We start from the raw sequence: 115,343 nt of genomic DNA, 5'->3' as shown, positions 1-115,343 counted from the left end.
GTCTCTTCAGAGACCGGCCCCTCAAGGCCGGTCCCTCTCGGACCTCTTCGGGTCCTCGAAGTTCGGACCGGGTCTAAGGAGGTCCGAACTCGTCGGAAGCGCTGGCGCGCTTCCTCCTCGTAGGGGCAGGAGGCCCAACTTTGGGTTGGGCCAACTCAGATCGTCGCAATCGGCTTCCTGCCGATTGGAATGAACGCCGCAACCGGGTGTTGCGACGCGATCGACACCGCTGCCAGCTCCGCTGGCGCGGGTGCATCGGAACCGCAACCGACGTCGATCACCGCAACCGCGGTGACGACCACGCAGACAGCAACCTGCAATCGGTGTGCGAACCCTGCCACGACAAGAAGTCCGCAATCGAGGGCGTAGCCCGGCGGCGAGAACTGCGAGCCCAACGGAAGCGCCCCGACGAGCGCCACCCGGGCTCTCGTTGAAGCGGGCCAGGTGCCCGCTGTAGCCCAGGAGGCGACCAGTGAAGGGCAACCAAGGCCCACCCCCCAAGCGATCGACCGAGAAGGTCCGACGCAACAAAGACGACGGCCCGGACATCGAGAAGGTCGTCGCAATCGGGACCGTAGACGTCCCCGATCTCAACCTCCCCACGTCGGGTCCGGTGTTCACCGAAGACCTGATCGACTACCTCCCCACTCATCCGCTCACCGAAGACCTCTACAGGTCCCTCACTGAGTCCGCGCAGGCACGATTCTTCGAGCCGTCTGATTGGCAACTGGCGCGGTTCGCGCTCCACTTCGCGAACCAGCTCCTCTGGTCCCGCAAGCCCAACGGGCAGGTACTGGCGACAGTCACCAGCCTGTTCAGCGACCTCCTCATGTCCGAGGGTTCGCGTCGCCGGCTGCGACTGGAGATCGAGCGCAATCCAGAAGAGCCGACCGGCCAGGTGCTCAACGTCGCGGACCGATTCAAACAGCTGCTGACGCAACCGCCGGCCGCTGCAGAGGGCCTGGCCGCGGAGGGGTAGAGCGCCGCGCTGCTCTCCGCAGCGCTCCCCCTCCGCTTGACCATCACGAAAGAGGCTGCAATGACCGTCGTCCAACGAGAACTCGAAGACCTCTCCGGGCGCCCGGACTTCCGTAAGTGGGTCTTTGAGACTGGGCTGCGACGGTCAAACTCCAACCCGCTGGTCACTGTGACGCCGCAGGTTGTCACCGTTGTCCCGCAAGAGGTCGCAGGCAAGGCCAAGCTGATTGCCGACTTAGACCCGGGACCGGCGCGCGTGACCTACCGCGGCGTCTCGCACATCATTGAGATCCCGACGTCTGGACCTGCGGACCTACAGGACCTGATCGACGCCGGAACCGTCGAGAACGGCGCACCGGAGATCCCGTCGAACTCTGTGGCACTGCGCGGCTATCGCACTCAGGTTTTTCCGATCACGACCGGTCCGAACGCTGGCAAGTACCAGTGGTACGACGAGATGGGGCACGCATTCGGCGCCCCGGTCAACCTATACGACGTAATCTCCCAGGCAATCGCCGAAGCAGCGGCTGCCGCGGTGGCTCCCGACGTTGTGACCGCGGACATCGAGTCCCGAGCGCCCCAAGTCATCGCAGGCAGCACTCCCGGCACCGTTCGCAACAAGCTGGGCGACGCTGTCGGTCCGGAGTTTCCGGCTGTAGTGGGGCTCTGGAGCGGGATTGCTTCCGTGCCGAGCACGATCAAGCCCGTCACCGACTACGTCGGCTGCGATCCGACCGGCGCCACCGACAGCTCGGCCGCGTTCAACGCCGCAGCGGCCTCGAAGGTCATCCGCGTCCCCGCAGGCACCTATCGACTGGACTCTTCGATAAACCTCGGGTTCGGACGCGTCATCATCATGGACCCCGGCGTCACCATCCTGGCCGGCTCCTACATGGCAGCTGCCATTTTTGACGCCAACGGCGCCGATGGCGTGCAGATCATCGGAAACGGCGCGGTGATCGACTTGAACGGCATCACCGACCGCGCGATCCGGATTCAAGGGTCTAGCGGCACGCTGCGCAAGCGTTGCCGGGTCACCGACATCAACGTCATCAACCGCCCCACTACGCAAGATTCAACGATCCCGGTCGCCGCCGTCGAGTTGAAGTATCTGCGCGGGGCACTGGTCCAGAACGTCCAGGTCGACGGCTACGGCCCCGGCAACCCTCCCGGCGAAGGCAACGCCTACTCACTGGCGCTGATGAACTGCATATCGCTCAAAGTACGTGACGTCACCCTCACCAACGGCGACGTCGCGATTGAGCTCTACCAGTGCGTGGATGTGCAGATCATCAACCCGACGATCCAGAACTTCATCGACAACGGGATCTACATCCTTGTCGGCTCTACCGCGATCAGCATCTCCCTCGGGCTGATTGACGCGTGCGAAGAAGGCATCGTCGTCAAGTCCGACAACGTGTCCATCACCAAGAACTTCATCACCAACTGCACCAGCAAGGGGATCACCAGGCGCACAGGCGCGCGCTGCCGGATCGAGGGAAACCACTTCGAGGGCAACCAGATCCACATCGGCGACAGCGTCGATGGCACGGCGCCAAACAACGACAAGATCACAAACAACGTGTTCAAGAATGCGCTGCTTCAGGCGATCTACTTCACCGGCTCCACCGACCTTGAGATCGAAAGCAACCTGTTTGAAGACGTGACCGCCACGTACACGTCCGGGCTGGTCAGGCTCAACGGAGCGCACCGATCCAAGGTCAGACGGAACACGTTCAACAACCCGGGCAAGACGATCGCGGAGATGCTGCGCATCTCGCACACCACCACCGACGTCCGGGTGGATGCCAACGTGTTCGTTGAGTGCAACACCGCGGTCCGACTGTTCAACTCGTCAGGGGCGCCGTCGAACACCACACTCCTCGACAACCAGCATCTGTCGGTGACGACCGAGCTGGTCGACGCCGGCACAGGCACCGTAGTACGAAAAGCGACCTCGATCGCAGGCGTCGACATCGCGACGATCAACGCCGCCACGAATACTCAAACCGGGACGGCGTACACGCTTGCGCTCGCAGACGCTGGAAAAGTCGTGGAGCTGAACAATGCGGCTGCCGTTACGCTGACTGTGCCGCCTAATTCTTCGGTGGCTTTCCCGGTGGGAACGGTGATCGAGCTGCTTCAGTACGGAGCAGGTCAGGTGACCGTGGCAGCAGGGGCTGGAGTCACGATCAACAGCCCTTCGAGCAAGCTGAAGATCGGCGCTCGCTACGGCGCTGCGACGCTCCGGAAGCGAGCCACGAACGAGTGGCAGCTCGAAGGGAACCTGTCCCTGTGAGCCGCAGCGGCGTCTCTTCCGCCCGTGGAGCGACCGCAGCGGCCGGTGCCTCTTCCACGGGGACCGTCCTAGCGTCGGACAGCTTCAACCGCGCTGACACAGCAGCCGGAACTCTCGGCTCGTTGGACTACGCACAGGGCGGCACTGTCACGGGACTTACGTGGCTGACCGAGTCATCTCAGATGCAGATCGTCTCGAACCAAGTTGGTGGCACGGTCTCGGCACAGCGCCGCGCCACCGTCGATCTCGGCGTGACCGATGGCTACGTCGAAGCCGAGATCTCAGCCGTCGATGGCGGCGTGTGCGGTCGGTACACGGACGCGAACAACTGCTACATCGTCCGTTACGTCGGGACCACAGTGATCATCGAGAAGCGCGTCGCCGGCACCGCGACGACACTGTGGACCTCCGCATCGGGGGCCTTCACCCCCGGTGCCGGGCAGAAGCTCGGGCTGGCGTGCTCCGGCTCCACGATCGCCGCGTACATCAACGGGGTCGTCGCCCAGGCAGTGACCGACTCATCGCTGACCACAGGTACCCGATGGGGGCTGCGTTCGGGAACCTCTGGCACGTTCCGACTCGACAACTGGATTGCGAAGACCGCCCCATAGCAGAAGAGGATTCGGATTGAACGTACTTACTCTGGACCCCCTGCTGCCCTTTCCGCTATCACTCGGCAAGGCATGGGCAATGTCCAAGGCGTGCCGATCGTTCGCCACAACGGACGGCAACGTCCAGGTTAAGGTGCCGACAAACAGCACACTCCTTGGCTTGAGCCAGATCGGCCGCGACGCGGACACGTTGAACGACTACATCCGGAACACGGACGGTCCGAAGATCGTCTTCGGATGGTCGAAGGGCGACCAGGTTGCGGGCGCCTGGCTGAGGAAGTACGGCATCAAGACGCCTGTCCCCCCGGAGTTGCTGTCGTTCGTGCTGATCGGCAACCCCGAGCGCGGCATCGGCCGCAAGTCAGGCAGCCGGTACATCGACGGCTCGGACCTGGTCCCGACGCCGAGCAACACCGCCTACTCGGTGACCGACGTCGCGCGGTTCGGCGACTGGTTCGCTGACAACGCGAACGCCAAGGGCAAGGTGGCAGGCAACGCCGTCCACTGCAACTACTTCGGCGTGGATCTGCGTGACCTTCCGAATCCTGTTGCGACACAGGGAAACACAAAGTACTACCGGGTGCCTTAGCGCCCCGAGGGTCAGTAGCTCAACTGGTAGAGCAGCGGTCTCCAAAGCCGCAGGTTCCAGGTCCGACTCCTGGCTGGCCCGCACCTATCGAGAGGAACAGATGAGCTTTCGCACTGTGAACGGCAGCAGCCTCACCGAGAACAAGTGGAAGTGCTGCAACCGCGACGAGTGCGACATCGTCCGCATCCCCGGGCTGACGCTCGTCGACACCGCACCGCTCCGCAAGGGCGCCCCGCTGATCATCCTCGGCGCCTGGCTCTACTGGTACGACCGCAACGTCGAGGAGATACTTTCCTCGGTCTGGGGCTGGTCAGCCACCAACGACGTGCTCGGCGCGTACGGCGCGAATATGGGCTCGAACCACCTCAGTGGCACTGCCGTAGACGTGAATGCGCCCCGCTACCCGTGGGGCACGTACAAGATGCCCGCAGACAAGATCGCGAAGGTCGAAGAGGGCCTGCGGCTCTTTGAGGGAACAGTCTTCTGGGGCCGTCGGTGGAGCAAGCCCGATGAAATGCACTACCAGATGGCGCTTCCGGAGGGTGATCCCCGCAACGAGGCGTTCGCCCAGAAGCTGCTGAACGGCTACCTCGGGATCTACCAGCCCAGCGGCTCCCCCGCGACGGACGCGGCGCCCGTTCTTGCACGCGCTACCGGCCTCTCGGAGGCCCGCGCCCGGCAGATCCTGCCCGCGGTCCGCTCCGGACTCGCGCAGAGCGCGGCGACGAACGTCAACCGGATCGCGATGTGGCTGGCGCAGGTCGGCCACGAGTCCGACAACTTCAACGCGACCGAAGAGTACGACGACGGCGTGAACCACGGCGACCCCAACGAGGTCACCGACCGGTGGATGTACAAGGGACGCACCTGGATACAGCTGACGTGGAGGTCGAACTACCTCGGCTTCTCGCAGTGGGCCAGCGCCCGCGGCATCTGCCCGACGCCGACGTACTTCGTCGACCGGCCCAAGGAACTCGCACAGCTCCAGTACGCCGGAGTGGGCGCCGCCTACTACTGGACGGTCGCCCGGCCACAGATCAACGCGATGTGCGACGCCCGCGACCTGCTCGGCGTGACGAAAGCCATCAACGGCGGCACGAACGGCCTGGACACCCCCGGCGGGCGCCGCGACCGATACAACCGCGCGCTCGCCGTCGGCGATGCGCTGCTGCAGCTTGTCCAAGAGGAGGACGACGAATTGGCTAACCCCGAGATCGAGAAGATGATCCGAGAGGTCCACGGCGCTCTCTTCAACAAGATCGCCTCGCAGTCGAAGTACCGCACGCTCGGCGAGGGCAACCGCTGGCAGCTCCACGAGCTGATCAAGAACGACGACGCGATGATTCACGAGATGCTGGTCGAGCACCAGGCACTCCTCGGCAACCCCGACGCGCTGGCGCTCGTGAAGCGCGAAGCCGACAAGGGCGACGAGTGGTCTGCGACCGTCTACAACCGGGCAACCGCTGCGTGAGCATCCAACTCAACGACCGCGGCCCCCACGTCCTCGCGTGGCGCGCGGCGATGAACCGCCGGTACGGCGGCCTCTACACGAGGCTGCACGGCGAGCTGCCGCTGAACACCGACCTCTTCGGCCCCCGCGCCGTCGAGTGGCAGAAGGAGTACCAGCTCCGCACCTCGCAGCCGGAGACGGGCGTCGTCAGCGACCGGGACATGGAAGCCCTCGGCGTCCCGCAGCCCCGCCCCGCGAAGCGCGGCGTGCTGCTGACCGTCCACGGCACCGGCCAGCCAGTCCCCGACGGCCCCGGCCTGCCGGCCGACACCGCCCGCGCGGTGCTCGACCTGTACGACTGGCAGCCGATCGGAAACTACCCGGCGACCCCGTTCCCGATGTGGCCCTCGATCCAGAAGGGCGTCGCGGAGCTCCGGCTCCAGATCAACCGCCACGAAGGCCGCCAGCTGAACTTCGACGGCTACTCTCAGGGCGCCGTCGTCGTCGGCCAGGTGCTCAAGCACGACATCATGAACCCGGCTGGCTCGCTACATCACCGCCTCGGCGACGTCCGGAAGGTCGTCTTCCGCGGCAACCCGATGCGCCAGCAGGGCATCGCCCACTTCGACAACTGGATTCACGCCGTTGCCGAGCCAGATCAGCACGGGATCATGGAAGACCGGCTGGAGGGCCTGGAGAACGCGCCGTTCGAGGTGCGCGACTACGCCCACCGGGACGACATGTACGCCTCGGTCCGCGACGCCGACAAAGACGAGTACAAGGTGATGATCCAGAAGATCGTCTTCAAGGCGACCGACTGGTTCGGCGGCGCCAATTCCGTTGCCTCGCAGCTGATGGAGTTCAGCGAGCGCCCCCTCTCCGAGGGGTTCGCCGCGGTCGGCGCTGCGATAGATGCGCTGAAGTTCTTCACCAACTCCGCGCACGGCTACAACATCTATCCCGGAATCGAGTTCCTGCGTTCCTGACTTGACCCTACACGAGAGGAGGAGCGCGGAATGTGCCTGACAGACGTTCCCCTCCTCCCCTCGCCTCCTCACAAGATCGGCCCCACATGGCAGGTCCACGAGGACGGGTCGTGGCACCTCCCGAGGTTCTCGCTCGGTTGGGGCGTCCTGAACTGGCTCGCTGACTACGTCAACTCCCCCGGCGGGGAGCACGCGGGCGAGATGTTCCTCCCCACACTGGAGCAGGCTCGGTTCATCCTCTGGTGGTACGCCATCGACGAGAACGGCAAGTGGCTGTACCGCGAGGGAATCCTGCGCCGCCTCAAGGGCTGGGGCAAGGACCCGTTCTCCGCGGCGCTCGCGCTGGCGGAACTCTGCGGCCCCGTGCGGTTCTCGCACTGGGAGGGCGGCGAGCCGGTCGGCAAGCGCCAGCACGCGGCATGGATCACCGTAGCCGCCGTCTCTCAAGACCAGACCAAGAACACATTCGCGCTGTTCCCGGTGATGATCTCGAAGAAGCTCAAGACCGAATACGGCTTGGACGTCAACAAGTTCATCATCTACGACGACCGCGGCGGCCGGATCGAGGCAGCCACCTCGTCCCCCGCGTCGATGGAGGGCAACCGCCCGACGTTCGTCATCGAGAACGAGATCCAGTGGTGGGGCACCGGCCCCGACGGCAAGGTCAACGACGGCCACACGATGCACGACGTCATCGAGGGCAACGTCACGAAGATCCCGGCCGCCCGGCGCCTGGCCATCTGCAACGCCCACATCCCCGGCAACGACTCGGTCCTGGAACGCCTCCACGACAACTGGTGGAAAGTCCAGGCCGGCGACGCTGTCGACGTCGGGATGCTGTACGACGCGCTGGAGGCGCCGGCCGATACCCCGGTCTCCGAGATCCCCTCGGAGATGGAAGATCCGGAGGGCTTCGCCGACGGCATCGCCCGCCTGATGGACGGCCTCGCGGTCGCCCGCGGCGACTCAATCTGGCTCCCGCTCGACGAGATCATCAAGTCGATCCTGAACACGAGCAACCCGGTCACCGAGTCTCGACGGAAGTTCCTCAACCAGGTCAACGCCTCCGAGGACTCGTGGATCGCGCCCAACGAGTGGAACCGACTGGCCCTTACGGACAGCGTGTTCCAACTCAAGAAGGGCGAGCGGATCACGCTCGGGTTCGACGGATCGAAGTCGAACGACTGGACGGTGCTCGTCGCCTGCCGAGTCCACGACGGCTGCCTGTTCCTGATCGACTACTGGAACCCCGAGAAGTACGGCGGCGAGGTCCCTCGCGACGAGGTTGACGCGGTCGTGCGCTCGACGATGGACGCATACGACGTCGTCGCGTTCCGCGCCGACATCCGGGAGTTCGAGGCGTACGTCGACCAGTGGAGCCGCGACTACCGGAAGCGGATCAAGGTCAACGCCTCCCCCGGCAACCCGATCGCGTTCGACATGCGATCGCAGCAGAAGAAGTTCGCGCTCGATTGCGAGCGGTTCCTCGACGCGGTCCTCGAACGCGAACTGAACCACAACGCCAACCCGGTGCTCACGAGCCACGTGCTCAACGCCCGACGGCACCCAACCATCTACGACGCCATATCCATCCGGAAGCAGTCGAAAGACAGCAGCCGAAAGATCGACGCCGCCGTCTGCGGCGTCCTGGCGTTCGGCGCCCGGCAGGAGTTCCTCATGAGCAAATCCAACCTCTCGCGCAGGGCCGCGGTGGTGATGTGACAAGCCCTTTGAAGCCAGAGCCGATCGACCCCGAGAAGGCTCGGGACGACATGCTCGACAAGTTCGAGGCAGCGCAGCAGGAGCTCAAAGACTCCCGCGCCTACTACGACGCCGAGCGCCGGCCCGACGCGATCGGCATCGCGGTCCCGAAGAACATGCGAGATCTGCTCGCGCACATCGGCTATCCCCGGCTGTACGTAGACTCGATCGCAGAGCGTCAGGAGCTCGAAGGGTTCCGCCTCGGCGGCGCCGACGAAGCCGACGAAGAGCTATGGGACTGGTGGCAGGCCAATAACCTCGACGTCGAAGCCCCGCTCGGACACACCGACGCGCTGATCTACGGATCGGCGTTCATCACGATCTCGATGCCCGACCCCGCGGTCGATCTGAACCTCGACCCCGAGGTCCCGATGATCCGGGTCGAGCCGCCGACGGCGTTGTTCGCCGAGATCGACCCGCGTACCCGCGACGTCAGCCTGGCAATCCGGGCGGTCTACAACAAGGACCAGTCCGAGATTGTCGCCAGCACCCTGTACACCCCCGAGCTGATCGTTCGATGGGTGAAGCAGGACGGCGAGTGGGTCCAGATCTCGTCGATCACCCACGGCCTGGAGATGGTCCCGGTCATTCCGATCCTCAACCGCACCAGGACGTCTGACTTCTACGGCAGCTCGGAGATCACTCCGGAGCTGCGGTCGATCACCGACACCGCGGCTCGGATCTTGATGGACATGCAGGCCACGGCGGAGGTCATGGCGATCCCCCAGCGGCTGCTGTTCGGCGTTAAGCCGCAGGACATCGGCGTCGATCCCGACAACGGCCAGAAGCTGTTCGACGCCTACGTCGCCCGCATCCTGGCGTTCGAGGACCACGAGGCCAAGGCCCAGCAGTTCACCGCTGCCGAGCTGCAGAACTTCGTGACCGCACTCGACGCGATCGACCGCAAGGCCGCCGCGTACACCGGCCTGCCGCCTCAGTACCTCTCGACGTCCGCGGACAACCCGGCTTCGGCCGATGCCATCAAGGCGTCTGAGTCCCGGCTCGTCAAGAAGACCGAGCGCAAGAACCTGCTGTTCGGAGGGGCGTGGGAGCAGGCGATGCGAGTCGCCTACAAGGCCGCCAAGGGCGGAGACATCCCCGCGGAGTACTTCCGGATGGAGACGATCTGGCGCGAACCGTCGACCCCGACGTTCGCGGCCAAGGCCGACGCAGCCGCCAAGCTCTACGCCAACGGCCAGGGTCCGGTCCCGCGCAAGCGGACCTGGATCGACATGGGCTACTCGATCGCCGAGCGCGAAGAGATGCAGAAGTGGGTCGAAGAGGAGAAGTCCGAGATGCTGGCGCTGGGCGCCGTTCTCGCTCCAGGAACCCCCGCTACCGGGGCTGAGAAGCCCCCTGCCGATAGTTCGGCCGGAGGTGAGGCCGCCTGACCCCGGAAGAGTACGCAGCCGCTCAGGCGGCGATCTCGGCCGCGGTAGCGCGAACCGTCCTCACGATCGGCAAGTACGTCGCACAGCCGGCGCTGTCGTTCGCAGCGTGGCTGAACTTCCTGCAGACGATCTTCCCGGAGGTCGAGCGGGCACGGCGTGAATCCGCCGAGCTTGCCCGTCGGTTCTACGACGACCAGCGCGCGCTCTTCCACCCGGAGCTTCCTCGAAACGAGAGGTTCCTCGAAGAGTCGACGTTCCGGGCGTTCGCCCAGTCGATGGACGACGCCCGCCCGAGGCTGTCCCAGGAGGGCGCTCGGACGGACGCGGTCGCGAACACAGCGCTGCGCGCGGTGCGCGCGGTCGAGATGGCAGGTCGCCGGCAGATCATCGGCGCCGTAGAGAACGATCCGGCACCCCGGATCGTCAAGGGATGGGCCAGAGTCGCCACCGGACGCGAGACATGCTCCTGGTGCCTGATGCTCATCTCGCGAGGCCCCGTCTACCACGGGGCTGATCGCGCGGGGCTGGACTTGGACGACCAGTCAGCGGCCGAAGCGTATCGCTCGGCCGGGCTGGACTACGACAAGTTCTTCTCCGACACAGCGCCATTCGTCGAAGAGTGGCACGCCGGATGCGACTGCAAGGTCGTCCCGGTGTTCGACGTCGAGAACTGGCCCGGCAGGGCCGCTCAGAAACGTGCCGAACAGCTATGGATCGACGCCTCGAAAGAGGCCAAGAAGCTGATCGACGCAGGCGAGGCCCGCTCCTCGAACCTGAACAAGGAGACGATCAACGCTCTCCGCCGTCGCCTCGACAACGGCGACGTCCAGATGAGTGAGTTCGCCGCTCTCGCAGCGTAGCTCGCTCCTCCCCCGAGTCCCAGGTGGGCTCTTTCCTACACGCCCAGGAGGCGAACAACCATGTCCGAACCCGTTTCGACTGACGGCACCACGACCGACGGCAACCCGGTCGCCGCTGACGGCGTCAACACCTTCAGCAAGGAATACGTCCAGCAGCTCCGCAACGAGGCCGCCGGCCATCGCACGTCGAAGAACGAAGCGGTTGAAGCCGCGAAGACCGAGACCCGCACCGCGGTCGAGGCCGAGTTCGCAACGGAGATCAGCGACCGCGACAACGAGATCGCCACGCTGAAGTCGGATCTGACCGACCGCCAGCTGGAGCTGATCAAGCTCAAGGCGATTGTGGCAGCTGAGATTCCGACGTCCGACGTATTCGATGTCTACGAGTTGGTCCAGGGGACCGACGAGGAAACCGTCTCGAAGTCGGTCGAGCGAGTGAAGTCGCTGATCGGAAAGGCCCCCGCCACGCAGCGGCTGGTCGACCCCTCGCAGGGGTCCGGAAGCCACGTCCCGCTCAACGGCGACCCGATCGTCAACATGTTCAAGTCTGCCCTCGGCGTCTGAACTACCCACTCTAACAAGGAGATTCACTAAACATGGCAACAGGATCTACTGTTCCTTCCGGCCAGATCGCCAAGACCGGCGACTTCTCGGCCTTCCTCAAGCCCGAGCAGGCCCAGGACTACTTCGCCGAGGTCGAGAAGACCTCGATCGTCCAGAAGCTCGCCAAGAAGATCCCGATGGGTCCCACCGGCATCACCGTTCCCTACTGGAACGGCGCCGTCCAGGCTTCCTGGATCGGTGAGACCGAGCGCAAGCCGCTGACCAAGGGCTCGTTCGATCACTGGGAGCTGGAACCGACCAAGATCGCCGTGATCTTCGCGGAAAGCGCTGAGGTCGTGCGTCTGAACCCGCTGCAGTACGTGCAGACGATGAAGACCAAGATCGCCGAAGCGATTGCGCTGGCGTTCGACAACGCCGCGATCCACGGCATCAACAAGCCCACGAAGTTCAAGGGCTACCTCGCTCAGACCTCGCAGGCCGTGTCGCTGGTCGACCCGGGCGGCGCGGGTGTCGCTTCGAGCAACAACGCCTACGACGCTTTCGTCAACGGTCTGTCGATCCTGACGGCCGGCGGCTACAAGTGGAACGGCACGCTGCTCGACGACGAAGCCGAGCCGCAGTTCCTGAAGTCGAAGGACACCGCGGGTCGTCCGCTGTTCATCGAGTCGGCGTACACCGACGAGGTCGTGCCCCTGCGCGGTGGCCGCATCCTCGGCCGTTCGGCTGTGATGAACGACCACGTCGCGAACGGCTCCGCCGGCTCGCGGGTGCTGGGCATCATGGGTGACTTCTCCCAGGTCATCTGGGGCCAGATCGGCGGCCTGTCGTTCGACGTCACCGATCAGGCGACGCTCGACTTCGGCGCTGACGTCTCCGGCACGTGGGTTCCCAACCTGATCTCGCTGTGGCAGCACAACATGGTCGCTGTCCGTTGCGAGGCTGAGTTCGCGTTCATGGTCAACAAGCAGAACGCGTTCGTCAAGCTGACCGACACCGTCACGACCTGATCCTGACTTGACTCTACACGGGGAGCTCCTTCGGGGGCTCTCCCGTTAGGGGAAGGAATCCCTATGCAGCTCAGAAGTCTTTGGAACCACGGCGCGGTCGAGGTTGATCCCGAACTCGCCGAGCAGCTGCTGGCTACCCGGCGATGGTACGAGCCCGAGGCGCTGGTCGAGTGGCTGGCCGCCGAAGAGGACTACCTCGCGTCTCTGGAGTCCGCAACAACGAAGTGAGGGGGTGAACGATGGCGTACGCAGAAGTCTTCGACGTAGCGGCCCGCTGGGGCAAGGCTGAAGACGACCTCGACGACGCAATCAGGTCGCTCATCAACATCCGGCTCGAAGATGCCGAGCGGAAGATCAAGCGGCGCATCCCCGACCTCGACGATCTGGTCGACGCCGGCACGATCGACGTCGAAGACGTCAAGCAGGTCGAAGCCGACGCGGTTGTCCAGCTGGCTCGCAATCCCGAGGGCTACCTCTCGGAGACCGACGGCGACTACACGTACATGCTCCAGGCCAGCCTCACGGATGGCCGGGTGACGATCTCGCCCGAGGACTGGGAGACGCTGGGCGTCCGTCCGTCCACGATGTTCACGATCGACCCCGTCGGGGTGCGTGAGACATGAGTTACGGAGAGCCGGAGAAGGTTCCGCAGACGCCGATCGTCATCGGCGGCCGGGTGTTCAACCCGCGGGCCTGCGTCCACGGCGAGGATTACGACTCGGAGAACCACCAGTGCGTCCACGACTGGCGCATCTACTGGGGCAACCAGGACCGCGTCTCGTGAGCCTGCTCGACGACAGCGGGCAGTACGAGAGCATTCTCGTCTTCCCCGAAGTGGTCGACCTCGACCAAGACGGAAACAAGCGCACTCGGCCGGCCGCCGTCGGCATCCCGGCCAGGGCGCGGTTCCAGGTCCAAGGTCAGTCGGGCACCTCCGCCCGGAGGGCCGAGCAGGACAACGAGGGGTTCGAGTCCGAGAAGGTGTACCGGATGCGGTTCCCGCGGTCGTTCAAGACGGTCCTCGGCGCTCAGTCGCAGATCGAGTGGAACGGCCAGCGGTGGGCGGTCTTCGGAGACGCCAACCGGTACAACGGCTCCCGGATGACGAAGCGGCTCACGTACACCGTAAAGCGGTACTAGATGGCGGTCGTCTACGGCAAGAAGCTGGTCAACTACGCAGCTTCGCATCACGTCGAGACACGGGCCGCGATCCGCAAAGAGACCAACCAGGTTGCGCGTGCGGCGAAGTCCAACCTCGCCCGCGCCAACAAGACGTCCCGCATCACGCCGAAAGGCTACTTCCCCGCTCGGATCGAATCCGAGATGGGCGAGGTCGACGGCTACGTCATCTTGGTCGCGCCCAACGCGATGGCGCTGGAGTTCGGCCACGCACCTTCCGGTGTCTTCGGCGAGGGCGGGGCGCTTGGCCACGTCAAGTCGAAGGCCCCTGAAGCCCTGTACATCCTCATCGGCGCCGCGATCCGCGGCTCCGTCTCGTAAGAAGGGAGCGCGTATGCCCTCTGTGCCTCGCGTACAACGCATCGTCCTCCCGATCCTGCGAGGCCACCCGGACCCGCTCGACAAGGTGAGCGCGCTCCCCACGCTGGCCGGCGTCAACGTCGGCACGTGGAACGAGGACGTCGACCTCCGCGAGTTCCCGATGATCACGATCCGCCGCGTCGGCGGAGTGCGAAACGAGAACCGTCCCAGGCTGCTTGGCAAGCCGGTGATCGAAATGACCGCATACGGGACCGTCGGCCTGGCCGAGACCGAGGACCTCTACGAGGACGCGCTTGAGGCGCTCTACGACGCGCAGCGCAAGCAGACGATGACCGAGTTCGGCTACGTCCACTCGATCAAAGAAACGATGGGCGCCACTCAGTTCAGCTCGCTCTTCCAGGACTCCTGGCGGATTCAGGGGCTGATCGCTCTCGGCATTCGCCCTCCGAGATCCACCACCTAGCAAGGAGATAGCCACACATGGCACAAGACGACGATGCTGTTTTGACAGCCGCCGTCGGGTACGTCTACGTCAACGACACCGTTGGCGCGGCCGGCCCGAGCGCAGCCGCGCTGAAGACGATCGACCTGGAGAATCCCGCCACGTGGGCCGCCACCGGCTGGCGCTCTGTCGGACACACCTCTCGCGGCGACATGCCGGAGTTCGGGTTCGAGGGCGGCAAGACCGAGGTCCGGGGCTCCTGGCAGAAGAAGAAGCTGCGCGAGATCACCACCGAGGACCCGATCGACTTCCTCACGGTGTTCCTGCATCAGTTCGACGAGAACGCGCTGTCGCTGTACTACGGCGAGAACCACTCGACCGTCCCGGGCGTGTTCGGCGTCAAGACCTCGTCGGTCGACGCCAACGAGAAGGCGTTCCTGGTCGTGATCGAAGACGGCGACTTCCGTCTGGGACACCGCGTCCCGAAGGCGTCGGTCCGTCGCGACGACTCGATCCAGCTGCCGGTCGATGACCTGGCGGCCCTGCCGATCCGTGCGACCTACCTCGACCACAACAACGAGGAATCGTTCCAGTGGATCAACGAGGACCTGTTCAACGTGGTTGTGAGCCTGCCGGTGCTGAACCTGCACGGCGCCACGGGCGGCAGCTTCACGCTGAAGGTCGACGAGAAGGAGTCCGCGGCGATCTCGGTCTCGGGCATCTCGGCTACCACGATCAAGAACGCGCTTGCTGCGATCGACGACGGCATTGCCGCCGCGCAGATCACGGTCACCGTGTCCGGGTCGAACTACACGATCGACATCCCCGCGATCCTGACTGTCGGCGCCGACACCACGACCGGCGGAACCGGCGTCACCGTTTCCTGACGCTGACTTGACCCTACACAGGGTCACCGGGGAGGGGCCTCACCTTGGCGGGCCGAAGGCCCCTCCCCTACTCCACTTGCCCGCCACGCCCGCCACCAACGAAAGGCCCGCTATATGCCCACAAACACCTTTACCCTCGACGCCCTCCGCGAAGAGACCAAGCGCAAGTACGCCCCGATCACCGTTGAGCTCGACGAGGACACCTCGGTCGTCCTGCCGTCGCTGCTCCGGCTGACCAAGAAGGACCGCGAGTCGGTCCTGGCGAAGGTCGCAGACCTGAAGAACCTGTCGTCCGACGAAGACGAGGATGCCGGCGACGAAGAGTACGAACTGCTCGCCGAGTCGCTGGGCGAGATCCTCACGCTGATCACCCCGCGCGCCAAGAAGATCGTCCGCGCCGTCGAAGAGGACGAACCGGCAGCCCGCGCGAGCGTGCTGACCCGAATCCTGAACAGCTGGATCGAAAGCGCACAGCTGGGGGAAGCAAGCTCCTCGCCGGCCTGATCGACAGGTACGGCGAGGTTCTGATACCGGACCTCAAGCAGTACTACGGGATCGACGCTCGGGACCTCTTCTCGGAGGAGAGCCCGCTCTCCCCGCGGTGGGTCCTGATCCACGCTCTGCATCTGCCCACCCGGTCTGCGTTCGTCGCAGCCCGGCGGGGTGGGTCGCAGTTCCGCGAGTGGGACGAGGACCGCTACCTGCGGGTGGCGATGGTCAACACCCTCCGGTCTCTGCTGCACGCCTACCTGCTGGCGCACATCGACGGCAAGAAGTACCGGCTCCCGGACGCTCCGGAGCCGATCCCGACGCCTTCGACCATCGAGATCAAAACCCAAGCGCAGCAGCGCAAGCCGGGTTCGTTCGCGAACACCGTGGCCGCCCTCAAGCAGCAGGCGGAACGCAACAGAAAGCTGAAGGAGGCGCGAGGTGGCTGAAGGCGCGGGCATCGAAGTCGGTCGGATCAGCATCAAGATCACGCCAGACACCGACGGGTTCAGGGCACAGCTCAAGCGTGAGCTGGAAGCGATCGAGAAATCGCTCAAAGGCGACGTAGAGGTCAACGCCCACCTCGACGGGTCGCAGGCCCGTGCCGACTTCCGCCGGCTGGTCGACGAGATGAAAGCCCGCGGCGCCAAAGGCGTCACGATCAAAGCAGACGTCGACCGAAGCAACCTCGACCGGCTGAGCAACACCGTCAGCGGCTTCGGCCGCGGTGGCGGCAGTGGGCTCGGGATGCTGGGGCAGTTCGCCGACACGATGGTCGTAGTCGCCGCTGTAGCCGCTCTGGCGGCTCCGGCGCTCGCCCTGGTGTCAGGAGCCCTGGTATCGCTCCCCGCGCTCGCAGCGGCCGTTCTGACGCCGATAGGCGCTATCGCACTCGGGCTCGACGGGATCAAGGCGGCAGCCGCTCAGCTGAAGCCGGATCTCGACGCCCTCAAGGCGACGATGAGCGATCGGTTCCAGGATCGGTTCACCCCGATCTTCGGACAGCTCAAGTCGATCTTCCCCACGCTGGCCTCTTCGCTGCCCACGGTGGCCGACGGCATCGCCGACGTCGCACAGTCGTTCGTCGAGACGATCACCTCTGCCGACGGCATGCAGAAGATCAGCGACACGATCACCAACATCGGCACGACGATCAGCGCCGCAGCGCCCGGCATCGGGTCGTTCACCAGCGGCCTGCTCGGGCTGGCCGACAAGGTCTCGTCCAAGTTCCCCCGCGTGGCGGAGTACTTCGACACCGTAGGAGACAGCTTCCAGCGATGGGTCGACAGAGTCTCGACCGCCGGCCCGGACGGCGTCTCGCCGCTGGACCGCGCAATGGGCAACTTCGGGGACACCCTCAAGGGAGTCCTCGACATCGTCGGCGATCTCGCGAACCAGGGGTTCGAGCTCCTGCAGGACCCCGAGTTCGGCCAGTCGATGAAAGACTTTGTCGCCGCGACGAAGACGCTCGTTAACGACGTCCTCCCCGGCCTGAAGACCGTCTTCCAGGAGCTCTCCGGGTACCTCGGCCAAGCGGTCGACATCCTCGACAAGATCGACAAGTGGAAGCCCCCGGATTGGATGGGCTTCCTCAAAGACGGTGAGACGAACAAGAACAACGGGCTCGGAGGCTTCCCCGGTCTGAAGATGCCGGACCCTCCGAAAGACGGCAGCGTCGGCTTCCTGGACCAGCTGGAGATCAACCTCGGGAGGCTCCCGGAGATCTTCAAGCAGAACTGGGATCTGATGATGAACCAGCTGCGCGGAGTCAAGTGGCCCTGGCAGGAGGACAACTTCCTCACCGGCCCAGACTTCTCCGGCTGGGCCGAGCGGATGCAGCAGCCGTTCGTCACCGCGTTCACCTGGATCAGGCAGCAGTTCGACAGCATCGGCGCCGCGGTCAGCAGCACCTTCGCGACCATCGGGGCGCAGCTCCGAGCGGCGTTCTCCAGCGTGTTCTCCGTGGCCCAAAACCCCGGGCAGGCCATCGCGCAGATGTTCCTGTCCGCGGTCCCGACGATCGTCGGGGCCTGGGAGCAGATCAAGGGCGTTGTCCGCGGGAAGGTTGCCGAGATCGTCGGCAGCGTCGCAGGGATGGCCGGGCAGCTGACATCGGCTGCCTCGCAGGCGTTCTCCGGGATGGCCTCCGCGGCAGCCCAGGGGCTGTCTCAGGTCGTTGCCTCCGTCGTCTCCGGCGGGGCGCAGGTCATAGCGGAGGTCGGCTCGTGGCCGGGCAAGATCGCCGGGGCTCTCGCGGGGCTGGCGTCGACAGGCGCCGAAGCCGGCCGGGCGCTCGTCCAGGGGATCATCAACGGCATCGGCGGCCTGGTAGGCGCCGCGGTCGCCAAGGCCAAGGAGCTCGCCAACGCGGTCGCCAACGCGGCCAAGGGGGCCCTCGGGATTAATTCCCCCTCGAAGGTCTTCCACGAGTTCGGCGAGTACACCGGCCAGGGGTTCATCGACGGCCTGGACTCTCAGAAGAACCGGATCGTCGAGCTGGCGAAGTCGCTGATGCAGGCGATCAAAGACGTGTTCGGCGACGCCAGCGGACTGGCTATCAACTTCAACATCGGCGGCGGTACCGCGCCGGCCGGAGGCATCTCCGACCTGACGTCCGGGCTGACTTCGATGGCTGATACCGCGGACAAAGCCGCGACGAGCATGACGCAGCTGACCGACATCCCCGCTCCCCCAGAGGGATCGGCTCTGTCGCCGGTCTCGTCGGACGACCTGAAGAACCAGGTCGACATGCTCCAGATGAAGCAGAAGCAGCTGGAGATCGACGCCAAGCAGGCCACGATCGACTCGAAGCAAGCCGCGACGGACGAAGAGAAGAAAGCGCTGCAGGACAAGGCTGCTGACCTCCGACTCCAGAAGGACAAGCTCGGGCTGCAGATCGACCAGCTGAAGTACTCCGGCATGGAGAACAGCTCCCTTAAGGATCGCTCGTCGATCTACGAGGAGCTGGGCAAAAAGATGTTCGAGGGTCCGCTCAACATGATCGAGTCCGCGGTCGGTGCGACCGGCCAGCAGTTCATGTCCGACCTCGGCATCGGCGGCCAGGGATTCATTTCCCAAGCGCTGCAACAGGGTCTCGGGTTCGCGAAGCAGTTCGTGTTCAACGTCTCGAACATCGACGAAGCCATCGCCGTCAAGAACAACCAGGTCAACAAGGACGCGCTGCAGTACATGCAAAGGTAGGTAATCAATTGACCGACACCGTCGTTGAACTCGAAGGAGTCAACGGCGAGTGGTTCAACCTGACGACCGGTGACCGGGGAGTGTTCCTCGGTACCGGCGTCAAGGGTCTCTATGACCCTCCTGTGAAGGTGGTCTACGAGGAGCCGGGCAACTACCCCGGCGCCCGGTACCTGAACCACCGGATTCTACGGCGCGACATCGTCTTCGGTGTCGAGATCTTGCACGGTAACGCGAGCGACTCGTGGCTGTCTCGGGACTCCGAGTGGCGCAAGGCGTGGTCGTTCGACCGCGACTGCAAGCTGTACATCACAACGCCGGAATCCGGAACTCGCTATCTCAAGCTCCGACTCGGAGAGTCGATCGACGTCGACCTCTTCACCGATCCCCGCGGCAACTCGATCAACCGCGCTGCGATGGTCTGCATCGCCGGAGATCCTTTCTGGTACGAGGAAGACGTCCTCTACGAGGCATACACACAGACGGACACCACGTTCGATCCCACGCCGTTCCCGTGGCCGTGGCCGAAAGAGTCGCTGCCCACCGAGACGATCACGATCGTCGTGGACCCGTCCGACGGCAAGGGCGGGCTCAACCCGACCGACAACTACATCGCGCCGAAGTGGATTCTCCCCGGATCGACGGAGAAGCCCGCTGAGCCGTACTTCCCGGGGCTGCCCTGGCTGGGCGCCCCGAAGTCGCCGGCCACCCTGTGGACCGTCCCGGACTACAAGTTCGAGCTGGAAGAGGATGACGACCCCGCGCTGGCCACCCGGCGGCTGCGGCTGCCGGGGCTGATCGGCGGTCTGTGGACCAACGAGATCCAGCGGATCTACATCGACGGCCGGCCTACCGCCGGCACGTTCACGCTCACGCTGGGCACCGAAACGACCGGCCCCCTGCCGTACAACTGCACGACCGGCCAGATCAAGTCGGCGCTCGAAGCGCTGGCGCAGGTTGCGTTCAACGACGTCAAGGTGACCCGCGACCGCAAGGTCAACGAGATCCAGTACATCGACGTTGTCGGCGGAGCGACCGGCGGCACGTACACCCTCACCTTCGAGGGTCAGACGACCAACCCGATCCCGTACAACGCTTCCCCGCTCCAGGTGTGGTCGCGGCTGAACGGTCTCTCGGCGATCAGCGCGTGGGACATCCGGGTCACCGAGGAGATCGTCCGCGAAGAGCAGATCGTCACGCTGATCGGCGAACCGCAAACGGGTACGTTCACCTTGACTCTGGACGACCAGACGACCGATCCGATCCCGTGGAACGCCTCGGCGCTGCGGGTGCAGTCCGAGCTGACCAAGCTATCGAACGTCGGCGTGTTCGACGTATCGGTCACCCGCAAGTGGCAGAAGTACTCCCCGTGGCGGATTCGGTTCAACGGCAACGGCCTTGCCGGCGTCAACGTCACGACGCTCGTCGGCGATCCCACCAACCTCTCCGGAGGCGCCGGGATCGACGTCAAGGTCGACACGGCCGAAGAGGGCTCGCACCGGTACAAGGTCGAGTTCAAAGACGATCTGGCGTCGTACAACCTGCCGCAGATGACGTCGGACCCGTCCGGGCTCACCGGAGGGGTTGACCCCGACGTCGAGATCACCACCGAGCAGGACGGCGCACACCCGTACGTCGTCGAGTTCCAGAACGGCCTTGCCGGGCAGGACATGCCGTTGATGGTCGGAACGTCGTCGTTCACTTCGTATCTGGGAGTAACACCGCCGTCTGTGCGGTGCGACGTGGCCCAAGAAGGCCACACGTACCCCGGCGAGAACGCGGTGATCGACGTAGATCCAAGGGTCGAGCAGGTCTCTTCGGAGAACGGCGCTCCGCTCTGGCAACGGATGAACGGCGTCCGCTTCCGGCACCTGATCCCGCCGTACACGAAGTCGGCCACGTTCGAGCTGACCGTCAGCGGCCAGGTACCCGGCCAACTAGTCACCCTTCGTCTTCCGAGGGCGTGGACACGTCCTTGGGGGTTGGAGTAGTGAACAGCGGAATCGACTCGCGAGAGCGGGCTGCAGAGGCGTGGAACACCGTCCAGAAGGCCAAGCGGAAGATGGAACGGGAGCGGCTTCGGCCGCCCCACGTTCGTCTGTGGGACGGGGACTACGTCCTCCGCGGGATCGTAGCGGGCGAGCGCAAAGGCAAGTTCGCGTTCGTCGAGAACGACTCCGGCCCTGCGATGCTGCAGCTGTCGCTGTCGCACTACCTCGCCCAGTGGGTGATGAAGCACCGCGGGCGGGCCAAGCGCAACGTCCACGTCACGATCGACAAGCAGGGCGCCCGCTGGGCGGGCCGGATGGACTCGTACCGCGTGGTCCGGGAAGAAGGCGGAGACGCCTACCTGGAGATCACGTTCAAACACGACTACGAAGAAGCCAAGCACATCTACTGCTGGGCGAATCCGTTCCTGCGCCCCGAGTTCCAGTTCCCCAAGATGTGGGTCATCTTCGGCCCCGCCAAGTGGTGCCTGCTGCTGACGTTGTTCGTCAACATCATGCGGCTGGAGACGTCGCTGTGGACTCTCCCGGACGACCCCGGGGACATCAAAGAGTGGATGGGGCCGTCGTTCTGGCCAGGCTTCTGGCGGCAGATCGTCAAGCCGTTCCCGTTCTTCTCGGACAACTCGAACACGACGATCGTGTTCTCCCGGTTCCGGTCGTTCCACGACGTCGCCAAGTCGACGCTGGCCGATGCACAGCTCACGATCACCTGCCGGCGCTACCTCAAAGACGAAGACCCGCACCCGTTCGCGGACGCAGGGCTGCTGTGGACAGGCGACTTCGGGAAGCTCTACGAGCTGATCCCGCTCCGTCACGGCTGCTTGGTCTGGGACATCGTCGACAACTCCGGCTGGGGTGAAGAGACCGCGTTCGGCGGCTCTCTGCTCACCGGGTTCATCCGCGCGCTGGTCGCGATCGGATCGGACGGCACGACCGAGCATGTCGACGTCTTCACCGGAGACCCCACCTACCCGGGCGAGTACTACGTCCCGGGGTTCCGCGGCACCCTCCCCAAGGCGCCGCACGTGGTGTTCGAGGAGGGTCCGCTCACCGGGATCAAGTCCTCGGAGTTCAAGTACTTCGAGGCGACCGACACATCGTTCCTGACCGGCGGTCAGTCGATGCCCGGTGTGAACGAGACGATCTCAGCCGGGATCAACTTCGGCGGGGACATGCTGACCTCGCTGATCAACTCGGCGATGGCCGCTGCCGGCCCGTTCGGCGGCGCGATCGACCTGCCTCCGCTGGGCGGCATGATGGACGCAGTCCTGAAGCCGCTCTACGAGCACGTGATCCTCGCGTTCATGGAGATCCCGACGGCGCGAGCCGCGGGGATGAGCCTGCCGATCGCTGGGCTGGAAGACATCGTCACCGGCCTCGGCGACTTCCACTACTACGAGGGCTGGGCAGACGGCGCCGACAAGGCGTTCACGCTGTCGGCGGTCCTGGCGATCCGGGCGAAGATGTGGGCCACCCGCGCCCACACCGCGCACACGATCACCGTCTCCGACGCTGCTCCGTACTACATCGGCGAGAAGGGCTTCGGCCACTTCTGGCTCGGCAACCGGGTCGGGACAACGGTTCTCGGCTATCCCGATCCGAACGTGGTGTTCGTCGAACGTGTCCAGAAGCTCGAATACGAGTGGGGCACCGACGGCGTCACCGGCTGGAAGATCTACATCGGATACCAGGAGCCGGAGGACCCCGTACTCAAGGCGCTGGAGTGGGTCCGGGAGCTCAACACCAACCTCGGAACGCTCGGCATTCTCTGACCCCTACTTGACCCTACACGACACAAAAAGGTGCCCGCCATGCCGATCCCCCAGAGACACGAGACCGACCTCAGAAAGCCCGATCAGCACCTCGTATGGACGTTGCAGTCGATGCCGGTGATGGCCGGCCTCGGGGCGGTCACGAACGAGGCCATCCTCCGCGGGTGGGCTCGTCACCTCTGGGAGGTCGGTGTGGCGCACCGCGATTACCTGCTGACGCTCGCCGACGAGAACGGCTACATCCACGTCAGCCAACTGCCTCAGCAGCAGAAGAAGTTCGTCCCCCCGATGCGGGGGCCGCGACACGGGTTCAACAACGCGAGCCGGTGGGTCGACAACAGCGCACCCACCCCTCCCCCGATGGTCGTCCAAGATCCGCGGCTGCTCACCGCACAAGAGCAAGAAGCCCAGCTCAGCGTCTACCGCGAGCTCGGGCTCATCCCAGACCACAACCCGGGCCGTGACACGGCCTCGGTCGAATAGGAGACCCGCATGGCTGAACAGCCCAAAGGTGTGAACGAGTTGATCAGCGACGGCATCCAGGCCGGATCGCAGCTGCTTCCGGTTCCCGACGTCCCGCCGTGGGAGCGGACGGGACTCGGGTGGGACGCCAACGCCGACGGCGAGATCGACGAGTACGAAGCCAAGGTTCCCGAGCCGCTGGTCCTGCGAGGCGTGTTGCTGGCTCTGATTGGGCTTGTGGCGGGCGTAACCGGCTACGCCCTTGACGTTACATGGGTGGAAGAGGCTGTCGCCGCATACGCAGGCATAGCCCCGCTGGCGCTGTCTTTCTGGGCACGACGCCACGTCTCGCCCGTCAAGAAATGAGCCTGGTGAAGCTGGCCGGCGTCGTCGGCCGAGCTCTCCGTCACACCCGGATCGTCCAGTCGGGCAGCCCTCCGCTCTATCGGCTCATGCTGTTCGGAGCGCTGATCTCCGCGGTGATCCAGCTTGCCACCGGCAAGTCGACGATCTCGCTGGAAGCCACTGCCCCGCAACAGCTGATCCTCGTGACGATGGTGATCCAGCTGATCGCCGCCGGGCTGTGCCTGGCGTCGCTCTACATGATCGACGAGAGCAAGTACCACGCCACAAAGCTGCACAGGTCGCTCAACGTCGAGCTCCTCGGGCTGATCTTCCTGCAGACGTCGATCGCGCTCAACGTGGCGGCATCGGGCTTCTTCAACGACGGACTTCCCCCGGCCGCGGGGACGTGGTTCACGATCATGTTCTGGCTGTGGTCGCTCACCCGGGTTCGTGACATCCGCAGAGCCATAAGGGAGTTGGTCGATTCGCGTGAATAGCGAGAGTGTCCTTCTGCTGATCACCGCCGTCGGTGGCCTCGGGGCGATCGTCACATTCCTGCAGTTCCTCAACACCCGCAAGCCGACCAAAGACAAGTCCAGCTCCGACGCCTACAAGGCGTACCAGGCGTTTGCCACCGGAGCGGCCGACGACCGCGACCGAGAACTCAAGCGGGTCAACGCAGAGCGTCAGCTGCTGTGGAACGTCCGGGGGCTGCTGATCGACCTGGTCCAGGACCTGCTGTCGGTGCTGCGCGGGAAGGGAGCGACCGCGGAAGAGCTTGAGCCGTTCCACGACCGGCTAGACGAAGCGAGGGCTGTGTGACGACTCCTCATCAGCCGGCACCTGACGGCGCGTACGTCTTCGGAGGCGGCGAGTACCGCTACGGCCAGGAGTACTCCGAAGAGCGGGTCATGGAGATGTTCACCCCGCCGTCTCCGGCCAACCCGATAGAAGCCGTCTCGGCGGTCAAAGACGTCATGCGGATGGGTCCTCGCGGTGCTACCGAGGGGATCTCGCAGATCCTGCCCGGCCTCGACCAGGACGACTACGTCGACCCTGAGCGGGCCGCGGAGACGATCGGCAACAACCTCGGAGAGAACTGGCTGCAGAAGACCTGGCGCACGTTCGTCCAGGCGATGACCGGTGGCAGCGAATCCGGCAACACCCTCGGTGACTTCGAGTTCACCGCGGGCAACAAGAAAAGAGAGCTCGATCAGGTAGCGGCTGCCGTGGGGCAGATGCAGGCAGACCTGAAGGCCAACAGGAACTCCGGCTCCACGTTCCAGATCACGGTCTCGAACTACTCCGGCGTACCAACGCCGTTCGCGCTGGCGTACTCGCTCGGGACCGGCACGGTCACCAACGACGGCGACACCCTGGAGCTGTCGAACGACGACCTGCTGGTGATGTACAAGTACGACCTCGCAAATCTGGAGACCGACTTCTTCGAGGTCTCGCTGGGCGTCCCACGCCAGGCCGGCAAGTACCTCGGCGGGTACAACGATCGGTCGCTGTTCTTCGTCGGCCGCGCCGACACCGCGTGGAACTCGCTGTGCATGGCACGGCTGAACGGAGACAAGCTCTCGGTCGGCTGTGTGAACGGCGGCCTGTCCTCGGGGACATACACCTGGTTCGGCTCCGGCGGCACCGGCACCGGGCCGACGGTCGTCACGATCAACCCCGAGGGGTACATGACGTTCCGCGGCGGAACCATCGCGGGAGCGAGGTTCTTCCAGTTTCTGGTGAACAACCGGATCGTGGCGACGTTCGTCGACAACGCGGGCGTCTCGCAGCTGGGATCGTCCAACCGCGGTGTCGGGTTCGGCATCTGGAACGACACCAACGACGGATTCAACCGCGTACCGAACGTGAGCCACTTCGTGGCCAACGACAACGAGCCTGCGCCTCTCGTGGGTACGGGCGGCCGGATGGCCCGCACCGCGGGCAACATGCTCCTCGACGGCGGGCTCCATCCGATCGAGGCGAACTTCTTCGGCTTGCCCGACGGGATCACGTCGGACCTCCATCCGAACATCCCCGCGGGGACGTACATGATCGAGAAGCCCGGCTTCTACAACCTGTCGTTCCGCGCGATGGTGACCCCGGTCCTGTTCAACCCGGTCGAGCTTCTGCTCTACAAGAACGGACTCCCCTGGCTCTACGGTGGGCCAGACTTCGAGTACCAGTCGGCGTTCGCGGGCGGCTCACGCCAGCCCAAGTCGATCTATGCGGACTGGATCGGGGTGCAGCTGGCCGAGGGTGATGTCATCGGCGTCGGCGTCGATGTCGACGGCCCGGGTCTCGGCCTGATGGGCGAGTCCACCGGTACCAAGACCTACTTCTCGTGTGTGCTCGTCTCTGGATAGACAAACCCCCTCTCAGGGCTTCGGCCTTGGGAGGGGGCTTTTCGTCGTTTAAGCGGTAATCCGCTGCTCGATGTCGTGGTGCTCGAACCAATCCGCGACGAACACCCCCGGGGATACCCGCGGGATGCGGTCCTTCGTCTGGGCCCGCACGCGGACACCCGCCTTCAGCATCAGCTGCCGACGCTCCTCCGGCGTCGACCGCTCCCACGCCTGGCGGTAGGTCTCGCCGGTTTCCCGCGTCTCCCACCGGGAGTCAGACTTCGGCAGAGTCTCCAGCCGCGAGATCCGCTCGTCTGTGGCGCTCAGCTGCGCCAGGAGCCGCTTTCTAGCGGTCTCCGAGGTGACGGTGCCCAGCAGCGATGTCAGATCCTCCAGGGCCCGCACAGCCGTCTCCAGCTCCTCGTCGTGGCTCTCGCCCGGGACGAAGACCCGCTCGGTCCGAGGGAGGTCTCCCAGCCGATCGAGGAACTGCTCCTCGACGAACGTCTCCAGCTGGTCGGCCGCGATGATGTTGTACGGCTGGCCGTTCTTCGAGTAGGGCCCGTGCTTGCAGACGTACTGGCGGTAAGTCTTCCCGCGCTGCTTGTTCTCGACCTGACGGATGTAGAGCGGCATCTCGCACACGTCGCACACCGCCACCCCGAGGAGTGGTGATGCGCCGGTCGTGCGGTTGGAGTGCTTCGGCCCGGAGAGGGCCGCCTGCAGCCGGTCGAACTCCTCGCGGGACACCAGCGGTGGCCCCTTCAGGATCGGATGGCCATCGTCGTCGTACACGGTCTCACCTTTGTGGGTCATGTGCCCCAGCAGCGTCTTCGAGCGCAGCTGATGGCGGACCGCTGAGGTAGCCCACCTCGTCCCGCGCAGCGGCTTGCCGGCCCGCTGGCGGAGGTAGTCGGCCGGCGAGAGCTCCCCGCGGTCGTTCAGCTCGATCACGATCGACTCGGTCGGCCTGCCGGCGAGGGTCTTGTCGATGATCTCGCGCAGGACCGCGGACGCGTGCGGGTCCGGGGCGAGCTCCCACCCGGCACCGTCGCGCGGCTTCGGGGTGTAGCCGTAATAGGTCACCCCGCCGCCCCAGCGGCCGAGCTCGCGCAGCTTCCGGTGCGACGCGGTGGTCCGCTCTCGGATCGCTTCCAGCTCCCCCTCGGCGACGCCCGCGATGACGTTGGCGATCATCCGACCGATCCAGGTCGAGAGGTCGATGTTCTCCGAGACGGTGACGAGGACCTTCTCGTTGTCGATGACCCAGCCGAAGAGTCGGTTCATCGGGATCACCCGGCGGCTGAGCCGATCCAGCCGCCACGCGACGAGCACGTCCCACTCGTGCTTGCGGCTGTCGGAGAGCCACGGCCCCAGCGCCGGGGCCTCGAACGGGTCGACCGATCCGGAGACGTCGAGATCCTCCGCCCACCCGACGATCTCGTGGTCGTGCAGCTTCGCCCAGTCTTCGATCAGCTCTCGCTGTCGTTCGATGCTGGTAGATTCTTCGGTGGAGATCGAGATCCGCGTACGTCCAAGAACCCGCATGTCAGGGACTATATCAGAGAGTGAAGAAACTGTGAGACTCGGATTGCAGATCAACAACTTCTCCTACGGCACCGGCGTGGGTGAGCTCTTCCCCACCGTCACCGCGCAGGGCAGAGAAGCCGACGAGGCCGGCTTCGATTCGGTGTTCCTGATGGACCACTTCTACCAACTGCCGGGCATCGGCAACTACGACGAACCGATGCTCGAGGCGTACACCGCACTCGGCGCACTCGCTGCCGCCACCCAGAATGTCCAGCTGGGCACGCTGGTCACCGGTAACAGCTACCGCAATCCCACCCTGCTGGCCAAGGCGATCACGACGTTGGACGTGATCAGTGCCGGCCGTGCGATCCTCGGCATCGGCACCGGGTGGTTCGAACTCGAGCACGACCAATTGGGTTACGACTTCGGCACATTCACCGACCGGTTCGACAAGCTCGGTGAGGCGCTGGAGATCATCCTGCCAATGCTCGCCGGCGAGAGGCCCACCGTCGCCGGAAAGTACTACCGGACCCAGGAGGCGCTGGCCAATCCCCGCTTCCGCGACCACATCCCGCTGATGATCGGCGGCAGCGGTGAGAAGAAGACGATTCCCCTGGCGGCCAAGCACTTCGACCACCTCAACGTGATCGCCGGCTTCGACGAGCTCGCCCGCAAGGTGGCCGTGGTCAAGCAGCGCTGCGAGGAGATCGACCGCGATCCGGCCACGCTGGAGACGTCGATGCTGATCGGCGCGCTCACGGGCGACGGCGTGACCCCGGACATGATTCCCGACGATTTCAAGCAGCGGATGGTCGCGGGCAGCGTCGAGGACATCGCCGAGCAGGTCCAGTCCAAGGTGCTCGACGCGGGTATCGACGGCGTCATCCTCTTCGTGCCCACACAGACCGTCGGGTACCAGCCGGGCCAGATCACTGCCCTCGGTGAGGCGCTGAAGCCGCTGGTCACGCGGTGAGCCGACGCGGTGGGGTATCTCACCGCGCCGCCCGGAAGCGCGACGGCTAAGGTTCTGGTTGTTCTGAATGGGTAAAGAAGTTCCGTTAAGGACACCCGCGAGAACCGTGCACAGGAGTAGCCATGAGCCATCCCGGAGCCAACGCATCCGATCGCCACAAGGTGGTCATCATCGGATCGGGATTCGGCGGTTTGACTGCAGCCAAGACGCTCAAGAAGGCCGACGTCGACATCAAGTTGATCGCCCGCACCACCCATCACCTGTTCCAGCCGCTGCTGTACCAGGTGGCGACAGGCATCATCTCCGAGGGTGAGATCGCGCCGGCCACCCGCGTGATCCTGCGAGACCAGAAGAACACTCAGGTTCTGCTCGGGGATGTCACGGGGATCGACCTGAAGACCAAGACCGTGCGTTCGGAGCTCCTCGGCCACACCTACGTCACTCCGTTCGACAGCCTGATCGTCGCCGCCGGTGCCGGCCAGTCCTACTTCGGCAACGATCATTTCGCCGAGTGGGCGCCGGGCATGAAGACCATCGACGACGCCCTCGAATTGCGGGGCCGCATCCTCGGTGCCTTCGAGCAGGCCGAACGGTCCAGCGATCCGGCCCGCCGGGAGAAGCTGCTGACCTTCGTCGTTGTCGGCGCGGGGCCAACCGGCGTCGAAATGGCAGGGCAGATCGCCGAATTGGCTGACCAGACGCTCAAAGGCGCGTTCCGCCACATCGATTCGACCAAGGCGCGGGTGATCCTTCTCGACGCGGCCCCGGCAGTCCTGCCCCCGATGGGCGAGAAGCTCGGCAAGAAGGCCCAGGCCCGGCTCGAGAAGATGGGCGTGGAGATCCAGCTCAACGCAATGGTCACCGACGTCGACCGCAACGGCATCACGGTCAAGGACCCCGACGGCAAGATCCGCCGCATCGAGGCGGCCTGCAAGGTGTGGTCGGCGGGCGTGTCGGCCAGCCCCCTGGGGCGGGATCTCGCCGAGCACTCCGGCGTGGAACTCGACCGCGCCGGCCGCGTCAAGGTCCTGCCGGATCTGTCGATCCCCGGCTATCCCAATGTGTTCGTCGTCGGCGACATGGCCGCGGTCGAAGGGGTGCCGGGAATGGCGCAGGGCGCCATCCAGGGCGCCAAGTACGCCGCCAAGGCCATTCTGGCCGGACTCAAGGGCGCCGACCCGTCCGAGCGGGAACCGTTCAGCTACTTCGACAAGGGCTCGATGGCCACGGTGTCGAAGTACAGCGCGGTCGCGAAGGTCGGACCGATCGAATTCAGCGGGTTCATCGCCTGGCTGTCGTGGCTGGTGCTGCACCTGGTCTATCTGGTCGGTTTCCGGACCAAGATCGCCACCCTGCTGTCGTGGACGGTGACGTTCCTGGGCCGCAACCGCGGTCAGCTCACGATCACCGAGCAGCAGGCGTATGCACGAACACGCATCGAGGAACTCGAGGAGATCGCGGCCACCGTGGACCAGAAAGCGGCCAGCTAGAAACCTGCGAGGGACCCGATGAACCCCATTGGGTCAGGCGCTGTGCCGATCGGCTGGAACACCACCGTGTCGATGCCGACGGCGCGGTAGGCGGCTGCGCCGTCGCGAATGGCGTCGAAGGAACCGCCGACTCCGAACTCGGTGTCCGGAGTGACGTGCCACCGCCGCGCCTCCTCGACGAGTCGGTCGCCGACTCCCGTCGTCGTCGGGACGCACGCCAGGTACATGACGCGCCGGAACTGCGCCGCATCGCGCCCAACACCGCCGCGGGCGACGTGTCCGAGCGCGGTGGTGACGCTGGCCGCGGTGTGCTGGCAGTCGAGCAGCACCCCGTCGGCGATCGCCCCGGCCAGCGCCAGCGTCTTGGAGCCGGTGCCGCCGATGAGCACGGGTACCGCCGTGTCGGGAACCCAGTCCAACCGCGCCGCGTCCAAGCGGACGTAGTCGCCGGTCGTGCTGACGGTCTGCCCAGCGAGCAGGTCTCGCAGGGCCGTGACGTATTCGCGTAGGCAGGTCATCGGCGAGGTCACCGCCACTCCGGCCTGACGCATCCAGTCCTGCACGCCGTGCCCGATACCGACCTGCACACGTCCGGGGAACATCGTGGCCAGTGTCGAGATCTCCAGTGCCGTGGCCACCACGCTGCGCAGCGGTGCGGGGAGCACTCCGATGCCCACCACCAGCGACCGGGTCGCCGCCAATGCGACAGCGGCCTGCGCGATCCCGCCCTGCAGGAAGCAGTCCTCCCAGAGCCACACCTCGTCGAAGCCCGCGCGCTCGGCCTGCTCGCAGAACGGGGCCAGCAACCGCGGGTCGCCGTCGGGACGCCACACAACCCCGTGCTGCTGCGTCACAGCCGATCCCCCTGCCAGGTGCTCAGACATCCGCCGCCGGCCAGCGCGAGTACCACCCCCGGGGCATCGATGTCGGTTGTTGGATAGTGGAATTCGGCTTCATAGGCGCGCGGCGCAGTGATCTCGTCGTCGGCCACGGCGCCGCTGCCCAACTCGATTCGGTGGCGCAGCAGCGCGGCGCCGTCCAGATCGGCCCGCAGCGTGCCCGACCAGAAGCCCTGCCGCTCACCGGATCTGCCGATCTGCACGCGTTCCCGCACCCGCACCGACGCGCCCGCGGACAGCGCCAGCGCGGTCTGCACGACGTGGCGCGACGGGCCGGCCACGATCGTCGGCTCCGGGTCCAGATCCAGCTCGCCCGCGACCTCCACGGTCCAGCACGCGTGCGACTCCGCGGTGGCGGCACCGGGCAGCACCACAGTCGCCGCCACGGTGCACAGCCGGAGCCGGGCGCCCTCCTCCACCACCACACGCATCCGGATCACGTCGCCGCCCAGCGGGGTGGCCGCGGCCGACACCAGGTGCACGGTGTCCGGCCCGGTCCGCCGCACCGCGACGGCGCCCGTGCCTTCCATATGCGGGGAGCGCCCGGGCCGCGCCACGATCAGCACATCGGAGCGCACCTAGACCGCCTGGGTGACCCGCAGCTGCTCGCGCACCCAGTCCAGCACCGGCGTCGCCGCCGGGTCGGCGGTCAGGGAGATCATCGCGAAGGGGCGATCCGCGCGGACTGCACCCGCATCGCGGCGCATCACACCGAGATCGGCGCCGACCATCGGGGCCAGGTCGGTCTTGTTGATCACCAGCAGGTCCGAGAACGTCACGCCGGGACCACCTTTGCGCGGCACCTTGTCCCCTCCCGCCACGTCGATCACGAAGATCTGCACGTCGATCAGGCCCGACGAGAACGTCGCGGTCAGGTTGTCCCCACCGGATTCGACGAGAATCAGATCCAGATCGTCGTGGGCGGCGATCAGGTCGTCGATCGCGTCGAGGTTGGCGGTGATGTCGTCGCGGATCGCGGTGTGCGGGCAACCGCCGGTCTGCACCGCCGCGATGCGGTCGTCCGGCAGTACTGCGTTGCGGCGCAGGAAATCCGCGTCCTCTGTGGTGTAGATGTCGTTGGTCAGCACCGCCAGGGACAACTCGTCCCGAAGCTGACGGCAGAGCGCGGCGACCAGCGCCGTCTTACCCGAGCCGACCGGCCCGCCGACGCCGATACGCAGCGGCTCGCCAGGTTGACGTACCCGGCGCGGGCGGTCGGGGCGGTCATGGGAGTGGCCGACGCCGTCGATGAGATGTGGTGGCATGCAAGCTCTTTCCGGTCAGGACGCGAACAGGGGGCGGTCACGGTCGAGGTGGCGCTGGGCGAGAACGTCGAGCAGCGGATCGGACAGGTCGGCCAGACCGTGGGTGGCCTCGGCCGCGGTGTCCTCGCACAGTGGGGCCAGCGCGAACGTCAGCGCCGCGACGTCGCCGGGATCCAACGCCAACAGTCGCTGCGCAGCCGTAGCCGACCCCGTCATCGTGGTGTAGACGATCGACAGCGCGGTGTGCTCGGCGGCGATCCCGCTGACACGCCCGACGACGCCCGCCGCGACCGCCAGGTGCGGCGTGGGTCCGAGCGCGGCCCAGTCGGTGTCCGGCCAGACGCGCCGGGCCAGCCGCACCAGTCCCCTACCCTGTGCCCGTGAGCTCGCGCGAGCGGCGGGCGCCGGTGTGCGCGCATCGGTTTCGGCTTCTCCCGAACCGCCGGCGGCCGAGGAGAGTGCGCCGCCGTGTACTGCTGCCGCCAGGGAAGCTGTGACGAGGCCGGTCGTGCGGATGCGGCGGTGCAGATACGCCCGCAGCGTGGGCAGGTCGACGACCAGGCCGCTGGTCACCGCCTCCTCGACCCCACCGGAGTGCACGTGGCCGCCGGTGGGCAGCCGCGAATCCGCCAGTGCGAGCAGCGTCGTGATCATCAGAACAAGAAGAAGCGTTGCGCCATCGGCAGTTCCGTGGCCGGTTGCTCCTGCCACACCTCCCCGTCGATGTGCACGGTGAACGTGTCGGGATCGACCCGGATGTCGGGCAGGGCGTCGTTGAGCGGCATCTGCGCTTTGCCGATCGAGCGGACGTTCTCCACGGCGACGAGGCGGCGGCGCACCGCGAGACGATCGGCCAGTCCGTCCTCGATTGCCTGTGGCGCGACGAAATGCACCGACGTGGCGGCCGCGGCCGTGGGCGTCGCGCCGAACATGGGGCGTGGCAGCACCGGCTGCGGTGTGGGGATCGAGGCATTCGCGTCACCCATGGCGGCCCACGCGATCATCCCGCCCTTGAGCACCGCATGCGGCCGCACGCCGAAGAACGCCGGCTCCCACAGCACCAGATCAGCGAGCTTGCCCACCTCGACCGAGCCGATCTCGCGGTCCATGCCGTGGGCGACCGCCGGGCAGATCGTGTACTTGGCGACATAGCGCTGCGCCCGGGTGTTGTCGGCCCGCGTGTCCCCGGGCAGGAAGCCGCGGCGGCGCTTCATCACGTGCGCGGTCTGCCACGTCCGCAGCACCACCTCACCGATGCGGCCCATGGCTTGGGCGTCGCTGCCGATCATCGAGATCGCGCCGATGTCGTGCAGCAGATCTTCCGCTGCGATCGTCGAGGGCCGAATCCGGCTCTCGGCGAACGCCAGATCCTCGGGCACGCTCGGATTCAGGTGGTGGCACACCATGAGCATGTCGAGGTGCTCGTCGAGGGTGTTGACCGTGTGCGGTCGCGTCGGGTTGGTGGAACTGGGCAGCACGTTCGGCTTACCCGCCACCGTGATGATGTCGGGCGCGTGCCCGCCGCCGGCACCTTCGGTGTGGTAGGCGTGGATCGACCGGCCCTTGATCGCGGCCAGCGTGTCCTCGACGAAGCCGGCCTCGTTGAGCGTGTCGGTGTGGATGTTGGCCTGCACGCCGGCGGCCTCGGACACGGTCAGGCAGGCGTCGATCGCCGCCGGGGTGGTGCCCCAGTCCTCGTGCAGCTTGAATCCTGCTGCACCGCCACGCAATTGCTCCCACATGGCCTCGGCACTGACGGTGTTGCCCTTGCCGAGCAGCGCGACGTTGAGCGGCCAGCTGTCGAGCGCTTCCAGCATGCGGGCCAGATGCCAGGACCCGGGCGTGACGGTGGTGGCCTTACTGCCCTCCGCGGGACCGGTACCGCCGGCGACGATGGTGGTGATACCGCCGCCGAGCGCCTCCTCCATGATCTGCGGGCAGATCAGATGGACGTGGCAGTCGATGGCGCCCGCGGTGACGATGCGGCCGTTGCCGGAGATGATCTCGGTGGACGGGCCGACCACCAGATCGGGATGGACGCCCGACATGATGTCGGGATTGCCCGCCTTGCCGATCGCCACTATGCGGCCGTCGCGGATGCCGATGTCGGCCTTGATGATTCCCCAGTAGTCGAGGATCACGGCCCCGGTGATCACGGTGTCCGGCGCACCGTCGGCGCGGGTGGCACGGGACTGCCCCATCGACTCGCGCAGCACTTTTCCGCCGCCGAACACCGCCTCGTCGCCGGCCAACCCGGGTCCGCCACTGCGGTCCTCGGTGATCTCGACGAACAGATCGGTGTCGGCCAACCGGATGCGATCACCCGTCGTCGGGCCGTAGAGCGCTGCGTAGCGCGCCCGGGACAGTGACGTCATGCTTCGTCCGATCTGCTCTTCGCGCAAGCGCTCATCGCGCGTCCGATCTGCTCTTCGCGCAAGCGCTCATCGCGCATCCAATCTGCCCGGTGGGTCCAGACTCAGGCCGTACACCTCGCGCGTGCCGCGCAGCGGCACCAGACTCACGCGCTGTGCAATGCCCGGTTCGAAGCGGATCGCGGTGCCGGCCGGGATGTCGAACCGGTAGCCGTGAGCGGCGGCGCGGTCGAAGTCCAGCGCCGAATTGGCTTGCGGCACATGAACGTGGCTGCCCACCTGCACCGGCCGGTCACCGGTGTTGACGATGTCGAGCTCGAGGCGTTCCGCGCCGGCGTTCAGTTCGATGTCGTCGTCGTCGAAGACGAATTCGCCGGGGATCATGCGATCGGATCGTGGACGGTGACGAGCTTGGTGCCGTCGGGGAACGTCGCCTCGACCTGGACGTCGTGCAGCATCTCGGGAATCCCGTCCATCACCTCGTTGCGGCCGAGCACGGCGCGTCCGCTGACCATCAGCTCGGCGACGGTGCGTCCGTCGCGAGCGCCCTCGAGGATGTGGTCGGTGATCACCGCGACGGCTTCGGGGTGGTTCAACCGCAATCCGCGCGCCTGGCGGCGACGGGCGAGTTCGGCGGCATAGGAGATCAACAACCGCTCCTGTTCATGCGGTGTCAGGCGCATAGACGGCGATCCTGCCACGACCGGCCGCGCTCAGCAGCGCACACGGGCGGAGCTACTCCTCGGTCATGTTCTGCAGGCGCACCTGGCCGCGGGCGACCAGCCGCCCGCTCTCCTCGGCGCCCTCGGTGATGGTCACCAGCCACAGCTGCTGACGCCGGCCCCGGTGGATGGGTGTCGACCTGGCCGTCACGGTGCCCGAGCGGATGGCGCGCAGGAAGTCGGTCGTGTTGTTGACCCCGACGACGTACCCGCCGCCGTTCTCGGTCAGCCAGACGTGGCCGGACACGCTGGCCATGCTCTCGATGACCGCGCAATAGACCCCGCCGTGCACGATGCCCCAGGGCTGCAGCAGTACATCGGTGATCTCGAGTGTCGCGCGGCCGCCGTCGGAGGACATCTCCTCGTAGCGCAGGCCGAGCACCGTGTCGAAGCCGTCACCGAGTCCTTCGGGAAGATCAGTCACGGATCGTGTCTACACGTCGCCGACAGGACCCGAGCGAACGGGCCCCACGCCATGCGGCGTGGGGCCCGTCCTGTGGTCGGACCGGGGGTCTCTGCAGCCCTCAGGACTCCGGCGCGGTCCGGGTGGTACCCGATCAATATAGGCAAGGCTGCCCTAATTAAGCAAGAGCTTCGTCGCGATCGGTCGGTGGCCCCCGCGCACCGGCAGACCGAAACTCATCAAGGCATCGAGTACGGCCTGGGTGCGGCGCATGCTCACCGCCTCACTGCTGCCGGCCAGCAGAGGGATCTGCGTCGCCGCGCTGACTGCGGCGGCGCCGACGGCGTGCCACATCACCGACACCGGCGTCCCGTCGCCTTCGGCGCAGAGGCGGGTGAACAGTGGACCCAGTGCCCGGTGGCTGCGGTGAGCCACCCACGTCGTCAATGCCGCTTCACTGGGCAGCGCGATGATGCCCTCGCGACGGAGGGAGCGGCGGCCGGCGAACGCCGGATCGTCGGGCAGAGCTCGCAGCGTCGGATCCGCCACACCCACCCAGTCGATGGTGCCCTCGGAATCGACGTGCACCCAGAGGTTTTCCGGTCCGGTGTCCCAGGCTCGGCCTTCCAGGACCAGCAGCGGGATCACGCGACCGACGACGACGTGGGCGAACGTCGCTGCAAGCTGCTGGGTGACGGTGGCGGGGTTCCCGATCTCGGCCAGCCCGGCTGCGTACATCCGCGGCAGGCGGTCGGTGGTCAGCAGCTCGGCCAGCGGCCACCAGCGGCGCCGGGACAGGTCGCCCATGACCGCGACGCCGTACACCCGCGGACTGTCGGGTTCGAGCTCCCGCAGCCGGCTGCTGGACGCGTGGATCGGCAACGGACGCCTGATCGTCATGCTCGTAATGAGCGGATCGTCGACGAGAACCGACACGGACACCTCCAGTGAGTTAGGTTAGCCTTACTATAACCACGAGGGAAGCCCGCTCCGCAGGAGGTCGTCGCCGTGATCGGACTCACATCACCGCCCGGCACCGGTGTGTGCTCGACCGGCGTTGCCAACGAAAAGCTCGTCGCACTTGATACGACGCGCGGTAGTAATCCCGTAGTAGGCTCACAACCACCGCCGGTAGGAGAGAGGACCATGCCGAAGTTGACACGGCTCGGAGAGCTGGAGCGCTCCGTGATGGACCATCTGTGGTCCGCGGGGGAGCCGCAGACCGTGCGGCAGGTCCACGAGACGCTGTCGTCGGAACGCGACCTCGCGTACACGACGATCATGACCGTGCTGCAGCGGCTGGCCAAGAAGAACCTGGTGGTCCAACACCGCGACGACCGGGCTCACCGCTACGCCCCCACCCACGGGCGCGACGAACTGGTCGCGGGACTCATGGTCGATGCCCTGGACCAGGCCGCGGACTCCGGGAGCCGCGAGGCGGCGCTGGTGCATTTCGTCGAACGCGTCGGCGCCGACGAGGCCGCTGCGCTGCGCCGGGCACTGGCCGAACTCGAGGACAAACACCGCGCAGGGCCACCCGGTGGCGATCACGGCACCACCTGAGAGACACTGACAGCGTGTCCGCGCTGGCCTTCACCATCGTCGCCCTGATGTTGTCGGGGCCGGTGCCTGCATTGCTGGCCCGCGCATCATGGCCATTACGCGCGCCGCGCGCGGCGATCGTGCTCTGGCAGTCCATCGCGCTCGCCGCCGTGCTGTCGTTCTTCTCCGCGGGTATCGCGATCGCGAGCCGGCTGTTCGAGCCCGGTCCCGACGGCAGGCCCACCGCGACGATCGTCACCGCGCTGGACGATCTGGGGTGGCCTCTGTGGACCGCTTACATCGTCGTCTTCGCGCTGACGCTGGTCGTCGGGGCACGGTTGGTCGCTTCCGTCCTGCAGGTGGCCATCGCCACGCGGCGCCGCCGCGCCCACCACCGGATGATCGTCGACCTCGTGGGCGCACACCCGACCCGGCCGATGGCCGCCCACGGGGTCCGCATCCTCGACGTCGCCCAACCGCTGGCCTACTGCCTGCCCGGCGTGCGCAGCCGCGTCGTGGTCAGTGAGGGCGCGCTGAACACGCTGTCGGACAACGAGATCTCGGCAATCCTGTCGCACGAACGGGCACACCTGCGGGCGCGGCACGACCTCGTGCTCGAGATGTTCACCGCGGTGCACGCCGCCTTCCCCCGCATCGTGCGCAGCGCACACGCTCTGAACGCGGTGCGGCTGCTCATCGAGGCGCTCGCCGACGACGCCGCGGTGCGCCACACCGGACCCACTCCCCTGGCGCGCGCACTGGTCGCCTGCGCCGCCGGACACACGCCGCGCGGCGCGCTCGCCGCCGGCGGCCCGACGACGGTGGTGCGGGTGCGTCGCCTGGGCGGCGCCCCGAACAGCCGCGCGCTCGCCGCCGGCGCGTACGTCTGCGCCGCCGCGGTGCTCGTCGTGCCGACGATCGCGCTGGCCGTGCCGTGGCTCACCGAGCTACACCGGCTGTTCACCGCTTGATGCTTGCCTGACCTGACACAACCGCACAACGAAAGGCGCCCTGCATGACCGACTCCGCCAGCTCGACGACAGGCACCGCGCAGATCGGGGTGACCGGCCTTGCAGTGATGGGGTCGAATCTGGCGCGCAACTTCGCCCATCACGGGTACACCGTCGCGCTGCACAACCGCACCACCGCCAAGACCGACGCGCTGCTCGCCGAGCACGGCTCGGAAGGAAAGTTCGTGCGCAGCGAGACGATCGAGGAGTTCCTCGACGCGCTGGAGAAGCCGCGCCGCGTGATCATCATGGTCAAGGCCGGCGACCCGACCGACGCCGTGATCAACGAGCTCGCCGACGCGATGGAGGAAGGCGACATCATCATCGACGGCGGCAATGCGCTCTACACCGACACGATCCGCCGGGAGAAGGCGATCCGGGAGCGCGGCCTGCACTTCGTCGGCGCCGGCATCAGCGGCGGTGAGGAGGGTGCGCTCAACGGCCCGTCGATCATGCCGGGCGGGCCCGCGGAGTCCTACAAGAGCCTCGGCCCGCTGCTCGAGGAGATCTCCGCCCACGTCGACGGCGTGCCGTGCTGCACCCACATCGGCCCCGACGGCGCGGGCCACTTCGTGAAGATGGTGCACAACGGCATCGAGTACTCCGACATGCAGCTCATCGGCGAGGCCTATCAGCTGCTGCGTGACGGGCTGGGTATGAGCGCACCCGAGATCGCGGATGTGTTCGCCGACTGGAACACCGGCGATCTGGACAGCTTCCTGATCGAGATCACCGCGACCGTGCTGCGTCAGACCGACGCCGAGACCGGCAAGCCGTTGGTCGACGTCATCCTCGACGAGGCCGAGCAGAAGGGCACCGGCCGGTGGACGGTCAAGTCGGCGCTCGACCTGGGCGTGCCGGTCACCGGCATCGCCGAGGCGGTGTTCGCGCGTGCCCTGTCCGGATCGGTCGCCCAACGCAAGGCCACCAGCGATCTGGCCTCCGGCGCCCTCGGCGAAAAGCCCTCTGACGCAGAACAATTCATCGACGACGTCAGCAAGGCCCTGTATGCGTCGAAGATCATCGCCTACGCCCAGGGCTTCAACCAGATCCAGGCGGGTAGCGCCGAGTACGACTGGAACATCACCCCGGGAGACATGGCCAGGATCTGGCGCGGCGGCTGCATCATCCGGGCCAAGTTCCTCAACCGGATCACCGATGCGTTCGACGAGAACCCCGATCTACCGACCTTGATCGCCGCGCCGTACTTCCGCGAGGCGATCGAGGCCGGCATCGACAGCTGGCGCCGCGTCGTGGTGAAGGCCACCGAGCTGGGCATCCCGATCCCGGGCTTCTCGTCGGCGCTGTCCTACTACGACGCGCTGCGCACCGAGCGGCTGCCCGCGGCGCTGACCCAGGGGCTGCGCGATTTCTTCGGCGCGCACACCTACGGGCGCATCGACGCTGACCCCGCAAAGCGCTTCCACACGCTCTGGAGTGGGGACCGCAGCCAGATCGAGGCCTGATCCCTGCGCGAGCAGACGCGAACTCGCGTGTTTCGGGCCTCCAGAGCCCGAGTTTGCGTCTGCTCGCCGGGGAAAGTGACCGCACTAGACTCGTCGGCGTGAAGTTCCTCGAGGGCCACCGGCCGCCGTACGACCTGACCTACAACGACGTCTTCATCGTTCCGGGCCGCACACAGGTCGCCTCGCGTTTCGACGTCGACCTGTCCACCATCGACGGCTCCGGCACCACGATCCCAGTCGTGGTGGCCAACATGACCGCGGTGGCCGGCCGGCGGATGGCCGAGACTATCGCCCGCCGCGGAGGCATCGTCGTCCTGCCCCAGGACCTGCCGCTCTCGGTGGTCCAGCAGACCGTCGAGTTCGTCAAGAGCCGCGACACCGTCGTCGACACGCCGGTCACCCTCTCCCCCGACGACTCCGTCTCCGATGCGTGCGCGCTGATCAACAAGCGGGCGCACGGCGCTGCTGTCGTCGTCGCCGACGGCCGCCCGGTCGGCCTGGTCACCGAATCCGCCTGCACCGGCGTCGACCGCTTCACCCGGGTGCGCGACGTCGCGATATCGGACTTCGTCACCGCGCCGGTGGGCACCGACCCGCGCAAGGTCTTCGACCTGCTCGACCACGCACCGCAGAAGGGCGCCGACGTCGCGGTGCTCACCGACGGTGACGGCGCCCTGGCCGGCGTGCTCACCCGCACCGGTGCGGTGCGCGCCGGCATCTACGCCCCCGCCCTCGACGCCCAGGGCCGGCTGCGCATCGCCGCCGCGGTCGGCATCAACGGTGACGTGGCGGCCAAGGCCCGCGGTCTGGCCGACGCGGGCGCCGACCTGTTGGTCATCGACACCGCCCACGGTCACCAGGCCAAGATGCTCGACGCGATCGCCGCCGTCGCCGCACTCGACCTCGGGCTGCCACTGGTGGCGGGCAACGTCGTCTCCGCCGAGGGCACGCGGGACCTGATCGCCGCGGGCGCGTCGATCGTCAAGGTCGGCGTCGGCCCCGGCGCGATGTGCACGACCAGGATGATGACCGGCGTCGGTCGCCCGCAGTTCTCGGCCGTCGTCGAATGTGCCGCGGCAGCAAAGGAACTCGGCGGTCACGTGTGGGCCGACGGCGGTGTGCGCCATCCCCGCGACGTCGCACTGGCGCTGGCCGCGGGTGCGTCGAACGTGATGATCGGCTCGTGGTTCGCCGGCACCTACGAATCCCCCGGCGACCTGCTGCACGACCGCGACGACAGGCCCTACAAGGAGAGCTACGGCATGGCGTCCAAGCGTGCGGTCGCGGCGCGCACCGCGGCGGACAGCGCCTTCGACCGTGCGCGCAAGGGTCTGTTCGAGGAGGGCATCTCGACCTCGCGGATGAACCTCGACCCGGCGCGCGGCGGCGTAGAGGACCTGCTCGACCACATCACCTCCGGCGTGCGCAGCACCTGCACCTACGTCGGCGCGCGCACATTGCCCGAACTGCACGACAAGGTGGTGCTCGGGGTGCAGTCAGCCGCCGGCTTCGCCGAGGGTCATCCCCTGCCGACCGGATGGTGACGGGTAGGCAAGCACCTGCCCGCAGACCTCGACGGTGACGTCGGCGCCGGGCGCGACGTCGACCCGGCCGGGGGTGCGCATCCGCACCGCGGCGCCGTCGGGGAGCGCGAGGTCCACGGCCGTGTCCGGGCCGTAAAAGCGGCACGCCGTCACCCGGGCGGGTGCACCTGAGCCCAGGCGCAGTTGCTCGGGACGCAACACCACGACCGCGGGGCCGTCGGGCACCCGCAGCAGCGCGGGCAGCGGCCCCAGCGCCGTGCGGACCACGCCCGCCGCCGCAGTGCCGGGCACCTCCACCGTCGCGCCGACGAATCGGGCTGCCGCGAGCGTGGCCGGACGTTGATACAGCTCGGCCGGACTGCCGTGCTGAGCGACGGAACCGTCGATGAGCAGGGCCACCGAGTCCGCCAGTGACAGTGCCTCGGTCTGATCGTGGGTGACCAGGATCGATGTCGTCGCGGTGTCCCGCAGGATCGTCGCGATGTCCTCACGAACCCGGGTGCGCAGCCCGGCGTCCAGCGCCGCGAACGGCTCGTCGAGCAGCAGGACACGCGGCTGGGCCGCCAGTGCGCGAGCGAGCGCCACCCGCTGCTGCTGCCCCCCGGAGATCTCGTGCGGGCGGGCGTCGGCGAGCCCGCCCAGGCCGACCACCTCGAGCCAGTGCTCGGCCCGCTCACCCCGCGGCATCCCGAACGCCACGTTGGCACCGACGCTGAGGTGCGGGAAAAGGGCACCCTCCTGCGGCATCAGGCCGACGCGGCGCCGATGCACGGGCACCGGCGCGGACCCACCGGCCACCAGCCGGCCGGCGATGCGGACCGTGCCTGCGTCGGGGTCGGCGAAGCCGGCGAGGATGCGCAGCAGCGTCGTCTTGCCGCAGCCCGACGGGCCCAGCACTGCGGTCATGGTGCCCTCGGAGACCACCAGATCCACCCCGGCGAGCACGCGCCGCGCACCGAAGGACTTCTCGATGCCGTGCGCGGCCACACCGGCTTCCGGCTCGGGAACGGTGTCAGTCACCGCGCACACTCCACGCGCCCAGCAGCGCCGTCGGCACGGCGGCGAAGAGCAGCAGCGCGGCGGCGTAGGGGGCCGCGGCGGCGTAGTCACTCACCGAGCTGTAGCCCCACAACCTGGTGGCCAGTGTGTCGGTGCCGGTCGGATGCAGCAGCAGCGTCACCGGCAGCTCCTTCATGCACGTCAGCAGCACCATCGCCGCGCCCGCCGCGATACCGGGCAGCGCCACCCGCGCCGTCACCGCGGTGAACGCGCGCACCGGCGGGCGACCCAGCGACCGTGCCACCTCCTCCAGCCGGATGGGCGCCGACTCGATCGCCGCACGCACCGAACCGACGGCCAACGGCACGAACAACACCGTATAGGCCAGGATCAGCAGCGGTTCACGCTGGTAGATCGGCCGCAGCAGCAGCACCCCGAGCGACACCATCGAGATCGCGATCACGATCGCCGGTAGACCGTGGGCCACGTAGCTCGCACCCTCCAACGCCCGGGTGGCGCGGTCGCGGTGCCGGGCGGCCAGCACCCCGAGCGGCAGAGCCGCGAGCGTCGACACGACCGCCGCGGCAGCCGACAACCACAGCGTCGCCCCCAGAGCCGACATCCACAGCTCGCCGTCCCAGCGGGTTCCCGCGGCCCTCAGCCAGTCCGCGAGCTCTGCGCCGGGCACGACGACCGCGGCGGCCAGCACCGCGACGGGCACGAGCAGCGCCGGCCCCTGCCACCGGCCGAGCCGGCTGACCGGCGCGGGTCGCGGCGCGCCTGAGCCGACGCGCGAGGCTGCCGCGCGTCCGCGCGCCGCGTGCTCGGCGACCACCAGGGCCACCGCGAACACCAGCAGCACCAGCGACAGCACCGCCGCCCGGGACGGATTGAACCCTGAGCGGTAGGCGCCGTAGATCACCCACGTGAACGCCTCGAAGCGCATCGCGGCCACCGCCCCGAAGTCGCTGAGTACGTAGAGCGCCACCAGCAGCGCACCCGCGGCGATCGCCGCGCGCGCCTGGCGCAGCGTCACACCGAACAGCACCGCCCAGCCGCCCCGGCCCAGCGACCGGGCCACCTCCTCCTGCGCCGGATCGACCCGGGCCAGCGCCGCCGTCGTCGTCAGCAGCACCAGCGGATAACTCACCAGCGTCAGCACCAGCACCGCGCCCCAGAACCCGGCGATCGACGGCACTGCCGACACCCACAGGTACGCCAGCAGATAACTCGGCATCGCCAGCGGCAGCGTCAATGCGACACTCCAGATCCGCCGCGCCGCAAGGTCGGTGCGGGTGAGCAGGACCGCCAGCGTCACCCCCAGCAGCACGCACGCTGCCGTCACGGTGACCACCAACAGCACCGACCGCCCGATCAACGCCACGGTGCGCGGCTGCATCACCTCGTCGACGACGGCGGTCCAACCTCGCGACAGCGCGCGATCACCCAGATAGACCAGCGGGATCAGAGTCGCCGCAGCCACCACCGCCGCCGCGGCGAGCAGCAGCGCCGGCGGGCGTGCCGCCCGGACCGAGCCCGCCGTCAATTGGTGAGTAGGCCGGTCTTGACCAGGAGTTCCTGCGTGCTCTCGATGTCGTCGAGCTGAGACAGATCGACCGCAGGAGGCTGCAGCTCACTGAGCGGCGGCATCTGCGACGACGGCGCGACGCCGGCGGCCAGCGGGTACTCCTCGGTCTCCTGAGCGAAGTACTTCTGCGCGGACTCGCCGACGAGATAGGACGCAAACCGTTGTGCGCCTTGCGGATTCGGGGCTGCCTTCAACACGCCGACACCCGCGACGTTGACCAGGCCGCCGGGGTCGCCGGCTGCCATGAACTTGTTCTGGGCCGTCACCGCGTCGGCGCCCTTGGCGTCGATGAGTTCGTAGAGGTAGTAGTGGTTGACCAGACCCAGCGGCACCTGACCGGCGTCCACGGCGTCGCGTACGGCGACGTTGTTCTCATAGGGCTTGGGATCCTGGGCCTTGAACGCGCGCAGCCACTGCTCGGCACCGTCGTCGCCGCGCACGACCCGCAGCCCGGTGACGAACGCCTGCCACGACGCGTTGCTCGGGGCGAACGCGATCTTGCCCTTCCACTCCGGCGCGAGCAGTCCGTCGATGGTGTCCGGCGGCGTGGGCACCAGCGTCGGGTTGTAGACCACGACACGCGCGCGGCCGGACACGCCGACCCAGGTGCCGTCGGCGGCCGCGTACTGCGCGGGCACCGCCTTCAGGGTCTCGGCGTCGACAGGGGCAAGCAGTCCGGCCTTCGACACGGCGCCGAGCGCACCGGCGTCCTGGGAGAGGAACACATCAGCCGGGGATTTGTCACCCTCGGTGATCAGCTGCGCGGCCATCTCCCCGGAGCCGGCGTAGCGCGCCTCCACCTCGATGCCGGTTTCGTCGGTGAACTGTGTGAGCAACGGGGCCACCAGCTCCTCGCTGCGGCCCGAGTAGACGACAACCTTGTCCGCGTCATCGGGGGTGTTCGACGACCCGCAGGCTGTCAACGCCACGAGCGCGGCGACGGTGGCGAGCGCCGCCACCCACCGGGAGGGTTTCGTGACCGACTGAGTGAGCGGCTGAGTGCGCGACTGCGTGAGCGACAACGGGGGGGTCCGCCTTTCCTGATCGTTGGCTGTGAACTTACCATTATCTAAGGCGAGCCTAACCAGACCGATCGCCCGGCTCGGGAGGCGCGGACGAGTCAGTTAGCATGGACAGGCATTCATTTGCCATGTCGTTTGTCACTGCGCCGAAAGGGATCAGGTGCCGCAGGCACTGGATGGACGCCCATCCGAGCCGGCCACATTCGCCGAGCGGCCCGACCGGGAGCCGGCAGAGACCGAGCCTTCCCCTAGTCGGCCGGGCCCAGGGTCCGGCTCTGCGCGTCACGCCGCACGGGGCGGTCGTCGGTGACCGTCGCAACCTCTCTTCTCTCGCTGTTGGCGATCGTGGTGCTCACCGCGGGCACGGCGATCTTCGTCGCCGCCGAGTTCTCGCTGACCGCGCTCGAACGCAGCACCGTCGACGCCAACGCCCGCTCCGGTAACCGCCGCGACCAGATGGTGCAGCGCGCACACCGCACACTGTCGACTCAGCTCTCCGGGGCGCAGGTCGGCATCTCGATCACCACCCTGGCCACCGGCTTCCTCGCCGAACCCGTCGTGGCCCGATTGATCGAACCCGGCTTGGCGGCCCTGTCCCTACCGAAGAGCGCCGCCACCACGCTGGCGCTGGTCCTGGCGATCCTGATCGCGACCTCGGTGTCCATGGTGTTCGGCGAGCTCGTGCCCAAGAACCTCGCTGTGGCCCGCGCCGTGGGGACCGCGCGCTGGTCGGCGCCGCTGCAGCTGATGTTCTCGTTCCTGTTCACGCCGCTGATCCGGCTGACCAACGGCACCGCGAACTGGATCCTGCGCCGCCTCGGCATCGAGCCCGCCGAGGAGTTGCGCTCCGCCCGCTCCCCGCAGGAGCTGGTGTCACTCGTCCGATCCTCCGCCGAGAGCGGATCGCTCGATCCCGTGACCGCGGTGCTCGTCGACCGGTCCCTCCAGTTCGGTGATCGCACCGCCGAGGAGCTGATGACGCCGCGCTCGAAGATCGACACCCTCGACGCCGACGACACCGTGCTCGACCTCAGCCAGGCAGCAGTCCGCACCGGACACTCCCGCTTCCCGGTGATCCGCGGCGACCTGGACGAAACCATCGGCGTCGTCCACGTCAAGCAGGTGTTCGCCGTGCCGCACGGCCAGCGGGCCACCACGAAGTTGTCCGACATCGTGCAGTCGGTGGCGCGAGTGCCCTCGACCCTCGACGGCGACGCCGTGATGTCGGAGGTACGGGCCAATGGGTTGGCCACCGCGCTGGTCGTCGACGAATACGGCGGCACGGCAGGCATGGTCACCGTCGAGGACCTGATCGAGGAGATCGTCGGCGACGTCCGTGACGAACACGACGTCGAGCCACCCGATGTCGTCCACGCCGGCGGCAACTGGCAGGTCTCCGGGCTGCTGCGCATCGACGAAGTCGCCGAGAACACCGAATTCCGCGCGCCCGAGGGCGATTACGAGACGATCGGCGGCTTGGTCCTCGAACAGCTCGGCCACATTCCCGCGGAGGGAGATTCGGTGGAGCTCATCGCATTCGACCCCGATGGTCCGATCGACGACCCGATCCGGTGGCTGGCGACCGTGGTGAAGATGGACGGCCGACGCATCGACCAACTGGAGCTGACGAAGCTCGGCCGCGCGGACGACACGACCGAGACCGGGGAGGACGCCTGATGGGTGACGTCTTCGGCGTGCTGCTCACCTTCGTGCTGCTGGCCGCCAACGCCTTCTTCGTGGCCTCGGAGTTCGCGCTGATCTCGGCGCGTCGGGACAGGCTCGAGGCGCTCGCCGAGCAGGGCAAGAACAGCGCGGTCACGGTGATCAGGGCAGGCGAGAACCTGTCGCTGATGCTGGCAGGCGCTCAACTCGGCATCACGGTGTGTTCGATTTTGTTGGGCCGCGTCGCCGAACCGGCAGTGGCGCACCTGTTGGAGAAGCCGTTCGAACTGCTGGGCATCCCGATCGCGCTGCTGCACACCGTCTCGTTCTTGGTGGCGCTGTCCATCGTCGTGACGCTGCACGTCCTACTCGGGGAGATGGTGCCGAAGAACATCGCGATCGCCGGCCCGGAATCGACGGCGATGCTGTTGATCCCGATCTATCTGGTGTGGATCCGTGCCGCCCGCCCGTTCATCGCGTTCTACAACTGGTGTGCCAACACGACCCTGAGGGCGTTCGGTGTGGAACCGAGGGACGAGCTGGACGTCACGGTGTCGACGGTCGAGCTGTCGGACATGATCGCCGAATCGCTGTCGGAGGGTCTGCTCGATCCCGAGGAGCACACCCGGCTGACCCGCGCCCTGCAGATCCGTAATCGGGTGGTCAACGACGTCGCGCTGCCGCTGCACCAGATTCGCGCGGTCCCCGCAGCACATTCCGGGGCGGGACCGACGATCGGCGCGCTCGAGCAGGCCCTCAAGGAGACCGGATACTCCCGCTTCCCCGTCGCCGACCCCTCCGGCGCGTACGCGGGCTACCTGCACATCAAAGACGTGCTGCCGCTGCTAGACGGCCCGAACGATGATTCGATGGTGCTGGAGTCGTCGATGGTGCGCCCGCTGCCCCAGGTGCCTGCCTCGATGCCGCTCCCCGATGCGCTGACCCGGCTGCGCCGCACCAACAGCCACCTCGCCCTGGTCACCGCCCCCGACGGCACGATCACCGCGATGGTCGCCCTCGAAGACCTCGTCGAAGACCTGGTCGGAACGGTCCGCGACGGCACCCACCGTGTCTGATTCCGCCGTCCGGCCGACCCCTGAGCTCGTCGACTGGCAGGACCGGGCCGACGCCCACCATTGGCGGGCCGACGCCCTGCTCGCCCCACACGTCGAGCGCCGACACACCGGCCGGCCCCACCCAGTGTTCGACTTCCTGTTCACCTACTACCGGCTGCGCCCGCGGCATCTGCGCGTCTGGCATCCCGGCTACGGCGTCGTGCTGACCGGTGCGGGGGCCGACGCCTACCTCACCCGGGCCGGGTACGAGCGGGGCGGTGACGGTGTGACTGTCAGTCGTGACCATCTGGTGACGCGTTCGGACACCGTGAGGTTCATCGCGGATCTGCTCACGGCGACGGCGGCGCGGGCCCCGCGGTTCAGCTGCTTCGGCATGCACGAATGGGCGATGGTCTATCGCACCCAGCAGGTGCGCCACGACGCCGTGCCGCTGCGCCTGGGGGCTGCCGGTACGGACGCCGTCGTCGAATCGATGCCGTTGCGCTGCAGCCACTTCGACGCCTATCGCTTCTTCACTCCGGCGGCAGCGCCGCGAAACGTCCGGCCGCTGTCGCGGGCCACGCAGATCGCCGAGGAGCAGCCGGGCTGCGTGCATGCCGGCATGGACCTCTACAAGTGGGCGGCCAAACTCGGGCATCTGATCGAATCCTCCCTGCTGCTGGATTGTTTCGCGCTGGCCGTCGACGCCCGGATCCTGGACATGAGGGCCAGCCCGTACGACCTGCGCGACTACGGTTTTGCCCCCATCCCGATCGAAACACCCGCCGGCCGAGCGCAATATGCTGCAGCGCAGGAGGACATCAGCGTGCGCGCCGCACCGCTGCGCACTCGCCTCGTCGACGCCTGCGTCGCGCTCGCCGACGAGGTGGCGCTCACCGGCACGGGTGGGGCGTTTACCGGCGGGTAAGCTGGATCGACGGATTTCACGACAGGCAGAGCGCGTCTCGACGCGTGTATGCCGCCGAGGGAGGAATCATGACCGAACGTGTGACGGTGGGTAACCTGCGCGTCGCCCCGGTGCTGTACGACTTCATCACCAACGAGGCGCTCGCGGGTACCGGAATCGATCCCGACACGTTCTGGTCAGGCGTCGACAAGGTGGTCGCCGACCTCACCCCCAAGAACCAGGAACTGTTGGCTCGCCGTGACGAGCTGCAGGCCCAGATCGACCGGTGGCATCGCGCCCGCATCATCGGCGGTTTCGACCCCGAGGAGTACAAGCAGTTCCTCACCGACATCGGCTACCTCGAACCCGAGCCGGGCGACTTCTCGATCACCACCGCCGGCGTCGACGACGAGATCACCAGCACCGCCGGTCCCCAGCTGGTGGTGCCGGTGCTCAACGCACGCTTTGCCCTCAACGCGGCGAACGCCCGGTGGGGCTCGCTGTACGACGCGCTGTACGGCACCGACGTGATCTCGACCGATGACGGCGGGGAGCCCGGCGACTCCTACAACCCCGTCCGCGGCGACAAGGTCATTGCCTACGCCCGCACGTTCCTCGACGGTGCCGCGCCGCTGGCGGAGGGCTCGTGGGCCGACATCGCCGGGCTGGCGATCGCCGACGGTGCGGTGACCGCCCGCCTGGACGACGGCGGAACCGTCGGGTTGGAGGACCCGGCGCAGTTCACCGGCTACCTCGGTGAGCCGGACGCTCCGACGGCGGTGCTGCTGATCAACAATGGCCTGCACATCGAGATCCTCATCGACGCCGACTCCCCCATCGGGTCGACCGACAAGGCCGGGATCAAGGACGTCGTGCTCGAATCGGCGATCACCACGATCATGGATTTCGAGGACTCCGTGGCTGCCGTCGACGCCGACGACAAGGTGCTGGGCTATCGGAACTGGCTCGGGCTGAACCGCGGCGATCTGTCCGAAGAAGTCAGCAAGGGTGGCAAGACTTTCACCCGCGTGCTCAACGACGACCGCACCTTCACCGGTCCGGACGGCGAGCAGATCACGCTGCCCGGTCGCAGCCTGCTGTTCGTGCGCAACGTCGGCCATCTGATGACCAACGACGCGATCACCGACTCTGACGGTGCCGAGGTGCCCGAGGGTATCCAGGACGCGCTGTTCACCAGCCTCATCGGGATCCACGGGTTGAAGGCCGGAGACGACGGCTCCACCTCTCATGGCCCGCTGCTCAACAGCCGCACCGGGTCGATCTACATCGTGAAGCCCAAGATGCACGGGCCTGACGAGGTCGCCTTCACCTGCGAGCTGTTCAGCCGGGTCGAGGACGTGCTCGGCTTGCCGCAGAACACCATCAAGGTCGGCATCATGGACGAGGAACGGCGCACCACGCTGAACCTCAAGGCCTGCATCAAAGCCGCCGCCGACCGCGTGGTCTTCATCAACACCGGCTTCCTGGACCGCACGGGCGACGAGATCCACACGTCCATGGAGGCGGGCCCGATGATCCGCAAGGGTGCGATGAAGTCGACCGCGTGGATCTCGGCGTACGAGAACCAGAACGTCGACATCGGTCTGGAGACCGGCTTCTCGGGCAAGGCGCAGATCGGTAAGGGCATGTGGGCCATGACCGAGCTGATGGCCGACATGGTCGAGCAGAAGATCGGCCAGCCCAAGGCCGGCGCCACCACCGCCTGGGTGCCCTCGCCGACGGCAGCGACCCTGCATGCCATGCATTACCACGCGGTGGACGTGTTCGAGGTGCAGAAGGAACTCGAAGGCACGAGGCGCGCGACCGTGGACGAACTGCTGACGATCCCGCTGGCCAAGGAGCTCGCGTGGGCATCCGACGAGATCCGCGAAGAAGTCGACAACAACTGTCAGTCGATCCTCGGCTACGTCGTGCGCTGGATCGATGCCGGCGTCGGCTGCTCCAAGGTGCCCGACATCCATGACGTCGCGCTGATGGAAGATCGCGCGACGCTGCGGATCTCCAGCCAGCTGCTGGCGAACTGGTTGCGCCACGGTGTGATCACCGCCGACGACGTCAAGGCCAGCCTGCGGCGGATGGCCGCCGTGGTCGACGAGCAGAACGCCGACGATCCCGACTTCCGGCCGATGGCGCCCGACCCCGAGGGCAGCATCGCGTTCCAGGCGGCGCAGGAGCTGATCCTCGAGGGCGGCGCGCAACCCAACGGCTACACCGAGCCGATCCTGCATCGCCGCCGGCGCGAGTTCAAAGCCGCCAACGCGCACTGATCCCGACGACAGACCAGGGCAACGACAAGGCAGGTACAGGACGACTTGGGTAGACACAGCCTTCCCGATCCCGACGACTCGGACTCCACCAGACGGCAGGGACCGGCGCCCGACGAGTCGCAGACCGAACGCTTCGACGCTGCACAGCGCCACGAAGGACAGGGCCACGAAGGACAGGGCCCGGACGGAACGCGCCCTGATGCAACACAGCGCAGCGGCGGGTGGGACAACGGCGAATGGACCGGTAGCCACCGGGCCATCACCCCGGGTCGCAGGAAGATCTCCGTCAGCGTCATCGTCGCTCTGATCAGCGTCGTGGTGATCGTCGGCGCCGTGATCCTGTGGCGGTTCTTCGGCGACGCGCTGTCCAGCCGCTCTGATGCGGCCGCAGCCCGCTGTGTCGAGGGTGAGTTGGCCGTCGCGGTAGTGGCTGACCCGGCGATCGCCGAGCCCGTCACCGCGCTGGCTCAGCGGTACAACGACACCGCTGAGCCCGTCGGCGACAAATGCGTCAAGGTCAACGTCACCTCAGCCGACTCCGATCAGGTGTTCAACGGCCTGTCCGGGGACTGGCCGGCCGACCTGGGACAGCGTCCTGCTCTCTGGATCCCCGCCAGCTCCGCGTCGGAGGCCCGGCTGGAGGCCAAGACCGGGCCGCGCACCGTCAGCGACAGCCGCTCCCTGGTCACCTCGCCGGTCGTGGTGGCCACCTCGCCGCAGCTGCAGGGCGCCCTGAAGGACCAGAACTGGGGCACCGTGCCCCGGCTGCAGAGCGACCCGGCCGGTCTGGACGGCCTGGGACTGCAGGGATGGGGTGGACTGCGGCTCGCCCTCCCCCTGGGGCAGGACAGCGACGCGTCCTACCTGGCTGCCGAGGCGGTCGCCGCCGAAGCCGCGCCCTCGGGTTCTCCGCCCAGCGCCGGGCTCGGCGCGATCAGCACTCTGATGGCCGCCGCGCCCAAGACCGACGACGCGAACGCCGCCACGGCGCTCGACGCGCTGGTCAACGCCGACGATCCGGAGACCGCGCCGGTGCGCGCCGTGGTGACCACCGAGCAACGGCTGTTCCAGAAGGCAGCGGACACCCCCGATGCCAAGGCCAAGCTGGCCGCGTGGCTGCCCACAGGTCCCACCGCCGTCGCCGACTTCCCCACCGTGTTGCTCTCCGGCGATTGGCTGGCCCAGGACCAGATCTCGGCGGCCAGTGAGTTCGCCCGCTTCATGCGCAAGCCCGACCAGCTCGCCGATTTCGCCAAAGCCGGGTTCCGGGTGGAGGGTCAGCAGCCGCCGGCCAGCGACGTCGTGAGTTTCGGGCCGATCGGCACACCCGTCGACCTCGGCGACAACGCGCTGCGAGCCACCATCGCCGACACCCTGTCCAGCCCGGCGCAGAGCCCGACGGTCACCGTGATGCTCGACCAGTCGATGCCGACGGACGAAGGCGGAAAGGCGCGGCTGAGCAACGTCGCTGACGCGCTGAAGGCGCGTCTGCAGGTGCTGCCGCCCGACTCCGGGGTGGCGCTGTGGACGTTCGACGGGGTGGCCGGACGGTCAGAAGTGGCGCTGGGAGCGCTGTCGGACCAGGTGAACGGTCAGCCCCGCTCGGCTGCGCTGACCTCGGCGCTGGACGGGCAGACACCATCGGGCGGCGGTGCCGTTTCCTTCACGACGCTGCGCCTGGTGTACACCGATGCGTCGGCGAAATACCGCCAGGGACAAAAGAATTCGGTGCTCGTGATCACGGCCGGCCCGCACACCGACCAGTCCCTGGGTGACGACGGGCTGCGACAGTACATCAGCGGAGCCTTCGACCCGGCGAAACCGGTGGCGGTCAACGTGATCGACTTCGGCGACGACCCCGACCGGTCGACCTGGGAGGCCGTCTCCCAGACGACCGGCGGCACCTACCAGAACCTGCCCAGCTCGTCGGGCCCGGACCTGGCGTCGGCCATCGCGACCATGCTGGGCTGAGAACCTACGCCAGCCGCGTTCTGGTCGTATATTGACGTCCGTGACCGGGGGGTTCTGGCGCAAGAACGGCGTCTCACGCGGTGTCCGGATCCTGGCCACCACACACTTCACGCTGTTCTGGCGTGCGCTCAGTGTGACGCCCGGGGTCGGCACAATGGTGAACCGGTGGCTCATCAACTCGCTGATCTACACGATGCAGACCCGCCCCGGCGCGTTGAGCACCAAGCAGGACTGGACCTCGTGGGAGTCGCTGCACGACCGCACGTACAGCCAGCGGCACCTGCCGCCGCTGCCCGCGTACGCAGCCGGCCTCCCCGCTCCGGACACCGTGGCCCAGGTGTTTGCCCGCCCGGGGCCGCGATGCCCCGACTCGCCGAAGTCGACGCTGCTCTTCCCGATCTTCGCGCAGTGGTTCGTCGACGGATTCCTTCGAACGGATCCACGAGACGACACCAAGAACACCTCGACACACGACATCGACCTGAGCCAGCTCTACGGCCAGGAAGACACGGTGACCGAACTGCTCCGCGAGCGCCGCGGTGGCCGGCTCAAGAGCCAGACAATCCTCGGCGGGGAGTTCCCGCCCTACCTGTGCGATGCCGACGGCCACGTGAAGCCGGAGTTCGAGGAACTGGAGATCATCTTCCGGGGTAAGGACCTCGAGGGGACGGACGCCAAGGCCGTGCGCGGCGGCGCGGTGCCCGATGCGCTGACGTCGAAGCTCTTCGCGCTCGGCATCCCGCGGGGCAACATCCACTACGGCTTCGTGATGATGAGCACGCTGTTCCTGCGCGAGCACAACCGCATCGCCGGGCTGATCAGCGACCAGCACCCTGGTTGGAGCGACGACCGGGTGTTCGACACCACCCGCAACACGCTGACCGTGGTGCTGCTCAACATCGTCATCGAGGACTACATCAACCACATCACGCCGATCAAGTTCCCGCTGTCCGTCGAACCGGGTATCGGCGCGCACGAGCGGTGGTACCGGCAGAACTGGATGTCTGTCGAATTCAACCTGTTGTATCGGTGGCACTCCCTGGTGCCCACCGAGGTCACGGTCGGCGGCCAGCGGCAGCGCTTCGCCGACTTGTGGTGGGACACCCGCCCGGTCACCGAGCACGGGTTGTCCGCGCTGTTCGACGAGGCGTCGCGGCAGCCCTGTAGCACGATCGCCGTCGGCAACACCGATCCGAGCCTGCTCGCGATCGAGGAGAAGTCGATCGCGATCGGCCGGCACACCGCGCTGCAGCCCTACAACGCCTACCGGAAAGCGTGTGGCTTCCCCGAGCTGCAGAGCATCGACGACCTGACCTCGGATCGGCGGGTGCGTGAGGCGCTGAAGACGTGCTACGGCCCCGACGGGATGGACCGTGTCGAGCTGTTCGTGGGGCTGTTCGCCGAAGACATCCGGCGCGGCAGCACGCTACCCCCACTGATGAGTGCGATGGTGGCAGTGGACGCGTTCTCCCAGGCGCTGACCAACCCATTGCTGGACCCCGGCGTGTACGGTGAAGCGACATTCTCCGAGGTCGGGTGCCAGGTGATCGACTCGACGACGACCCTGTCGGACGTGGTGCTGCGCAACATCTCCGGAGAGGCGCCTGCGCCGCGGGTCAGCCTGGCCCGGCGCCGCTGGCGCTGACCGGCGAGCAACTGCTCGAAAGGGTGTGGCGACGTGTTCGACACGCACCGCTTCGCTCGCCTGATTGCTCAGTGACGAGCAACAATGGTATGACGGCGTTACCCGATCGACGTATGGGGATGCGAAGATCAGCTAACAGTTCGGTGATGAGGGGGAGCAAGCGCACGATGCCGACCCGACAGTCCGGCCAGACCGGACCCACTGCTGCGCCCCGCGACTGGCGGGACCGCAAGCGCTACGTCTGGCTGCTCGGAATAGTGATCCCGATCCTGGTGCCCGCCTCGTGGGGGGCTGTGCTGCTGACCGGCTCGGGGCTGTTCTGGTGGTCGGGACCGTGCCTGATGCTGATCGTCATCCCCGTGCTGGACTTCCTCGTCGGTGCCGATTCGGAGAACCCGCCGGACAGTGTGCTCGCCTATCTGGAACAGGACCGCTACTACCGGTGGGCCACCTACCTGTATCTGCCCGCCCAGTACCTGTCGCTGGTGCTGGCGTGCTGGTTCTGGACCGGCGGTGGCGGGGTGACGATGACGCCGCCCGACAAGGTCGGTTTGATGTTGACGGTCGGTGGTATCGGCGGTGTCGCGATCAACACCGCCCACGAACTCGGCCATCAGAGGGCCCGCTCGGAGCGCTGGCTCAGCAAGGTCGCGCTCGCCCAGACGGGCTACGGCCACTTCTTCGTCGAACACAACCGTGGTCACCACGCGCGCGTGGCCACCCCGGAGGATCCGGCCAGCGCGCGCCTCGCCGAGAGCGTGTACGCCTTCTACTGGCGTTCGATCCTGGGCAGCCTGCGCTCGGCCTGGTCGCTGGAGAGCCGACGGCTGCGACGGCACGGGCAGAAAGTGTGGACGCTGCACAACGACGTGCTCAACGCGTGGTTGATGACGGTCGTGCTGTTCGGCGCGCTGATCGCCGGGTTCGGGATCGAGGTGGCGCCCTGGCTGATCGGCCAGGCGCTGCTGGGCGTCTTCCTGCTGGAGACCATCAACTATCTGGAGCACTACGGGCTGCGCCGCCAGCGCCGGCGCGACGGATGCTACGAGCCGGTGCGACCGTCGCACAGCTGGAACAGCAACTCGGTGATCTCGAACGTCTTCCTGTTCCACCTGCAGCGGCACTCCGATCACCATGCCAACCCGCACCGCCGCTACCAGGCGCTCAAGCACGCCGATGAGGCGCCCCAGCTACCGGCCGGCTATGCGTCGATGGTGGTCCTCGCGCTGTTCCCGCCGCTGTGGCGGTGGGTCATGGACCGTCGCGTGCGGGAGCACTACCGCGGGGACATCCGGCTGGCCGCGTTGCGGCCGCGTCACGAGCAACGGCTACTGCGGGGGGCCTGAGGCCACCTCGCGCGTGCGCTTGAGGGCCATCGCCGCTGTCTTCATGGACAGCGTGGGCGACAGACGCTCCAGGTACCACAGGGCCTTCCACCATCGCGGCACGACGATGATCGCCTGATTGCGCCGTACGCCGCGCAAGGCCTGGGAGGCGAACTGATCCGGTTCGATAGGGCGCAACGCCTCGCCGAGCTTGATCAGGCTCTCCCGGCTCAGGGTGCGGTTGCGGCCGTACTCGCCGCCGGAGAGGATCGGCGTCCGCACCACCCCCGGGCACAGCACCGACACCTGGACACCGTGCGCCGCTGCCTCCACCCTCAAGGTCTTCGACAGCGCGACGACGGCGTGCTTGGTGGCCGAGTAACCGGCCTGGGCCGAGGTGGTGATGAGGCCCGCCATCGATGCCGTGTTCACGATGTGGCCGCTGCCCTGGGCGATCATCCTCGGGTAGGCGGCCTGCACACCGTGGACGACGCCGCGCAGGTTGACGTCGATGATGTCGGTCCAGTCGTCCAACGTGAGCGCGTCGACCTCACCGCCGATGCCGATACCGGCGTTGTTGAACAGGAAATCGAGACGGCCGCTGGTACGCACGGTCTCGTCGACGGCGGCCTCGAATGCGGCTGGGTCGCGGACGTCGAGGGCCAGCGCGTGAGCGGTGGCCCCGGAGCCGCGCAGGCGCCGCGCGAGGTTCTCAGCCGCCTCGACCTGACGATCGGCGATCCACACGTGGGCACCTTCGGCGGCCACGGCTTCCGAGAGGGCGGCCCCGATTCCCGACGCACCGCCGGTGATGAAAGCGACCTTGCCCGCCAGACCCTGTGATGCCACCTTCGGAAGGATAGCGGTCGGCCGCTGCGTCAGTTCCCCGAGTCGGCGCCGCCCCCGGCGGACGAGGATGCCTTGTCGCCCTTGCCTGCCTTCTCGGTCTTCTCCGTCTTGTCGGTCTTGTCGGCCTTGTCCGTCTTGTCGGCCTTATCGGTCTTGTCGGCCTTGTCCGTCTTGTCAGCTGTGCCGGTCTTGTCGGCTTTCTCGGCTTTCTCGCCCGCCATGGCCTTCAGGAACCCTCGCAACGGCATGCGGTGCTTGCCGCCCTGCGCTGCCGCGCCGTCGGTGTCGCTGCTCACGGCCGCCGCGTCGGTGGACTCGACGTCCGGGGCGGCTTCAGAGCTGGTCTCAGAGCCCGCATCCGGGGCGTGCACGGTCGGAGGGTCGCTCGGCGCGGTGTCGGGTTTCGTCGAGGCCTGTTCGACGACAGATTCCGCGGCCTCGGCGGTGCCTGTGTTGTCGGTGGCCGCTGAGCGGATCAGCGGGCGGGCCTGGGGTGAGGCGACGGTATCGGTCGCACCCGCCGCCAGTTCACCCTGAGTGGGCTTGCCCTCCAACCAGGTTCGGTTGTACGCGCTGTCGACGATCGCCCGCAACTTCGGCTCGATGTCGGCGACCAATGAACCCAATCCCATGTCGTAGAAGCCCTGCAGCAGCGGGAGATGCTCGGTCGGTGCGTAGACGTAGGTCGTCTTGCCTTCTTTCCAGACGATGTTGTCCGGGTTGTCCAGATCGACCTCGTCATAACGCAAGTGCACATAGACGAACGCGGCGACGCCGTTGGCGACTGCGAGCAGATTGAACGGGTTCGTCGGAAAGTCGGCGATCGGATCGTATTCGGCCGCAACGTCGACGATGTCGTACTGCGTGTTCGTCGGTGTCCGCAGCAGATCACCCCAGAACCAGCCATTCACCCCGCCGTACTTGCGTCCGCCGTTGCCGAGCAGCACGAACGAGAGCTGGTCGGGCGTCGGGGCATCTTTGTCGTCGGCGTGATCCTTCAACCACACCGATGCGATGCGGGCGCCGCCGCTGTAGGCGTACACGATCTTGGGATCGGTACCGACGTCGTGAATCGCCCGGTCGAGACGATTGACGTTCTCGGTGACACCGAACTCGATCGGGCCGTAGGGCTGAATCCAGTCGTAGGGGACCTCACGGCACACCTTGGGGGCATCACAGAGCACTCCCCCGAGATTGTCGGCCATATCCCAGGGCGTCGGACCGTGATGCAGCACCGTGGCAGGCCCCGGCGGGATCAACGACGAGGCTGTCGACGTGGCTGCGGCGGCAGCCGCGGCGGGCATCGTCCCGCCACCGAACGTCAGTGGGAGGGTCGCCGCGATCGGCAATGCCGCTGCGGTCACCACTGCCTTGGTCGTTCGTTTCACGCCATATTCCTTCCGAAGTGACGACCGTGCGGTCGTCAGATGACGGGACAAGTAACCGGGGTAAAGAGGTGGAGCCGAGTGGTCGAGCGACGGGAGCGCCAGCGTTGCGTGACCATTGCCTGAGGGCCACGACTGTGCTTCTGCGCTGACGGGGTCAGCGCGTCGACCGCCGCGGACGTTACCGTATGCAAGTACTTTTCGCGTGCCTACATAGCAAACTCACGGGAAGTGAAATCTGGCCACTGGCTGCATATTGGGCGATCGTGGCTATCCAGGTCTCACTGTCTGCCCGAGGGCGGCGCGGTAACGCAGCCGTCAATGGCGCCTCTGGACCACGGCTGTCGGTGGGTCAAAATAATTGGTGGACAACATCTTCGGCAGATCGCCGACGTGCCGGCGGCGCACGCGGAAGGCCGGTGGCGGGATGGCCGGCAATCGCGCGACTCGTTGCTAGCTGGCAGAGCGTGTCACTTGGGTTTGCTCTGGGTCCTCAAGTTCTTACTCGAAAGTCAGATGGTTCATCCGTGGGCGTATCGGTAACCCCAAAGGTGCGCCTCCGCGAGCACGCAATGTTCACTGGCTGGCCACCTCGGCTTCCGGGTGTGCTGTGGGTGATGGTACAGACCAAAAATTTTTTTTAGCCACTTGGGTGTCAGCAACATCTCAGCGACAACCTCTACGAATACAGAGAAACACTTAATAACACGCATGTAAGATTAGCTGATAGAACAGGAGTACAACCTGTGCGCCCAGAGAGTGTCCAGTACAGAGTCATATAAACGTCGGACCTCGGCGGACCTTGGCTTGTCACTGAGATCGCCAGGTGAAATTCTCTACTAATGTAGAGAACATATAAAGTATAGGTAACAGCAATAGATACGCACTTTGCCTTTATTGCAAAAAAGTGGAATGTCTCGTTTTTGCTACGAACTTGTTGACGGACGCGCAATATGCTCTTGTCACGCCGAGAACGGCGAGTCGACAATCGTTTCAATTCGGGGAGATGTCATGAAGAACACCATTCGCAAAGCCGGTGTTGCCTGTGGCACCGCTTTTGCCTCAATCGCGATAGCGCTGACCACCGCAACGGGAGCCAGTGCCGTGAGCACTGCGGTGATCATCGGCGGTATCAAGATCAAGTCCATGGATGACACGTTGATGAAGCCGCTGCTCGAAGGCGCGTTCAAAAACGACGTTCGAACGTCGGTCACGTGGCCGGCCGAGGCCGGTCCGTACTCGGGCAAGGGTGACATGACACTCGGCGCGTCGATTCGCATCGGCATCCCGAACCTGGACGCAGCGATCGACACCGCCGTCGGCAATCTCCAGGCTCCCGGCGACAAGGTCACGGTCGTCGGACTGTCGGCCGGCTCGCTCGTCGTCAACGAGGTGATGCGCCAATGGATGGAAGAGGGCACCATGCCCGATCCCTCGAAGGTGACGTTCATCGTCGTCGAGGACTCCAGCCGCCAGGAACTGATCAAGGACGCCAAGTACAGCTCGAAGTACGACTACACCTACCAGCCGCCGCCCGTCACGCCGTTCAACGTCGTCGTGATCACCGGTGAGTACGACGGCATGGCCGACATGCCCGACCGCCCGTGGAACTTCCTGGCGATGGCCAACGCGATGGCCGGCTCGATCGTCGTGCACGTTCCCGTCATGTACACGACCTCGATGGCAGAGCTGGAAGCGCTCAAGGGGACGATGTACTACGAGAAGACGGTCAACGCCCAGGGCGGTGTCACCGAGCACTACCTGGTGCCCACCACCACGCTGCCGCTGGTGCAGCTGATGCCGTGGCTCAAGCCCAAGGAGGCCGAACTCAAGGCGAAGATCCAAAAGGGCTACAGCCGCTACGATGCCGCCCCCGCAGTCAAGGCGGCCGCGCTCACCGCACCCGAAGTCACGGCTGCCGCAGAGTCGTCGGATTCCGGCAGCACGACCGGTGAGGAAGCCTCTGCCGGACAGGCCCAGCCGGAACCGAAGGTGACGGCTCAGGATCGTCGCGACGCACGGGCCGAGGCCCGGGCAGAGGCCAAGGCCCAGCGGGCCGAGGCGAAGGCGGCTCGCGCCGAGGCCAGGGCCACGGCCAAGGCGGAGGCGGCCGCCAAGCGTGAAGCACGAAAGGCAGCCCGCCAGCAGGCTGCGACGGACGATGCGTCGTCCGATGGACCAGGGTCGTCTGAGTCCTCCGGCTCCTCGGAGTAAGCCCTCCCCGGAACTCGAGGCTGCCTGAAGCTTTCAGACACCCGCCCGAAGCCCCGTCCGACTGGTCGGGGCTTCGTGGTGTCTGCAGCAGTGTGTCAACAGCACAGTGTGTCTGCGGAGCGGTGTGACGGCCAGCGCGCCGCCCGGCGACGGCCTAAACTGCTGTGGCCGATGACCTATTTGCTGTGAGGTAGCGTTGATCTCCATGGATTCCCCGCAGTACGACGCGATCGTCGTGGGCGCCGGATTCGGCGGAATGGGTGCCGCGATCCAGCTCAAGAAGATGGGTTACGACGACATCCTGATCGTCGATCGCGAGGACGACCTGGGCGGCACGTGGCACGTCAACCACTACCCCGGGTTGGCCGTCGACATCCCGTCGCCGACCTACTCCTACTGGTTCGAGCCCAACCCGCGGTGGTCCCGGCTCTACGCCCCGGGCTCGGAACTCAAGGAGTACGCCGACCACGTCGCCGACAAGTACGACGTGCGCAGGCACATGCGGTTCAACGCGTCGGTCGACGGTGCGCGGTGGGACGAAGAGAACCAGTTCTGGCAGGTCGCACTGTCCGACGGGGAGACCCTGACCGGACGGTTCCTGGTCGCCGCGACCGGGTACCTGTCGCAGCCCCGCAATCCTGACATCCCTGGCATCGAGGACTTCACCGGTCGCATCATCCACAGCATGGACTGGGACGACGACTACTCCCCCGCCGGTGAGCGGATCGGCCTGATCGGTACCGGCGCGACGGCGGTGCAGCTGATCCCCGAGCTGTCGAAGACCGCGGCGGAGGTGACGGTGTATCAACGCACGCCGATCCACGTGGTTCCGAAGATGGACTTCGCGATCCCACCGGTCGTCCGTCGACTGTTTGCCCGTATCCCCTTGCTGCAGCGCCTGTTCCGCTTGACCACGGATGCCAACCTCGAGGTGATGATGATCCTGTCGGTCATCAACTACAAGTATTTCCGGCAGCTCAACGTGTTCGCGTCCTACCTGTCGCAATTCCATCGGTTCATGTCGATCCGGGACAAGGGCCTGCGGGCGAAGTTGACCCCCGACTACGACTTCGGCTGCAAGCGCCCCACCTATTCGAACTCCTACTACCGCACGCTCGCCAAACCGCATGTGAACCTACAGACCGCCGGCATCGAACGCATCGTGTCCGACGGGATCGTGGCCAACGACGGCACGAAGGCGACCATCGACACGCTGGTGCTGTGCACCGGCTTCGACATCTGGGAAGCCAACATCCCGGCCATCGAATTGATCGGCCGCGACGCCCGCAACCTCGGGAAGTGGTGGCGCGACAACGGCTTCCAGTCCTATCAGGGAGTGACGGTGCCCGCGTTCCCCAACCTCTTCATGCTGGCCGGGCCGTATGCCTCCAGCGGTCTGTCGTACTTCAACACCATGGAGTACCAGATGCGGCACATGCACCGGCTGTTCGGTGAACTGCAACGCCGGCGCGCACAGGTCTTCGAGGTCACCGAGGAGGCCAATGTCGCCTTCCGGGAACGGATGGCGGCGAAGTTGGGCAAGACGGTCTTCCGGCAGGGTGACTGCGCACGGTCGCGGTCGTACTACTTCAGCCCCAGTGGGGAAACGCTGGTGCGGCCGGCATCGACGAACGAAACCAACCGCGAGAACGAAAGTTTCCCGCTCAGTCACTACGCCTTCAGCTGACCCCGCAGGTCAGACCAGCTTTTCCCGGTTCCTGTGAACCTGGTGGCTAGCATGGCTACATGAATGTGCGGCGTGCCAAGAGTGTTCTCGCAGCGGTGATTCTGGCGCCGATGGCGCTGCTGACGGGGCTTGCCGGCGCCCCGGCGGCGCAGGCGCAGCCCTGCCCAGACATCGAAGTGATCTTCGCGCGGGGCACCGGCGCCGACCCCGGCCTCGGGTTCGTCGGCGACGCCTTCGTCGACCAGCTGCGGTCCAAAGTCGGCGGTCGGTCCGTGGGCGCCTACGCCGTCAACTATCCGGCGGGCTTCGACTTCGACGAATCAGCCCCCGCCGGTGCCGCGGATGCCACCGCCCGCGTGCAGTGGATGGCCGACAACTGCCCATCGACCAGGCTGGTGCTCGGCGGCATGTCCCAGGGTGCGGGCGTCATCGATCTCATCACCGTGGACCCGCAACCTCTGGGCCACTACACGCCGACCCCGCTGCCCGCGCATCTCTCCGACCACATCGCCGCCATCGCGGTGTTCGGCAATCCGCTGCGCGATGTCAAGGGCGGCGGTCCCCTGCCCGCCATGAGCAGCACGTACGGCCCGCGCAGCATCGACATGTGCGCCCTCGACGATCTGTTCTGTTCCAAGGGGTTGAGCCTGCCGGCGCATTTCGCCTACGTGGACAACGGGATGGTCGCGCAGGCGGCCGACTTCGTCGCCGGCAAACTCTGAGTCGCGAGCAAACTCGCTGCCCACCTGGGAGCATTCCCCAACCTGTTTCGGTCGGCAATCGCTGACAAGTCATAGCTGACGGTCGGGTCGATTCCTTAAACTCACAGCTGAAGATCCCTATTACCGGCTGTGCGGCGCGTAGGGTGTGTGCTACGCAGCAAATTGCAGCGCCGGGGAGGGCACATGCGTTTCAGCACAAGGTCAGCTAAGCGTTCGACACACCGTTGGGTCGCGGTGGTCGCAGCTGCTGTGGTGCTCCCGGCGACACTCGGCATGCCCAGCCTGATCGCGGCACCCGAGGCGGCCGCCGCCGTGCCCGATCAACTCAAAGTGGTGACCCTGGCGTTGTATCCGGGACACAACAGCGACGACCACGACGGCATCATGTGCACCGGAACGCGTACGTGCAACCCGGTGGCCTATCCGTACCTCGACCGGTACACCGGGTCAGACGACCTGCAGGCTGCTCTTGCGGCCACCGACTTCACCCAGCCGATGGTGGTGTTCGGATACAGCCAGGGCGCGCGCGTGATCGGTCAATGGCTCGAGGACCGCGCCGGGACCGAAGGGGTGCCAACCCCGGCACAGCTGAGCTTCGTCCTCATCGGCAATCCCGACCGCAAGTACGGCGGAACGCACAGGCGGCTCGGCTCGGTCACGCCGGCCACCGACTACGGCATCATCGACGTGACACAGCAGTACGACCGGGCCTCGGACTGGCCGGACAACCCGATGAACCTGTTGGCGTTCCTGAACGCGAACGCGGGGCTGACCAACATCCATGTCAACTACGACGACATCGACATCTACGATCCGGCCAATTACGTCTGGAAAGAGGGCAACACGATCTATGTCTTCGTTCCGACGGAGAACATCCCACTGCTCGACCCGTTGCGCAAGATGGGCCTCGACAAGCTCGCTGACGAACTCAATGGTCCGCTGAAGGCGAAGATCGAAAAGGGTTACGACCGCTCGTATCTGCCGGAATCCCGCGGTTGGCCCCCGGACCTGCTCCCCCCGATCGTGCCGCCGAACCCCGAGCCCGAACCGCAGCCGCAGACGCGAGCAGCGACCCCGCTGGCGAGCGCGCTGGCCGCAGCGCGAGACGCGCGGAAGGCGCGCGCGGCCGAGGTGGCTGCCGACGCGGCGGTGGACGCCGCGGTGAACGTGGTGAAGGCACCCGTCATCGAGGACGAGCCGGCAGTGGCCGACGTCGACGCCACGGCCACGACGCCCGACACGGACGCGGCGCAGGAGTCGACCACGAAGAAGAACGCCGCCGATCGCGCGGCCACACGCAAACGGCCCTTCGCGCGGCTCTTCGAGCGACACACCCGCTCGTCGAACGCGTCGTCGGACACAGCAGCAGGCGGGGACAGCGCATCCGGACAGGAGTGAGGACACCCGCTGTGCTTGGCTGATGTCATGGACGTCAGCCACCTCGCACCGCTCGAACAGACCGCCCTGCTGACCGAATACTGCCGCGCCCTCGACCAGCGCACGGCCCGGCCGATCCTGAAAGACCCGTGGGCCACCGAGACCGTCGGCGCCATCGACTACGACTTCACCACCTTGGCCGCCACGCCCAGCGTGGTGCCACTGGTGGCGCTGCGCGCCAAGATGATCGACGAGATCATCAGCGCGTTCCTGTCCAAGCACCCCGACGCCGTCGTGGTCGATCTGGGGGCCGGCCTGTCCTCGGCAGTGCACCGGGTCGACCCCACTCCTGGTGTCGACTGGTACAGCGTCGACCGGCCCGCCGTGTTGACGCTGCGCGCCGCTGTACTTCCGGCCCACCCGGCCGACCATCCCGTCCCCGCAGATCTGACCGCGCGGGGCTGGGCCGAGCAGATTCCGGCCGACCGGCCCGCCATGGTGTTCGCCGACGGGTTGATCGCATTCCTCGGCGAAGCCGAAGTGCAGGCGTTGCTCTCCGACGTGACAACACATTTCGGCACGGGTGTGCTCGCGTTCAACGACTACGGGCCGGTGAGCCGGGCCAACCGGCTGCTGGGCCGACTGGCGACCTCACGCAAGACGAACTCGCCCCACAACCAGTGGAACTTCCCCGGATTCGCCGATGCCCGCCGGCCGGAGTCCTGGGCCGCGCTGACCCTGCGTCGAGAACAGAGCGTGATGCAGCGGCCCGAAGCCGCGGCGTTCCCTCGCGGACTGCGGCTGGCGGCGCGGCTGTCCCACCGCATCCCGTCGATCGCCCGCAAGGCGCGAGTGCTGTCCTACCGGTTCTAGCGGGCCTCGCCGTTGCCGGCCGAGACCGAATCCGCGGCGCGCGGTCCCGCCGGTGTACGGCGGTGCACGACCACGCGGCCGCCCTGCGCCGGAGTGACGGTGACACCCCGGCTGTGCGGCTTCTCGTCGGGTGCGCTGGTCGGCTCGATACGGAACTCACGCAGGATGGTGCGCAGCGTGACCTCCATCTCCATCGTCGCGAACGAGGCTCCGATGCAGCGCATCATGCCGCCGCCGAAGGGGATCCACGCGAACGGGTTGGGCGGCTTGCCGACGAAGCGGTCCGGGTCGAAGCGGTCGGCGTCGGGGAAGCTGCTCTCCGCGGCCATCGCGAGCTGGGTGCTCGCCAGGATGGTGGCACCCTCGGGAATGACCCACTCGCCCAGCTGAATCCGGGTGCGAGCCCGGCGCAGCGCGGCGGTCAGCACCGGGCGGGTGCGCTGGGACTCGGCGATGGTGGCCAACAGCAATTCGTTGCCACCCGCGTCGACCTCGTCGGTCAGCCGTACCAGCAGATCAGGATGGCGACGAATGCGCTCGATGGTCCACGCCAGCTGCGTCGAGGTGGTCTCGTGACCGGCCACCAACATGGTGAGCAGTTCGTCGACGATGTAGCTGTCGGGAAGCGGTGAGCCGTCGTCGTAGCGGGCCTGCAGTAGCAGCGACAGCACGTCGCCGCGGTCGGCGAAATCCGGATCCGAACGAGCCTGGCTCATCACGGATTTCAGCAACTCGTCCATTCGGCGCCGGTAGCCGGCGAACTTCCCGCCCGGGCTCCAGGGCCCCATGTCTTTGCGCACGATCGACGGCATCAGCGCGATCTTCGACCCGAACTCGACGGCCTTGGGCATCAGCTCACGCATCTCGTCGAGTTCGGCTCCCTCGGCGCCGAACACGGTACGCAGGATCGTGTTGAGCGTGATGCGCATCATCGGGTCGACGGTCGGGAACTCGACCCCCTCGGCCCAGGTGCCGATCTCACGCAGCACCTCCTGCTCGGTCACGGTCTCGTAGGCGCGCATGTTCTTGCCGTTGAACGGCGGCAGCAGAAGCTTGCGCCGGGCGAGCAGCTCGTCACCCTCGAGGTTGAAGATCGAGCCGGGGCCGAGCACGTCGCCGCCCAGGTTGTTCTGCGGCCGGCCGATCAACTCTCGACTGCTGCTGAACAGTTCCTTGACCAGTGCGGGATCACTGATCACCACCGTGGTGCCGAACACCGGCACCCGCAGCGTGAACGTGGAGCCGTACCGGCGACCCAGCGCCGCGATCGATCCGTAGCGGGCCGCGAGTACGGCCGCGCCCTGAACCAGGCTGGGTACGGGCGGGCCCGGCGGCAGCTTGACCGGATCTGTGGTTGCCGCTGTCATGGTGTCACCTCGTTGTCTGGGGGCGTCAGGCTATCTGGTAATCGCTGAGCGGGAAGTGCTCCTGCTCCTTGACGGCCTGTCGAATGGACGTGGGCCGGAACAGCGGCGCCTCGCCGGACTTGTTGAACCAGTATGACCGCGAGTTGGTGCAGTCGCCGAGCCGGAACACCGAATCGTCGAGCAGTGTCAGCATGCGGTCGAGGAATCGGTCGTTGGCTTCCTCTGTGACCTCGAACGCCCGGCCACCGCTGCGCTGCAGTTCACCGAACAGTCGCTTCATGTGCCGCATCTGGTACTCGACGGTGTCGAACCACGACATGCCCACCCAGGCGTACGGGCTGGCCTGGTTGATCATGTTGGGGAACAGCGGCACCGTCATGCCCTCGTAGGCCTGGAACCCGTTCTCCCGCCACCACTTTCCGAGATCGCGACCTTCCCGGCCGATCACCGGGATCGCCGGCAGATTGGATTCCCACACGTCGAAACCGGTGGCGAGAACCAGGGTGTCGACGGTGCGTTTGACTCCGTCGCTGGTGACGATGCCGTCGGGGTCGATGCGCTCGATGCCCGCGGTCTCGAGGTGCACGTGCGTCTTGTTCAGCGCTCGGTAGTACACGTTCGACAGCGTCGGACGTTTGCAGCCGAAGTCGTAGTTCGGGGTGAGCTTGCGCCGCAGCTCCCTGTCCCGGATCGACAGGAAGCGGTGCAGGGCCCCGATGGCCGCCGCCGCGCTGTTCACCGGCCGGAACTGCCGGAACTTCCACATCGCGATGGTCACCATGAGGTCCATGAACAGGTCGCTGGACATCCGCAAAACCCGTTGTGCTGCAGGGAATCTCGCGAAAATCCGCTGCGCGGTGGGGCCGAAGGTGAGGTCGAACTTCGGCATCACCCAGATCGGGGTGCGCTGGTACACGGTCAGCTCGGCGACGTCCTCGGCGAGCTTGGGGATCAGCTGGACGCCGGTCGACCCGGTCCCGATGATCGCCGCCTTCTTGCCTCGCAGCGAGTACTCGTCGTTCCACTCCTGGGCATGCAGCACCGTCCCGGCGAAGTCCTCGATACCGGGGATGTCGGGCTTCTTCGGCTGGCTCAGGTAACCGGTGGCCAGGATGAGGAACTGCGCACGCAGCGTCTCCCCGCCCTGCAGGCACACCTGCCAGGTCTGCGACTCCTCGTCCCAGCGGGCACCGTCGACGGTGGTGTTGAAGCGCATGTAGCGCCGCAGGTCGTACTTGTCGGCGACGTGGTCGGCGTAGGTCTTGAGCTCAGCGCCGGGAGCGTAGAGCCGCGACCAGTACGGGTTGGGTTCGAACCAGTACGAATACGTCGTGGACGGAACATCGACCGTCAGGCCCGGATAGCGGTTGACATGCCAGGTACCGCCGAGATCGTCCTCCCGGTCGAGGATGACGATCCGGCGGTACCCCAGCCTGTTGAGCTGGATCGCGGCGCCCATTCCGCCGAATCCCGCACCGACGATGACAGCGTCGTATTCGGCGTCGTATTGCTCGGTACTCACGTGGCGATACTACGGGTTTTCACAGGAGCGTTCGCACGGGCGACCGCAGTCCCGCTCCTACTTGCTGTCACCGCCATCGGACTTGTCCGCACCGGCCTTGGCGCCCGAACCGTTGCCGCCGGCATCCCGCTTGCCGAACTTCGGCGCCTTCTTGGCAGGCTTCGCGTCGTCCGACGAATTCGCACCTGCGGCATCGGCTTTCGGCGCATCCGCTTGCGCGTCAGCGCCGGCCTTGCGGTCCTTGCCGAACGACCATTTCTTGGTGGGCTTGGCGGTGTCGTCCGAGGCCTTGCCGTCGTCGGTCTTGTCGACGACGGGAGTGACCTCGGGGGCGGGGGTCTGCGTGACCGCGCCCTTGTCGTCACCCTTGTCGCCGGCCTCGCCCTTGTCGGCGTCCGCAACCTTGCCCTGGTTGAACTTGTCGGTCAGGTTCTGGATCGCGGTGGCCAGGAAGTCGTTCTTCTTGGCCGGCTTGACCGCGTCAGTGGAGGTGTCCTTGGCGGGCTCCTCGACCTCGGGCGTGGTCTTGGCCGCCAGCAGCGTGGTCGCCGTCGACGTCTCCTCGCCGGGCAGCGGACCGATCCACTTGCCGTCCTCGCCGTAGTTCTTCTTGTACTTCGGCGGCACGTAGCTGTTCGGCGGGATGTCGTCGCCGGGCTTCCAGTCCGTCGGCATGAACGGGTCGGCCTTGTTGCAGTCCGGGCAGAGCACCTTCGCGAAGGGGCGCAGGACGTAGGCCGACAGCGACATCTGCGGGTTCCACAGCGTGCTCTGCGGCACGAAGGGGTACCAGCTCTTCCACAGCGCCGACGTCAGGCGGACCGTGGTGTCCCAGATCTCCTTACCGGAGGGGAAGTCAACCGCCTCGGGATCATTGAGCAGGTAATCCCAGGTCGCATTCCAGCCGGCGTTGGGATCGAGTTTGACGGTCTCGCCTGACCAGTTGGTGGGCAAGCCGGTCTCGCCGAGCTCTTGGCCCCAGTAGGTCTCGTTGGCGCTGATCGGATTGATCACCTCGGGGAACGTGTAGCCGTTGCCGAGGTAGAACTCCCACGGCGCCACCGTGAACATGTGGCTCAGAATGCTGCCCGGGTCGGGGCACGGCGGGAAGCCGGAGCAGCCCGCGTCCATCGGCAGGTTCGCGGCGAGGAAGTAGAACGTCGCGATGCCCGCCTGCTCCGAGTACGGCTTGAAGGGCAGGAGCATGTCCACGAAGCCCTTGGTCATTTCCTCGTTCGGCGGATCCCACCCGAGGACATTGACGTCGCTGTAGACCCACCAGCTCTTGCTCTCTTCCATCGCGGCCGAGAAACGGTTGATGCCGTCGATCTCGGCCTGCGGGATGCTCAGCACCGCGTTGAAGAGATTGGGAATGATGTTGGCGTAGGACTGTCCCGGCTTCAGGCCGGTGCTCGCCGCAACCAGGTCGACGTCCATCGATGTGATGGTCCGTTCCTGGGCGGCGCTCACTGCGGCCTCGACCGGCAGTACCGACCCCGCCGCGATCAACGTGGCCCCGACAAGCGCTACGCCTGTCGTGACGTACGGCCGCAACGCTGATTGCATCTGTGCATCCCTCTCGTCGGACGTGCTCGGGGGTCTCGCGTAACGGGTCACGACGAGATCACGATGACAGTACAGAAGTGTGATGCAGGTGTCCAGCTATTGGAGAATTGCTGCGCCGTCACATGTGTCCACGAAGATGTGGGTGTTCCGCCTGCCTGGCGCACTCGGCGCGCTTTTCGTCATGCGCGCCCCGCATCACCGAAATGTCATGGCTGACCAGGCTTTGCGAATGTCGGCAGCGTCAATATGCGCAGGCGTCAGATCCTCGTCAGCAATGTGAAAGCGCAAACAAGCGGTCGTGGCGTCGGGGTGAGGATGCTTTGCCGGAGGCCGGTCCCGCCTGGGTCAGAGACCCTCGGCGGCCAACCAGGTGGCGATGCGCACGGCTACCGCCTCCCACCCCGGCTCCAGCATCATGTTGTGCCCCATTCGAGGGAAGAACTCGGGCTCGGTGCGGTAGGCCCGCGCGGTGGCCTCCACCTCGGCAGGGGTGACGGCGCCGTCGTCGGCGGCCCCCAGCACCAGCATCCGCGTCTGTATCCGGTCCGGATGCGGCCGGTTGACGATCCCGTCGGTACCCGACCGGGCGCTCTCCTCACCCAACCGCTCGGCGTAGCGCAGTACCAGCTCCTCGGGGGTGTGCGGCGAGAAGAAACGCTCCCGGGCCAGCTCAGGAGTGCTGACGTACGGCAGCGTCCGGCGCGTCACCGACATCTTCGCGAAGTGCCAGGGGTGCCGTCGCAACCAGCGCAGCCCCGAGCGCAGATAGCCCTGCGGGGGCATCGACGCCATCAGTACCGCGGCGGGCGCGTCGTGCGACTCCAGGTACTTCTGCACCACGAAGCCGCCCATGGAGTGTCCGATCAGCACCGGTGGCGTCGCCAGACCGGTGGCAACAGCCGCGACATCGGCCTCGAAGTCGTCGAACGTGCAGTCGTTGAGGGGTTTGTCGGTACCGCTACCGCCATGCCCGCGCAGGCTCAGTGCCAGCGCTCGATAGCCGCGGTCTGCGAACCAGCCCAGGAAGTGCTCGTCCCAGCACCACGCCGCGTGCCAGGCGCCATGGACGAACAGCAAGGGGGTGGGATGGTCGGCGCTCTCCTGCCCCCGGTCGACAACCTCGAGCAATGGTCTCCTCGGTTTTCGGGCGGGTGGGTGGGCAGCGCATCGGGCGGGCAGGTGGGCAGCGCATCGGGCGGGCAGGTGGGCAGCGTCCCTGATAGTACGGTTTGTCCTATGAGCTCGAGCGCCCGACGAGGCGGAACATCCACCGGCGGGCTGCGATTCGGCCTGCTCGACGGGATCGTCAACACCCGCTTCTCGCCGACGGCGGCCACCCGGTTCGCCGGCGCCACCGTGGCTCTCAACGGCGGCGACTCGCTGTGGGTGGGCGATCACCTGAACTCGCTGATCCCCCGCTCGCTGGCCACCCCCGAGCACCTCGGCGTCGGGGCCAAGCTGGTGCCGAAGGTGGACGCGATCCTGGAACCGTGGACGATGCTCGGCCACCTGGCGGCGCGCAACCGGTTCACCCGCCTGCGGCTCGGCGTCTGCGTCACCGATGCCAGCCGGCGCAATCCTGCGGTCACGGCGCAGGCCGCGGCGACGCTGCACCTGCTCACCAAAGGTCGCGCCATGCTCGGCATCGGGGTCGGGGAACGTGAGGGCAACGAGCCCTACGGCGTCCCGTGGGAACGGCCGGTGGCCCGCTTCGAGGAGGCCGTGGCGACGATCCGTGCGCTGTGGAACTCCGGCGGCGAGCCGATCACCCGAGACTCGGAGTTCTTTCCGCTGCACAACGCGGTGTTCGACCTGCCGCCCTACCGCGGCACCTGGCCGGAGATGTGGGTGGCCGCGCAGGGGCCCAGGATGCTGCGCATCACCGGCCGGCATGCCGACGGGTGGGTGCCCTTCACCGTGTCCCGGCCCGCCGACTACTCCCGCGCGCTGACCACCGTGCGCGACGTGGCAACCGATGCAGGTCGCGACCCCGACGCGATCGTCCCCGCGCTCAACCGCGCCGTCGTGGTGGGCCGCACGCGCGATGACGTGGACGAAGCCCTCGACGGGGTCATTCTGAAGTCGTCGGCGCTGGCCGCACCTGCCGAAACGTGGGCCCGGCACGGTGCCGTGCACCCGCTGGGTGCGGACTTCTCCGGCGTGCAGGACCTGGTCCCCCAGACCATCGACTACGAGAGCGCGCTGGCCTACACGAAGGCGGTGCCGCCGTCGTTGATGCGGGAGATCACGTTCAGTGGCACCGCCGACGACGTGCTGGACCAGATCGCCGAGTGGCGCGATCACGGGCTGCGGTACCTGCTCGTGCTGAACGCGAGCCAGCTCAATCCGCGGTTGCGCAAGGCGGTCGCGGCGAGCGGGCCGTTCGGGACCGTGCTGCGGGGGCTCAAGAAGCTCTGACCACCCTGCCATCAGCGAGTTAGCTGACTTCGCCAGAGCGTCAGTTTTCGTTACATTGCTGTGCGCGGTCAGCGTGACGTGGGCAGGACCGGCGCTGCCGCCGCATATTTGCCGGCGAGTCAATTTTGCCGCAGCTGATGTCGAGGTCAGCGGCGTCTGCCGGCAGCCGGCGGCTGCGCCGAACTCACCGGAGAGCTTTTCGCAGTCTTTGCACACGGCGGTACTGTGACCGTCTATCGTTGCTTTGCTACGGTCGCATTCGTCCGCCGCATACGGGGAGCGGGTTTGCAGGCGACCGTCACGTCCGACCACAGAAGGATTCCCGATGCACACAGCTCTGCGTCCGTACGCCACCGCTGGCGTCGCGCTGGTGGGGGCCAGCCTCATCGCCGTCAGTCCCGTCGCTCCGACTCCGCACACGACCGTGGTCCGTGACGTCGACGTCGCACTGACGGGCTCACTGGCCAACATTCCGGCCAACGCGTTCATGGCCGCCCTCAACACCCCGGCCAACATGGTGTTCGGCATCCAGCGGTTCGCGGACGCGATGGCAGCCAGCGGCAGCTGGGAAGTCTCGCAACCCAACAACGTGTGGGGCTGGGATCCGGCGAACCCGGAGATGCTCGAGGGCTTCGTCGACATGCTGGTGCCGTTCCCGGCGCTGTCGCGCCCGCTCGGAGAGCACCTGAACTGGTGGGCCGCAGCAAATCTCCCCATGCACGAGGGTTGTGCGTTCGAGTGCACCGACCCCATCGGCATGCTGCAGTCGATGTTCACGGTGCCGATGTGGAAGTTCTACTCCCCCGAGGGCTACACCTTCGGTGAGGTCATCAATCCCGTCGACGGCAAGCCCACCGAGTGGTCCGGCCAGACGATCAAGCTCGACCGGTTCGAGGTCATCAAATCCGTCGCCGACTACTTCACCGGTGAGCCCCAGGCTTTCCGGCCGGTCACGATGTACGACTTCGTCACCGCCAGCGCCAATCTCGCTGCCGCACTGCAGGTCACCGGGCACGTCCCGGACTGGCTGGCCGTGCGCGAGATCGAGACGTTCGTGAAGCTGTTCGTGCCCAAGCCCGAGAACCCCGCCGTCGAGGACAAGGACTACCCGGACAACCCGACGGGCTGGCCCGGGGGCGCTCCCGAGACCGAGACCAGCCGTGTGGTCAGCCTCGACACCGTGACTGCGCCGCCGTCGCCGGAGGCGCAGGCCCCGGCGCGCACCGCCACCGGGCTGTTCGGCAAGAAGACCGCGCAGGTGACCGACGTTGCACAGACGACGGAGAAGGCCACGGGCGCTGACGAGGCGACCGGCGACACCGACGCGGCCGAGCTGGCTGACGCCGCTCCGTCCACCGAAAAGCCCACCGAAAAGCCCACCGACAAGCCCACCGGGACAAAGGGTCGCACCGGGTCGTTCAGCGTGGCCTCGACGGTGGAGAACCTGCAGAAGAAGTTCGCCGCCGCCACCGAGAAGACCACCGAGAAAGCCACCGAGAAAGCCACCGACAGGGCGGCAGACAGGGCTTCGTCGCGCACAGCGGACCGCGCGGCGAAGTCGAGCGCTTCCTCATCCGATTCGGGCTCGGCGAAGACCTCGAAGAAGGACTCCGGCGACAACGAGTAGGTGGAAAAGCCGGTGGAGAGTGCGACCGTCGGCGGTTAATCTACGCCGATGCCATCCTGGGAGGCGCTCGCGGCGTTCGCCGTCGCGTCGGTCATCATCATCGCCATTCCTGGACCGAGCGTGCTGTTCGTCATCGGCCGGTCCCTCTCGTCAGGTCGGCGCGCCGGACTGCTGAGCGTGGTGGGCAACGAGCTCGGAGCCCTCCCGCTGGTAGCCGCCGTCGCCCTTGGCGTGGGAACCGTGGTGGCACAGTCGATCCTGCTGTTCACGGTGATCAAGCTCGCAGGTGCTGCGTACCTGGTGTGCCTCGGCGTCCAGGCGATCCGGCAGCGACGGGACCACGCCGTCGTGGCGGCCTCCGGCCAACCACCCGCCTCGTCATGGGAGAGCCTGCGCCACGGCTTCGTCGTGGGCGTGACCAATCCCAAGACCATCGTGTTCTTCGTCGCAGCGCTGCCGCAGTTCGTCGACATCCACGCCGGCAACGTGGCCACCCAGATGATGGTCCTCGGGCTCGTCTTCACCCTCATCGCCTGGGCGTGCGACACCGTGTGGGCGCTGGCCGCGGGGACCGCCCGCGCGTGGTTCGCGACCTCTGGTGACCGCTTGGCAGCGCTCCGCGCGGCCGGCGGCACCATGATGATCGGACTGGCCGGCGCACTTGCGCTGACGAGCAACAAGGCGGCCTGAGAGCTACCCCCGGTGCTCAACGCGTGCGGGGACCGAACCAGGCGCGGTTGCCGAACCGGTCGAGGTGCACCACCTCGTCCACCGGCCTGCGCGTGGTCGGGCCGTAGCGGCCCTTGGGCCAGCCCAGCGGCACCACCGCACACGGCGTGACGTCCATCGGCAGCCCGAGGATGCGCCGCGCGGACGTGAGGTTCCACAGCGGGAGCGTGATCAGCGAGGCGCCGAGCCCCATCGAGCGGGCCGCCAGCAGCAGGTTCTGCACGCTGGGGTAGATCGATCCGAAGAACGCCGATGCCGCCGCGTGCGGCATCGGCACGAACGGCACCTTGCCCTCGCGCGCGCCGAGTCGCAGGCACGCGATCACCAGCACCGGAATCTCGGTGAAGTGCTCCAGCTGCCATTCGATGGCCTTGACGCTTTTGGCCATCTCCTCGTCATACGACGCGATGTCGGCAATCGACGTGCGGTGAAAAGCGCGCCACGCCAACCGGTATCGACGCTGCAACTTCCTCTTGACGCGCTGGTCCTTGACCACCACGAATTCCCAGTTCTGCCCGTTGGCGCCCGTCGGGGCCCGCAACGCGAGCTCGATGCACTTGAGCACGATCGCGTCGTCGACCGGGTCGGGGCGCACCCGACGGATCGCCCGCTGGGTCATCATCGCCTCGACGAGCGACATGTCCAGCCGGGCCAGCGCGTCATCGGCGCTCGGGATGGGTTCGGGCATGCTCACGCCTCCCGTGCGATCCATGATGCCGTGAACTGCTGCATCTGCGGGACGTCGCGGGCGATCAGGTCGGCGACGTAGCGTTCGATGCGGCCCCCCATCACCGGGATCCGGACCTCGACCGTGCCGCGCACCCGCAACCGCGACCCCGTCGGAATCGCCTGCAGCACCATGGTTCCCGACCCGGAGCTGGGCACCCCGCGAGCGGTGATGCCGAATTCGCCGTGCACCTCTGCTGCGTCGGCACCCGGCCGCCACGACTCCCTGCGCGTGATCGAGGTGTCCCCGGGCAGCATGCGCCCGATCTGCCCGGGCAGCATGTCCTGGCGCAGATCCTGCGTGGTCTGAACGACGACGGCGCCGTCGGGCTCGACGGTCAGCGAATCCAACGTCATCGAATCGCCACCGTAGGCGGCCAGCCGGGCCAGCCAGTAGTCCCTGGTGCCGAAGGCGGCGAGCACGTCGGCGACCTCGGCGCTCGCCTCGGCACTCACGTCGAACGGGCGCGCCACGGTTAGCGACGCTCCGATGATGCGCGACCGAACACCTTGTCGGCGACCCGGCCGGCGAACCGCCGCGCCTCCTCGAGGTGTTCGTCGTTGATGTTCGTCGGGGGCAGCTTCATGCCGAGGTAGCGCTCCTTGTACTCCCCCGACCCCAGGTAGCTGGTCAGCGACAGCATGGACGGCAGCTCCCCACCGGGGTAGGTGAAGTGGATCCCGTCGACGTAGCGGCCGCCCTTCTTCTCGGCCAGCTTGCGGACCCCGGCGAGGTTCTTGCGCCACTTGCGCCGGCACACCACGAACACCGCAAATCGCTTGCCGTCCAACACCGGCCGCGCCTCATGCGACATCAGGAACGTGCGCAGCGGCATCGACACGGTGTCCCACCACGTCGGCGAACCGATGCAGATCAGGTCGTAGGAACCGGTGCGCACCGCGTCGGGGGTGCGGATGTCGCCGGTGCGCTTGAGCGTCTGCGCAGGCAGCATACCGAGAAACTCCGGCCACACCCGCTGCATCGGGAAGCGGGAGAACCGCTCGGCGTAGCGGGGATCGGTGAACTCGATCGGCGCCTCGGTCACGTCGTAGCCGCGGGCACGGAACACCTCGGCCGCGGCGTCGAGCACCTTTTTGGCCTGCCCGGTGTAGCTGTAGTAGAGCAACAGCACCTTCGGTGATTCAGCCAACTCCGGCACATCCTTTCCTGGCCTGGGGAACCCGACGTGCCACGCCGGGCCTCGAGCGCATAGCCTCACACACGTGAACGACAAAGTTGCGGTCAATCTGAGCGGCCCCGCGAAGACGATGCTGTCCACGTTGTACCTCAAGGCGCTCGACGCCGACTTCGACCAGCCGATCCTCGGCGACACGTTCGCCAAGGCCGCGATCGGCAAGCTCGACTTCGACTGGAGTGAGCTCGAGATCACCCCGAAGTGGGCCCCGCTGTTCACCGTTCGCACCGCGCAGTACGACATCTGGGTGCGGCAGTTCATCGCCGCGCACCCGGAGTGCACCGTCGTGCACCTGGGATGCGGGCTGGACTGCCGCGTCTTCCGCGTCGACCCCGGGCCCGGCGTCCGTTGGTACGACGTCGATTTCCCGCAGGTGATCGCGCTTCGCGAACAGATCTACCCCAGCCGGGACAACTACGAGCTGATCGCGACGCCGGCCACCGAACCGCAGTGGCTCGAGCAGATTCCCGCCGACCGGCCGACGCTGCTGATCGCCGAGGGCATCAGCATGTACCTGACCGAGGACGAGGGCATCGCGCTGCTGCGCCGGTTCGTCGACCGCTTCGGCACCGGCGAGCTGCAGATCGACTTCTTCAACTGGCTGGCCATCAAATCCCAGAAGAGCCAATCGCTGGTACGCACCTCCGGCTCGGTCCTGTACTGGGCGGTCAACAGTCCCCAGCAGATCCTCGACAAGCTGCCCGACATCCGGTTGCTCTCCGCGACAACGTTTTTCGACGCGAGCACCTATGCCCGCACCAGTCGCGGCATGCACGCGCTCAAACGTCTGGTCGCGGCTGCGCCGCCGCTGCGGACCTCGTTGCAATACCATCGCTTCGCGTTCGGCGCCTAGGCGCCCGTGGTCGCGGCCTGCTTGGCCGCGATGCTGTGCAGCTGCGCCTCGATCGCGGCGATCGACTTGTCGCGATCGGGGCCGTGGCTGTGGTACTCGATCATCAACTGCCCGCTGAAGATCTTCGACGTGTAGATCTCGATACCTGCGCCGACCGCGAAGTAGAACTCGCCGTGGCTGGCGGCCACCTCCATGTCCGGCGGAGTGCGCAGTGGCGGCACGATGCCGTTGTCGGTGAACATCACCACATCGGGCAGACCGGGCGGGTTGCCGACGTACTGCGGGCTGAAGTGCAGGAAGCTCTGCTGGATGACGCCTTCGGCGATGTCCTTCTTGTACGTGTCGTTGATGTCGCGGGCCAGCGCCGCCACATCGGTACCCGGATGGATCTCGGCGAGATATGTCGCGATCCCCACCGGGTTGGTGCTCTCGGTCGCCGACACCGGCGGCGTCAGCAAATAGCGCAGATCGACCGGATACACGTACGGCACCGGGATGTTGGGGGTGTTGCGCACCTGCCACTCGGCCATCAGCACCGCGGCCGACAGAAGACTGTTGAGGCCGAGCTTGTTGGCCCGGCAGAACGCGATGATCTTCTCGGTGTCCTGCGCCGAGAGGGTGCAGTACTCCATCGGAACCAGTTGCGGCAGCACCGGATTGGTTTCCGAGGGCGCGCGGCGCGACGGCGGCAGCTCGTAGGCGAACATCGCCGCCAGCAACCGCTCCAACCCCGAGCGCGGCCTCTTCTCCACGCCGCGGCTGGCCAGGATGACCTCCAGCGGCTCAGGTGCGGGATGCACCTTCACCGGACGGGTGGTGCCCGTGGTCACCAGATCGGTGTAGGTGGAGAACAGCTCCTCGACGAGACTGAACTGGTGGTGGCCGTCGGCCAGACTGTGGTGGATGTAGAGCGTCGGCTGGGCCACCCCGTCGCGGATCGTCAGGCGCAGATGCACCAGCGACTGGGTCTGATCGAAGATCAGCGGCGGAGCCGGCTCGTCACCGGTCAGCTCCACCACCTCGATACCCGGGTGCATCAGATCGTCGAGCACGATCTCCCACTTGCCGTCGGGCAGCTGCTCGAGATGCCCGCCGAGCACAGGATGCGCCTCCAGGAGCGCGTCGAACGCGTCCGACAGCGCGTCGGCGTCCATCGGACCCTTGACGTGCGCCGCCAACCCGATGAAGTTGTGCGTCTCGGCGAACATCTCCTCGCTTCGGGCGAGCTTACGAATCCCCGAGGACGGAAACATCGGTATCAGACTCCCTCAAAGGTCGGCCTTGACGAACATGTCGGATCGGTCATCCACGTCGACTGGCTTTCCGATAGCCCAGGGCCAGCGGGACGGCGCATATCGCGAGGATGCCCACCGACCACAGCACGGCGAACAACATCGGTCGGGCGATCGGCCCCTCGATGGAGAGCCCACGCATCGCCGCGATCGTATAGCTGACGGGCTGATGCTCGACGAACGGCTGCAGCCACTTCGGGTACTGCTCGAGCGGAACGAACCCGATGGAGAAGAACATCAGCACGGCCACCACGATGTCGGTGGCCTGCGGAACCAGCGTGCTCGACGAGTACAGCGCGAGCGTCAGCACCGCCGCCGACAACGCCACCCCGAACATGGCCGGCATGAACACCCACGCGATCGCCGCCGGCAGCCCCTGCTCGAACCGGAAACCCAGCGCGACCCCGACACCCATGACGACCAGCGTGATCACCACGATGCGGACCCATTCGGCCAGCATCCGGGACAGCAGTCCGGCGGCGCGGTGCATCGGCACCACCCAGAACCGCGACAGCAGACCGACGTCGCGTTCCCGCATCACGCTGATCGCCCCGATGATCGCGCCGGTCATGCCGCCGACGAGCGCGACGAGCGGAACCTGGCCGTAGAGCCCGCTCTGCCCGCTCACCTGCTTGATCACATCGCCGAACACGATGTCGAGCGCAGCGAGGAAGCCGGCGGGCATCACGAACGACTGCACCAGCGTGGCCGGGTCACGGCTCCACCGCCGCAAGATCCGGTAGGTGAGCAGCAGCACCTGCGGCACCAGCCGCCGCGGCGAGTTCTCCCACACCCGGGCATCGCGATGCCGGCCGCCGGGACGGTAGGGCGCCTTGGTGACGGGCTCCTGGGCAGCTGACGAACGCGCCATCACCGTCTTCTCCTGCTGACGATGCGGTGCAGGACGACGGCGACGGCGCCGGCGCCCACCGCCCAGGCCAGCCCCGGCGTGAGGACCGCCCAGGTGACCTTCGGCGCCGCGTCGGTGGTGTCGCCGGCGAGCGCCTGCAGGCCGTACACCCACTGCGACAGCGGCTGATTGCGCACGAAACCCTGAATCCAGTCGGGGAACTGCTCGACAGGCTGCAGACCCACCGACGCCAGGCCGAGCGTCAGCTGCGGCACCAGCATCATCGGTGCGGTGGCCTCCGGGTTCTGGGTCGCGATCCCGATGAGGTCGCCGATGACGGCCAGAGTGGCGCCGATCAGCAGCACCAACCCTGCGAACCCGATGGTGTCCAGAACGCTTCCGTGGAACCGGAACCCGATGACGTGGCCGCACGCCACCGACACGACCAACGCGATGACGCAGCGGTACATACTCGCGGTCAGACGGGAGGCCAGCGGCATGATCGCCGGGATCGGCATCGCGCGGAACCGCCGGTTGATGCCCTGCACCGAATCGGTCGCCGACCGGAACGCCGCCGACACGGCGGCGAACCAGATGGCCTGCAGGATGATCAGCGGTGTCAGGTACTGGGCGTAGCTGGACAGCGGCTGCACCGTGCCCATCATCTGCTTGAGCGGCAGGTAGTAGCCGATCGTGAACACGATCGACCCGATGATCTGCGTGGCCAGTTCGCCGTTGCGCAGCGTCGGGATGATCATCCGGACCGTGAGCACCCACCACTGCTGCAGCGCGCTCACCGGCGGCCGCGTGGCCTCAGGGACCGTCGACCCGCCCGGCGTGCGGGCGGTCGAGACAGCGCCGCTCACGCGTAGGCGCCCGCCGCCGGGACCTCGGGGCGCTCGGAGATGTCCCGTGGGTGGTCGCCGGTGAGCGCCAGGAACACCTCGTCGAGCGACGGGCGACGCAGCGCGATGTCCATCAACTCGATGTCGGCCTCGCTCAGTTTCGTCAGCGCGGCCATCAGCGTGCGCGGCCCCTCCGGCGCCGGCATCGAGATGCGATCGGAGGTCTCGGTCAGCGCCGCGCGGTTGGCCTGCGGGAGCAGCGGGCCGAGGACACGCACCACCTCGGGCAGGTCCTTGATGTGGCGGGGCACGATCTCGCAGTACGTGCCGCCGGTGCGTTCCTTGAGTTGGTCAGCGGTGCCCTCGGCGATCACCGTGCCCTTGTCGATCACGATGATCCGGTCGCTGAGCAGATCGGCCTCTTCGAGGTACTGCGTGGTCAGCAGCGTGGCGATGCCGGCCTCCTTGAAGTCGGTGACCAGCTCCCAGATCGCCTGACGGCTGCGGGGATCCAGACCCGTCGTGGGTTCGTCGAGGAACACCACCTCCGGGCGCACCACCAGGCCACAGGCGATGTCGATGCGCCGCTTCATGCCGCCGGAGTAGGTGCTGACCGGGCGGTCGCTGGCCTCCACCAGATCGAACTGCTCCAGCAGTTCGATCGCACGTTCCTTGGCGACCTTCTTCTTCAACCCCTGCAGCCGGCCGAACATCAACAGGTTCTCGCGGCCGGTCAGCATGTCGTCGAGTGCGGCGTACTGCCCCGTCAACATCAGGGACCGCCGCACGCCCGCCGGGTCGGCGACCACGTCGTGGCCGGCGATCAGCGCGCGCCCACTGTCGGGGGTGATCAGCGTCGACAGGATGTTGACCGTCGTCGTCTTGCCGGCACCGTTGGGGCCGAGAAGACCCAGCACCTCGCCGCGGCCGACCTCGAAGCTGACGTCACGCAGCGCCACCACGGAGCCGAACGACTTGCGGATGCCGGCAACGACGACCGCCTTGTCAGAGCGGGACATGAGCTCCTCCTGCCCGGTTGAGCCGTGTCACGAGAGATCGACGAGCGCCAGCTCGTCACCGGCCGCATCGGTGTCCTCGGCGGCCAGCGCTTCCCGCGTGATCTCCAGCAGAGCGGTCGAGTAGTGCCGGGCAAAGGATTCCACATCGGTGGGCCCCAGCCGCCGGCTGTCGTACCACCAGTCGGTGTAGAGCACCCCGGCCGAGCGGTAGACCCGCAGCTCCAGGGCATGCCCCAACCCGGGCAGCGCGTCCCGGATCGGCATCGCGGTGTCGGTGTCGAACCGGACCGCGGCGTCCTCGGGCTGTTCGGCGGGCACGTCGGGGATGGTGCCGACGTGGGTGAACAGGATGTCGGCAGGCCGGGTGGCGGACAACGCCCGTGCGGTCGGCGCGAACAGGTAGCGCAACAGCCCGTAGCCGATGCCGTAGTGCGGCACGGCCTTCAGCGTGTCCCGCACGTCGTCGAGCAGTGCCGACGCGGCGCTCTGCTGTGCCGCCGGAAGCGCGACCGGGTGCAGAGTGGAGAACCACCCGACGGTGCGCTGCAGGTCGACGTCGGGCTTGAGCACGGAACGACCGCGACCCCCGAGGTCGACGGCCACGGTGCCCTCGCCGACCGTGGCGGCCACGGTCCGGCCCAGGGCGGCCAGCAGGATCTCCTCGACGGGCAGCCGCAACCGCCGCCGGGTGTCGTCGATCTCCCCGGTCTCGGCGGGCGACAGCGACGTCGACAGCCGCACCAGGTCGTCGGCGCCCGGCCGCTCGGCCGGTTCGGGCCCGGCCACGGTGACCGTGGCGGCGCGGGCGACCTGCAGCCAGTAATCGCGACTGTCCAGCACGGCCGGGTGGGTGACCAGTCCGGCGCAGCGCTGCGACCACTCCCGCCACGACGTGGGCACCGGGGCCAGGGAGATCTCCTCCCCCGCCATCCGCTGCGAGAACGCGGTGACCAGATCGGTGAGCAACACGTCCCGCGAGGTGCCGTCGTCTCCGGGTCCGCTGGCGACCCCGTGCAGGGTCAGTGCCAGAGACGACCGGCCGCCGTGCGCGCCACGCAGGAACGTCGCGGTCAACGGTGCGGTGAGCAGTTGGTGCTCGCGCACCTGCTCGTCGAGCGCCGCCTGCACGGCCTCGCGCTCCTGCGGGCTGCCCGCGGCCACGCCGTCGGGCAGCGCCGTCACGATCAGCTCGGTGAACTCGCCGGGTTCGACGATGTGCTGCTCCCACGTGCCGGCCCGCTCCACGAGGTGCACCCGCAGCGCGTCGTGGGCCGCGGTGACCGCGGTCAGCACCGCACGCACGTCGTCCTCGCCGATGTCGGCGCGCAGACCCAGCACCACGGGGGTGCGCCAGCGGCCGACGTCACGCAGACCGTGCTCGAGGAAGTACGCGACGTTCGGCGGCACCGGCGGGGTGACGACGTCGTCCATCGACTGCCGGGCCAGACCGCCTTCGGCGTAGCGGGCGGTCAGCACCTTCGCCAGTGACGACACGGTCTGGTTCTCGTAGAGATCCTGCGGGGTGAGGTCCAGCCCGCGGTGGCCCGCCGTCATCGCCACGCTGATCGCGATCAGCGAGTCGCCGCCGATCTCAAAGAAGTTGGCGTTGCGGTCGATGTCGGGCAGGCCCAGGCATTGCGCCCAGACCTGCGCCAGCACCGTCTCGACCGACGAGGTACCGCCCGCGGCGGCCGGCGCGGCCGCCGGCGCGGAGGCATCGAGTGCGACCCCGTTGGCACCGGCACCGTTGAGCCACGCCGCCGTCGCGTTGTGCTCGACCCAGTGCCGCTGCTTGGCGAACGGATAGCCGGGCAGGGTGACCAGCTGCGGCTCGGCGTCGGTGGTCACCGCGGTCCCGGCCGGGGTCCACGCTGGGGTCCAATTCACGTCGACCCCGGCCGCCCACAACTGGCCCAACCCGAGCAGGAAGGTGTCGCCGTCGCTGCGGTTCTGCGCCTGATGGCGCATCAACCGCACCGCGCGGTGCCGTTCCGACCACCGGGGATGCCGGCCCGCCGACGAGGTCAGCGTGCCACCGGGACCGACTTCCACCAGCACCCGGTCCGGGGCGGAGAGCAGCAGGTCGAGCTCGTCGGCGAACCGCACCGTGGCCCGGATCTGACGCGCCCACGTGTTCGGGTTGGTGGCCTCCGCCGCCGACATCGTCGTGCCGGTGACGTTCGACAGCAACGGGATTCGCGGCTCGTTCAGCGTCACCGAGGACAGGAACGTGCTGAACTCGGCGACCACCGGGTCCATCAGCCGGGAGTGGAACGCGTGCGAGGTACGCACCCGCCGCGCAGCGACGCCCTTCTCGGCCAGCGCGGCCTGGAACGTGCGGATCGCCTCGTCGCTGCCGGCCACCACGCAGCTGCCCGGGTCGTTGATCGTCGCGACGTCGACATCACCGGTGAGGTACTCGGCGACGGCCTGCGGGCTCAGCGGGACCGCCACCATGACGCCGCGCGGGGCGGCGTGCATCAGCCGTGCGCGCTTGGCGACGACCCTGATCGCGGTGTCGAGGTCGAACACCCCGGAGATGGTCGCGGCCGCGTACTCGCCGATGCTGTGGCCCGCCATGATCGCCGGCTCCACGCCGTAGGACTGAATCAGCTTGGCCAGCGCGTACTCGACGGTGAACAGCGCGGGCTGCGCGCGGTCGGTGTGCTCGAGGTTGCGGCCCACCCCGTCGAAGATCTCGGCGCGCAGGTCGTAGCCCATGAGGTCGTTGAACCCCGCCACGCACTCGTCGAAGTGGCGGGCGAACACCGGCTCGGTGTCGTAGAGCCCGCGCGCCATGCCGATGTGCTGGGCGCCCTGACCGGGGAACAGGAACGCCACCCGGTCGCCGGACTCTTCGGCGTCGAGAACCCCGGTGCCTTCGAAGACGTTGTCCGTCTCGGCTGCCGACAGCACGGTCGCGGCGTTGGCCTGGTCGTGCACGACTGCGGCGAGGCGGAACGGATCCTTGCGGCGCCGGGTCAGCGTGTAGGCGGCGTCGGGCAGGCTGACCTCGTCGCTGTCGGCCAGTTCACGGGCCAGCGCCGCGCGCGACTGTGCCAGCGCCTCCTGGGTGCGGGCCGAGAGCACCAGCACCTGCGGCTTGGCACTCGGCGCCGGAGCTGCCGTATGCGGCGCCTCCTCGAGCACGATGTGGGCGTTGGTGCCGCCCACGCCGAACGAGCTGACGCCCGCGCGGCGGACGCCGTCGGACTCCCACGGGCCGTCGGTGTTGCGGATCCGGAACGGTCCGCGGTCGATGTGCAGTTCGGGGTTCGGGCTGGTGTAGTGCAGCGTCGCCGGGATCGCCTTGTGCTCCAGGCACAGGATCGCCTTGATCAACCCCGCGATACCGGCCGCGGTCTCCAGGTGCCCGATGTTGGACTTGACCGAGCCCAGGTAGCAGGGCGCGCTGCGGGTCTCCTCGGCGAGCTCGAACGCCTGGCGCAGGCCCTCCACCTCGATCGGATCCCCGAGCGGGGTGCCGGTGCCGTGCGTCTCGACGTAGGTGATCGACGAGGCGTCCACCCCGGCGATGGCGTGCGCCTCGGCGATGACCTCGGCCTGACCCAGCGCATTCGGCGCGGCGTAGGTCATCTTCGTGGCGCCGTCGTTGTTCAGCGCCGAGCCGCGGATCACCGCATGGATGCGGTCACCGTCGTCGATCGCGTCGGCCAGCGCCTTGAGCACCACCACGCCGACGCCGCTGGCGAAGATCGTGCCGTCCGAGCGCACGTCGAACGGCCGGCACTGTCCCGTCGGGGACACCATCGCGCCCTGCTCGTACCAGTAACCGACGTGGTGCGGGATACGCAGCGACGAGCCGCCGGCCAGCGCGATGTCGCACTCACCGTTGAGGATCGACTGGCACGCCAGGTGCACCGCGACCAGCGACGACGAGCATGCCGTGGCCACCGACAGCGCGGGGCCGCGGAAGTCGAACTGGTGCGCCACCCGGGTGGCCAGATGGTCCTTGTCGTTCTGCAGGCTCAGGTTCACCATCTCGAAGCTGGCGCCCTGCCCGATCACCATCATCGGGTCGAAGTTCGACATCAGGTTGTGCAGCAGGTAGCCGCTGGAGCTGCTGGTACCGAACACGCCGACGGTGGATTCCAGACCCTGCGGGTCGTAGCCGGCGTCCTCGAGGGCGTGGAACACGGCCTGCAGGAACAGCCGGTGCTGCGGGTCGAGCATCCGCGCCGCGTACGGCGTGAAGCCGAAGAAGTCCGCGTCGAACTCCTCGATGCCCGGCATCAGCCCCGCCCGCCGGACGTATCCGCGGTTGCCCAGCGCGCGTTCGGTGACGCCGTTGGCCAGCAGATCGCCCTCTGAGAGGTCGACGATCGACTCCACCCCGGCGCGCAGATTGCGCCAGAACGCCGACACCGACTCCGCACCGGGGAACTTCCCGGCCATGCCGATGACGGCGATCGCGTTGTCCGGGAAGTCCTCGGCGGTACTGCTCGTCACGATCGTGGTCCTACCTTTCGCCGCGATGCGGCACGTTGACGCGCGGCGGCGCGCTGCTGGGCGCGCTCACGCAGGGCGTTGGGACGCTCGGCGGACTCCTGCTCCTCCAGGCCGAGCTGACGAATCAGGTCCACCGCGAGATCGGTCAGCGTCGCGCCCTGTAGCAGCAGCGCGACGGGCGGCTCGACGCCGAAGTCACCGCGGATCGTGTTGCGCATCCGCACCGCCATCAGCGAGTCGAGCCCCAGCTCGGTCAGCGGCTGCGCGACGTCCACCGCGCTGTCGTCGGAGTAGCCCATGATGGCCGAGATCCGCCGGCGCAGCCGGGCCACGACGACACGGTGTACCTCGGCGGCGTCCATCGTCTTGAGCGCCTCGGCGCCGCCCCAGTCCTCGTCGATGTCATCGGTCTGCAGCTCGCCCACCATGTCGGTGAAGAACCCGATCTGGTGGATCTCCGGGAACGCCGCCGCGGCACGGTCCAGCCGCAGCCGGGCGATGCCGACGCGGGGCAGGCCCGCTGCCATCACGCCGCCGAGCGCGTCGACGCCCTCCGCCGGGCTGATCGGGTCGAGCACCGAGAACCGCAGCGTGCTGGCCAGACCCACGTCGGCCCACTGGCCCCAGTTGACCGCGATGGCCGGCAACCCGGCCGCCTGCCGTGCCGACACCAGGCCGTCGAGCCATGCGTTGGCGGCCGCGTAGGCCGCCTGCCCGGGCGAGCCGAGCAGCGACACGATCGAGCTGAAGGCGACCCACCAGTCCAGGTCCTTGCCGAGGGTGGCCTCGTGCAGGCGCAGCGCACCGGTGGCCTTCGGCGCCCAGATGGTGTCGAGGCTCTCGCGGGTCATGCCGACGAAGATCTCGTCCTCGAGCACCGCGGCCGAGTGGATGAGCCCGCGCATCGGCTTGCCCGTCTCCTCGGCAGAGGCGACCAGTCGCTCGGCCACGCCCGCGTCGGCGATGTCGCCGGTCACGACGGCGATCTCGCAGCGCTGCCGCAGCGTGTCGAGTTCAGCGGCCACCTCATCGGACGGACCCTTGCGGCCGTTGAGCACGAGCCGGCCCGCGCCGTGACCGACCAGCCAGCGCACCACCGCCATGCCGACACCGCCAAGAGCGCCGGTGACGACGTAGCTGCCGTCGCCGCGGACCGTCAGCTGCCCGGGCGTGGCCGGCAGCGCCGCGCGGGCGAGCCGCTCGACCAGGCGGGTACCGCCACGCCACGCGACGACGTCGTCGGGTGAGCCGCTCTCGATCTCGGCGCTCAGTGCGCCGGCCGGATCGTCGGCGCCGGTGTCGAGCAGCGTGGTCTTCAGGTCGGGATGCTCGTAGGCCAGCACCCGGACCAGGCCCTTGAGGCTGTTGGCGGCCGGATCGCCCGCGCCGTCTGAGTTTTTCGAGGGTGCGGTCACCAGACCGCCGCGGGTCACCAGCCACAGGCGAGGTGCCTTGCCGTGCCAGCTGCCCACGATCGCACGCACCGTGCCCGCCACGCCCCAGATCACGTCCCGGGCGTGCGCCAGACCGGCATCCGCGGACTCGGATCCGAAGTCGCAGAACACGATCACGCCGGCAGGCGGCAGATCGGGGTCGGCCGTCGCGGTGGCGAACGCCTCCCGCACCGCGGACTCGTCGCCGAGGTCGGCGGTGACGACCCGTCGGGTCGGACCGCCGAACCGCTCGGCGAACTCCTGCGCCGCGCTCTGCCCCGCGGCGCCGTCGGCCAACGCGAGCCAGCTCCCCGCCACCGCCTGCGCGGCAGGGGCGGCGGATTCCACCCAACGGGAGTCGAAAATCTTCTGCGACAACGGAAGTGGCACAGTGCGGCGCTGGATGCGCTTGAGGTGCACGTCGTCGACCCGGGCCAGAACGGTGCCGGTGTCGTCGGTCAGGGTGACCCGACCCGTGGCGTCACCGCTGTCGGCGACACTGACCAGCTCGGCGCGGCAGTGCGCCCGCCTGCCCACCTCCGCGAACACGCGGATCGTGCCGAAACCGACCGGCAGGTAGGTGTCCTCGCCGGAGTCGGCCAGCGTCGCATCGCTCATCGCGGCGGCAAGGCCCTGCAGTGCCGCGTCGAGCAGCACGGGGTGCAGCGTGATGCCGCGCTGCGGCGTCACCGATTCCGGCAGCTCGATCTCGGTGTCGGCGGCCTCGGCGGCGCGGGCGATGCGGGTCAGCGCCTGGAACGCCGGGCCGTGGTGCGCGCCGGTGCGGCGCAGCGCGGTGTAGAAGTCCGACGGCGAGACCGGGGTGCCGCCCGGGGCGGGCAGCACCTTGGCCGGGGTTTCGGGGTCGGCGCCCGCGACGGTGCCGACAGCGTGCCGGGTCCAGCCGCCCGCCTCCGAGCGGGAGTGGATCTCGACGCGCGATACCCCGTCCTCGCCGGTGTTCACCTGAGTGGTCAGCGTCGTCTGCGGATCGAGCGGCAACATGGCCTCGACCTCGACGGAGACGGCCACACCGGTCGCGGGCCGGCCGAGAGCTTCCTGCGCCGCGGCGAACGCGATCTCGGCGAACCCTGCGCCCGGCATGACCGGCAGGCTGTGCACGACGTGGTCGGCCAGCCACGGATGCGCGTCGGTGCCGACGTCGGATTGCCAGACGTGGCCGTTGCCCGACGGCAGCTCGACGTGCACGCCGAGCAGCGGGTGCGCCCCGGCGTACTGCGTGTGACCGGAGCGGTCGTCGAGCCAGAACGGCACGTGCTGCCACGCCGTCGGCGGGACGTCGACGAGCCGGCCGGCCGCGCCCTCGGCGCTGACCGCGGGCGGGCGGACCGCCGCGAGCTGCGCATGGAAGGCCAACGTCTCGGGGGTGTCCCGGTTCACGGTCGATCCGACGTGGAACCGCTTGCTGACCGACTGCGCGGCCAGCGTGTCGTTGATCGCGTGGGACAGCAGCGGGTGCGGGCTGATCTCGATGAACGCGCTGTTCTCGGCGCTGGCCTCGTGCACGGCCTGGCTGAACCGGACCGGGTTGCGCAGGTTCGCGGCCCAGTAGTCGGCGGTGTAGAGCGGCGCATCGCCGGTGTAGGCCACGGTGGAGATCAGCGGGATCTTCGGCGCGGCCGGCTTCAGCGACGCCAGCGCCTCCCGCAGCTCCGGCAGCACCGGATCGATCGTCGGGTGATGCGACGCGACGTCCACCTCGACGCGGCGGGCCAACCGACCCTGCCGGTCGACCGTGGCGACCAGTTCGTCGACCTGCTCGGGCGGGCCGGCGATGACAACCTGCTTCGGCGAGGCGTACACCGCGATCGTCACGTCCGGCTTGTCGGCGATCAGCTTCTCCGCCGCGGCGGGGTCGAGCTCGAGCAGCGCCATCGCGCCCTGGCCGGACAACCGCTTCATCAGCCGGGTGCGGGTGGCGATGATGTCGAAACCCTCGGCGGGGGTGAGCACACCGGCCACGACGGCGGCGGTGGCCTCCCCCATCGAATGGCCGATCACCGCGTCGGGTTCCACGCCGTAGGAGCGCCAGAGCTCGGTCAGTGCCAGCTGCATGCCGACCAGCACCGGCTGGATGCGGTCGATGCCCACGACCGGCTCCCCGGCCTCGAGAGTCTGGCGCAGCGAGAAGCCGACCTTGTCGACGAACGCGGGTTCGAGCTCGTCGACGGCCTTGGCGAACGCCGGCTCCTCGGCCAGCAGCGCCTTGCCCATCCCGGCCCACTGCGCGCCCTGGCCGGAGTACAGGAACACGGTGCCCTTGCCGAGGCGGGAGTCGTGGGCCCCGATCACTCCGGGTGCGGGCTGACCGGCGGCCAGCGCGCGCAAGCCGGTGACAGCCTCGTCGTGGGTGCGGGCGCACACCGTGGCGATGGTCGAGTAGCGGCTGCGGTGATGGTTGACGGTGTAGGCGACGTCGGTCAGCGGCACCGATGCGCCGTCACCGGCGAGCCAGTCGGCCAGCGACTGCGCCGAGGCCGCGAGCCGTGCTGGGGTCTTCCCGGACACGACGAGCGTGGTGACCGCCGGGGTCGGGTCGACGGATGCGGGCGCCGGCTCGGGGCCCTGCTCCAGCACGATGTGGGCGTTGGTGCCGCTGAAGCCGAACGACGACACCGCGGCTCGGCGTGGGTGATCGCTGGCCGGCCACGGCGTCGCCTCAGTGGGCACGTAGAGGCGGGTCGGCTTCGGATCGATCTGCGGGTTCCACGTCTCGAAGTTCAGGTTCGGCGCGATCGTGCCGTGCGCCAGCGTCAGCACGGTCTTGATGAACCCGGCCACGCCGGCCGCCGCCTCGAGGTGACCCATGTTGGTCTTGACGGTGCCCAGCGCGCAGGGCACGTCGCCCTTGCCGTAGATCGCAGCCAGCGCGTCGAATTCGATCGGATCGCCCAGAGCCGTTCCGGTGCCGTGGCATTCGACGTAGTCGACGGTGCCCGCGGCGACGTCGGCCGACTTCAGCGCCCGGGTCAGCACGTCGCGCTGCGACGGCGCATTGGGTGCGGTCAGGCCGTTGGACCGGCCGTCCTGGTTGACCGCCGAGCCGCGCACCACGCCGAGCACCCGGTCCCCGTCGCGCACCGCGTCGGTCAGGCGCTTGAGCACCACCATGCCCGCACCCTCGCCGCGCACGAACCCGTCGGCACGCGAATCGAAGGCGTAGCAGTGCCCGTGCGGGGAGAGCATGCCCCACTTGGCAAGGGCCAGTTGGGTTTCCGGCCGCAGGTTCAGGTTGACGCCGCCGGCGAGCGCGAGGTCGCTCTCACGCATGCGCAGGCTCTGGCAGGCCAGGTGGATCGACACCAGCGACGACGAGCACGCGGTGTCCACGGCCACCGCCGGGCCCTTGAGACCCAGCAGGTAGGCGATGCGGCCGACGGTGACGCTGTGCGCATTGCCGGTCGCCGAGTAGGCGTCGATCGAGTCGGCGTTCTCCGGCGTCGCGTTGTGATACTCGCTGTAGTAGACGCCCAGCATCACCGCGGTGCGGGATTCACCCAGTTGATCGGGGGCGTAACCGGCGTTCTCCAGCGCTTCCCACGCGACCTCGAGGGCCACCCGCTGCTGAGGGTCCATCGACATCGCCTCGCGCGGGGTGATGCCGAAGAAGTCGGCGTCGAAGCCGGTGATGTCGTTGAGGTACGCGCCCCACTTGGTGGGCATCCGGCCCGGCACGCTCATGTCGGTGTCGTAGAACGCCTCGGCGTCCCAGCGGTCGGCGGGCACCACCGTCACCGCGTCGGTGCCGCTCTCCAGCAGCTTCCAGAAGCTGTCGGGACCGGTGACCCCGCCGGGGAGCCGGCAGCCGATGCCGACGACGGCGATCGGCTCGGCCCCGGTGACCCGCGACGCCTTCTCGAACTGCTCAGCCAGCTTGTCCCGCTGCTCGGCGGACATGCCCGAGATGCGGTCGAAGGTGGTTTTTGGCTTGGGGGTCGTCATCAGATGGTGCCCTCACTGCCGGCATTGGCCGACTCGACGGAAGATTCGATGCTGTCGAAGAGGTCGTCGAGGCTGAACTCGTCGGAGTCGTCGCCCGCATCGGGCTCCTCCTCGGATTCGGCGGCGGCAGCCTGCTCGTGGGCCTGTCGGGTGGGGGCCAGCAGTTCGGCCACGAACTCCGACAGCTGCGCGATCGACGGGTGATTCCACAGCATGGTTGCCGACAGGTCGATGCGGACCAGCGCCTTGGCGTCGCGCAGCAGGTTCATCGCCATCATCGAGTCCAGGCCGAGCTCCGGGAACGCCGAGTCGACGTCGACCGCCGTCTCGGGCATACCCAGCTCGCGGGCCAGGATGGCGCGCAGACGCACCCGCAGCGTCTCCAGCGTCTCCGTGCCCGACATCGTCGACCAGTCGATGAATTCGGCCGCGGCAGAGGCGGTGTCGCCGATCGCAGGAGCTGGTGCGGATTCGACCGGCGCGAACGTCAATCCACGCACGTCGACCCAGACGGTGCCGTCGGGGCCGGTGACCTGCGCGTCGACGACCAGAGCGGCCCCGTCGCCGCCGCGCCGGACCACCTCGATCGCGGCGGTGCCAACCGCTGCGTCGCCGTTTTCGGTGAGGCTCTCGGCGCCAGCGGGCAGCAGCAGTGCGGCGTTGTCGGCGTCGGCCAGGCGGGCCACGTGCACCGCGGCGTCCAGAAGGGCCGCGGCAGGCGAATCGGTGGCGGGCACCTCGACGGTGCCTCGCGCGCCGGATGTGGTCGCCGTGGCGTCGGCGACGGTCCACTCGAACGGTCGGCCTTCCACACCCCACGCGCGCTGCATGTCCTCGATCGCGGCACCGTCGAACACGGTGCCGACCGGGGTCTGGTCGCCGTGAGGCGCCTGCTGCGGCGCCGTGGTCAGCGTGGCGCTGGCGTGCCGGGTCCAGCGCTGCTGGGCGGTGTCGGGGGCCGGGCTGGACCAGATGGTCAGCGTGTCCCCGTCGGCGACGGCGTGGATCACCTTCGGGGCGTCGGCGAGGATCGGGTACTCGAACCGGATGTCTCCCGCGGCCTTCCCGCCACCCACGCTGTCGGCCACGACCGACAGCGTGTGCAGCACGACCGACACGGGCACCACCTCGACGCCGCGTACCCGGTGCGCGTTCGACCACGTGCGCTCGCCGGGCAGCAACCGCGCCTGCCACAGATGCTCGTGGTCGGCCGATTCGACCGGCTCGCCGAGCACCGTGCCCCACTGGGCGGCCGCGAGAGCCGTCAGGTCGGCATCCTCGGCCGGCCCGGCGACCAGGCGGTCGAGCACCTTGACCGCGGCACGCATGCGGTAGGCCTCGGCCAGGCGCGGCCAGTCGGCGCCGGCGAGCACGATCTGCGTGCCGGCCTGCGGGCTGAGCACCGTCGGCAGCATGCGGATCGCGATGTCGTTGGGCATGGGCTCCAGCCCGGCGGCCTTCATCTGCGGCTGGGCGTCGGACCAGGACTTCCACAGACCCCAGTCGACGACCGTCGCCGGCAGGCCCAGTGCGCGCCGCGCGTAGGCGAACGCGTCGGCATAGGCGTTGGCCGCCGTGTAGTGGGCGACCGCGCGGGAGCCGAGCAGCCCGGTGATCGACGAGAACAGCACGAAGCGCCGCACCGGCGTGGTCAGCGACAGCTTGTGTAGCACCGCGGCCGCGTGGACCTTGGCCCGGAACATGGGCCGCAGGTCGTCGTCGGTCATCTCGGTCAGCAGTGCCTCACCGCCCGCCAGCGAGGCCAGGTAGACGCCGTCCAGCGGCGGCAGGTCCCGGCCGAAGCGCTCGAACACCGCGGCCATCGACGCGTCGTCGCCGGCGTCGGCGGCGACCTCGACCAGCGTGGTGCCCTTGGCGGCCAGCTCGGCGGTCAGGTCGGCCAGCCCGGTGCCGCGCCGCGACACCGCGACCACGGTCGCCGCGCCCATGTCGGCGAGCTGGCGGATCAGGTACGGGCCGACGTTGCCGGTCGCGCCGACGACGAGGTGGCTGGTGTTGTTCTCCAACCGGTTCACCGCGACTGAGGGCAGTGCGCGGGGCGCCAGGCGCGGCACCCGCCGCTCCCCTGCCCGGTAGACGACCTGGTCGTCGCGGTCGGTGCCGCTCGACGTCTCGATGGCAGAAGCCTCGGCGCGCAGGTAGGCGCCTAGCAGCTCGGCGGGCAACGTCTCGTCGACGTCGACCAGGCCACCCCAGAACTCGGGGTGCTCCAGCGCGAGCGTGCGCCCCTGTCCCCACAGCACCGCGTGCGCCGGGTTCGCCCGGTCACCCTCGGCGACCGGCTGGGCGTTGCGGGTGACCACCAAAAGCCTTGGCGCTGACTCCATTCCGGCGAGCGCGACGACGACGCGTCGCAGTTCGTCGAACATCTGATAGGCCGCGGCGGCGTCGAAGCGCTGCGCCGGGACCGCGGGTGCGTAGACGACGACATCGGCGGCGCCTGCACCGCCGACCTCGTCGAGCCGGAGCGCTCGAGCACCCAGCGCGCTCGCCAGCTCGGCGTCCTCGGAGATCACCGCGAACGTGCCCTCGGCGCGGTCGCCGGCCAGGTCGCGCACCGGCCAGGTCAGCTCGTGCAACCACTCGTGGTGACCGCCCTCGGCACGCGCGGCCGGCGCCGCCGAGGCCCCTGTGGCCGCACCGGCGGCGGCGCGCATGGCCGCCGTCTGAATCCAGTGGTGCGCGTGATGCCACGGCGTGGTCGGGATCTGGACGCGCGGGCCGGGACGCGACGGCGTCTTCGGCGGCCGCGTGGTGTGGGCAGCGTTCAGGTTGGTGCGGAAGGTCAGCGTGTCGTTGGCGTCGCGCTGCAGCGTGGCGATGCTGTGGTGGTGCTGACCAGTGAGCGTGTCCTTGATCGCGTAGCCCAGCAGCGGATGCGGGCTGACCTCGACGAACACCGTGTGGTCGGCGCCCGCGGTGGCAACCGCGCGGGCGAACCGCACCGGGTTGCGCAGGTTCGCCACCCAGTGGTCGGCGTCGAAGACGTTGCTCCCGTCGGTCGGCCTGCCATCGGTGGTGACGAGCACCGGGATGGTCGGCGTTCGCGGCGCCAGTGTGGCCAGCTCGGTCCGCAGCTCGCCGAGGATCGGGTCGATGATCGGGTGGTGCGAGGCCACGTCGACCTCGACGCGGCGGGCCAGCCGGTCCTGAGCGTCGACCACCGCGACGGCGGCGTCGACCTGGTCCGGCGGGCCGGCGATGACCGTCTGGTTCGGCGAGGCGTACACGGCGACGGTCAGCCCGTCGTAGCCGGCGATCAGCTCCTCGGCGGCCGCGGCGTCGAGCTCGAGCAGCGCCATCGCGCCCTGCCCGGAGAGCCGCTTCATCAGCCGCGACCGGGTGGAGATCACCTTGAGGCCGTCGGCCGGGCTCAGCGCCCCTGCGACGACGGCGGCGGTCACCTCACCCATCGAGTGCCCGATCACCGCGTCGGGGATGACGCCGTAGGAGCGCCACAGCGCGGTCAGCGCCAGCTGCACACCGACCAGCACCGGCTGGATTCGGTCGATGCCGACGACGGTCTCCCCGGACTCCAGCGTCTGGCGCAGCGAGAAACCGGCCTGGGCCACGAAGTCGGGTTCGAGCTCGTCGACGGCCGCCGCGAACGCGGGCTCCTCGGTGAGCAGCCGCCGACCCATGCCGGCCCACTGCGAGCCCTGCCCGGAGTACAGGAACACCGTGCCGGGCTTCGCGCCGGAACCGCATGCGCCGTCGTGGACGGGCACCACACCAGGCGCGGGATAGCCCTCGGCGAGGGCGCGCAGGCCCGCGACGGCCTGGGTGCGATCGGTCGCGGCGACCGTGGCGAAGCGGGGATGCGGGGCGCGGCGGTGGTTCAGCGTCTCGGCGACATCGGCCAGGCTGACCTGCTCGGCCGCCGGGCCGGCCAGCCAGTCGGCCAGCGCGCCGGCCAACGACGCGACGCGCGCCGGGGTCTTGCCGGTGACGACCAGCGTGCTGACGGGCGGTTCGGGCTGCGGCGCCACCGGTTCGGCCTCGGGGGCCTGTTCCAGCACGATGTGGGCGTTGGTGCCGCTGACCCCGAACGAGGACACCGCGGCGCGGCGCGGCGCGTCATGGACGGGCCACGGCGTCGGCTCGGCGGCGATGTGGAATTTCTTCGCCCCCTCGCCGGCCTGCGGGGTCAGCGCGGAGAAGTGCAGCATCTTCGGGATGAACCCGTGCTGCAGGCTCAGCACCGTCTTGATGAACCCGGTGACGCCGGCCGCGGACTCCAGATGGCCGAGGTTGGTCTTCACCGAACCCAGCACCAGCGGGGCCGCGTCCTTGCGGTCGCCGTAGACCGCCGAGAGCGCATCGAGTTCGATCGGGTCGCCCAGCCCGGTGCCGGTGCCGTGCGCCTCGATGTAGTCGATGGCGGACGGATCCAGCCGGGCGTTGCGCAGCGCGGTGCGCATCAGCTCCTGCTGTGCGGGCCCGTTGGGGACGGTCTGGCCGCTGCTGGCGCCGTCCTGGTTGACCGCCGACCCGCGCACGACCGCGAGCACGCGGTCCCCGTCACGCTGGGCGTCGGAGAGTCTCTTGAGCACGACCACACCGCAGCCCTCGCTGCGCACGTAGCCGTCGGCGTCGGCGTCGAACGTCGCGCACCGGCCCGCCGGCGACAGCATGCCCCAGCGTGAGCAGGCGATGTTGTTCTCGGGGCTCAGGATCAGGTTCACCCCGGCGGCCAGCGCATGGTCGCTCTCGCCGCGGCGCAGGCTCTGGCAGGCCAGGTGGATCGACACCAGCGACGAGGAGCACGCGGTGTCGCTGACCACCGCGGGGCCGCGCACGCCGAGGAAGTAGGAGAGCCGGCCCGCCGCGAAGTTGGGTGCGTTGCCGAACGGGATGTAGGGGTCGATCTCCTCGGGCTCCAGTACGCCGATCACCGAGCGGAAGTAGTCGTTGGCGGTCAGGCCGACGAACACGCCGGTCGACGAGCCGCGCAGGCTACGGGGGCTGATGTTGGCGTTCTCCAGCGCCTCGACCGCGACCTCCATCAGCAGCCGCTGCTGAGGATCCATGCCTGCGGCTTCGCGCGGCGAGATCGAGAAGAACTCCGCGTCGAACTCGTCGGGCTTCCAGGTGGTGAGGAATCCGCCCTCGCGGTTGACGATGGTGCCGGGCACGCTGTGGTCCGGTGAGTAGTACTGGTCGGCGTCCCAGCGGTCGGCCGGCACCCGGATCACGCCGTTGCCGCCATCGAGCAGGAACTGCCAGAACTGGTCGGCGTCGGCCACGCCGCCCGGCAGCCGCGCACCGATACCCACGACGGCGATCGGCTCGGTGTCGACCTTGTCGGCCGCGGCCAGCTTCGCGGTCAGATCGTCGATCTTGCGCAGTGCCTCGGTGATGATGGCCCGACGGTCCGGCGCGGCACCCGAACCGGGCGATCCTGAGCTTGCGGTCATCACACTCAATTCAATCGTTCCGAGAGCCTGGCCAGCAATTCGTCTTCGGCCAGGTCGTCGTAGGCGTCCTCGTTGGTCGCGTCACCGTCCCCGATGGGGTCAGCATCAGGGCTGCCGGCGACCTCGTCGTCGTTACCGGCGGTCCCGATTATCTCAGGCAACACCGACGCCAGATAATCGGTGAGTGCCTCGATGGTCGGATAGTCGAAGACGACCGACGCGGGTAGGACCTCCCCCAGGCTTTCGCTCAGCGAGCGCTGCAACGTTACGCTCATCAGCGAATCCATGCCGAATTGGAAGAAGCCGACCGTGGGGTCCAGCGTGTGGGCCGAGGCCAGGCCCATCGCAGCAGCCACCTGGCCCAAGACGTGGTCGGCCAGCAAATCCCTGCGGTGCTCGGCAGGCGCGTCGCGCAGCGCCGCCCGAAACGCCGTGTCACCGGTCGCCGTGGATCCTGCCTCGCCGGCTTCGTCGTTGCTGGCCAGCAGATCGTCGAGGATGTGCAGCTGCGCGCGGGTGTGGTACGCCGCGGCCAGGCGAGGCCAGTCGGCGGCGACCACCGTCGCCCGGGCGGGTGCGCTGGGCCCGGTGAACAGCTGCAGCGCCGAGATCGCGATGTCGTCGGGCATCGGCTCGAGCCCGGACTCCGCGGTGGCCTGCTTTTCGAAGCCGGTCTGCACATCGGCCAGCGACTTCCACAGGCCCCAGTTGATCGCGCAGGCCGGCAGCCCCGCGGCGCGGCGGGCGAACGCGAACGTGTCGAGGTAGGTCGTCGTCGCGGCATAGTGGGCCAGCCAGCGGGAGCCCAGCACACCCGAGATCGACGAGAACAGCACGAACTGGTCGACGGGCTGGTCCAGCGACAGCGCGTCCAGCAGCGCGACCGCGTCCATCTTCGAGCGGAACATCGCGACGACGTCGTCGCGGGTCATGTCCGCCAGTGTCACCGGCCCGCCGCTCATCGCGGCGAGATAGACCCCGCCCAGCGGGGGAAGGTCGGCGCCGAAACGGTCGAACAGCGCGCGCAGCGCCGTCTCGTCAGCGGCGTCGGCGGCCGCGGTGACGACTGTCGTTCCCGTCGCCGCCAGCCGCGCGATCAGGTCGTCGAGCCGGTTGCCCGGGTTACGGGACACGGCGACAACGGTTTTCGCGCCCATTGCGGCGAGCTCTTCGATCAGGCGGGGTCCGATGTTGCCGGTCGCGCCGATCACCAGGTGCGCCTTGTCGGGATCCAGCCTGGTGGCCTCCGGCGCGGTGGGCAGCTGATGCACCAGCCGTGCCACCCGGCGCGCACCTGCCCGGTAGACCACCTGGTCCTCACCGTCGCCGGCGTGCGCCTCGGCGAGCACCCAGCGGGCGGTCACCCGAGCTGGTACCGACGCGTCGACGTCGATCAGGCCGCCCCAGATCTCGGGATGTTCCAGGGCCAGCGTGCGGCCGAGTCCCCAGAGCACCGCCTGCGCGGGATTAGCGCGATCCCCCTCCTCGACCGGCTGGGCGTTGCGGGTCAACAGGTACACCGCGGGCGGAGTCGGGCTGCCCGCGGCGGCCGCGGCGATCACCCGGCCGGCCTCGAACAGGTCGTAGCCGAGCTCGTCGGAGTCGCTGCCGTCCGGAGCAAAGAGCACGTGGCTGGCGGCGGCCACCGCCTCGGCCAGATCGTCGTCACCGGCAGCCCGGGTGCTGACCGGGGCGCCCAGCAGGCGGGCCATCTGGCCGCCGACGCGGGCGTCGCCCACCACCAACCATCGGCCGTCGGGACTCGGATCAGGTTGCGTGGCAAGCGGTTTCACCGGCCACGTCAGCGCGCAGAACCACTCCGCGGGCACGGTGCTGTCGGCGGGCAGCGCGCCAGGCCGGACCTCGGCGGCGCGCCGCAGCGGCCGCACGTCCACCCAGTGCCTGGTGTGCTGCCACGGGGTGGCGGGCAACACCACGTGCGGCTCGCCGTGATGCGGCGTCTGCGGCGGCCGCGTGGTGTGGGTGGCGTTGAGGTTCGTGTGGAACGTGACGGTGTCGTCCGCGTCACGGGCAAGGGTGCCCAGTGACAGGATGCCGGCCTCCTCTGCCAGGGTCGCGGCGATCGGTTGACCCATCGTGGCGTGGGGGCTGATCTCGACGAAGGTGCCGTGGTCGACGGCCGCGGCGGCGACGGCGCGGCTGAAGCGCACCGGCTGGCGCACGTTGGCCACCCAGTAGTCGGCGTCGAATGTGGGCGGCTGCGCGGGATCGACGACCGTCGACAGGAACTGCAGCGTCGGTGCCGCGGGCGTGATGCCCGAGAGCGCCGCACCGATGTCGGCCAGCACCGGATCCATCAGGGCGGTGTGCGACGCGACGACCATGTTGACGCGACGGGCGAACGCGTTCTGTGCGGCGACGGCGGCGATGACGGCATCGACCTCGTCGGGCAGCCCGGCCACGACCGTCTGGCGCGGCGACAGGTAGCCGGCGATCTCGACGCTCGGGTACGACGTGATGTGCTCGGCGGCGGTGTCCTCGTCGACGGCGAGCAGCGCGACGGCGCCCTGGCCGGCCAGGCGCGCCATGATCGAGGACCGGGCCGCGATCACCGTCAAGCCGTCAGCCAGGCTCAACGCCCCCGCGACCACGGCAGCGGTCACCTCACCCATCGAATGCCCGATCACCGCATCCGGATGCACCCCATACGAGCGCCACAACTCGGTCAACGCCAACTGCAGACCCAGCAGCACCGGCTGCACCTCGGCATCCCCGCTGACCGCACGACCCTCGGCGATCACCTGCTGCAGCGAGAACCCGACCTTGTCCACGAACACCGGCTCGATCTCCGCCACGGCAGCGGCAAACGCCGGCTCATCGGCCAGCAACTGCCGACCCATCCCCGCCCACTGCGAACCCTGCCCCGAATACACGAACACCGTGCCCGGCTTCGGAACGCTGGCGCCCGCGGGGACCACACCGGGTGCCGACTGGCCGGCGGCCAATGCCTGCAAACCGGCGATCGCATCGGTGCGGGTGCGCGCGGCGACCGTCCCGAACGTGGGGTGCTGGGAGCGGTGATGGTTCAGCGCATGCGCGACGTCGCCCAGCGACGCCTCCGCGCCCGCACCGGCCATCCACTCCGCCAACATCCCGGCCTGCGCGGCGACCCGCTGCGGCGCGCGGCCAGAGACCACCAGGGTGGTGACGGCAGCGTCGTCCGGCACGTCGGCAGGCACCGCGACCGGCGGCTGTTCGATGACGACGTGGGCGTTGGTGCCGCCGAAGCCGAACGACGAGATCCCGGCCCGGCGCGGCCGCCCGGCCGGCGCCCACTCGGTGTGCTCGGCGACCACGGCCAGGCGGAGCTTGTCGAACGGGATGTGTGGGTTCGGGTTCTGGTAGCCGCGGTTAGCGGGAATCATGTTGTGCTGCAACGCCAGAACGGCCTTGGCGAAGCCGGCGATACCCGCCGCGGCCTCCAAGTGCCCCAGGTTGGACTTCACCGCACCCAGCAGCAGCGGACGGTCCGCGGGCCGGCCCTTGCCCAGCACTGTGCCCAGCGCGCGCGCCTCGATCGGATCACCGAGCAGCGTGCCGGTGCCATGCGCCTCCACGTAGTCGACCTCGCGCGGGTCCACCCCGGCAGTCGCGTAGGCGGCGCGCAGCACGGCCATCTGAGCCGACGGGTTCGGCGCCATCAACCCGTTGGACCGGCCGTCCTGGTTGACCGCCGAACCGCGGATCACCGCCAGCACCCGGTCGCCGTCGCGCTGCGCATCGGACAGGCGCTTGAGCACCGCCACGCCGCAGCCCTCGCCGCGCACGAACCCGTCGGCGGCCGCGTCGAACGCGTGGCACTGCCCGGTCTTCGACATCGCGTCGGCCTGGTCCAGACTGCGCGTGCCCGCGGGCGACAGCAGCAGGTTCACGCCGGCCGCCAACGCCACGTCCGAATCGCCGGCCCGCAGGCTCTGGCACGCCAGATGGATCGCCACCAACGACGACGAGCACGCCGTGTCGACGGTGACCGACGGGCCGCGGAAATCGAAGAAGTAGGAGATGCGGTTGGCGATGATGCTGATCGACCCGCCGGTGCTGTACCAGGCGTCGATCGCGCTCAGGTCCGCGGCGCCGAGCTGCGCGTAGTCCGCGGCGCTCGCACCGGCGAACACACCGGTGCGGGTCTCGGCCAGGGTGTCGGCGGGAATGCCCGCGTTCTCCAGCGCCTCGTGTGTGACCTCGAGCAGCAGCCGCTGCTGCGGATCCATCCGCATGGCCTCGCGCGGGATCACTTCGAAGAACTCGGCATCGAAGGCGTCGATGTCGCGCAGGTAGGAGCCCCGACGGGTGGTGTTCGCCAGCGCGGCGGCGCCCTCGGCAGTGCCGTCGTCGAACGCCGCCCACCGCTCGGCGGGCACCTCGACCACCGAGGACCGGCCCTCGGTGAGGAAGTCCCAGAACGCGTCCGGGCCCTCGATGTTGCCGTCGGCTTCCTCCCCACCGGGCAGCCGGAGCCCCAGCCCGACGACGGCGATCGGCTCGTCGGTCGAGCCACCCGACCGCACCCCGACTGCATCGTCGACCGGCTCGACCTCGCCGCCGGTGAGGAACTTCGCCAGTGCGTCGACCGTCGGGTACTGCCAGAAGTCCACCGGCGACACCGGCCTGCCCAGGTACTCCGACAGCACGCCGGTCAGCACCACGGCGTCGCGCGAACCCACCCCGAGGTCGTGCATCGAGGCGCCGCGCGCGATGTGCTCAGGACTGCAACCGTTGTTCGTGACCAGGTAGTCGGTCAACCAGCGACGAACAGCAGCCTCGTCGAAAGCAGAGGTCATCTAGTGGCGTCCAACCGGTTGAACTTGTTGTCGCGGTAGAGGTCTGCGCTCATGGCGCGGCGCACCTTGCCGCTGGTGGTCAGCGGCAGCGAGCCCGGCGGCACCAACGCGAAGTCGGCGAGCCGCACGCTGTGGGTCATCGAGATCGCCGAGGTGACCTTCTGCGTGACCGCGTCCAGCTGCGCCGGATCGACCTGCTTCTTCAGCTCGGCGATCACCACCAGCTTCTCGCTGGCCCCGTCGGGCACCGAGATCGCCGCGACCCGGCCGCCGGTGAACTCGGCGACCGTGCCCTCGATGTCGTCGGGGTAGTGATTGCGACCGTCGACGATCAGCAGGTCCTTGATGCGTCCGACGATGTAGAGCTCGTCGTCGAAGATCACGCCGAGATCGCCGGTACGCAGCCACGGCCCCTTCGGGGTGTCGCCGCTCGGGTCGGCGAGTTGGCCGGAGAACAGCTTCTGCGTCAGCTCGGGGTTCTGGTAGTAGCCGCCGGCGACGTGGTCGCCGTGCAACCAGACCTCGCCGATCGTGCCGGCCGGGTTCTCCGTCAGCGTCTCCGGATCGACCACCCGAACCGTCGTCGAGCGGGGTACGCCCAGCCCGATCTGCTCGGTGCCGTCGTCGGCGACCTCGCTGCGCTCGGCCTGTCCCGCGGCCAGCTTCTCGTAGTCGAACCGTACCGACGTCGGGGGGCGGCCACCCGCTGTGGCCACCACGTACACCGTCGCCTCGGCCAGACCGTACGACGGCCGCATCGCGGCGTCGGACAGACCGAACGCGGCGAAGCGTTCGTTGAAGCGGCGCACGGTGGAGCCGTGCACGCGCTCGGCGCCGTTGATCATCACCGCGACGGTGCTCAGATCCTTGCCGGCCATGTCGTCGTCGCTGGTGCGCTTGACGGCGAGCTCGAACGCGAAGTTCGGGGCCGCGGTGAACGCGCTGGGATGGGAGCCGAGCAGCTGCATCCACCGCGACGGCTTCTGCATGAACGAGATCGGGCTCATCAGCGCCGCGGGCGTGCCCAGCATGATCGGGATGAACACACCCACGATCAGCCCCATGTCGTGATAGAAGGGCAGCCACGACACCACCGTGGTGTCCTCTGGCGCACGCCCGTCCGGGTAGGCCTCGTAGTAGTCGGTGAGCAGCTCGGCGACGTTGACCAGCACGTTGCGGTGGCTGACGACCACACCGGCGGGCAGCCGGGTCGACCCCGACGTGTACTGCAGGTAGGCGGTCTTGGGCAGCGCGACGGGCGCGGCCGGACGCAGCGGCGAATCGAAGTCCAGCGTGTCGACCTCGAGGAACTTGGGCGCGCGCTGGCGGTCGAGTTGGCCGTAATGACGGATGTCGTCGACGACGGCCGAGGTGGTCAGCACGGCGACGGGCTGGGAGTCCTTCATCGCGCCGGTGACGCGTTCGTCGTGCTGGCGCAGCTGCGGCATCGTCAGCGGGACCGCGATGAACCCGGCTTCGATCGCGCCGAGGAAACCGATGATGTACTCCAGACCCTGCGGGGCCAGGATCACCGCGCGGTCCCCGGGCGAGCCGAGCGTGGCCAGCTTCGCAGCCACCACACGGACCCGGTGGTGTACCTCGGACCAGGTCAGCGTCTCGGAGATGCCCGCGGGGTCGGCCTCGTAGTCGAAGAACGTGTACGCGTCATCGTCGGGCTGCTGCTGCGCACGGTCGGCGAGGAGCGCGGGAATGGTCGTCACGGTGGGCGCCGTCAGTGCTGGCATCAGTGGTCCTTTCGCAGACATCTCCCGACATGGTCTCGCGCGTCGGGTCGATCCGGGAAATTCGGGGGATTCCGTCGCGTCGGCACGATCGTGCGATCAGTTCGACTCGACGCTGTCGAACAGCGAGTCCAGCAGGCTGTCCTCGTCGTCATCGGCGGCGGCCGTGGCATCGTCGCCACCTGCCTCCGGGTTCAGCTGCTGCGCCAGATAGCCGGCGAAGCTGTCGATCGTCGGGTGGTTGAACAGCATCGTCGCTGACAACTCCAGCCCGACCAAGCGCTCGATCTCCCGGCGGATCGACATCGCCATGACCGAGTTCAGACCCATCTCCGCGAACGGCCGATCGGTGAGCACGTCGCTTTCCGGCAGGCGCAACTCGGTCGCGAGGATGCCGCGCAAGCCGTCGCGCAGCTCGGCGAGCAGCTCGTCACCCTCCAAGGCGGCCCAGTTCCGTGTCGGCGCCGACGGCCGGTGCGCGTCGGCACCGACGGCGGCGGCATCCTGCGCCGAACTCATCGGGGCCATCACGACCTGGTCGATGTCGAACCGCGTGACGTGGTCCCACGCCGTGAACGCCTCGCCCGGTGCGACGGACCGTGAGCCCACCCGCTCCAGCTCGGACACCACGACCTGGGCTTCGCTACCGAAGCCGAGGCCGCGCCACGCGACCCAGTCCAGGCTGACCGTGTTGTCGCCCTGGGCGTGCCGGGCGCGGGCGAGCGCGTCGAGGTATGCGTTGCCCGCGGCGTAGGCGCCCTGGCCGGGGATGCCGAACACCGCGCCCGCGGAGGCGGCCAGGTAGAGGAAGTCCAGCGCCTTCGGCGGGAAGAGGTCAGCGAGCACCTGCGCGCCGGCGATCTTCGGCCACACCGTGCGGTGCACACGCTCGGATTCCAGCTCGGTGAGCAGCTGAGCCTCGGTCATGCCTGCGGCGTGGATGACACCGCGGATCGGCGGTGCGCCGTCGGCGTCACGGCGATCGAGCAGCGCAGCCACCGCGTTACGGTCGGCGATGTCGATCGCGACGGTGTCGACGCTGACCCCACGCAGTTCGAGCGCGCGGATCGCATCGATCTTGTGCCGCAGGTCGGGCTCGGTGACCTCGGCCCACACGCGGCGCGGCGGCAGCGCTGTGCGGCCCGCCAGCACCACGCGGCGTGCACCCCGGTCAGCGAGCCAGTCAGCCATCAGCAGACCCAGCACGCCCATGCCGCCGGTGATCAGGTAGGCGGCATCGGGCCGGCAGTGCAGCGGTTCGCGCACCGGCGCCTCGGTGAGCTCGGCCAGCGTCGGGGTCAGCAGTTGGCCGTCGCGCCACACGGACACCGACTTGACGGGGTCGGCCAGCGCGGTGACCAGCGTCTCGGCGTCGTTCGAGGCGTCGGTGCCGGCCTCGGAGACGTCGATGAGACCGCCCCACAGCTGCGGCTGTTCGGCGCCGATGACGCCGGCCAACCCCCACAGCGGGCTCTGGCGCAGCGCCGATTCGGTGGCGGATTCGAAGACCCCGTGGGTGATGACCCACAGCGTCACGGGGTGGCGCGGCTCCCGGTCGGCGAGCGTGGCGACCAGCTCGCCCACCTCGGTGGTCAGCCGGACTGCGGTCTCTTGGGCAGACGGACCGTCGGAGTCGGCGACGTAGACGACGGTGCGGGCCTCGGTCACCTCAGCCTCGGTCTCGACGGCTGCGCGCAGTGCGGCGGCGAATGTCCCGGAGCCGACGACGGCGACGGAACCGGTGTCGGTGCCCGGCGTATCTGTGGTCCACGGCTGCCAGTCCAACCGGTGGGCGATGCGGCGCGGTTCGGCGGCGGCGGGCGCCGCCTCGTTCACGTCGACCGCGGCATAGCGCACGCCACGCAGGTCGGCGACAACGGTGCCGTCGGCGGATTCGACGGACAGGTCGACGACGAGACCGTCGTCGTCGCGGTTGCGGTAACGGGTCACCACGGTGCCGCGCCCCGCGCTCGCGTCACCGACGATGAACTGCTCGACCGCGGCCGGCACCATCAGACCGGGGGTGGACGCGTCGACGAGGCGGCCCAGGTTGACGGCGGCGTCCAGCGCGGCGGCCAGCGGCGCCCCGGGAGCGTCGGCGAAGGTCACCTCGGTGCGCGCTTCACCGTGCGCCTGCGTGTGTCCGCCGACCGTCCACGGATAGGCCAGGCCCTCGATCCCCCACGCCTGATGTAGTTCGGCCAGCGCGCTGGGGTCATAACCTGCCGAGCCCGACACGTCCGATCCGGCGGGATCGGTGGGTCCGACGGCCTCGCGGCTGATGCGCGAGCTGACGTGCCGGATCCACCGGCGGGCCCCACTGTCGTCGCCGCTGTCGTCACCGGTGGCGGACGATATCGTCACGACGTCGGCGTCGGCGTAGACCTGCACCACCCGCGGCGCGTCGAGGCCGATCGGGAATTCGAAGCGCACGTCGGCGAGCGCCGCGGCGCCCACCCGCTCGGCGGCCAGCGCCAGCGTCTGCAGCAGTACCGACAGCGGCACGATCTCGGTGCCGGCGAACCGGTGCGGATGCGGATACGGTCGCGCCTGCGGCGTCAGCCGGGCCTGCCACAGGTGGCCGGGCTGCGGGCCGGCGACGACGGTGTGGCCACCCAGGACGGTGCCCGGACGCGGCGCGGTCGCCCCCGATGACGTGGGCTTGCGGAGCGCCCAGTGCCGGGTGCGGTGCCACGGCGTCGTCGGCAGTGCGACGCGCGGGCCGCCCTGGTGCGGCGGGTGTTCGGTTTCCGGCGCATGCGTGGTGTGGGTGGCGTTGAGCGTGGTGTGGAACGACACCGTGTCGTCGCCGTCGCGCACCAGCGTGCCCAGTGCGTGATGGTGTCCGGTGGTGAGTGTGTCGGCGACGGCGTAGGTCAGGATCGGGTTGGGGCTGATTTCGACGAACGTGCCGATCTCCTGCGCGGCGGCGGCCACGGCCCGGCTGAAGTGCACAGGCTGGCGCACGTTGGCCACCCAGTAGTCGGCGTCGAGCACGGGATCCTGCTCGTCGACGACGGTCGAGAGGAACGGGATCGACGGCGTGCGCGGCGTGATGGCGGCGAACGCGTCACGCAGATCCGGCAGCACCGGGTCCATCAGCGCGGTGTGGGAGGCGACCTCCATGTTGACGCGGCGCGCGAAGCGGTCCTGCGCGCCGACGGCGGCGATCACCGCGTCGACCTCGTCGGGCAGACCCGCGACGACCGTCTGGCGCGGCGACACCAACCCGGCGACCTCGACGCTCGGATAGTCGGCGACCAGCGTCTCGGCGGCATCGGGATCGAGTTCGACGAGCGCGACGGCGCCCTGGCCGGCCAGGCGCGACATGATCGAGGAGCGGGCCGCGATGACCGTCAAGCCGTCAGCCAGGCTCAACGCCCCCGCGACCACGGCAGCGGTCACCTCACCCATCGAATGCCCGATCACCGCATCCGGATGCACCCCATGAGAGCGCCACAACTCGGTCAACGCCAACTGCAGACCCAGCAGCACCGGCTGCACCTCGGCATCCCCGCTGACCGCACGACCCTCGGCGATCACCTGCTGCAGCGAGAACCCGACCGTGTCCACGAACACCGGCTCGATCTCCGCCACGGCAGCGGCAAACGCCGGCTCATCGGCCAGCAACTGCCGACCCATCCCCGCCCACTGCGAACCCTGCCCCGAATACACGAACACCGTGCCCGGCGTGCAGGCGCCGATGTGCGGGCCGACGACACCGGGCGCCGACTGGCCCGTGGCCAGTGCCTGCAGACCGGCGAGGGCCTGCGCGCGATTGCGGGCGACCACGGTGGCGAACTTGTTGTGGTGCGAGCGGTGATGGTTCAGCGCGTCCGCGACGTCGCCCAGTGACGCCTCCGCGCCCGCACCGGCCATCCAGTCCGCCAGCATCCCGGCCTGCGCGGCGACGCGCTCCGGCGTGCGACCCGTCACGACGAGCGTGGTCACCGCCGGCTCCTGGGCTGGGGCGGGAGCGGCCGCTCGCGGCGCCTCTTCGATGACGACGTGGGCGTTGGTGCCGCCGAAGCCGAACGACGAGATCCCGGCCCGGCGCGGCCGCCCGGCCGGCGCCCACTGGGTGTGCTCCGCGACGACCCGCAGGCGCAGGTTGTCGAACGGGATGTGCGGATTCGGGTTCTGATAGCCGCGGTTAGCCGGAATCGTGTTGTGCTGCAACGCCAGAACGGCCTTGGCGAAGCCGGCGATACCCGCCGCGGCCTCCAGGTGCCCCAGGTTGGACTTCACCGCACCCAGCAGCAGCGGACGGTCCGCGGGCCGGCCGCGGCCGAGCACCGTGCCCAGCGCGCGGGCCTCGATCGGATCACCGAGCAGCGTGCCGGTGCCGTGCGCCTCCACGTAGTCGACATCGCGTGGCTCGACGCCCGCCGCGGCGTAGGCCGACCGCAGCACGGCCATCTGCGCGGCCGGGTTCGGCGCCATCAGACCGTTGGACCTGCCGTCCTGGTTCACCGCAGAGCCGCGGATCACCGCGAGGATGCGGTCGCCGTCGCGCTGGGCGTCGGAGAGGCGCTTGAGCACCGTCACTCCGCAGCCCTCGCCGCGGACGAACCCGTCGGCGGCCGCGTCGAACGCGTGGCACTGCCCGGTCTTCGACATCGCCTCGAGCTGGTCGAAGCTGCGGGTCACGGCTGGCGACAGCACCATGTTGACCCCGGCGGCCAACGCCACGTCCGAATCGCCGGCCCGCAGGCTCTGGCACGCCAGGTGAATCGTCACCAACGACGACGAGCACGCCGTGTCGATCGTCATCGACGGGCCGCGCAGATCGAAGTAGTAGGACACCCGGTTGGCGATGATCGACAGCGCACCGCCGGTGCCCGACCACGAGTCGACATCGCCGAGGTCGGTGGTCGACAGGTAGCCGTACTCCCCCAGGCATGCGGCCGCGAACACGCCGGTCTGGGTGTGCCGGAGGCTGTGGGCCGGGATGCCGGCGTTCTCGAGCGCCTCGTGGGTGACCTCCAGCAGCAGCCGCTGCTGGGGGTCCATCCTGTCGGCCTCGCTCGGAGAGATCTCGAAGAACTCCGCGTCGAACGCGTCGACGTCGCGGAGGAACGACCCCCACCGGGTGGTGCCGGCGAGGGCGGCGGCCGCCTCGGGGGAATCGATCCGGAACGACTCCCAGCGGTCGGCGGGCACCTCGCGTACCGCGGACCGGCCTTCGGTGAGGAACTCCCAGTACTGGTCGGGCCCCTCGAGGTTGCCGTCGGCATCGGAGCCGTTGGGCAGACGTAGGCCGAGCCCGATGACCGCGATCGCGTCGTCGTAGTCGGCTCTGCCACCCTCCCGGGCGGCAGCGACCGCGCCGACGGGAGCCTCGATGGGATCGACCTCGCCGCCGGTGAGGAATTTGGCGAGCGTGTTGATCGTCGGGTACTGCCAGAACTCGACCGGTGACACCGTGCGCCCGAGCAGCTCGGACAGCTCGCCGGTCAGCACGACGGCGTCACTGGACCCGACAGCGAGGTCGTTCAGCGGAGCATCGAGATCGATTTCGTCAGGGCTGCATCCGATGTTGGTGACCAGGTAGTCGACCAACCAGTGCCGGAGTGCATCCTCGTCGAAAGCAGAGGTCATGTAGTGACGTCCAACCGGCTGAACTCGTCGGAGCGGTAGCGGTCCACGCAGGCCGAGCGGCGGATCTTGCCGCTGGTGGTGATCGGGATGGAACCGGGTGCGACGAGGACCAGGTCGGACACACGGACGCTGTGGGTCTTCTTGATCGCCGAGGCGACCTCACGCTTGACGGCCTTGAGCTTGTCGAGCGCCTCGGCTTCCGACGTGCCCTTCTTCTTCAGCTCCACCACGGCGACGAGCTGCTCACTCGTGTCGTCGAGCACCGAGATCGCGGCGACGCGGCCCCCGGTGATCTCCTGGATGGTGGCCTCGATGTCGTCCGGGTAGTGGTTGCGGCCGTCGACGATCAGCATGTCCTTGATGCGGCCGATGATGAACATCTCGCCCTCGCTCATGACGCCGAGGTCACCGGTACGCAGCCAGGGACCGACGGGCGTGCCCTCGGACGGGTTCACCAGCTGGCCGTTGAAGGTGCGCTCGGTCTTGACCGGATCCCGCCAGTAGCCCAGCGCGACCTGTTCGCCGTGAATCCAGATCTCGCCGACCTTGCCGTCGGGATTCTCGACGCACGTCTCCGGGTCGACGATGCGGATGGTCGACGACCGCGGTGCGCCGTAGGTGACGAGCTCGGTGCCCGCTTCGGTGCCGCAGCGTTCCGCGTGGCCGGCGGCCAGCTTCTCGTAGTCGAAGCGCACGGTCGACGGGGTGTGCCCGATCGGAGCCGAGATCACGTACAGAGTGGCTTCGGCGAGACCGTAGGACGGCAGCACCGTCGTCGGGGGCATCCCGAAGGGGGTGAAACGCTCGTTGAAGCGGCGGATGGTGGCCGAGTGGATGCGCTCGCTACCGCTGATGATGCCGAGGACGCCGCTGAAGTCCAGGCCCTCGAGATCGGCATCGGTGGTGCGCCGTACCGACAGTTCGAACGCGAAGTTGGGGGCCGCCGACCACGCGCATGTGTTCAGCCCGAGCTGCTGAATCCAGCGGGCCGGCTTCTGCAGGAACGCGACCGGGCTCATGACGACCGCGGGCCGGCCGTGCAGCCGTCCTCCATTGTCTTCGTCCGGGGTCAGCAGCGAGGCGAAGACGCCCTGGATGAGGCCCATGTCGTGATAGAAGGGCAGCCACGACACGAGCGTGATGTCGCGCGGCGGCACGCCGTTGCGGTGCTCCATGTAGTCGTCGAACACCTGCTTGACGTTCGCGATCACGTTCTGGTGGGTCATGATCACGCCGGCCGGTGCGCGCGTGGAGCCGGAGGTGTACTGCAGGTAGGCGGTCTTGGGCAGCGGACCGACGTTGACCTGGGGGGTCACCGGAGAATCGAGGTCGAGGGCGTCGACCTCGACGACGGCGGGCGGGTTACCGCCGGGCAGATTGCCCACGTAGTTCAGGATCTCCCCGACCACGGCGGAGGTGGTCAGCACGGCGGTGGGCTGGCAGTCGCGCAGGGCACCGTTGACGCGCTCGTCGAGCTGACCCATCGCTGGAACCGGCAGCGGCACCGCGATCATGCCCGCGGCCATCGCGCCGTAGAACGCGACGATGTACTCGAGCCCCTGCGGAGCGAGGATGGCCGCACGATCGCCCTTGCTGCCGTGGCGCAGCAGTTCGGCAGCGACGACCTGAACACGGTGGTGAACCTGCGACCACGTCAGGGTCTCGGCGTAGCCGTTGGGGTCGATGTCGAAGTCGAGAAAGGTGTACGCCGCGTCATCGGGCTGTAGCCGCGCTCGCTCGGCGAGGAGGCCAGGAATGGTCGACTCAAGCAAAGGCATGGCGACGTCCTTTCATCGTTTGATCCTGCGTCCCGGCCCCATTGCCGCGTGGCAAACCGGACGCCAGCTCGTGCCGCGCATCCCCCGCTTGGCCGAAGGCTAACACCGACCCGTCACAAATGTCGTGTAATCCGACCAAGGATTAGACCACGAAGTGCTTGCCAGAGGGAAGTCGCTCGATCGACCCCGATTTCGTCCGAACCGCGCTGCACGGACGGCCGTTTTTATTCCCGATGCAACGCCGCTGGTTTTGCCAGCTCAGCAAACGTCCACCTCACTCACCGGCGGCCGGTTGCTCGGCGGAGGCGCAGGCCGGTATGCGAATCGAGTGGCGCGGCAGCGCAACGCCATGCCCCAGTCGCCTTGACACGTGCGTAAACAGTTTGCGGTATTTGCACGCCGATGTCGAGTACGTTCCTGACTCCCCGGTAAGTTGCAGGTCCGGCCAGCCTCCCGAAGTGGACCGGCGCGTACCACGGCGACCGATCTGATGTGCTCCGCGCGGCGACGCCGACAACCGCTGTGCCAGCGCCGGTGTGGTCAAAGCCACACCAGCCGATCAGCTCGCTGCGGCGATCCGCGCCGCGATCTTCGCCTCGATGTCGGGCACCACCTGGCCGAGTTGCTCATTGAGATAGAAGTGATGGCCCGGCAGCTCGAGCGCCGTGAAGTCCGACCGGGTGCGGTCGGCCCACGGCGCCACCTTCGCGGCCGTGGCGATCTCGTCGTCGTCGCCGAAGTAGGCGTGGATCGGTCCGGAGAGTGTCACCTCGGGCGGGCAGCTGTACGACGCGATCGCCTTGAGCCCGCGCAGAGTCGGCAGGATCGCCGCCGCGAACTCGGGGTTCTTCATGAACTCCGGATTGGCGCCCGTCATCGTGCTCACCGCACCGAGCAGCCCCTCGTCGTCGTCCGGGATGTCCTCGTAGCCGACGTGGCCCGGCGCGGCCACCGCGGACACGAACAGCCCGCTGATCGGCCGGCCGGCGTCCTCGAATCTGCGTGCCACCTCGAACGCCAGCAGCCCACCCATGCTGTGCCCGAAGAAGAACACGGGTCCCCCGTGGTCTTTCTCCGGGGACACCATCGTGACGACCTCGTCGGCGAGTGCGGGCAGGCTGGTGAACGACGCGAAATCCTGCTTGCCGCGCTGTCCGGGGTACTGCACCGCGGTCCGCTTGATGTCGATCGTGAAGGTCTTGGCGAACGGCACGTAGTACTGAGCGGACCCGCCCGCGTGCGGAAAGATGAACAACCTCGGCTGTGTCACCGGGACACCCTATCGATCAGGCGAACGCCTCCACGGGCGGGCACGAGCACACCAGATTGCGATCGCCGTACGCCCCGTCGATGCGTCGCACCGGCGGCCACACCTTCGGCCGGAACCCGTGCCCCAGCGGATAAGCCGCCTGCTCGCGCGTGTACGGGTGATCCCAGGCGTCGACCAGCAGGCTCTGAGCCGTGTGCGGCGCGCCGCGCAGCGGGTTGTCCTCGGCCGGCCACTCCCCCGAGCCCACCTTGTCGATCTCGGCGCGGATCGCGATCATCGCCTCGCAGAACGCGTCGACCTCGGCGAGCGACTCGCTCTCGGTCGGCTCCACCATCAGCGTGCCGGCGACGGGGAAGCTCATCGTCGGCGCGTGGAACCCGTAGTCGGCCAAGCGCTTGGCCACGTCGTCGACCGTCACGCCCGTCGCCTTCGTGATACCGCGCAGATCGAGGATGCACTCGTGGGCGACCATGCCGTTCTCGCCGGTGTAGAGCACCGGGTAGTACTCGTCGAGACGGCGGGCGATGTAGTTGGCCGACGCGATCGCGACCAGGGTGGCCGACCGCAGCCCGTGGGCCCCCATCATCCGGATGTAGGCCCACGTGATCGGCAGGATCGACGCCGAACCGTACGGCGCCGCAGACACGGTCAGCTCGTCGGAGAGTTCGTCGGCCAGCGGATGCCCGGGCAGGTACGGCGCCAGGTGCGAACGCACCGCGACCGGGCCGACGCCGGGTCCACCGCCACCGTGGGGGATGCAGAACGTCTTGTGCAGGTTCAGGTGGCTGACGTCGCCGCCGAACTTGCCGGGGCGGGCCAGCCCGACGAGCGCGTTCAGATTCGCGCCGTCGACGTAGACCTGCCCGCCGGCGTCGTGCACCGCGGCGCAGATGTCGGCGACGTCGTGCTCGTAGACGCCGTGGGTGGACGGATAGGTGATCATCAGCGCCGACAGGTGCTCGGCGTGCTGGGCGATCTTGGCGCGCAGATCGTCGAGGTCGACGTCACCGTTCTCGCGGCACGCGACCACCACGACCTTCATGCCGGCCAGCGCCGCCGAGGCCGCGTTGGTGCCGTGCGCGCTCGACGGGATCAGGCACACGTTGCGCTCGGCCTGGCCCGCCGCGATGTGATAGGCCTGGATCGCGAGCAGGCCGGCGTACTCGCCCTGCGAGCCGGCGTTGGGCTGCAGCGAGATCTCGTCGTAGCCGGTGATGCCCGTCAGCCATGCCTGCAGATCGGCGATCAGTCGGCGGAGCCCCGGGGTGTCCGACGCGGGCGCGAAGGGGTGCTGGCGACCGAACTCGGGCCACGTGATCGGCTCCATCTCGGCGGCCGCGTTCAGCTTCATCGTGCAGGAGCCCAGCGGGATCATGCTCCGATCCAGCGCGATGTCCTTGTCGGCCAGCGAGCGCAGGTAGCGCATCATCGCGGTCTCGGTGCGGTACGAGGTGAACGCCGGATGGGTCAGGAACTCCGACGTCCGGTTCGCGATGTCGCTACCGGCTGAGGCAGGGGCCACCGTCGTGGCACCGCCGGAGAACGCGGCGAGCACGTCGGCCACATGCGCATCGGTGGTGGCCTCGTCGCAGGACACCGACACGTGGTCGGCGTCGACGAGCCACAGGTTGATGCCACGTCGCTTGGCTGCGTCGACGACCTCGCGGGCCCGGCCCGGCACCCGGGCCAGCACGGTGTCGAAGAACGCGGGATGGACGACGTCGACGCCGGCCTCGGCCAGGCCGCCGGCCAGGCTCGTCGCTCGCCCGTGCACGCGTGCGGCGATCGCACGCAGCCCGTCGGCGCCGTGGTAGCTCGCGTACATCGCGGCCATCACCGCGAGCAGCACCTGTGCGGTGCAGATGTTGCTCGTCGCCTTGTCGCGGCGGATGTGCTGCTCGCGGGTCTGCAGAGCCAGGCGGTAGGCCGGCGCTCCGTCGGCGTCCACCGACACTCCGACGAGGCGGCCCGGCAGCTGGCGTGCGTGCTTCGAGTGCACCGCCAGGTACCCGGCGTGCGGGCCGCCGAAGCCCATCGGCACACCGAAGCGCTGCGTGGTGCCGAACGCGACATCGGCCCCGATCTCCCCCGGCGGGGCGATCAGCGTGCACGCGAGCAGGTCGGTGCCGACGGCGACGAGCGCGCCGCGCTCATGCGCCTCGGTGACCAGGGCTGTCCAGTCCTGCACGGCTCCGCTGGCACCGGGCAGCTGAACGATCACTCCGAAGAAGTCGCCCTCGGGCAGGCCCTGGCGCAGGTCGGCGGTCACGATCTCGATGCCGAGCGGCTGCGCGCGGGTGCTCAGCACCGCGGCGGTCTGGGCGAAGACGTCGGTGTCGACGGCCAGGCGTCGGCTGGAGCCGCGCACGGCACGCTGCATCAGCGTCATCGCCTCGGCGGCGGCCGTGGCCTCGTCGAGCATCGAGGCGTTGGCCACCTCGAGCCCGGTGAGGTCGGTGACCATCGTCTGGAAGTTCAGCAGCGCTTCGAGGCGACCCTGGCTGATCTCCGGCTGATACGGCGTGTACGCGGTGTACCAGGCCGGGTTCTCCAGGATGTTGCGCAGCAGCACCGGCGGGGTCAGCGTGTCGTAGTAGCCCTGGCCGATCATCGACACCGCGACGGTGTTCGAGTCGGCCAATGCGCGCAACTCGGCGAGCGCCTCGGCTTCGGTGGCCGCCGGGGGCAGATGGTCCAGGCCGGGCGCCACCGCGTCGTCGCCGTCGCCGGTCAATGCGTCGAGAATGCCGGCGGGCAGGGCCTTGGCGGCGAGTTCATCGAGAGAGGAGACACCGATCGTCTCCAGAAGCGTGGCAACCGCGTCGGCGTCGGGCCCGATGTGGCGGTCGACGAAGGTCAGTTCGCGAGGTGCATTGTGATTCGACACGGGGTGATTCGACACGGGGAAAGTCTCCCGACGTTCGGGCGCGAGGCGCGCAGGCGTACCGGCGCCTCCCCCTCTGTCGTCCACCCGATCCGGGCTGCCTGAGAGATTCGGCAGCGTCCGACTGCGAATGTCGGTGTGCCTTTCCCCATGGGCGGGTGCGAAGCACCGCTTTCCAGAGGCATCGGGGCCTGACGCGGTCCGGGGGCCTGAGAGGTTGACGGAGAGGTGTTGCTCCTTCGGCGCCTGTGACTGGCGGTCACAGAGCTCTCCCGCGCGAGGGCGATGCGTCAGCCAGTTTAGCGCGCCGCCCGTAGAGGTGCGGTGTCAGCCGATCTTGCGGTCGCGATGCTTACGCCGCGAGGCCAGCTCGTCCTCGGGGGCGGAGATCGACTCGCCGCCGTCAGCGCGCTCACCCGGGAAGTCGGCTATGGCGCCGGTCAGTTCCCGCATGGCGCCGGAGACCGCGATGCCGAACACGCCCTGACCGCCCTGCAACAGGTCCACCACTTCTTCTGCCGAGGTGCACTCGTAGACCGTGGTGCCGTCGGAGAACAGGGTGATGTTCGCCAGGTCAGAGACGCCGCGCTGACGCAGGTGGTCGACGGCGACGCGGATGTTGTGCAGCGAGATGCCGGTGTCGAGTAGTCGCTTGACGATCTTGAGGACCAGGATGTCCTTGAACGAGTACAGCCGCTGACTCCCCGAGCCCGCCGCGCCGCGGATCGACGGCACCACCAGGGAGGTGCGGGCCCAGTAGTCGAGCTGGCGGTAGGTGATGCCGGCGATCTGGCAGGCGCTGGGCCCGCGGTAGCCGACGAGTTCGTCGGGCACCGAGTCATCAGGAAACAGGCCGGCCTGCACGGGCTCCGCGGCGACCCGGGGAAGGGTGTCGGCCTCGGGGGCACCGGTGTTCAGGTCCAGCTGCTCCTGGCGTGGCGTGTCTCCCACGTGTCGAATCCTCTCGCCGATCGAAACTCGCGTCGTCTCGTGGGCGCACGTTATCCCGGCCCGAACTTCGTTCGAGCATACGCTTGGACGCCTGCTGTGACTGCCCGTCGGAAGCAAGTATCGTCGCCGACGAGGATGCGGCCGCAAACCCGACCCGCGTGTCGAGTGCGACGAGACGCATCCGTGACCAAGAGGGGTGTTTGGGGTGCCGCTCAGGTGGCTTTGAAGTCGTCGGGCGACACCGAGTCGAGGAACTCCTTGAATTTCTCGA

88 protein-coding genes, 1 tRNA gene, 1 pseudogene and 1 riboswitch (1 of these 91 only partly in view) are annotated in these 115,343 nt (G+C 68.1%); of the genes and pseudogenes, 51 read left to right on the top strand and 39 right to left on the bottom strand.

Features of this window, described 5'->3' with window-relative positions:
• Positions 1 to 155 precede the first annotated feature (155 nt).
• Positions 156 to 419 carry a hypothetical protein gene (locus tag ACZY1G_RS17665; protein WP_463823128.1) on the bottom strand — a complete coding sequence of 88 codons (264 nt, stop codon included), beginning with the start codon at positions 417 to 419 and terminating at the stop codon, positions 156 to 158.
• A gap of 53 nt (positions 420 to 472) precedes the next feature.
• Here ACZY1G_RS17665 and ACZY1G_RS17660 point away from each other — a divergent pair, with 53 nt between their 5' ends.
• The 29 genes and pseudogenes from ACZY1G_RS17660 to ACZY1G_RS17520 all read left to right on the top strand — a co-directional run bounded on the left by ACZY1G_RS17660 (position 473) and on the right by ACZY1G_RS17520 (position 25,966).
• On the top strand, positions 473 to 979 hold the full coding sequence (locus tag ACZY1G_RS17660) for a phage terminase small subunit (RefSeq protein ID WP_463823127.1): 507 nt from the start codon (positions 473 to 475) through the stop codon (positions 977 to 979).
• A 60-nt stretch (positions 980 to 1,039) separates the two neighbouring features.
• The gene (locus ACZY1G_RS17655; RefSeq protein ID WP_463823126.1) at positions 1,040 to 3,277 is read left to right on the top strand and encodes a right-handed parallel beta-helix repeat-containing protein; all 2,238 of its coding nucleotides are present in this window, start codon (positions 1,040 to 1,042) and stop codon (positions 3,275 to 3,277) included.
• Positions 3,278 to 3,459: 182 nt separating this feature from the next.
• On the top strand, positions 3,460 to 3,888 hold the full coding sequence (locus tag ACZY1G_RS17650; RefSeq protein ID WP_463823125.1) for a hypothetical protein: 429 nt from the start codon (positions 3,460 to 3,462) through the stop codon (positions 3,886 to 3,888).
• A gap of 160 nt (positions 3,889 to 4,048) precedes the next feature.
• Positions 4,049 to 4,477 carry a PE-PPE domain-containing protein gene (locus ACZY1G_RS17645; protein WP_463823124.1) on the top strand — a complete coding sequence of 143 codons (429 nt, stop codon included), beginning with the start codon at positions 4,049 to 4,051 and terminating at the stop codon, positions 4,475 to 4,477.
• An 8-nt stretch (positions 4,478 to 4,485) separates the two neighbouring features.
• Positions 4,486 to 4,558: transfer RNA gene (locus tag ACZY1G_RS17640), tRNA-Trp, on the top strand.
• Between the two features lie 19 nt (positions 4,559 to 4,577).
• Positions 4,578 to 5,186, top strand: a pseudogene (locus tag ACZY1G_RS17635) (M15 family metallopeptidase); the annotation flags it as partial.
• Between the two features lie 758 nt (positions 5,187 to 5,944).
• Positions 5,945 to 6,913: a hypothetical protein gene (locus tag ACZY1G_RS17630; protein ID WP_463823123.1), complete on the top strand. Its 969-nt coding sequence runs from the start codon at positions 5,945 to 5,947 to the stop codon at positions 6,911 to 6,913.
• A 30-nt stretch (positions 6,914 to 6,943) separates the two neighbouring features.
• On the top strand, positions 6,944 to 8,635 hold the full coding sequence (locus ACZY1G_RS17625; RefSeq protein ID WP_463823122.1) for a hypothetical protein: 1,692 nt from the start codon (positions 6,944 to 6,946) through the stop codon (positions 8,633 to 8,635).
• Positions 8,632 to 10,065, top strand: a complete 1,434-nt coding sequence (locus ACZY1G_RS17620; protein WP_463823121.1) for a phage portal protein — start codon at positions 8,632 to 8,634, stop codon at positions 10,063 to 10,065. The genes ACZY1G_RS17625 and ACZY1G_RS17620 overlap by 4 nt, the downstream gene beginning before the upstream one ends.
• Positions 10,062 to 10,925: a VG15 protein gene (locus ACZY1G_RS17615; protein WP_463823408.1), complete on the top strand. Its 864-nt coding sequence runs from the start codon at positions 10,062 to 10,064 to the stop codon at positions 10,923 to 10,925. The genes ACZY1G_RS17620 and ACZY1G_RS17615 overlap by 4 nt, the downstream gene beginning before the upstream one ends.
• Positions 10,926 to 10,985: 60 nt before the next feature.
• A complete protein-coding gene (locus ACZY1G_RS17610; RefSeq protein WP_463823120.1) occupies positions 10,986 to 11,489 on the top strand; it encodes a hypothetical protein in 504 nt (167 codons plus the stop codon).
• Positions 11,490 to 11,521: 32 nt separating this feature from the next.
• The gene (locus tag ACZY1G_RS17605; RefSeq protein WP_463823119.1) at positions 11,522 to 12,496 is read left to right on the top strand and encodes a phage major capsid protein; all 975 of its coding nucleotides are present in this window, start codon (positions 11,522 to 11,524) and stop codon (positions 12,494 to 12,496) included.
• A gap of 63 nt (positions 12,497 to 12,559) precedes the next feature.
• A complete protein-coding gene (locus ACZY1G_RS17600; RefSeq protein WP_463823118.1) occupies positions 12,560 to 12,724 on the top strand; it encodes a DUF7302 family protein in 165 nt (54 codons plus the stop codon).
• Positions 12,725 to 12,735: 11 nt separating this feature from the next.
• Positions 12,736 to 13,119, top strand: coding sequence for a Gp19/Gp15/Gp42 family protein (locus ACZY1G_RS17595; RefSeq protein WP_463823117.1), 384 nt, complete (start codon positions 12,736 to 12,738; stop codon positions 13,117 to 13,119).
• The gene (locus ACZY1G_RS17590) at positions 13,116 to 13,280 is read left to right on the top strand and encodes a hypothetical protein (protein WP_463823116.1); all 165 of its coding nucleotides are present in this window, start codon (positions 13,116 to 13,118) and stop codon (positions 13,278 to 13,280) included. Before ACZY1G_RS17595 ends, ACZY1G_RS17590 begins: the two co-directional genes overlap by 4 nt.
• Positions 13,277 to 13,636, top strand: coding sequence for a hypothetical protein (locus ACZY1G_RS17585; RefSeq protein WP_463823115.1), 360 nt, complete (start codon positions 13,277 to 13,279; stop codon positions 13,634 to 13,636). The genes ACZY1G_RS17590 and ACZY1G_RS17585 overlap by 4 nt, the downstream gene beginning before the upstream one ends.
• Entirely contained in the window at positions 13,637 to 13,996 is a 360-nt protein-coding gene (locus ACZY1G_RS17580; RefSeq protein ID WP_463823114.1) for a DUF5403 family protein, read from the top strand.
• A 13-nt stretch (positions 13,997 to 14,009) separates the two neighbouring features.
• The gene (locus ACZY1G_RS17575; protein WP_463823113.1) at positions 14,010 to 14,459 is read left to right on the top strand and encodes a hypothetical protein; all 450 of its coding nucleotides are present in this window, start codon (positions 14,010 to 14,012) and stop codon (positions 14,457 to 14,459) included.
• A 17-nt stretch (positions 14,460 to 14,476) separates the two neighbouring features.
• The gene (locus tag ACZY1G_RS17570) at positions 14,477 to 15,325 is read left to right on the top strand and encodes a phage tail tube protein (protein WP_463823112.1); all 849 of its coding nucleotides are present in this window, start codon (positions 14,477 to 14,479) and stop codon (positions 15,323 to 15,325) included.
• A 114-nt stretch (positions 15,326 to 15,439) separates the two neighbouring features.
• Complete coding sequence (locus ACZY1G_RS17565; RefSeq protein WP_463823111.1) at positions 15,440 to 15,829, top strand: phage tail assembly protein; 390 nt, start codon at positions 15,440 to 15,442, stop codon at positions 15,827 to 15,829.
• 203 nt (positions 15,830 to 16,032) lie between these two features.
• A complete protein-coding gene (locus ACZY1G_RS17560; RefSeq protein ID WP_463823110.1) occupies positions 16,033 to 16,263 on the top strand; it encodes a hypothetical protein in 231 nt (76 codons plus the stop codon).
• On the top strand, positions 16,256 to 19,015 hold the full coding sequence (locus ACZY1G_RS17555) for a phage tail protein (protein ID WP_463823109.1): 2,760 nt from the start codon (positions 16,256 to 16,258) through the stop codon (positions 19,013 to 19,015). The genes ACZY1G_RS17560 and ACZY1G_RS17555 overlap by 8 nt, the downstream gene beginning before the upstream one ends.
• Positions 19,016 to 19,023: 8 nt before the next feature.
• A complete protein-coding gene (locus tag ACZY1G_RS17550) occupies positions 19,024 to 21,003 on the top strand; it encodes a hypothetical protein (RefSeq protein ID WP_463823108.1) in 1,980 nt (659 codons plus the stop codon).
• Entirely contained in the window at positions 21,003 to 22,793 is a 1,791-nt protein-coding gene (locus tag ACZY1G_RS17545; RefSeq protein ID WP_463823107.1) for a Gp37-like protein, read from the top strand. The genes ACZY1G_RS17550 and ACZY1G_RS17545 overlap by 1 nt, the downstream gene beginning before the upstream one ends.
• 39 nt (positions 22,794 to 22,832) lie before the next feature.
• On the top strand, positions 22,833 to 23,276 hold the full coding sequence (locus ACZY1G_RS17540) for a phage gene 29 protein family protein (protein WP_463823106.1): 444 nt from the start codon (positions 22,833 to 22,835) through the stop codon (positions 23,274 to 23,276).
• Between the two features lie 9 nt (positions 23,277 to 23,285).
• Complete coding sequence (locus ACZY1G_RS17535; RefSeq protein ID WP_463823105.1) at positions 23,286 to 23,621, top strand: hypothetical protein; 336 nt, start codon at positions 23,286 to 23,288, stop codon at positions 23,619 to 23,621.
• Entirely contained in the window at positions 23,618 to 24,097 is a 480-nt protein-coding gene (locus tag ACZY1G_RS17530) for a hypothetical protein (protein WP_463823104.1), read from the top strand. Before ACZY1G_RS17535 ends, ACZY1G_RS17530 begins: the two co-directional genes overlap by 4 nt.
• Entirely contained in the window at positions 24,090 to 24,422 is a 333-nt protein-coding gene (locus tag ACZY1G_RS17525) for a hypothetical protein (RefSeq protein ID WP_463823103.1), read from the top strand. The genes ACZY1G_RS17530 and ACZY1G_RS17525 overlap by 8 nt, the downstream gene beginning before the upstream one ends.
• A complete protein-coding gene (locus tag ACZY1G_RS17520; protein ID WP_463823102.1) occupies positions 24,419 to 25,966 on the top strand; it encodes a DUF7257 domain-containing protein in 1,548 nt (515 codons plus the stop codon). Before ACZY1G_RS17525 ends, ACZY1G_RS17520 begins: the two co-directional genes overlap by 4 nt.
• A 48-nt stretch (positions 25,967 to 26,014) precedes the next feature.
• Here ACZY1G_RS17520 and ACZY1G_RS17515 read toward each other — a convergent pair whose 3' ends face one another.
• Entirely contained in the window at positions 26,015 to 27,493 is a 1,479-nt protein-coding gene (locus ACZY1G_RS17515; RefSeq protein ID WP_463823101.1) for a recombinase family protein, read from the bottom strand.
• Between ACZY1G_RS17515 and ACZY1G_RS17510 the strand changes: the two genes are divergently transcribed.
• Complete coding sequence (locus ACZY1G_RS17510) at positions 27,492 to 28,448, top strand: LLM class F420-dependent oxidoreductase (RefSeq protein WP_463823100.1); 957 nt, start codon at positions 27,492 to 27,494, stop codon at positions 28,446 to 28,448. The two genes, ACZY1G_RS17515 and ACZY1G_RS17510, sit on opposite strands and share 2 nt — an antisense overlap.
• A gap of 122 nt (positions 28,449 to 28,570) precedes the next feature.
• Positions 28,571 to 29,938 (top strand): NAD(P)/FAD-dependent oxidoreductase, encoded by a 1,368-nt coding sequence (locus ACZY1G_RS17505; RefSeq protein ID WP_463816062.1) that lies wholly within the window; start codon positions 28,571 to 28,573, stop codon positions 29,936 to 29,938.
• On the opposite strand, the gene ACZY1G_RS17500 is transcribed toward ACZY1G_RS17505, so the two are convergent.
• The 9 genes from ACZY1G_RS17500 to ACZY1G_RS17460 form a co-directional block, all read right to left on the bottom strand.
• Positions 29,935 to 30,792 carry an LLM class flavin-dependent oxidoreductase gene (locus ACZY1G_RS17500; protein ID WP_463823099.1) on the bottom strand — a complete coding sequence of 286 codons (858 nt, stop codon included), beginning with the start codon at positions 30,790 to 30,792 and terminating at the stop codon, positions 29,935 to 29,937. The genes ACZY1G_RS17505 and ACZY1G_RS17500 overlap by 4 nt on opposite strands.
• On the bottom strand, positions 30,789 to 31,415 hold the full coding sequence (locus tag ACZY1G_RS17495; RefSeq protein ID WP_463823098.1) for an urease accessory protein UreD: 627 nt from the start codon (positions 31,413 to 31,415) through the stop codon (positions 30,789 to 30,791). The genes ACZY1G_RS17500 and ACZY1G_RS17495 overlap by 4 nt, the downstream gene beginning before the upstream one ends.
• On the bottom strand, positions 31,416 to 32,102 hold the full coding sequence (gene ureG, locus ACZY1G_RS17490) for an urease accessory protein UreG (protein WP_463816059.1): 687 nt from the start codon (positions 32,100 to 32,102) through the stop codon (positions 31,416 to 31,418).
• Between the two features lie 15 nt (positions 32,103 to 32,117).
• A complete protein-coding gene (locus tag ACZY1G_RS17485) occupies positions 32,118 to 32,756 on the bottom strand; it encodes an urease accessory protein UreF (protein WP_463816058.1) in 639 nt (212 codons plus the stop codon).
• Complete coding sequence (locus ACZY1G_RS17480; RefSeq protein ID WP_463816057.1) at positions 32,756 to 34,477, bottom strand: urease subunit alpha; 1,722 nt, start codon at positions 34,475 to 34,477, stop codon at positions 32,756 to 32,758. The genes ACZY1G_RS17485 and ACZY1G_RS17480 overlap by 1 nt, the downstream gene beginning before the upstream one ends.
• 66 nt (positions 34,478 to 34,543) lie before the next feature.
• Positions 34,544 to 34,858: an urease subunit beta gene (locus ACZY1G_RS17475; protein ID WP_463816056.1), complete on the bottom strand. Its 315-nt coding sequence runs from the start codon at positions 34,856 to 34,858 to the stop codon at positions 34,544 to 34,546.
• Complete coding sequence (locus ACZY1G_RS17470) at positions 34,855 to 35,157, bottom strand: urease subunit gamma (RefSeq protein WP_463816055.1); 303 nt, start codon at positions 35,155 to 35,157, stop codon at positions 34,855 to 34,857. The genes ACZY1G_RS17475 and ACZY1G_RS17470 overlap by 4 nt, the downstream gene beginning before the upstream one ends.
• Positions 35,158 to 35,209: 52 nt before the next feature.
• On the bottom strand, positions 35,210 to 35,620 hold the full coding sequence (locus ACZY1G_RS17465; protein WP_463816054.1) for a PaaI family thioesterase: 411 nt from the start codon (positions 35,618 to 35,620) through the stop codon (positions 35,210 to 35,212).
• A 153-nt stretch (positions 35,621 to 35,773) separates the two neighbouring features.
• Positions 35,774 to 36,535, bottom strand: a complete 762-nt coding sequence (locus ACZY1G_RS17460; protein WP_463823097.1) for an iron reductase — start codon at positions 36,533 to 36,535, stop codon at positions 35,774 to 35,776.
• Between the two features lie 210 nt (positions 36,536 to 36,745).
• Between ACZY1G_RS17460 and ACZY1G_RS17455 the strand changes: the two genes are divergently transcribed.
• From ACZY1G_RS17455 to ACZY1G_RS17440, 4 genes are all read left to right on the top strand, one after another.
• Complete coding sequence (locus ACZY1G_RS17455) at positions 36,746 to 37,162, top strand: BlaI/MecI/CopY family transcriptional regulator (RefSeq protein WP_463823096.1); 417 nt, start codon at positions 36,746 to 36,748, stop codon at positions 37,160 to 37,162.
• Positions 37,163 to 37,176: 14 nt separating this feature from the next.
• Positions 37,177 to 38,112, top strand: a complete 936-nt coding sequence (locus tag ACZY1G_RS17450; RefSeq protein WP_463816051.1) for a M56 family metallopeptidase — start codon at positions 37,177 to 37,179, stop codon at positions 38,110 to 38,112.
• Between the two features lie 44 nt (positions 38,113 to 38,156).
• On the top strand, positions 38,157 to 39,617 hold the full coding sequence (gndA, locus tag ACZY1G_RS17445) for an NADP-dependent phosphogluconate dehydrogenase (RefSeq protein WP_463823095.1): 1,461 nt from the start codon (positions 38,157 to 38,159) through the stop codon (positions 39,615 to 39,617).
• Between the two features lie 98 nt (positions 39,618 to 39,715).
• Complete coding sequence (locus ACZY1G_RS17440) at positions 39,716 to 41,161, top strand: GuaB1 family IMP dehydrogenase-related protein (protein WP_463823094.1); 1,446 nt, start codon at positions 39,716 to 39,718, stop codon at positions 41,159 to 41,161.
• On the opposite strand, the gene ACZY1G_RS17435 is transcribed toward ACZY1G_RS17440, so the two are convergent.
• From ACZY1G_RS17435 to ACZY1G_RS17425, 3 genes are all read right to left on the bottom strand, one after another.
• Positions 41,114 to 42,181 carry an ABC transporter ATP-binding protein gene (locus ACZY1G_RS17435; protein ID WP_463823093.1) on the bottom strand — a complete coding sequence of 356 codons (1,068 nt, stop codon included), beginning with the start codon at positions 42,179 to 42,181 and terminating at the stop codon, positions 41,114 to 41,116. The genes ACZY1G_RS17440 and ACZY1G_RS17435 overlap by 48 nt on opposite strands.
• The gene (locus ACZY1G_RS17430) at positions 42,174 to 43,559 is read right to left on the bottom strand and encodes an ABC transporter permease (protein ID WP_463823407.1); all 1,386 of its coding nucleotides are present in this window, start codon (positions 43,557 to 43,559) and stop codon (positions 42,174 to 42,176) included. Before ACZY1G_RS17430 ends, ACZY1G_RS17435 begins: the two co-directional genes overlap by 8 nt.
• A 143-nt stretch (positions 43,560 to 43,702) precedes the next feature.
• Positions 43,703 to 44,707 carry an iron ABC transporter substrate-binding protein gene (locus tag ACZY1G_RS17425; protein WP_463823092.1) on the bottom strand — a complete coding sequence of 335 codons (1,005 nt, stop codon included), beginning with the start codon at positions 44,705 to 44,707 and terminating at the stop codon, positions 43,703 to 43,705.
• 369 nt (positions 44,708 to 45,076) lie between these two features.
• Between ACZY1G_RS17425 and ACZY1G_RS17420 the strand changes: the two genes are divergently transcribed.
• The 7 genes from ACZY1G_RS17420 (at position 45,077) to ACZY1G_RS17390 (ending at position 55,644) form a co-directional block, all read left to right on the top strand.
• Positions 45,077 to 46,447 (top strand): hemolysin family protein, encoded by a 1,371-nt coding sequence (locus tag ACZY1G_RS17420; RefSeq protein WP_463816046.1) that lies wholly within the window; start codon positions 45,077 to 45,079, stop codon positions 46,445 to 46,447.
• Positions 46,447 to 47,508 (top strand): hemolysin family protein, encoded by a 1,062-nt coding sequence (locus tag ACZY1G_RS17415; RefSeq protein ID WP_463816045.1) that lies wholly within the window; start codon positions 46,447 to 46,449, stop codon positions 47,506 to 47,508. The genes ACZY1G_RS17420 and ACZY1G_RS17415 overlap by 1 nt, the downstream gene beginning before the upstream one ends.
• Positions 47,501 to 48,415, top strand: coding sequence for a 3-methyladenine DNA glycosylase (locus tag ACZY1G_RS17410; RefSeq protein WP_463823091.1), 915 nt, complete (start codon positions 47,501 to 47,503; stop codon positions 48,413 to 48,415). Before ACZY1G_RS17415 ends, ACZY1G_RS17410 begins: the two co-directional genes overlap by 8 nt.
• A gap of 68 nt (positions 48,416 to 48,483) precedes the next feature.
• Positions 48,484 to 50,682: a malate synthase G gene (locus tag ACZY1G_RS17405; RefSeq protein ID WP_463823090.1), complete on the top strand. Its 2,199-nt coding sequence runs from the start codon at positions 48,484 to 48,486 to the stop codon at positions 50,680 to 50,682.
• Between the two features lie 45 nt (positions 50,683 to 50,727).
• Positions 50,728 to 52,653 carry a vWA domain-containing protein gene (locus ACZY1G_RS17400; RefSeq protein WP_463823089.1) on the top strand — a complete coding sequence of 642 codons (1,926 nt, stop codon included), beginning with the start codon at positions 50,728 to 50,730 and terminating at the stop codon, positions 52,651 to 52,653.
• A gap of 40 nt (positions 52,654 to 52,693) precedes the next feature.
• Complete coding sequence (locus ACZY1G_RS17395; protein WP_463816041.1) at positions 52,694 to 54,298, top strand: peroxidase family protein; 1,605 nt, start codon at positions 52,694 to 52,696, stop codon at positions 54,296 to 54,298.
• Between the two features lie 167 nt (positions 54,299 to 54,465).
• Positions 54,466 to 55,644, top strand: a complete 1,179-nt coding sequence (locus tag ACZY1G_RS17390) for an alkane 1-monooxygenase (protein ID WP_463823406.1) — start codon at positions 54,466 to 54,468, stop codon at positions 55,642 to 55,644.
• On the opposite strand, the gene ACZY1G_RS17385 is transcribed toward ACZY1G_RS17390, so the two are convergent.
• The 3 genes from ACZY1G_RS17385 to ACZY1G_RS17375 all read right to left on the bottom strand — a co-directional run bounded on the left by ACZY1G_RS17385 (position 55,627) and on the right by ACZY1G_RS17375 (position 59,005).
• Positions 55,627 to 56,472, bottom strand: a complete 846-nt coding sequence (locus tag ACZY1G_RS17385) for an SDR family NAD(P)-dependent oxidoreductase (protein ID WP_463823088.1) — start codon at positions 56,470 to 56,472, stop codon at positions 55,627 to 55,629. The genes ACZY1G_RS17390 and ACZY1G_RS17385 overlap by 18 nt on opposite strands.
• Before the next feature lie 29 nt (positions 56,473 to 56,501).
• Positions 56,502 to 57,860, bottom strand: coding sequence for a PE-PPE domain-containing protein (locus tag ACZY1G_RS17380; protein ID WP_463823087.1), 1,359 nt, complete (start codon positions 57,858 to 57,860; stop codon positions 56,502 to 56,504).
• A 959-nt stretch (positions 57,861 to 58,819) separates the two neighbouring features.
• Positions 58,820 to 59,005 carry a hypothetical protein gene (locus tag ACZY1G_RS17375; protein ID WP_463816038.1) on the bottom strand — a complete coding sequence of 62 codons (186 nt, stop codon included), beginning with the start codon at positions 59,003 to 59,005 and terminating at the stop codon, positions 58,820 to 58,822.
• On the opposite strand from ACZY1G_RS17375, the gene ACZY1G_RS17370 reads away from it, so the two are divergent.
• The 5 genes from ACZY1G_RS17370 to ACZY1G_RS17350 all read left to right on the top strand — a co-directional run bounded on the left by ACZY1G_RS17370 (position 59,004) and on the right by ACZY1G_RS17350 (position 64,730).
• The gene (locus tag ACZY1G_RS17370; protein WP_463816037.1) at positions 59,004 to 60,071 is read left to right on the top strand and encodes a PE-PPE domain-containing protein; all 1,068 of its coding nucleotides are present in this window, start codon (positions 59,004 to 59,006) and stop codon (positions 60,069 to 60,071) included. The genes ACZY1G_RS17375 and ACZY1G_RS17370 overlap by 2 nt on opposite strands.
• Before the next feature lie 205 nt (positions 60,072 to 60,276).
• Positions 60,277 to 61,758 carry a flavin-containing monooxygenase gene (locus ACZY1G_RS17365; RefSeq protein WP_463823086.1) on the top strand — a complete coding sequence of 494 codons (1,482 nt, stop codon included), beginning with the start codon at positions 60,277 to 60,279 and terminating at the stop codon, positions 61,756 to 61,758.
• Between the two features lie 59 nt (positions 61,759 to 61,817).
• On the top strand, positions 61,818 to 62,480 hold the full coding sequence (locus tag ACZY1G_RS17360; RefSeq protein WP_463816035.1) for a cutinase family protein: 663 nt from the start codon (positions 61,818 to 61,820) through the stop codon (positions 62,478 to 62,480).
• 234 nt (positions 62,481 to 62,714) lie between these two features.
• Positions 62,715 to 63,878: a PE-PPE domain-containing protein gene (locus tag ACZY1G_RS17355; RefSeq protein WP_463823085.1), complete on the top strand. Its 1,164-nt coding sequence runs from the start codon at positions 62,715 to 62,717 to the stop codon at positions 63,876 to 63,878.
• 27 nt (positions 63,879 to 63,905) lie between these two features.
• On the top strand, positions 63,906 to 64,730 hold the full coding sequence (locus ACZY1G_RS17350) for a class I SAM-dependent methyltransferase (protein WP_463823084.1): 825 nt from the start codon (positions 63,906 to 63,908) through the stop codon (positions 64,728 to 64,730).
• Here the strand turns inward: ACZY1G_RS17350 and ACZY1G_RS17345 are convergent.
• The 4 genes from ACZY1G_RS17345 to ACZY1G_RS17330 all read right to left on the bottom strand — a co-directional run bounded on the left by ACZY1G_RS17345 (position 64,727) and on the right by ACZY1G_RS17330 (position 70,313).
• Positions 64,727 to 66,097 (bottom strand): cytochrome P450, encoded by a 1,371-nt coding sequence (locus ACZY1G_RS17345; RefSeq protein ID WP_463816032.1) that lies wholly within the window; start codon positions 66,095 to 66,097, stop codon positions 64,727 to 64,729. The two genes, ACZY1G_RS17350 and ACZY1G_RS17345, sit on opposite strands and share 4 nt — an antisense overlap.
• Positions 66,098 to 66,122: 25 nt before the next feature.
• Positions 66,123 to 67,619: a flavin-containing monooxygenase gene (locus ACZY1G_RS17340; protein ID WP_463823083.1), complete on the bottom strand. Its 1,497-nt coding sequence runs from the start codon at positions 67,617 to 67,619 to the stop codon at positions 66,123 to 66,125.
• A 57-nt stretch (positions 67,620 to 67,676) separates the two neighbouring features.
• The gene (locus ACZY1G_RS17335; RefSeq protein WP_463823082.1) at positions 67,677 to 69,185 is read right to left on the bottom strand and encodes a cell envelope integrity TolA family protein; all 1,509 of its coding nucleotides are present in this window, start codon (positions 69,183 to 69,185) and stop codon (positions 67,677 to 67,679) included.
• Between the two features lie 345 nt (positions 69,186 to 69,530).
• Complete coding sequence (locus ACZY1G_RS17330; RefSeq protein ID WP_463823081.1) at positions 69,531 to 70,313, bottom strand: alpha/beta hydrolase; 783 nt, start codon at positions 70,311 to 70,313, stop codon at positions 69,531 to 69,533.
• A 108-nt stretch (positions 70,314 to 70,421) separates the two neighbouring features.
• On the opposite strand from ACZY1G_RS17330, the gene ACZY1G_RS17325 reads away from it, so the two are divergent.
• The 3 genes from ACZY1G_RS17325 to ACZY1G_RS17315 all read left to right on the top strand — a co-directional run bounded on the left by ACZY1G_RS17325 (position 70,422) and on the right by ACZY1G_RS17315 (position 73,920).
• A complete protein-coding gene (locus ACZY1G_RS17325; RefSeq protein ID WP_463823080.1) occupies positions 70,422 to 71,603 on the top strand; it encodes an LLM class flavin-dependent oxidoreductase in 1,182 nt (393 codons plus the stop codon).
• Positions 71,604 to 71,928: 325 nt separating this feature from the next.
• Positions 71,929 to 73,230, top strand: a complete 1,302-nt coding sequence (locus ACZY1G_RS17320) for a hypothetical protein (RefSeq protein ID WP_463823079.1) — start codon at positions 71,929 to 71,931, stop codon at positions 73,228 to 73,230.
• A gap of 48 nt (positions 73,231 to 73,278) precedes the next feature.
• The gene (locus tag ACZY1G_RS17315) at positions 73,279 to 73,920 is read left to right on the top strand and encodes a LysE family translocator (protein ID WP_463816026.1); all 642 of its coding nucleotides are present in this window, start codon (positions 73,279 to 73,281) and stop codon (positions 73,918 to 73,920) included.
• A gap of 16 nt (positions 73,921 to 73,936) precedes the next feature.
• On the opposite strand, the gene ACZY1G_RS17310 is transcribed toward ACZY1G_RS17315, so the two are convergent.
• The 3 genes from ACZY1G_RS17310 to ACZY1G_RS17300 are packed head-to-tail and all read right to left on the bottom strand — an operon-like array spanning position 73,937 to position 75,836.
• Positions 73,937 to 74,647 (bottom strand): nitroreductase family protein, encoded by a 711-nt coding sequence (locus tag ACZY1G_RS17310; protein WP_463816025.1) that lies wholly within the window; start codon positions 74,645 to 74,647, stop codon positions 73,937 to 73,939.
• Positions 74,648 to 74,649: 2 nt separating this feature from the next.
• Complete coding sequence (locus tag ACZY1G_RS17305; RefSeq protein WP_463816024.1) at positions 74,650 to 75,159, bottom strand: DUF2505 domain-containing protein; 510 nt, start codon at positions 75,157 to 75,159, stop codon at positions 74,650 to 74,652.
• A 2-nt stretch (positions 75,160 to 75,161) separates the two neighbouring features.
• Complete coding sequence (locus ACZY1G_RS17300) at positions 75,162 to 75,836, bottom strand: flavodoxin family protein (RefSeq protein WP_463816023.1); 675 nt, start codon at positions 75,834 to 75,836, stop codon at positions 75,162 to 75,164.
• Positions 75,837 to 75,909: 73 nt separating this feature from the next.
• On the opposite strand from ACZY1G_RS17300, the gene ACZY1G_RS17295 reads away from it, so the two are divergent.
• Complete coding sequence (locus tag ACZY1G_RS17295; RefSeq protein ID WP_463816022.1) at positions 75,910 to 76,734, top strand: class I SAM-dependent methyltransferase; 825 nt, start codon at positions 75,910 to 75,912, stop codon at positions 76,732 to 76,734.
• Here ACZY1G_RS17295 and ACZY1G_RS17290 read toward each other — a convergent pair.
• The 15 genes from ACZY1G_RS17290 to ACZY1G_RS17220 form a co-directional block, all read right to left on the bottom strand.
• Positions 76,731 to 77,987 carry a phthiocerol/phthiodiolone dimycocerosyl transferase gene (locus ACZY1G_RS17290; protein WP_463816021.1) on the bottom strand — a complete coding sequence of 419 codons (1,257 nt, stop codon included), beginning with the start codon at positions 77,985 to 77,987 and terminating at the stop codon, positions 76,731 to 76,733. The two genes, ACZY1G_RS17295 and ACZY1G_RS17290, sit on opposite strands and share 4 nt — an antisense overlap.
• A gap of 49 nt (positions 77,988 to 78,036) precedes the next feature.
• On the bottom strand, positions 78,037 to 78,897 hold the full coding sequence (locus ACZY1G_RS17285; RefSeq protein ID WP_463823078.1) for an ABC transporter permease: 861 nt from the start codon (positions 78,895 to 78,897) through the stop codon (positions 78,037 to 78,039).
• The gene (locus ACZY1G_RS17280; protein WP_463816019.1) at positions 78,897 to 79,742 is read right to left on the bottom strand and encodes an ABC transporter permease; all 846 of its coding nucleotides are present in this window, start codon (positions 79,740 to 79,742) and stop codon (positions 78,897 to 78,899) included. The genes ACZY1G_RS17285 and ACZY1G_RS17280 overlap by 1 nt, the downstream gene beginning before the upstream one ends.
• Positions 79,739 to 80,740, bottom strand: coding sequence for an ATP-binding cassette domain-containing protein (locus ACZY1G_RS17275; protein ID WP_463816018.1), 1,002 nt, complete (start codon positions 80,738 to 80,740; stop codon positions 79,739 to 79,741). The genes ACZY1G_RS17280 and ACZY1G_RS17275 overlap by 4 nt, the downstream gene beginning before the upstream one ends.
• Positions 80,741 to 80,767: 27 nt before the next feature.
• Positions 80,768 to 85,210 (bottom strand): type I polyketide synthase, encoded by a 4,443-nt coding sequence (locus ACZY1G_RS17270; RefSeq protein ID WP_463823077.1) that lies wholly within the window; start codon positions 85,208 to 85,210, stop codon positions 80,768 to 80,770.
• Positions 85,207 to 90,606, bottom strand: coding sequence for a type I polyketide synthase (locus tag ACZY1G_RS17265; protein WP_463823076.1), 5,400 nt, complete (start codon positions 90,604 to 90,606; stop codon positions 85,207 to 85,209). Before ACZY1G_RS17265 ends, ACZY1G_RS17270 begins: the two co-directional genes overlap by 4 nt.
• The gene (locus tag ACZY1G_RS17260) at positions 90,606 to 96,044 is read right to left on the bottom strand and encodes an SDR family NAD(P)-dependent oxidoreductase (protein WP_463823075.1); all 5,439 of its coding nucleotides are present in this window, start codon (positions 96,042 to 96,044) and stop codon (positions 90,606 to 90,608) included. Before ACZY1G_RS17260 ends, ACZY1G_RS17265 begins: the two co-directional genes overlap by 1 nt.
• Positions 96,045 to 96,049: 5 nt before the next feature.
• Positions 96,050 to 100,846: an SDR family NAD(P)-dependent oxidoreductase gene (locus ACZY1G_RS17255; RefSeq protein ID WP_463823074.1), complete on the bottom strand. Its 4,797-nt coding sequence runs from the start codon at positions 100,844 to 100,846 to the stop codon at positions 96,050 to 96,052.
• Complete coding sequence (locus ACZY1G_RS17250; protein ID WP_463816013.1) at positions 100,843 to 102,591, bottom strand: AMP-binding protein; 1,749 nt, start codon at positions 102,589 to 102,591, stop codon at positions 100,843 to 100,845. The genes ACZY1G_RS17255 and ACZY1G_RS17250 overlap by 4 nt, the downstream gene beginning before the upstream one ends.
• Before the next feature lie 96 nt (positions 102,592 to 102,687).
• Positions 102,688 to 108,189, bottom strand: a complete 5,502-nt coding sequence (locus ACZY1G_RS17245; RefSeq protein ID WP_463823073.1) for a type I polyketide synthase — start codon at positions 108,187 to 108,189, stop codon at positions 102,688 to 102,690.
• Positions 108,186 to 109,967, bottom strand: coding sequence for an AMP-binding protein (locus ACZY1G_RS17240; protein WP_463823072.1), 1,782 nt, complete (start codon positions 109,965 to 109,967; stop codon positions 108,186 to 108,188). Before ACZY1G_RS17240 ends, ACZY1G_RS17245 begins: the two co-directional genes overlap by 4 nt.
• Positions 109,968 to 110,526: 559 nt before the next feature.
• Positions 110,527 to 111,237 carry a thioesterase II family protein gene (locus ACZY1G_RS17235; RefSeq protein ID WP_463823071.1) on the bottom strand — a complete coding sequence of 237 codons (711 nt, stop codon included), beginning with the start codon at positions 111,235 to 111,237 and terminating at the stop codon, positions 110,527 to 110,529.
• A 16-nt stretch (positions 111,238 to 111,253) separates the two neighbouring features.
• On the bottom strand, positions 111,254 to 114,097 hold the full coding sequence (gcvP, locus tag ACZY1G_RS17230; protein ID WP_463823405.1) for an aminomethyl-transferring glycine dehydrogenase: 2,844 nt from the start codon (positions 114,095 to 114,097) through the stop codon (positions 111,254 to 111,256).
• 211 nt (positions 114,098 to 114,308) lie between these two features.
• Positions 114,309 to 114,406: riboswitch (glycine riboswitch) on the bottom strand.
• 42 nt (positions 114,407 to 114,448) lie between these two features.
• Positions 114,449 to 115,072 carry a MerR family transcriptional regulator gene (locus tag ACZY1G_RS17225; protein ID WP_463816009.1) on the bottom strand — a complete coding sequence of 208 codons (624 nt, stop codon included), beginning with the start codon at positions 115,070 to 115,072 and terminating at the stop codon, positions 114,449 to 114,451.
• 212 nt (positions 115,073 to 115,284) lie between these two features.
• Positions 115,285 to 115,343, bottom strand: partial view of a bifunctional nuclease family protein gene (locus ACZY1G_RS17220; protein ID WP_463816008.1) — the 3' portion only. 436 nt of this gene lie beyond the right edge of the window; 59 of the gene's 495 nt are visible here — the last part of the coding sequence; its start codon lies off the right edge, out of view — the gene reads right to left on this strand; it ends in the stop codon at positions 115,285 to 115,287.

The sequence above is a fragment of the Mycobacterium sp. IDUB_5 genome, from assembly GCF_055419565.1.
Note: the sequence above shows the minus strand (reverse complement) of the source record. Positions and strands in the feature narration are given on the sequence as shown.

Bases quoted from the DNA above. Each gene is read 5' to 3' on its own strand.
- ACZY1G_RS17655 (WP_463823126.1), top strand. From the start codon at position 1,040: ATGACCGTCGTCCAACGAGAACTCGAAGACCTCTCCGGGCGCCCGGAC.
- ACZY1G_RS17650 (WP_463823125.1), top strand. From the start codon at position 3,460: ATGCAGATCGTCTCGAACCAAGTTGGTGGCACGGTCTCGGCACAGCGC.
- ACZY1G_RS17625 (WP_463823122.1), top strand. From the start codon at position 6,944: ATGTGCCTGACAGACGTTCCCCTCCTCCCCTCGCCTCCTCACAAGATC.
- ACZY1G_RS17610 (WP_463823120.1), top strand. From the start codon at position 10,986: ATGTCCGAACCCGTTTCGACTGACGGCACCACGACCGACGGCAACCCG.
- ACZY1G_RS17605 (WP_463823119.1), top strand. From the start codon at position 11,522: ATGGCAACAGGATCTACTGTTCCTTCCGGCCAGATCGCCAAGACCGGC.
- ACZY1G_RS17600 (WP_463823118.1), top strand. From the start codon at position 12,560: ATGCAGCTCAGAAGTCTTTGGAACCACGGCGCGGTCGAGGTTGATCCC.
- ACZY1G_RS17595 (WP_463823117.1), top strand. From the start codon at position 12,736: ATGGCGTACGCAGAAGTCTTCGACGTAGCGGCCCGCTGGGGCAAGGCT.
- ACZY1G_RS17590 (WP_463823116.1), top strand. From the start codon at position 13,116: ATGAGTTACGGAGAGCCGGAGAAGGTTCCGCAGACGCCGATCGTCATC.
- ACZY1G_RS17580 (WP_463823114.1), top strand. From the start codon at position 13,637: ATGGCGGTCGTCTACGGCAAGAAGCTGGTCAACTACGCAGCTTCGCAT.
- ACZY1G_RS17575 (WP_463823113.1), top strand. From the start codon at position 14,010: ATGCCCTCTGTGCCTCGCGTACAACGCATCGTCCTCCCGATCCTGCGA.
- ACZY1G_RS17570 (WP_463823112.1), top strand. From the start codon at position 14,477: ATGGCACAAGACGACGATGCTGTTTTGACAGCCGCCGTCGGGTACGTC.
- ACZY1G_RS17565 (WP_463823111.1), top strand. From the start codon at position 15,440: ATGCCCACAAACACCTTTACCCTCGACGCCCTCCGCGAAGAGACCAAG.
- ACZY1G_RS17540 (WP_463823106.1), top strand. From the start codon at position 22,833: ATGCCGATCCCCCAGAGACACGAGACCGACCTCAGAAAGCCCGATCAG.
- ACZY1G_RS17535 (WP_463823105.1), top strand. From the start codon at position 23,286: ATGGCTGAACAGCCCAAAGGTGTGAACGAGTTGATCAGCGACGGCATC.
- ACZY1G_RS17530 (WP_463823104.1), top strand. From the start codon at position 23,618: ATGAGCCTGGTGAAGCTGGCCGGCGTCGTCGGCCGAGCTCTCCGTCAC.
- ACZY1G_RS17510 (WP_463823100.1), top strand. From the start codon at position 27,492: ATGTCAGGGACTATATCAGAGAGTGAAGAAACTGTGAGACTCGGATTG.
- ACZY1G_RS17515 (WP_463823101.1), bottom strand. From the start codon at position 27,493: ATGCGGGTTCTTGGACGTACGCGGATCTCGATCTCCACCGAAGAATCT.
- ACZY1G_RS17505 (WP_463816062.1), top strand. From the start codon at position 28,571: ATGAGCCATCCCGGAGCCAACGCATCCGATCGCCACAAGGTGGTCATC.
- ureG (WP_463816059.1), bottom strand. From the start codon at position 32,102: ATGCCACCACATCTCATCGACGGCGTCGGCCACTCCCATGACCGCCCC.
- ACZY1G_RS17485 (WP_463816058.1), bottom strand. From the start codon at position 32,756: ATGATCACGACGCTGCTCGCACTGGCGGATTCGCGGCTGCCCACCGGC.
- ACZY1G_RS17480 (WP_463816057.1), bottom strand. From the start codon at position 34,477: ATGACGTCACTGTCCCGGGCGCGCTACGCAGCGCTCTACGGCCCGACG.
- ACZY1G_RS17475 (WP_463816056.1), bottom strand. From the start codon at position 34,858: ATGATCCCCGGCGAATTCGTCTTCGACGACGACGACATCGAACTGAAC.
- ACZY1G_RS17470 (WP_463816055.1), bottom strand. From the start codon at position 35,157: ATGCGCCTGACACCGCATGAACAGGAGCGGTTGTTGATCTCCTATGCC.
- ACZY1G_RS17455 (WP_463823096.1), top strand. From the start codon at position 36,746: ATGCCGAAGTTGACACGGCTCGGAGAGCTGGAGCGCTCCGTGATGGAC.
- gndA (WP_463823095.1), top strand. From the start codon at position 38,157: ATGACCGACTCCGCCAGCTCGACGACAGGCACCGCGCAGATCGGGGTG.
- ACZY1G_RS17430 (WP_463823407.1), bottom strand. From the start codon at position 43,559: ATGCAGCCGCGCACCGTGGCGTTGATCGGGCGGTCGGTGCTGTTGGTG.
- ACZY1G_RS17415 (WP_463816045.1), top strand. From the start codon at position 46,447: ATGGGTGACGTCTTCGGCGTGCTGCTCACCTTCGTGCTGCTGGCCGCC.
- ACZY1G_RS17405 (WP_463823090.1), top strand. From the start codon at position 48,484: ATGACCGAACGTGTGACGGTGGGTAACCTGCGCGTCGCCCCGGTGCTG.
- ACZY1G_RS17390 (WP_463823406.1), top strand. From the start codon at position 54,466: ATGCCGACCCGACAGTCCGGCCAGACCGGACCCACTGCTGCGCCCCGC.
- ACZY1G_RS17370 (WP_463816037.1), top strand. From the start codon at position 59,004: ATGGATGACACGTTGATGAAGCCGCTGCTCGAAGGCGCGTTCAAAAAC.
- ACZY1G_RS17375 (WP_463816038.1), bottom strand. From the start codon at position 59,005: ATGGACTTGATCTTGATACCGCCGATGATCACCGCAGTGCTCACGGCA.
- ACZY1G_RS17365 (WP_463823086.1), top strand. From the start codon at position 60,277: ATGGATTCCCCGCAGTACGACGCGATCGTCGTGGGCGCCGGATTCGGC.
- ACZY1G_RS17360 (WP_463816035.1), top strand. From the start codon at position 61,818: ATGAATGTGCGGCGTGCCAAGAGTGTTCTCGCAGCGGTGATTCTGGCG.
- ACZY1G_RS17350 (WP_463823084.1), top strand. From the start codon at position 63,906: ATGGACGTCAGCCACCTCGCACCGCTCGAACAGACCGCCCTGCTGACC.
- ACZY1G_RS17345 (WP_463816032.1), bottom strand. From the start codon at position 66,097: ATGACAGCGGCAACCACAGATCCGGTCAAGCTGCCGCCGGGCCCGCCC.
- ACZY1G_RS17335 (WP_463823082.1), bottom strand. From the start codon at position 69,185: ATGCAATCAGCGTTGCGGCCGTACGTCACGACAGGCGTAGCGCTTGTC.
- ACZY1G_RS17325 (WP_463823080.1), top strand. From the start codon at position 70,422: ATGAGCTCGAGCGCCCGACGAGGCGGAACATCCACCGGCGGGCTGCGA.
- ACZY1G_RS17320 (WP_463823079.1), top strand. From the start codon at position 71,929: ATGCACACAGCTCTGCGTCCGTACGCCACCGCTGGCGTCGCGCTGGTG.
- ACZY1G_RS17315 (WP_463816026.1), top strand. From the start codon at position 73,279: ATGCCATCCTGGGAGGCGCTCGCGGCGTTCGCCGTCGCGTCGGTCATC.
- ACZY1G_RS17310 (WP_463816025.1), bottom strand. From the start codon at position 74,647: ATGCCCGAACCCATCCCGAGCGCCGATGACGCGCTGGCCCGGCTGGAC.
- ACZY1G_RS17290 (WP_463816021.1), bottom strand. From the start codon at position 77,987: ATGTTTCCGTCCTCGGGGATTCGTAAGCTCGCCCGAAGCGAGGAGATG.
- ACZY1G_RS17285 (WP_463823078.1), bottom strand. From the start codon at position 78,897: ATGGCGCGTTCGTCAGCTGCCCAGGAGCCCGTCACCAAGGCGCCCTAC.
- ACZY1G_RS17275 (WP_463816018.1), bottom strand. From the start codon at position 80,740: ATGTCCCGCTCTGACAAGGCGGTCGTCGTTGCCGGCATCCGCAAGTCG.
- ACZY1G_RS17265 (WP_463823076.1), bottom strand. From the start codon at position 90,606: ATGACGACCCCCAAGCCAAAAACCACCTTCGACCGCATCTCGGGCATG.
- ACZY1G_RS17260 (WP_463823075.1), bottom strand. From the start codon at position 96,044: ATGACCGCAAGCTCAGGATCGCCCGGTTCGGGTGCCGCGCCGGACCGT.
- ACZY1G_RS17255 (WP_463823074.1), bottom strand. From the start codon at position 100,846: ATGACCTCTGCTTTCGACGAGGCTGCTGTTCGTCGCTGGTTGACCGAC.
- ACZY1G_RS17250 (WP_463816013.1), bottom strand. From the start codon at position 102,591: ATGCCAGCACTGACGGCGCCCACCGTGACGACCATTCCCGCGCTCCTC.
- ACZY1G_RS17245 (WP_463823073.1), bottom strand. From the start codon at position 108,189: ATGACCTCTGCTTTCGACGAGGATGCACTCCGGCACTGGTTGGTCGAC.
- ACZY1G_RS17240 (WP_463823072.1), bottom strand. From the start codon at position 109,967: ATGCCTTTGCTTGAGTCGACCATTCCTGGCCTCCTCGCCGAGCGAGCG.